We start from the raw sequence: 114868 nt of genomic DNA, 5'->3' as shown, positions 1-114868 counted from the left end.
CGAGCATCCAATCGCTGAACTCCACCCGCCTTGATGGTTTCGCGCCGGATCATTTCGAGGTTGTCGTTATCGACGAGTTCCACCACTCCGAGGCACCCTCCTATCAGCGTTTGATGGAGCATATCCAGCCGGAAGAACTCCTCGGGCTAACGGCGACACCCGAACGTGCTGACGGCGCAAATGTTCAGAAGTTTTTCGACTATCGGATTGCCTACGAACTGCGTCTCTGGGAAGCCCTCCGGCTCCAGTTGCTCGCTCCAATGCACTATTTCGGAATTAGTGACGGCACCGATCTCAGCAATGTCGCTTGGAGTAAAAATCGAAAGGACTATGAGGTCAACGCCCTGACGGAGTTCTATATTGCCGCCGGCGACCGGCGCATAAAGCTCATCCTGTCCGAGATGCAGAAGAGACTGCTCGAGCTCTCATCGATGAAAGCTCTCGGCTTCTGTGTCAGCATCGATCACGCCGAGTACATGGCGTCTAGGTTTAATCATTTCAATGTGCCTGCCCTGGCGGTTAGTTCCCGAAACACCCGTGAAGAACGTGCCGAAGCACTTCGTCGACTCCGGGCAGGGGACATCAAGATACTCTTTTCCGTCGATATTTTTAACGAGGGCGTCGACATCCCCGATGTGAATACGATCGTGCTCTTGCGGCCCACACAGAGCCCGACAGTCTTCCTTCAGCAGCTCGGGCGAGGTCTTCGCTTAGCTCACGGCAAAGACGTGTGCACCGTATTCGACTTCATCGGTCAGCAACGCGCCGAATTTGATTTCGAAGCTCGCTACTACGCATTGACTGGCCTTCGAGGTCGACGATTGGAGAAGGCCATTGAGGATGGGTTTCCCCAGGCACCTCCGGGTTCCGCAGTAATTCTTGATGAGGTCGCCCAGGACGAGGTCCTGAAAAACGTCAAGCGGTTCACCAGGACGTCATCCAGGAGACTGCGTCAACTCATCAGTGACGAAGCGACCACGGATTTATCCCGATTCATCGAGCACACCAGCATCCCCGTGGAAGACATCTACAAGAAAAAGAAACAGAGTTGGACAACCCTGCTTCGTCAAGAACGTCTTCTCCCAGGTCTCGGGGATCCTCATCCCGATGAATTGCTCCTTTTGGGACGGTTGCAGAGTCTTCTCCACATCAATGATGTGGAGCGCGCAGAAATGTACGTCAGAATCTCTTCGCCCGACGGACCAGCCTTGTCGCAGATGACGGACAAAGATCGCGCCTATCTGCGGATGCTTGTGAGCTCACTGTGGGCGCACATGCCCGCTCGCACAGTTCCTGCCTCGCTGTCCGAGGCACTCGACCACATACGCTCCTTCCCCTCGATCTCTGCGGAAATTTGTCAGATCACCAACGTCACCGTTTCCTCATCGCGCCGCCTTCCCACTCCCCTGCCGGAAAAGTTCGGGAACGGTGCCCTCTACCTTCACGCTGATTACACCCGCGCAGAAATCATTGCGGCGCTAAGGGATGTTGAGGTCAACAAACTAGTGAACCTTCCGCGCGAGGGCGTTTGGTACAACAGCGATCTCGATCTCGATCTCTTCTTTGTCACACTGGTTAAGGACGAGTCCAGCTTCACCCCGTCTACCAGCTACCGGGACTACCCGATTTCTCCCGAGCTTTTTCATTGGGAATCCCAGTCGTCAACTGCGGTGGATTCCCCTACTGCTCAGCGGTACATCCACCATGACGATGAGGGGTCAACAATAGTCATGGCCGTCAGGAACTCGACAACAAACGAAGTTGGAACCGCTCAGGCGTTTACGTTGCTCGGCGAAGTCGACTACGTCAGTCATCAGAGCGAGAAACCGATTCAATTTGAATGGCGGCTGCACCGTGCGATGCCGCCGGAACTGTATAACCAGGGCCGGGCTGTGGTGTAGTTTTACGCCTTCTTCATCGATGCGTGGCACGGATTGCGACGCCAACTAACCGCGCTGCCATAGCTGCGGACGGCGAAAAGGGCCCGCAACCACGGCGCTTGCGGGCCCGAAGAACGGCACGACCTACGGCGCCACTCCGAACACCCACGGAATGAGCGTGTAGATGACGATGAGGATCATGCCCAGGGCGACGAAGTTCATCCAGATGCCGGCGCGGGTCATCTGCTTGATGGTGATCAGGCCCGAGCCGAAGGCGACGGCGTTGGACGGGGTCGCGACGGGGAGCATGAAGGCGGAGCAGACGGCGAGGGTGACCACGAAGGTCATCAGCAGGGGGTCGACACCCGCGCCGACGGCGACGGCACCGAAGATCGGGAAGAATGCCGCGGCGGTGGCGGTGTTGGAGGTCAGCTCGGTCAGGCCCAGAGAGACGATCATGACGGCGACGATGATGACCCAGGACGGCATGGATCCCAGGCCCTCGACCTGGGTGCCGATCCATTCGCTCAGGCCCGTGGCGGTGAACATGGCGGACAGGGAGAGTCCGCCACCGAACAGGAGCAGCAGGCCCCAGGGGACTTCCTTGGAGTCCTCCCACTTGAGCAGGTTGCGCGGGCCGGCGCCCTCGTCGTCGCTGGCGCGGCCGGCCGGGGTGAGGAAGCAGGCGATGGCGGCGGCGACGGCGACCTGGGAGTCGCTGATGGAGCCGAGGAAGGGCAGGGCGTCGGCAACAAAGGGGATGTCGGCGATGAAGGGGACGAAGACCCAGAAGAAGATGGCGACGAGGAAGATGGTGCCCACGCGTCGTTCGGCGGTGGACATGGCGCCGAGTTTGGCGATCTCGTCCTGGATGAGCTTCTTGCCGCCGGGGATCTCGTCGACCTCGGGGCGGTAGACGAACTTGGTCAGCACGAGCCAGCACAGCAACGTCATGATGACGGCCCACGGCACGCCGACGAGCATCCAGGTGCCGAAGGCAATGTCGATACCGAGGGACTCCCCCACGTACGCCTTCATCAGCGCCATCGGCGGCTGGCCGATGAGGGTGGCGGTGGAACCGATGGTCACGCCGTAGGCGACACCGAGGAGGGTCGCAGCGGCGAACTTGGTGCCGGCGGCCTTCTCATCCACCTGGCGTACGAGCTGGATGATCGATGCCGCGATGGGCACCATGATGACGGCGGTGGCGGTGTTGGACACCCATGCGGAGATGAACGCCGATGCGACCATGAGGCCGAGCACGATTTGCGACGCCTTCGTGCCCACCGTCCTCACCGTCAGCAACGCGATGCGGATGTGCAGACCGGACTTCTCCGTGGCCAGGCCGAGGATGACACCACCGAGGACGAGGAAGATGACGGTGTCCGCGTAGGGTGCGGCCACCTCCTTCATGGTGCCCATGCCGAACAGCGGGAACAGCACCAGCGGCAGCATCGAGGTCACGGGGATCGGGGCGGGTTCGAACACCCACCACAGGGCCATCCACAGTGCGCAACCGGCGACGGCGCGGCCCTCGAAGGAGAGGGAATCCGGCAGCAGCAGGAACAGCAGCGCACCGAGGACCGGGCCGAGCAGCAGCCACACCCAGTTGCGGTTCTTCTTCGTCGTCTGATTCTTCGCGTTGTCTGTTTCGGCGACGGCGGTAGCGGGAGTCGACATGACACCTCCTGTAGGTCAGCTCACTTGTTGTGTCATGCTACGAATCAGTTCACTGTTCGCCTAAGAATGTGGTGACCTCGACAATTGGATTACACCCGGGGCTTTCCCTCGCGTTGACCCGGGGTAAAACGGGCGGTGCACGCTCGACCCGGACGTACTCCCGGCCCGGGGACGGCCGGCCACTACCCCCGCGCGGCAGGTTCCACGACGGTCCGCTCCACCACCCGGTGCACGGCCCCCTCCAGTGGGCCGCGGCGGAACCGCCATTTCCACAGGGCTGCGAAAAGCAGGAACCCCGCCAGCTGCCAGAGGAACAACGACGGCCACAAGGCGTCGGGCCCCGGGAGAACGGTCTCGGGCGTGTGCGGCTCATACATGGTCCAGCCGAAGTCGGCGGCCCCGCCGAGGCTGAGGAAGGTGCCGTTGGCGATGGTGGTGATGAGCACGTGCACCACGTACACCGTCAACGACATCGCACCGAAGGCCCGCACCGGGTAGGTCGCCCACACGACGGCGCCGACGCGGCAGGCCAGCAGGCATGCGGCGATGACGGCGGCGGACAGACCTGCGGAAGTGAGGACGTCGAGAAGCCCGCCGGAGTGCGGTGTCGGTTGCGCCCAGGCTCCGAAAAAGTTGAGCTCGTCGTAGATGCTCACGCGGAAGTCGGCGGCCTCGACGATGAACTGGGTGAGGGCGAACAGCCCCAGGCCGATACCGAGCAGCCACACCTGCCGGTGCAGCGCCAGGCGGTGGATGAGCAGCCCGACGAGCACATACGTCGTCCACGCGGTCAGCGGATAGGCGCCGGAGAGCAGATCTGCGAACGCCGCATTCGCCCAGGGCAGCCACAGCACCGTCTGCGCGGCAATAAGCAGCGGGCCGAGGATGACCAGGCCCGCCAGCAGGATGAACAGTGATCGGGTGCGCCACCGCAGGACCGGTAGAAGCAGCAGGTAGGCGGCGCCGATGGCGGTGAGCACGACGAGGATGCCGGACTGCACCGCCGCCAACAGCAGACCGATGCCCAGCAGGAGAACCGCCCGGACGAGCAGACGGAAGCGTGCGTCACGGACACTGGCCGAGTTCACGGTGATGATGCCCATGGACACTCCGGCGAGAACCGCGAACAGGACCGACGGGTACCCCTCGGTGATAAAGCTCTCGGGGCCGATGTGGGCGACCATCATGCCGATGATCGCCACGGTGCGGGCCAGGTCCAGGCCGTGGATGCGGGTCATGGGTTCACAGTAGGCGAGCCGCACCTGGTGGTCGGCCCGGAGTCCGGTCGTGGGGTCACGGTGAGGTGCTCCACCTCCGCGTAGCCGGCGACCTCCGCCATGAAGGAGGTGTCATGGCAGGTCATCATTATGGCGACGCCGTCACGCAGCTGCTCGGCGATCAGCTGATGCAGCCGCCCCCGCCCCTGAGGGTCGAGGCCGACGTCAGGTTCGTCGATGAGCAGGACCGGCCTGCCCAGCCCGCTGACGGCGAGGAACTGCGCCAGCCGCAGGTCGGTGGCGCCGAGGTCGAGGGGATGCTCATCGGGGTCGACGTCGAGTTCGGCCACCCGCGGGCCGACGAAGTCCGCGACCGTGGACTCCACCACCTGATCGGCCGCGCGCTGGAGCATGAGCGCGACATCGCCCCGGCCCGGCGCGCCGTCAAGACCCGCCAAGGCACGCAGCAGGGTGGTCTTGCCGGTGCCGTTGTCCCCACGCAGCCACAGGACCCCGCCGGGGCGGACGGTGACCTCGACGGGGCCGACCTCGAAGGTGGCGGCGGACGGGGTGCGGAACTGCCACCACTTCCGGGTGCTGCTCCTCGGCGGCCGGTCACCTCGCCGAGGTTGACCGGCTTCCCCGGTGGTCCCACGTGCGGGGGCAGGGGGACGTCGGGAACGGGGAGGTGGGGGGTGAGGGCGGTGTCGACAAGCGAGAAGATCTCGCCGGGCAGGGGCTGCGGGCGGGTGCCCAGGACGACCACGGCGGTGTCGGTCAGTGCCCGGCACAGGGAGAGGAGACGGCGCGCGGAATCGGCGTCGAGGCCGGCGAAGGGATCGTCGAGGACGAGAACGTCCGGTGCCAGGACGGCGACGGTGGCCACCGCCAGGCGCCGGGTCTGCCCGCCGGACAGGGTGGTGGGATCGGCTGCCGGGTCCAGCGCCACGAGCTCGAGAATCCGGGCGACGCGGCGGGACATCTCGGGGGCGGGCACGCCGCGCTGCTCCAGGCCGAAGGCCACCTCCTCGGCGACGGTGTCACGCAGGAAGGTGACATGGGCCAGCGCATCCTGGCCGACCACGGGATGCCCGAGCGAACGCGCCCAGCGGGTCAGGCCCTGCCCGGAGGCGCCGATGACCTGGGTGATCGTGCCGGGTGTCAGATCAATACGCACACGATCACCCCCACGGGGAGGAGGAGCCGAGCGGCCTTCTGCACGGTGCTGTCGGGCACGGGACACAGCAGGGTGCGCCGGCCCGGCAGGTCGAGGCCGGCGGTCTCCAGGGCGGGTGCCTTCTCCGCGTTGGCGGTGAGCAGGTGCGTCATCACCGGCAGGACCAGGCGCGGGACGACCGTGCGGGCGGTGACCCGCCGGCCCCGCAACCGTTGGGCGTCCCGGACCACGCGGATGGTGCGCCGCCCCTGCGGCAGGACCTGGAGCGCGGCGGCGACGACGTAGGCGATCTTCGGCCCCAGGGGACTGACCTGCAGTGCCTTCGCCAGGTCAGGCACCCGGATGAACGCCGCCGCCCCGAGCAGGGCCGCCATGAGCGCAGTGAAACGCAGCGCGAGTTCACCGGCGATGAGCAACCCGTCGGAGGTGACCAGCGGGGCGATGCGCTGCGTGCCGTAGGGGGCGTGGACCAGCACCATGGACAGTCCCGTCGGCAGTGCGAGCAGCGCGGTGGTGGCCGGGACGGCGGGAGTACGGGTCCGCCACACCCCCAGGGCGAGTGCCACGACGATGACCGCGACCGAGCACTCCCAGCGGTTGATGCCGAGCACGAGAATCCACGCACTGGCCCCCGCCACCAGAGCGGTGAGGGGGTTGAGGCGGTTCGGCTGCGGGGGCATGGTCGGGCTTTCGGTGTGGGTGCCGGGGGTTCTGATCGGATGTGTGGCTGCATTCAGCTCCGGAACATGGTGCTCTCCCCCGTTGCGGGGTGAGGTTTCGGAGGTGAATGCAGGGGATCCGGCCCTAGGAACGGACGGGTTCCGCCTCTGCAGGCGACGAGGTCACCCGGGACTCCGGTTGGAACGACCGCAGGGTCCGCTTCGGCAGCGCCCGGACGGCGGCGAAGACGACGGCCATGACGGCGAGTTTGTCCAGCGGGTCGGAGACGAAGGACTGCAGGGTCACCGAGCCGAGGAGGGAGGTGCCCATCTCCCGGAAGAGGGAGACGATCGCACCGGTGCCCACACCCGCGGTGCCGCCGTAGACGAAGGCGGCGACCGGGGCGGCGAGTGCGCCGCAGATGAGGCCGAGAAGCAGGCCGGAGATGACGAGCTTCCAGATCTTCTGGAACGCGCCGCGGCGGATCATCTCGCCGGCGAGCCAGCCGGTGGCGGCGGAGACGGCGGCAAACGGCAGGGCCGCGGGGTTGAGCAGACCCCAGACGACGGAGCTCAGGGTGCCGGTGGCCAGGCCGGCGATGGGCCCGGCGAGGGCGGCGATGAGGATGGTGCCCACGGAGTCGAGGTAGAGCGGAATGCCCACGGAGCCGACGATCTGGCCGATGACGATGTTGAGCACGAGTGCCACGGGAATGACGGCGATCGTCCGGGCGGGCAGGGCCGGCAGGGTGGCGGCGAGCAGCAGCACCGCGCCGCCGACGTACCCGGCGAGGGTGATCAGAGCCTCGGTGGAACCGCCGACGGATTCCCAGTCGGTCGGTCGCACGAGGACGAGGTAGAGCCAGGTCGCGGCGACGACGAGCGCGCCGGTCAGGGCGAGGCCCCGGCGGGCGGGGGTGAGCTGAATCTGTGACATGGAGGGTCCTTCGGGCATGCGCGGGAGGGGCCGCCCTATGTCACCTCGGGCAGCGAGTCGCTGATCACCTTAGCGCACGGGCGGCGCGGGTCAGCTCGGCATGTGCGCCGTCGATGTCGGCGGAGGTGACCAGGCGGGTGTTGCTCGTTCCCGCCGTCTCTTCCGATGTGCCGCGTCGCTCTCCCCGCGTATCGACGTCCACCCGTACCCCGCGATGCTCATACCCCACCCGCTCGAGCGCGATCATGCAGGTGAGCAGGTCGTGGATCTGGGCCTGGTAGCCCTCCCCCTGGGCCTGATGGAACTCGAAGTAGAAACGCAGGATCTCGGGCAGGTGCCCGGCAATGGGGGCCGGGCCGAGATCGGCGATCAGCCCCTCCAGCCGGGGTGGGTCGATGAGGAACTGCTCGGTGACCTCGAGTGAGCACAGGGTGACCGGGGCCGGGGTGTGTCCGAAGGCGTCGGCAGCGGCATGGGGGTCGACCCAGAAGTTCCACTCGGCGGTCGGGGTGGTGTTGCCCCGGTAGCCGACGGCCCCGCCCATGACCGTGACGTTGCGCAGGCGGGCGTGGTGCTCCGGGTGGGACTGCCGGAAGGAGGCGAGGTTGGTGCACGGTCCGGTGACGATGAGGTGCAGGTCCTCGTGCTTCTCGATCGCCTCGACCCACAGGTCGGGCCAGGTGCCATCCTCCGGTGCGGCGGGAACCTCGAGGTAGCCGAGCCCGGTGGGCCCGTGGGTCTCCGGGGTGGTGACCAACGGGACGGCGAGGGGGACGGGCTGGCCGGGGAGAACGGGGGCGTCGATACGCAGCTGATCGCGGACCCAGCGGGCGTTGCCCGCGGCCTGGGTGGCGGTGGTGTTGCCCGCGGTGGTGGTCACACCGCACAGGTCGATCTCGCCGAGGTGGTCGAGCGCGGCGAGGTAGAGCAGGGCGAGGGTGTCGTCGATGCCGGGGTCGCAGTCGATGAGGACGGGGGTCATGGATAGCAGGTTAGCGGGGTGCGTCGGCCTGGAAGCGGGAGACGGCCAGCAGACCCACGACGAGGAGAGCGACGGGGACGAGCATGGCGTTGCCCATCGCGGCGCCGAAACCGGTCACCCCCTCCCCCATCTGCATGACCGCGCCGAGAGCCGCGGCACCGAGGACGGCGCCGACCTGGCGGGAGGTGTTGTACACACCCGATCCGGCACCGGCGAGCGAGGTGGGCAGATCCCGCATGGTGATCGCGGAGTTCGGCGACCAGGCGAGCGCGTTGGCGGCGCCGAGCAGCAGGACGGGCAGGAGGAACCAGCCGACGGGGACCCCGGCGTGCATGAAGGTGCCGAACAGCACCATCGCGACGATGAGCGAGCCGAACCCCACTTTGGAGAGCAGGCCGGGCGCCAGCCGGTCGGTGAGCCGGCCGGCGAAGGGGGCGAGGATGACCGAGAGCACGCCCATGGGCACGAGCATGAGCCCGGCCGACGCAGCGGAGAGCCCGGCGCCGGTCTGGAGGTAGAGCATGATCGGCAGGTTGACCGAGTAGACCGCGAAGCCGAGGGTGGACACCGCGATGATGCCGAGCCGGAAGTTCCGGTGGCGGAACAACCCCGGCGGGACGAGTGCACCCGCGCCGACGTGGAGCTGGCGGCGGATGAACACGACGAAGGCCAGCAGGCCGGTGGCCAGCGCCGCCCAGATCCACCAGACCCAGTCGAACTCGGGGCCCTGCTGGAGGGCGACGACGACACCGAGGACCGCGATGAGGGAGACGACCACGCTGAGCAGGTCGATGTGCCCCACCGACCTCGGCAGGCGGGGGACGAAGCGGGCGACCAGGACCAGGGAGACCAGTCCGAGCGGGACGTAGAACGCGAAGACCCACCGCCAGCCGACGGTGCCGACGAGTACGCCGCCGATGACCGGGCCGAACAGCCCGGCCGAGCTGGCCACCGCGGACCACACACCCATCGCGGTGCCCCGGCGCGCCCGCGGGAAGATCCGGGTGATGATGCTCAACGGCTGCGGGTTGAGCAGGGACCCGCCGAGCCCCTGGACGGCGCGCAGGGCGATGAGCCACTCGATCGTCGGGGCGAAGGCACACGCCAGCGCGGCAGCGGTGAACAGTGCCATGCCGACGAGGTAGACGCTGCGCTGCCCGAACCGGTCACCCAGCCGCCCGGTGACCAGCAGCGGGACCGCGAAAGCGAGGAGGTAGACGGCGGAGACCCACACCACCTGGTTGAGGCTGGCGTCCAGGTCCTCCCGGATCCGGGGCAGGGCCACCGCGACGAGCGACTGGTCGAGCAGGGTCATGAACAGCCCGACGCACAGGGCGATGAGTGCCCGCCAGGCCTGCTGTTTGTCCACCTGCGGGTTCGGCTGCGGGTCCGGCAGCGGGGTCATTTCTCCGTGGCCGATTCCAGCCGGGGGTTCCCGTCCTCGAGCGTCTCGCGCCCGAAGGCCCACACCACGGCGGCGAGCAGGCCGATGACGCCGCAGAGCAGGAAGCCGATCTCGAAGCCGTAGGACTCGGCGATGAAGCCGATGAGGATGGGCCCGGTGATGGCGCCGAAGTCCTGGGCCATCTGGAAGTTGGCCAGGACCTTGCCGCCGGAGCGGTGGTTGCCGATGACGTCCGCCAGCACCGCCTGCTGCGCCGGGTTGAGCATGCCCGCACCGGCACCTGCCAGGGCGGAGACGATGAGCAGGGGCCAGAAGCCGTCGGCGAAGCCCATGGAGCCGGTGAAGATGGCGTTGACCACCAGGCCGGTGATGATGAGCGGTTTACGTCCGAGGGTGTCGGCGAGGCGGCCGGAGAACTGGAGGACGATGGCGTTGCCGGCGGCGAAGGTGGCCATGGCCAGCCCGGCGATGGCCCCGCCGTGCTCGAACACGGCCGCGGCGAACAGGGGCAGGGTGGCCACGCGGACGCCGAAGTTGATCCAGCCGAAGGAGAACCCGGAGACCAGGGCGGAGCGGTAGGCGCTGTCGCGGACGGCCTCGCCGAAGCGCATGGGTGGCTCATCGCTCGTCTTCCGTCCGGCGTTGTCCGCCTGCCGCGGCATCTTCCACCACACGACGAACGCGGCGAGTGCCACGGAGGCACCGTAGATGACGAAGGGGGCGCGCATGCCGATCATGGACAGCCCGGCGCCGACGACCGGTCCGATGACGTTGCCGATGAGGAACGCCGTGCCGTAGACCGCGGAGGCCCGGCCGCGGATGGCCGGCGGCGCGAGCCGGACGATCAGGCCCATCGCGGAGACGGTGAACATCGTCGACCCGATGCCGGCGATGCCGCGCAGCAGGAGGATGTGCCAGTACTCCTGGGCACCGGCGACCAGGGCGGTGGCCACGGCGACCGTCATCAGGCCCGTGAGATAGACCTTGCGGGAGCCGATCTTGTCGATGAGCTGGCCCGACACCGGCGCGAACAGCAACCGGGAGGCGGCGAAGATGGAGATGACGGCGCCGGCGGCGGCCATGGAGACGTCGAAACTCACCGCGAACTGCGGAATGATCGGCGCGATGAGCCCGTACCCCAGGGCGATGATGAACGCCGCGGCGACGAGGACCCAGATCTCGGTGGGGATCTTCGGGGTCTCCGGCTTCTCCGGCTGCGGGGCGAGTTGTTGATCTGTCATGTCGAATCCAGACTAGCCCACCAGTGGCGGTTAGTACACCTGTTCGATACTATCGAACACCCGTGTTGTCCCCTCCTCTTAGAGTGCGAGCCATGAACATCACCTCAGCCACCCACATCGCCGACCACCTCCGCACGACGCAGGCGCGCACGCTCGCGGACGTCGCCTCGATCATGCACCATCCCCGCTCACTGGCCCGCCCGATGCCGAACTGGCGGCCACCGAGCAAGCGCCTGCCCGGCGTGCTCGGAGCCGGCCCCCTCACCGCCGCCGTCACCCGCCACCGCGTCGGCGAGCAGGTCAAGGCCCGCATCCGCGGGTACGGCGAGGACCGCCAACCCGCCTACCTCGTCACCGTCCGCGTCACCGACCCCGCCGGCGGACCGGTGGACCCGGACCTGGCGGAGGGCTGGGTCCGGGCGCTTGTCGACGACGCCGTGGTCGACGCCGTCCATGAGGTCACCGTGGGTCACGCCCCCACCTTTGTGTGGCTGGTGGACAGCCACTACCAGCCGGTCCACTCCCCCGCTTCGTTGTTCACGGGTTTCGCGCAGGCGGCCTGATCCGGCGAGATCGCAATGGGAACTTGACTGTCAAAAACCTGATGAAAAGATAAATACCGTCGTACCATTGCCTGATGAAGAGAACTCTCCTTTCCGTCGGTCTCGCGCTGTCGTTGACAGCCGGCGCCGCCATGCCCGCCTCCGCCCAGGACGCTGACCAGAACGAAGCTACCACGCCCTCATCGGGATCATCGACCGATGACGGAAGTTCGGTGGCCGGTGCCGGGGCGCTCATCGCCCTGGCTGCCGCCGCCGGCGGTGGCGCATGGTGGGCGGTCCAGCAGGGCCTGATCCCCAACCCGTTGCCCGGTGTGATTCCCGGCCCGCCCGCACCGGCTCCCGCACCGGCCCGCGGTGACTGCTCGGCGCAGGCCTTCAACGCCGCACTGTGGGAGTGGCGTGATTCGAACCGGACGGTTGTCGAACACTGCGACGGCCGCTTCGCCTGGGTCTCCCAGAGCCAGACCGACTGGCGGGTGGCCTTGGACCTGACCCCTGTTTGGTAGACACCCGACAACCCGGCTTTCTGCCGGGGAAGAAAGGTAACCTGCCACCATGCCCAGCAAGACCTACACCGAGGAATTCCGCCACGACGCGGTCGCCCTCTACGAGAATTCCCCCGGCGTATCGATCAACGCCCTCGCCACCGAACTCGGCGTCAACCGCAACACCCTCCAGATCTGGGTCCGCAAATACGGCACCGGCGCCCGCACCACCACCAGCACCGAGGCCGCCTCGCAGACCCCGACATCGGTGACCGATGCCGAACGTATCCGCCAGCTGGAACGGGAAAACGCCCGACTGAAGGAAGAGCGCGACATCCTGCGCAAGGCCGCGAAATATTTTGCGGAAGAGACGACCTGGTGATCCGCTTCCAGTTCGTTGACGACGCCAAGAACAGCCATTCGGTCAAGCGGTTATGTGAGGTTCTGAAACTCAACCGGTCCTCGTATTACAAATGGAGAAACACCTCCTCCGCCAGGACACAACGCCTGCTCAGCGACGCGATCCTCGGCGCACGGGTCAAGGCCGTGTTCGCCGCAGAACGCGGCTGCTACGGCTCCAAACGCATCACGGCGCAACTCAACGACGACTCGCCCGGCAGTCCGGTCAATCACAAGAAAGTCGCCCGGATCATGCGCTCGTTGCAACTGGTTGGCTACTCCAAGAAACGCAAGGTCACCACGACTGTCTCGGATGGGAGGAAGCCGGTGTTTCCGGATCTCGTCGGCCGGAGGTTCACCGCCCCGGCACCGAACCAGGTCTACGTCGGCGATATCACGTACCTGCCGATCGCGGACGGGTCGAATATGTACCTGGCCACGGTCATCGACTGTTTCTCCCGCCGGCTGGTCGGCTTCGCGATTGCCGATCACATGCGTTCTTCCCTGGTCCAGGACGCCCTGGTGATGGCCAAGGGCCAGCGCGGAAGTCTCGACGACGCAATTTTTCACTCGGACCATGGCAGTGTCTACACTTCCCATGCGTTCCAGGACACGTGTACGCAGCTGGGGATCCGGCAGTCGATGGGCGCGATCGGCAGCAGCGCTGATAACGCCCTGGCGGAGTCCTTCAACGCCGCGTTGAAGCGTGAGGTCCTCCAGGACGCAAAGACGTTTGCCAATCAGTTGCAGTGCCGGCGAGTTGTTTTCCGCTGGTGTACCCGCTACAACACCACGCGTCGGCATTCCTGGTGCGGGTATCTCGCTCCAGCAGTGTTTGAGGAGCAATGTCCTGTTACGCTGAGATCTGCTTCCTGATCACATCCCCCGTGTCTACTTTCCGGGGGTCGGGCCCCTTCGAGTTCGACGGCCAGCGGTGGGTGGTCTCCCGTCCCGCCGGCACGAAACGCACGGGCATGACACAGGGCTGCTACAACGGTATCGAACTGCGGAACAAGGGGGCATCGGATGCCTTCCTCTCCCGTCTCCCCATCTGCACCCCGGACGAGATCGGCTACTCACCCTGGTGATGCGACTCAGTCGGCCGGATCACCCAGCGGGAGATCTCCGGCGTAGTTGTACAGTCGCAGCTTGACCTCGTCTCCGTTCACGTCGAGGAGGGTCACACTCGCGGGGTGACTGGGAACGGCCCGGGCCGGGTCGAGGCCGACGAACTGGGCGAGCAGACCTCGAACGACACCGCCGTGGGTGATGATGGCGACGGTGTCGTGCGTGGCAGCGCCGGCCACGACGGCGTCGAAACCCTCGCGTATCCGGGTCCGGAATATCTCGTGCGGTTCGGCCCCGGGCGGGTCGAAGCGGCCGGCCCGCCAGGCCGCGTACTCCGGGCCGGCGGCCTTGAGTTCGGCGGAGCTGACGCCCTCCCATTCCCCGAGGTGGGCCTCGTTGAGCCGTGGTTCGGTGCCGTTCACCTGCAGACCCAGCACATCGGCGGTGTCGGCGGCCCGTGACAGGGCCGAGGTGACCACATGGGTCGGTGCCAGGTGCCGGATGAGGGGGCGCAGCAGGGCCACCTGACCCCTTCCGGCCGGTGACAGGGGAATGTCCACCTGGCCCTGGAGCCGGCGGGCCTGGTTCCATTCGGTCTCGCCGTGGCGGATCAGGAGGACCCGCATCAGGACCACGCCCCGAGCATACGGTCACCGGCGGCGTCGAAACAGGCGTCGGGAAGCTCGGGCAGTCGGATCTGCACCGGATCGCCGGGCCGGTGGTCCACCGGTTCGTCGACCGTGACGGAGACCCGAGTGCCGTCGACGAGGTCGACGCCGATGACCCACCGGTCGGCCATGGGGACCTGATCGGCGAACACGGCCGGGATGACCGGGCGGGGCTCATGGTCGCTGCCGGTGAGACTCAGCGAGCCCGGCCGGTACATGATCTGCAGCTCATCGCCGTCGACGGTTCCCTCGGGGGCGGGGGCGCAGAGGACACCGAAGAGGCTGACGCAGCGGTTCTCGACGACCGCGGGGAACACGTTGGCCGGCGGTGTACCGATGAAGGTGGCGGTGAACGCCGTCGCCGGGTCGGTGAGCAGCTCCTGCGGGGTGCCGAACTGCTCGATGCGGCCGTCCCTGAGCAGGGCGATGTGGGTGGCCATGGTCATGGCCTCCACCTGGTCGTGGGTGACGTAGACGCTGGTGGCTCGGGTGGCCCGGTGGATGCGCATGAGCTCACCACGGGTGTCCACCCGCAGCTTGGCGTCGAGGTTGGACAGCGGCTCGTCGAAGAAGAGGAACTTCGGCTCCGGCGCGATGGTCCGGGCGATGGCGACGCGCTGCTGCTGGCCGCCGCTGATCTCCCCCGGGTAGCGGTCGGCGAGTTCGGTGATGGCCAACAGGTCCAGGACTTCCACGACCCGCTCCCTGATCCGATCCTTCGACCATGCGGCCACGGTCAGGGGCCAGGCGATGTTCTCGCGGACCGTCTTGTGGGGCCACAGGGCGTAGGACTGGAAGACCAGCCCGGCCTCGCGTCTGGCGGGTGGGACGAGGACGGCACCGTCGCCGGTGGCGATGGTACGGCCGCCGAAAGAGATCTCCCCGCCGGTGGGGTTCTCCAGTCCGGCGAGCATGCGCAGGGTGGTGGTCTTGCCGCAGCCGGAGGGTCCGAGCAGAACGAGGAAGGCCCGCTCGGGCACCTCGAGGCTGATGCCGTCGACGGCTGCGGTGGCCTGGAAATCCTTGCGCAGGTTGTCCAGGCGAAGGGATGAGGTCAGGTGTTCTTCCACGGCTGGGACTGTCCTTCGAATCGGCGGGCGATGATGGTCGCGGCCACGGAGATGGCGGCGATGATGACGGTGACGGCGTTCGCCATCTGGGTGAAGTTCTCGGAGGAGTACTGGTAGGTCATGACGGCGAGCACCGGCATGGCCGGGGTGACCAGGAGGACGACCAGGGAGAGGTCGCGGACCATCTGGACGAAGACGAGCACGGCACCGGTGAACAGGCCACGGGCGGTCAGCGGCGCGATGATCGAGCGCATCCGTCGGCCCAGGCCGGCGCCGGCCATGACGGCGGATTCCTCGATGTCGCGGCTGACCTGGCTCAGCGCCGAGGTCGCCGAACGGACCGCGAACGGGATCGTGGCGGCGACGCCGGCGAGCACGAGGATGGCGAAGGTGCCGTAGAGGCTGGGGAACGGGCCGATCGGGGCGCCGAACTGGGCGATGAACGCCGCACCCAGGGCGATGCCCGGGATGAGGAAGGGCACGAAGGACAGAAGGGACATCGTGCCCTTGAGCCACCGCGGGGCCTGCGAGCGGGTGATCACGTAGGAGATCATGAGGCCGAGGATGCCGGCGCCGACGGCCACGCAGATGCCCAGCAGGACGGTGTTCCACGTGGCCTCCCCGATCTGCGGGTTGACCAGGACGCCACGCTGGCCCTGGGCGATGGCGGGATCGGAGTCACCGATCCAGTAGTGCAGGGTCAACCCCGAGGTGAAGTCGTTGGTCCGGCGGGTCAGGGAACTGGCGACGAGGACGAGGCCGGGCAGGATGGTCGTGGCGGCGACGATCACCCAGGAGACCAGCGCAACCGGCCAGGCCCAGGGCCCGAGGGTGACACCCCGGGCACGGCCACCCTTGCCGGTGATGGTGGCGAAGCTGCGGCGGCTGCCGGTCACCCGGGAGGAGGCGAACATGATCATGGCGGCCACGACGATGAGGACGAGGGAGAGGACGTAACCGCGGGCGTAGTCGCCGGTGGTGATCGAGCCGTACAACCTGGTGGAGAGCGTGTGGTAGCGGACCGGCAGGCCGAGCAGGGCCGGGGTGACGAAGTTGGACACCCCCTCCGCGAAGGCGAGCAGCGCGCCGGAGACCATGGCGGGGGCGACCACCGGCAGGGCGATCTGGCGGGCGGTACGCAGGGTGGAGGCGCCGGTGAGTTCGGCGGCCTCGAGAAGATCTCCGTTGACGCTGGCCAGGGCGGCAGCGATGAGCATGAAGGACAGGGAGAAGTAGTGGGCCGTGAGGGTCAGGGCGATCGGCACCGGGCCCCACGCCAGCCAGTCGGGCACGGGGACGCCGAGGTTGGCGAGGATCCCCTGGGAGCCGCCGATGAGGTCGTTGCGGAACACCGACTCCCACGCCAGGGCCAGAGCGAAGCTGGGCAGGGCGAAGGGGATGGTGGCCAGGAGGCCGATGATCCCGCGGCCGGGGATGCGGGTCATGACCACCACCCAGGCGAGGAAACCGCCGATGACGGTGGAGAGCACGGCGGTGGCCAGGCCCATCATCAGGGAGTTGGCCAACGGGCTCCACAGCAGGTTGCGGGAGAGCCGGGAGGCGAACACGTCCGTCCACGCCTCACGGTTGTCGGCTGTGAGGGTGGTGTTGATGAGGCCGAGCAGCGGGGCGATGACGAGGATCGCCAGCACCGCGATGGTGCCCGCCGCCATGAGGACGGTGGGTGTGGTGGCCAGCCGGGTCACCCGGGAGAGGTGCCGCCGGGCGGGCGGGGTCTCCGGGGCGACCGGGATCTGCTGTGTGGTGGTCATGAATCTCGCGGGGCGCTAGAGGGTGAGCAGGAAGTCGGCGACGTCCGAGCGGATCTCGGCGGTGGCCTCCGGGTCGATGTCCCAGGCGGCGAGCTCGTCGAGTGGGGCAGCGTCGGCCGGGGCCTCGATGTCGGTGCGGGTCGGGTAGTCGCCGGGGACGTAGAAGGGCTCGTAGCCGGGGCCGCCGGTGGCGGAGTCGTCGCCCATGAGGAAATCGATGGCGAGGCGTGCGGCGGCGGGGTGGGCGGCGCCGTCGACAAGCGAGACATACGCGGGGAACGTGATGCCCGGTGAGGGGGCGGTACCCAGCGAGGCCTGCAGGGCCCAGCCCTCCTCCTCGTTGTCACGGCGGTCGGAGTAGGAGGTGAAGCCGACCGGCGGATTGTCCTGTCCCTTGGCACCGACGGCCTGGTTGACCGAGTCGGTGTCGTCGACGAGGACGAGGCCGTTGGCATAGAGGTTCTTGATGAATTGCTCGCCGGCGTTCTCCACGTCGTCGTCGAGCTCGATCTCGGAGCCGTAGTGGTCCTGGTAGGCCTGGGCCATGGCATCGGACTGGCGGACGATCTCGGCCATCAGGTCGAGGTAGTCGCCACGGACGGCCGGATCGACCATGACGACACGGCCGTTCCACTCCTCGTCGGTCAGCTGCCACAGGTTGGTGATCGGGCTGCCCTGGGGGTGGGCCTCCTCGTTGTACATGAGGACCTTGGTGGACAGACGGTTGGCGAGCATCGGGTCGCGGTACTCCTCCGGCAGGACGTCCTCGACGCGCGGCGGGACGTAGTTGTGGAGGATGCCCTGGTCGATGAGCTCGGTGATGACCACCGGAGCGTCGGAGATGTATGCGACGTCCGCGGTCTCGGCGCCGGAGTCAGCCTCGGCCTTCAGGCGGGTGATCTGCTCGGTCGAGGAGATGTCGTGGCCGATGAGGTCGATGTTCGGGTACTGCTCCTCGAAGGCCTCCTCCACGGCGGCGATGCGGGAGGTGAAGGAGTAGACGGTGACCGTGCCCTCCTCCTCGGCACGGGCGACGAGCTCCTCGTGGCTCAGTTCGTTGAGGTCGGCGTTGGCGTCGGTCGGGGTGGCGTCGGCGCTGTCGCCGTCGGTGGGGGTACCGCCGCCGCAGGCGACGAGGGAGATCGACAAGGGCAGAGCGAGGGCGACGGCCGCGTACGTGCGGATGTTCAGCGGGGACATGGGGGATTTCCTATTCGTCTAAGGTCTCGAGCAGCCCGTCGAGGCGGTCGAGAGCCGGGAGGATGGTGTCGGAGTGGCGGGCTGCCATCGTGAGCACGATGGCGTTGGTGACGGTCATGGGGACCGTCAGGGAGGCGAATCCCTCCTGGTGGCCGCGGGGGGCGGCGAGCACGAGGGTCGGGGTGACGCCGTGGGAGTGGAGGGTGTCGGTGATGAGGATGATCCGTGCCCCGACCCGGTCGGCGTGGTCGAGGACACTGGCCAGGTGCGGCGGGGAGCGACGGAAGGCGAAGACGAGGAGCACGTCGTCGGTGCCGAGCTGGAGCAGCTTCTCGGCGACGTCGCGGTTGCCACCGTCGAGGACGACGGTGGGGCGGGCGAAACGACGCAGACGACGCTCCGCCATTTCGGTGAGCACGCTCGCGTTGCCGCGGGCGAAGAGGTGGACCGTGCGGGCGGTGGCCAGCAGATCCGCTGCCCGGTCGATCCGGTCCTGCGTGACGTGCTTGCGCAGGGTGGTGAGGGAGTCGACCTCGGTGGTCAGGAGGGCGTTCAGAACCGAACCTTCCCCAACCTCCGCCAGTTCGCGGCGGAAGCGGTCGCCCGCGCCGGATCCGGAGATCAACTCGTCGTGGTGGACCCGGAGGTCCTGGCGGAGTTCCAGGTAACCGCGGTAGCCCAGCCGCTGTGCGAGCCGGGTCGCGGCGGAGGGGTGGACACCGGCGCGGTGTGCCACCTCCTCGCCACGCCACAGTGCGGCGTCGGCGGGGTGGGACAGCAGCTGGTCGACGAGCAGCTGGTCTGTCCTGGTCAGTGACGAACGGTGCTCGTCGATGCGGGTCTGGAAGCTCACGGGGAGGAGCGTAACCCGGACTTTTCTTGCACGCTCAGCGAGAACTGCAATTTATTCTGCAGTTCAGGTGGCGGTAACCTTTCCGGCCCGAAACGACCTACAGTTCACCTGACGGCTACCTGGCGGGGGTGCCGACGAGTCCCGTCACACCGCCGCCAGATAGCGCTCGATCACCTCGAAGGGCTGGACCAGAATCGAGTTGACCGTGCCCGCGAGGAACACGTCCTCGTCGGGGCAGTGGAAGGCGAAGGACCCGGGCACCCCGGAGTGGCCGAGGATGACCGGGGAGTTCCGTCGCATCATGCGCGGGATCCGCGAGGGGCCGTCGGCCATCATGCCGGCGCCGTAGCGCAGCGGCCGGTACTGGATGCGGCGCAGCACCGGGTCCTCGATGTGGGAGCGGTCGAAGATAACCCCGGTGTGGAACGCCCGGATGAAGGTGAGCAGATCACGCGAGGTGGAGATGATGCCGCCGGAACCCGGGGAGCTGGACAGGTAACGGGAGATCCACACCGGGTGCTTGGCGGTGCGGATCTCGGCGTAGTCGTGCCGCCCCGGGATGACGAAGGTGGTGTACTCCATCCCCAGCGGGACGAGGATGTACCGGTTGACCAGCTCCTGGAAGCTGGCCCCGGTGGTGAACTGGGCGACCTGGGAGGCCAGCTCGGCGTTGAGGTCCGAATAGTGGGCCCGGTTGCCCTGCCCGGGCGGGAACTTCGCCCCGACACGGGCGGAGGTCTCCATCTGCTCGTCGACGTCGACGACCCGGTCCCAGTCGACGATCTGCTCGACGAGGGTGCGCCCGCCCGGGTCCTTCGTGTCCTCCCAGCTGGCCAGGCCGGAGGTCTGGTCCACGAGGTGGCGGACGGTGATCTCGGAGCCGTAGTCCTGGCTGGCGATGACGTGCAGCCCGTCGAGGGAACCGGACGGGACCCGGGAGGCGACGGGGGTGTCGTAGGACAGCTGTCCGTCGTCGATGAGGCGGAAGAGGATGGCGTGGGTGAACAGCTTGCTCACCGACCCGGTGGCGAAGCGGGCGTCCGGGGTCATGGCCCCGGTGCAGAATTCGTGGGTCCAGCCGTCGCCGGCCACCGCGATGGCGACCTCCCCCAGCTTGGGCATGGCCGCGACCGTCGTGTCGACCTGTGCCAGCAGGTCGTCGCGGGTCAGCGCGGGCAGGTTGCGGGCGGCGTCGATACGCTCCCGCAGGCGCAGGCGTGACATCGGACGTGGACGGGCCATGCCCCCACTCCCCTACCTCTCGTCGTCGTCCTCGTCGTCTTCGTCGTCGAAATCCTCGTCGTCATCGTCGAGGTCATCCTCATCAGCGTCATCGATGTCGTCGGCGCCGAAGATGTCGTAGACGTCCGGCTCGTCGAACTCGTCGTCATCGAAGGGGACGAGCTGCTCCTCCCAGTCGGCAGCGTGGTCGGCGGCGAGGGAGAGGACGTCGAAGAGCCGGTCGAAGTCGGTGAAGGTGCCCAGGTCGAGGACCTCCTCGGTGGCCATGGCGACCTCGGAGGAGATGTTGTCGAACAGGCGCTGGCGGTCCTCGTCGGTCAGCTGCGCCTCGGCGTCGGACTCCCAGAGCTCGCCGATGGCCTGGTCGATAAGGTCCTCGAAGGTCTCGCCCACGGCGACGAAGCTGACCAGCGCGGTCGGGACGCCGTCGACGACCTCGACGAGCACCTGCACCTCGGAGTTGTCGCCGACCTCGGCCCGGACCAGGGTCGGGTGGTCAGCGTCATGGAAGAACTCCAGGTCGGCAATGCGCTCGTCGGTGCTCTCCAGGAGGTCCCGCAGGACGGTGACCACCTGGTCGGTGGCCACGTGGTCGGCGACGGTGGTCACCGCGTCCTCCACCGAGAAGACGACGGAGACGAGGACGGCCTCGAAGTCCTCGTCGTCCTCGTCGACGTCGGCGGCGGCGATGTAGACGTTGGCGGCGGGCAGGTGCGGGTCGATCTCGACGAACTGGATCTCCAGGTCAGAGGTGATGGGCACGAACATGGTGTTGTCGTGGACGCGGGACTCGATCCCGTCCGAATCCAGTGCTGCGGCGATGTCCTCGAAGAAGCTCATGAGTGAATGTGTGTCCTTCCACAAGAAGAGGCGATAACCGCGATCGGCGATCCGGCCCCAGCCTAGCCGTGCCCGCCGACTCCTGCCCAGAGAATCCGCGCAGGGTTCAGTGGCAGGGTTGCGGACAGGATCAGCGCCCCAGCTCCGTGCTCACCATCAGGCCCAGTTCCTCGAGGAGCTCGGGGCGTCCGTTGCCCCAGTCGGTCATGCGGTAGTCCTCCCAGGCGCGGCGTTTGGCGGCCTTGGGGTCGTAGACCACGCGCGGGGTCTCGTCGAAGACGGCGGTGGCGCGTCCCGGGGTGTCGTCGGTGGCGGGGCCGTAGGCGGGCCATTCGGGGCCCGGCCGGCCGTGGCGGATGAATTCGCCCCAGTGGTACTGCATGGTCTCGGTGAGTTCGTCGATGCCCTCCATGCCACCGAGGCGGGTGAGGCCATTGGCGCGGGAGGCGCCGGGGTCGCCGAAGATGGCGGACAGTTCGAGGGAGTGCATGGCGCCGAGGCCGAGCCAGCGCAGGGCGGCGGGCGCGTAGTCGAAGCGGTACATCCAGGTGGGGGCGGTGCGGGCGTGGGCGGTGGCGAGGCGGACGGAGGAGGACCAGAAGAGGGCGTCGGCAAGCAGTTCGGCGAACTGGGAGCGTTCGGTGGCGCCGTCGTAGGCCTCGAGGACGCGCGGGGCGTGATCGGGGTCGAAGGCGGTGAGCAGGCGCAGGGCGGCCCGCGAGCGGGCGGAGGTGCGCAGGTAGAAGTACTTGGAGAAGCCGGCTTCGTCGGAGTTCGTGCCGATGAGCAGCGGGACCTGGGCCTGTTCACCGGCCTCGAAGAGGGTGAGCGGGTGGTCGGGGACGACGCTGCCGTCGATGGTGGGCGCGTAGCAGGAGTTGAGGTGCATGAGTTCGCCGCCGCGCCACATCATGGACTGCCCGGCGCGGACGAGGTCGGCGGCGTCCTCGCCCCGCAGGTCCGCGAGCGTGGCCTGGCGGGGCAGGGCCATGTGGTAGACGAGTTCCCGGGCCCAGAGGTTGGCCTGGGCGCGGGAGTGCATCATGGCGATCGGCGGGGACTGGGCGATGGCGCGGTGGAACAGGCCGACGGCCGCGGGCACGCCCATGAGGGTGGTGACGGCGGATCCGCCGGCGGATTCGCCCATGAGGGTGACGTTGTCGGGGTCCCCACCGAAGGCGGCGATGTTGTCCTGGACCCATTCGAGGGCGAGGAGCTGGTCGCGGACGGCGGGGTTGGCCACGCAGTCCTCGCCGATGGTGCGCAGGTCGAGGTAGCCGAGGACGCCGAGGCGGAAGTTGACGGAGACGTACACGGCGTCGACGGTGCGGGAGAGGTGGTAGCCGCGCAGCATCCGCTCGTGGGAGGAGCCCATGATGAAGGAGCCGCCGTGGAGGTAGACGATGACGGGCAGTTGCTCGTCGTGGTCGGGGCGGACGATGTCGAGGTGGAGGCAGTCCTCGTCCCCGATGACCTTGTCGGTCCAGGAGTAGGTGGGCTGCGGGGCGGGTGGGCCGAACTGGGTGGCGTCGCGGACCCCGCGCCAGGGCTGGACCGGGGCGGGGGCGCTGAATCGGCGGGGGCCGGAGGCGTCGGCGCCGAAGGGCACGCCGCGCCAGGTGCGGATGCCCAGCTCCTCGTCGACGAGTCCGCGGACGACTCCCGCCGTGGTGGCGATCTCCGGGCCGGTGCTCATAGCCACTACGGTAGTGAGCATGGTGAATTACGTCGACCGCGAGACCGTCCTGTGCATCTCGCTTGCCGCCCGACCGTCCAACCACGGGGTCCGTTTCCACAACTGGCTCTACGCTGAGCTGGGCCTCAATTACCTGTACAAGGCGGTGGCGCCGGCAGACATCACGGCCGCCGTCGCCGGCATCCGGGGGCTGGCGATCCGGGGGGCGGCGGTGTCCATGCCGTACAAGCAGGACGTCATCCCGCTTCTCGACGCCCTCGATCCCTCCGCCGAGCGCATAGGCGCCGTCAACACCATCGTCAACACCGACGGTGAGCTCGTGGGCTACAACACCGACTACGTCGCGGTCGCCGCCCTGCTGGAGTCGCACGGTGTCGACCCGGCGCTGCCGGTCGCGGTCCGTGGGTCGGGCGGGATGGCCAACGCCGTCGTCGCGGCCCTGGCCGACCACGGGATGACCGGCACCGTCGTCGCCCGCAACCACGAGACGGGCCCGGCACTGGCCACCCGCTACGGGTGGGACTACTCGGCGGAGGTGCCGGCCGAGGCGAAGCTGCTGGTCAACGTCACCCCGCTGGGCATGTTCGGCGACCGGGAGGCTGATCAGGCATTCACCGACGCCGAGATCACGGCGGCCGAGGTGGTCTTCGACGTCGTGGCCTACCCGGTTCAGACCCCGCTGATCCGGGCCGCGCAGCGGCTGGGGGTGCCCACCATCAACGGCGGTGAGGTCGTCGCCCTCCAGGCCGCGGAGCAGTTCGCGCTCTACACCGGCGTGACCCCCACCCCGGAGCAGGTCGAGGCGGCGGAGGCGTTCGCCAACAGCTGACAGGTGACTCACAGCTGACCCGGGAACAAATCAGGCACGTCTCATCGTTGACACATAAGTAACCACCTACCCCTGAGGAGCGAACATGGCCACCGACATCGACAACCGCCCCGTCACCGACGGACTCGGCTCCGACCCGAAGGCCGTCGAGGCCAAGGTCGGCCCCGCCGGCCGCATCCTCATCAACACCCTCGGCCGGGCGGTGTCGATCCAGTCGTCGGCGATCGTCAGGTACGTCGAGTTCCTGCGGGAGAAGAACCCCGACGCCGGCCCGACGGAGATCCAGGAGATCATCGACAAGCACTTCATGCGCCTGTCCACCGGCTCCGGAGCGGGCGCGGGTGCCGCGGCCGCCATCCCGGGCATCGGCTTCTTCACCGGTGCCGCCGCCATCGGCGCGGAATCGCTCGTCTTCCTCGACGCCGCCGCCTGGTACACCATGGCCTCCGCGCAGCTGCGCGGCGTGGACATCACGGAGAAGGAGCGCCGCAAGGCGCTCATCCTCCTGGCCCTGCTCGGGTCGAAGGGTACCGCGATCGTCGATACGCTCATGCTCGACCTGGGGTCCGAGAAGGGCCTGCCGTCCGCGTCCACCCTGGCGCGGTTCTCCGCGCCGAAGCTCGGCGAGGTGAACAACCGCCTCATGCGCACCGCCCTCAAGCAGGTGACCAGGAAGTTCCGCCGCGCGTGGCTGGGCAAGATCATGCCGCTGGGCATCGGTGCGGTCCTGGGCACGATGGCGAACCGGAAGCTGGCCAAGAACGTCATCACCAACTCCCGCGAGTCCCTGGGGCCGGTGCCCGCGAGCTTCGCAGCCGGGGCGTAGTTGCGGAGCAACTCCGGCACCCGGGAACTGCTCTCGGCGCTGCGGGCCCGCCGGGGCATCACCGCCGTCACCCTGCTGGCCACCATCGGCGCGGTGCTCTTCGAGGTGGCCATCCCGCTGCTCACCGGCTCCGCCGTCGACGTGGCCACCGGTGCGGTCGACTCCACCCCGGCCACCCGGCTGCTGTCGGGATACTCACCGATCACGGCGATCATCATCGTCCTCGTCGTCGTGGCGCTGGCCCGCTACCTCTGCCAGTTCCTGCGCCGCTACACGGCCGGCCGGCTGTCCATCGACACCCAGCACACCCTGCGGGTGAGGATCCTCGACACCCTGCAGCGTCTCGACGGCCCCGGCCAGGACCAGATCGTCACCGGCCAGGTGGTCTCCCGCTCCATCTCCGACCTCAACGCCACCCAGGGACTGGTGGCCATGGGGCCGATGGCGCTCGGCCTCATCGTCCAGCTGCTCATCACCGGCGGCGTCATGCTGTCGGTCTCTCCCCTGCTCACCGTCATCGCCCTGGCGTTCCTGCCCGTCACCGTCGCCGCGGCGGTGTTCTCCCGGCGCTCCATGTACGCCGCCTCCTGGGTCTCCCAGCAGTCGGCCGCGGACCTGGCCACGCACGTCGAACAGACCGTCTCCGGGGTCCGCGTGGTCAAGGCCTTCGCCCAGGAGGAACGCGAGGTCGACCGCCTCGACCAGCTCGGCCGCACCCTCTACGCGGCGAAGATGCGGGCCGCGAAACTCATGGCCCGGTTCCAGCCCATGCTGCAGAACCTCCCCCAGATCGCCCTGGTGATCAACATCCTCGTCGGCGGCTGGCTCGTCCTGCGCGGCGACATCACCGTGGGCACCTTCTTCGCCTTCTCCGTCTACCTCACCTCCATGACGGCGATCGTGGGCATGCTCTCCGGGATGATCATCACCCTGCAGATGGGCCTGGCCTCCCTCGACCGCATCGCCGACATCCTCGACCTCACCCCGGGACGCACCGACCCCGCCGACCCGGCCACCCTGCCCGCCGGCCCGATCGGCCTGCGACTGGACCGGGTCACCTTCGACACCGGCGGCCACCGCGTCCTCGACGACCTCACCCTCGACGTACGTCCCGGCAGCTCGATCGCGCTCATCGGCCCGCCCGGCTCGGGCAAATCCATGGCCGTCCAGCTCATGGGCGGGTTCTACGAACCCGATGACGGCCGGATCTCGCTCGTCGACGCCGCCGGCGCCCCCGTCCCCTACGACCGGCTCCGCCTGGCCGACATCCGCCGCGCCGTCACCTGCGTCTTCGACGAGGCGTTCCTCTACTCCTCCACCATCCGCGACAACATCGCCATGGGGTCCGGCGCCTCCGACGCCGAGGTCCGCCACGCCGCCGACCTGGCCCAGGCCACCGAGTTCATCGACCGCCTCGACGACGGCCTGGACACCGTCGTCGGCGAACGTGGCCTCACCCTCTCCGGCGGCCAGCGCCAGCGCATCGCCCTGGCCCGCGCCCTGCTCGCCCGCCCCCGCGTCCTCATCCTCGACGACGCCACCTCCGCCATCGACGCCGCCACCGAGGCCCGCATCATCGCCGGCCTGCGCGCCGAGCTCGCGGACGTCACCGTCATCTCCGTCGCCCACCGCCAGTCCACCCTCGACCTCGCCGAGCACGTGGCCATCGTCGACGGCGGGCACGTCACCGTCACCGGCACCGTCGACTCGCTTGCCGACGACCCCCGCTACCTCCGCCTCATGGACCCCTCACCGTCCCTGCCCGACCGCGAGGTCGGCCCGGAGCCGGCTGCGGAGCAGCTGTGGCCCGCCGACCTGCCGGACCGGCCCACCGAGCACATCGCCGACGTCTCCGGCCAGATCGGCGGCCGGGGCGGCGGCGGGGGCGGCCGACACGGCATGTCGAACATCACCGCCATCCCGGAACTGCTCGAGCGGGTGGACAAGCTCCCACCGGCCACCGAACAACCCGGCCTGGACCCGGACCACCTGCGCTCCGACCGGGCCGAGTTCCGCGTCGCCGACCTCTTCCGGGCCGTGCGTCTCCTCATCCTGGGGGTGATCGCCCTGCTGGTCATCGGGGTGCTCACCACCCTCGCCTTCCCCACCCTCATGCGCTGGGCGGTCGACGACGGCGTCGGCACCGGCTCCCTGCGCACCCTCGCGGAGATCGCCGGGCTGGGCCTGGGCGTCGTCGCCGTGAGCTGGATCGCCGCCACCCTGCTCGTGGTGTTCACCTCGCGGACCGGCGAACGCCTGCTCTACGGCCTGCGGCTGCGCAGCTACGCCCACCTGCAGCGGCTGAGCATGAACTTCTACGAGACGAACCTGTCGGGGCGGATCATGACCCGGATGACCACCGACATCGACACCCTCAGCTCCTTCCTGCAGACCGGCCTGGCCCAGGCCATCGTGTCGGTGGGCACCCTGGTGGGTATTCTCGGCATGCTCGCCTGGACGGACCCCGGCCTCTCCCTGGTCGCGGTGGCCGCCATCCCCGTCATCGTGGCGGTGACCATCGTGTTCCGCCGGATCTCCTCCCGCCTGTACACGGCCGCCCGTGAGCAGGTCAGCGCGGTCAACGCCGCCTTCCAGGAGAACGTCAACGGGCTGCGCACCGCCCAGATGCACCACCGCACCGCCGGCGCCCTGGCCGAGTTCACCGCCGAGTCCGAGCACTACCGCCGCCTGCGGGTGCGCTCCCAGACCGCGGTGGCGATCTACTTCCCCGGTGTCAACGCCATCTCCCAGATCACCACGGCGCTGGTCCTCGGCGTCGGCGCCAGCCGGGTCGCCGGCGGGGACCTGACCGCGGGCGTGCTCGTCGCCTTCGTCATGTACCTCGCCCAGCTCTACGGGCCCATCCAGCAGCTCGGCCAGATCTTCGACTCCTGGCAGCAGGCCACCGTCGGCTTCCGGCGGATCACCGACCTGCTCGCCCAGCGCCCCGCCGTCGCAGACACCGGCACCCGCCCCGGGGCCGACGCCGCCGCGCGCGGGCGCCTGGCCCTCGAGGACGTCTCCTTCGCCTACGCGGAGGATGCCGCGGTCGTCGCGGAGAATCTCTCCCTGGAGATCGCCCCGGGATCCACGGTCGCCCTCGTCGGTCCGACCGGGGCCGGCAAGTCCACCGTGGTCAAGCTGCTCGCCCGCTTCTACGACCCGGTCGCAGGGGCCGTCACCGCCGAGGGCACCGACATCCGCGAGTTCCCGCTGGCGCAGTGGCGCCACGCCATCGCCCAGGTCCCGCAGGAGGCCCACCTGTTCATGGGCACGATCGCGGAGAACATCGCCTACGGTGCGCCGGGGGCGTCGAGAAGCGAGATCGAGGACGCCGTGCGCCGCATCGGTGCGCTCGACATCATCGCCGCCATCCCCGGTGGCTTCCGTCACACCGTCGGCGAGCGTGGGCGCGGTCTGTCCTCCGGTCAGCGGCAGATCATCGCGCTGGCCCGCGCCGAACTGTCCAGGCCTGACGTCATGCTCCTCGACGAAGCCACCGCCACCCTCGACCCCGCCACCGAGGCCGCCGTCCTCGACGCCTCCGACCGGATCACCCGCGGACGCACCTCCGTCATCGTGGCGCACCGGCTCGCGACCGCCGCGCGGGCCGATCGCATCGTCGTCATCGATAGAGGACGTATCATCGAAGACGGTTCCCATTCCGACCTGCTCAGCCAGGAAGGTGTGTACGCCGACATGTGGCGCGCGCACCGGTGAATGGGGGTGATAAAACGCCCCCTGCAGTGCCGGAAGCCGGGATGCGACACGCTACCCTGTAGTGAACTATTACCGTGTGATCTAACGACCACATAACGAGCGCACATGAAGAGCAAGGAAATGAGGCGAGCACCTGCCGTGAGCAGCGCAAGTACTTTCGGCCCGAACGAGTGGCTGGTAGACGAGATGTTCCAGCAGTACCAGAAGGATCCGCAGTCCGTGGACCGGGAATGGCGGGAGCTGTTCGACAAGAACGGCGCCCCCACCTCAGCATCCGCGACCGCGTCCGGTGCGGGTGCAGTGTCCGCGAAGAAGGAGCCCTCCTCCGTGCCCGCCGCCGGTCCGCTCGGCTCGGACAAGTCCGTCGAACGCACCACCGTGGTCAACGAGGAGGCCGCCCGGGCCCAGCAGACCACCAAAAAGGAGTCCCCGGCCCGCCCGAAGAAGAAGCAGGTCTCCCCCGTCGACCGCGCCGCCGAGACCGAGAAGCCCGAGCCGGGCACGAAGGCCCTCAAGGGCATGTTCAAGGCGATCGCCAAGAACATGGACGAGTCCCTCGAGGTCCCCACCGCCACCTCCGTCCGCGACATGCCGGTCAAGCTCATGTTCGAGAACCGTGCCATGGTCAACGACCACCTCAAGCGCACCAGCGGCGGCAAGATCTCCTTCACCCACGTCATCGGCTACGCCATGGTCAAGGCCATCATGGCCCACCCCGACATGAACGTCTCCTACGAGGTCAAGGACGGCAAGCCCTCCGTGGTCACCCCGGAGCACATCAACCTCGGCCTGGCCATCGACCTCCCGCAGAAGGACGGCTCCCGCGCCCTCGTGGTCGCCGCCATCAAGGAGACCGAGTCGATGCACTTCGACGAGTTCCTCGACGCCTACGAGGACATCGTCTCCCGCTCCCGCGTGGGCAAGCTCACCATGGACGACTACACCGGGGTCACCGTCTCCCTGACCAACCCCGGCGGTATCGGCACCCGCCACTCCGTCCCCCGCCTGACCAAGGGCCAGGGCACCATCATCGGTGTCGGCTCCATGGACTACCCGGCCGAGTTCGCCGGCGCCTCCGAGGACCGCCTCGCCGAGCTGGGCGTGGGCAAACTGGTCACCATCACCTCCACCTACGACCACCGCGTCATCCAGGGTGCGGAATCCGGTGAATTCCTGCGCACCATGTCCCAGCTGCTCGTCGACGACAAGTTCTGGGACCACATCTTCGAGCGCATGAACATCCCCTACGCCCCGATGCGCTGGGCACAGGACGTCCCCAACCGCGGGCTGGACAAGAACACCCGCGTCATGCAGCTCATCGAGGCCTACCGCTCCCGCGGCCACCTCATCGCCGACACCAACCCGCTCAACTGGAAGCAGCCGGGCCTGCACTCCCCGGACCACCGCGACCTCGACATCGAGACCCACGGCCTGACCATCTGGGACCTCGACCGCGTCTTCCACGTCGGCGGTTTCGGCGGCAAGGAGACCATGACCCTGCGCGAGGTCCTCTCCCGGCTCCGCGCCGCCTACACCCTCAAGGTCGGCTCCGAGTACACCCACATCCTCGACCGGGACGAGCGCGAGTGGCTGCAGGACCGCCTCGAGGCCGGCATGCCCAAGCCGACCAACGCCGAGCAGAAGTACATCCTGCAGAAGCTCAACGCCGCCGAGGCCTTCGAGAACTTCCTGCAGACCAAGTACGTCGGCCAGAAGCGCTTCTCCCTCGAGGGCGCCGAGTCCCTCATCCCGCTCATGGACGCCGCCATCGACACCGCCGCCGGCCAGGGCCTCGACGAGGTCGTCATCGGCATGCCGCACCGCGGCCGCCTCAACGTGCTGTTCAACATCGTGGGCAAGCCGCTCGCCCAGATCTTCAACGAGTTCGAGGGCAACATGAAGCAGGGCCAGATCGGCGGCTCCGGCGACGTGAAGTACCACCTCGGCTCCCAGGGCCGCCACCTGCAGATGTTCGGCGACGGCGAGATCAAGGTCTCCCTCACCGCCAACCCCTCCCACCTCGAGGCCGTCGACCCGGTCATGGTGGGCATCGCCCGCGCCAAGCAGGACATCCTCAACAAGGGCGAGGACGGCTTCACCGTCATGCCGCTCATGCTCCACGGTGACGCCTCCTTCGCCGGCCTGGGCATCGTGCAGGAGACGATCAACCTCGCCGGCCTGCGCGGCTACACCGTCGGCGGCACCGTCCACATCGTGGTGAACAACCAGATCGGCTTCACCACCACCCCGGACTCCTCCCGCTCCACCCACTACGCCACCGACCTGGCCAAGGGCTTCGACTGCCCCGTCTTCCACGTCAACGGCGACGACCCGGAGGCCGTCGTCTGGGTCGGCCAGCTGGCCACCGAGTACCGCCGCCGCTTCGGCAAGGACGTCTTCATCGACCTCGTCTGCTACCGCCGCCGCGGCCACAACGAGGCCGACGACCCGTCGATGACCCAGCCGCTCATGTACGAGGTCATCGGCGACCGCGCCTCCGTGCGTGCCCGCTACACCGACGACCTCGTCGGCCGTGGTGACCTCTCCGCCGAGGATGCCGAGGCAGCCGCCCGCGACTTCCACGACCAGATGGAGTCCGTCTTCAACGAGGTCAAGGAGTCCGACAAGGCCGGCCCGCAGGAGCAGACCGGCATCACCGGCTCCCAGGAGCTCACCCGCGGCCTGGACACCTCCATCACCCGCGAGGAGCTCGTCGAGATCGGCCAGGCCTACGCCAACGCGCCGGAGGACTTCGAGTTCCACCCGCGTGTGGCACCGGTGGCCAAGAAGCGCGCCGAGGCCGTCACCGAGGGTGGCATCGACTGGGGCTGGGGCGAGCTCATCGCCTTCTCCTCCCTGGCCAACTCCGGCAAGCTCGTCCGCCTCGCGGGCGAGGACTCCCGCCGCGGCACCTTCACCCAGCGTCACGCCATCGCGTACGACCCCCGCACCGGTGAGGAGTTCAACCCGCTCAACGACCTGGCGCAGGAGAAGGGCGACGGCAAGTTCCTCGTCTACAACTCCGCCCTGACCGAGTACGCGGGCATGGGCTTCGAGTACGGTTACACCCTGGGCAACCAGGACGCCGTCGTGGCCTGGGAGGCACAGTTCGGCGACTTCGCCAACGGCGCCCAGACCATCATCGACGAGTACGTCTCCTCCGGCGAGGCCAAGTGGGGCGAGACCTCCGGCCTCATCCTCCTCCTGCCGCACGGCTACGAGGGTCAGGGCCCGGACCACTCCTCCGCCCGCATCGAGCGCTTCCTGCAGCTGTGCGCCGAGGGTTCCATGACCGTGGCGCAGCCGACCACCCCGGCGAACCACTTCCACCTGCTGCGTCGCCACGCGCTCGGCACCATGAAGCGCCCGCTCGTCGTCTTCACCCCGAAGTCGATGCTGCGCAACAAGGACGCCGCCTCCTCCGTCGCCGACTTCACCGAGGTCGACTCCTTCCAGTCGGTCATCAACGACCCGCGCCTGGTCGACATCGAGGGCACCGTCATCGGTGACACCGACAAAGTGGAGACGATCATGCTGTGCTCCGGCAAGATCTACTACGAGCTGGAGAAGCGCCGCGCCAAGGACAAGCGCGAGGACGTGGCCATTGTCCGCGTCGAGATGCTGCACCCGATCCCCTTCAACCGCCTGCGCGACGCGTTCGAGTCCTACCCGAACGCCAAGGAGATCCGCTTCGTCCAGGACGAGCCCGCCAACCAGGGCCCGTGGCCGTTCTACAACGAGCACCTGCGCAACCTCATCCCCGAGATGCCGGAGATGCGTCGCATCTCCCGCCGTGCGCAGTCCTCGACCGCGACCGGTATCGCCAAGGTCCATCAGCTGGAGCAGGCCCAGCTGATCGACGAGGCATTCGCCGCGGAATAGGCACCCGGCACAAGGCCCCGGCGTCGAGAGAACTTCTCGACGCCGGGGTCTTCCCCATGTCCCGGGTCAGCGTGCGGTCCGCACGCGGTGCGGGTCCGGGCCCGGTGCGGGGGCTAGTACTTGGCCAGCCACTCCGCCACCGCGGTGGACACGGACTCCTCCTCGTGTGCCTCCTCGGTCAGCGACTCCAGGTCACCCGTGGTCAGCAGCCGGGTGACCTCGTTGATCCGCTGCTCTTCCTCCCGCACCAGCAGGTCCCGGTGGTAGATGGGGACGATGTTCTGCGGGATCGGCGGCAGATCGTGCTGCTCGCAGCCCACCGCCGACGACGGGTTCGGGGCACCGAGCCCGCCGGGCAGGGAACCGATGAGTTCCGTGTAGGTCCGGTCGCTGAGGTCACCGGCGTTCGGGGAGGCCGCGCCCTGTGCGTACTCCTCGGAGATCGCCTCCGCCTCATCCGTGTTCTGGGTGTACAGCAGCGCGCCGGTGCAGCCGATGATCATGTCGGCGGCGCCACTGCGCAGCCGCTCGATCGGGTCCCGCTTGATCTGCCGGGTGTCCATGTGGATGTTCGCGTTACGCCCCTGCCCCTGCAGAACCTGCTGGTAGATCTCACCGAGGACGATCTCCTCCAGGGAGTTCGCGCTCACGGAGATGGTGACCGGCTTGGTCAGGGTGTTGACGGGGTCCCGGGTCGGCTCGGCGTTGGAGCACGCCACCAGCGTGGCCGTGCCGGCCAGCGCCACGGCGGCGGTGCTCAGTCGGGTGATCCGTCGGCGGTGCATGAGCAGGATTCTACCCCTCGGTGTCCGGGGCCTGAGTGCCGCGGTCCAGTCCCGTGCGGGCGATGATGTCGCGGGCCCGCGGCGCCAGGTCGGGCTCGCACAGGACGTCGTAACGCCCGGCGACGATCTGGGTCTGGGAGGTGAAGTCGCGGCGGCCGCCGGAGAAGGCGTAGGGCACCACGGCCATGATGATGCCGAAGACGGCACCCATGGTGATGCCGATGAGCAGCGGGGTCAGCAGCCCGCCGCCGAGGCCGAGCAGGCTGATGAACAGGCCGAAGAAGATACCGATCCAGGCGCCGGAGAGTGCGCCGCCACCGATGACCCGGCCCCAGGTCAACCGGCCGATGACGCGTTCGACCTCCATGAGGTCGACGCCGACGATGGTGACCTTGGAGACGTCGAACTCCTCGTCCGAGAGGGTGTCCACGGCCGCCTGCGCGTCGACGTAGGAGTCGAAGCTGCCGACGGGCCACCCTGTCGGGCGGGGGCGCAGCTGCGCGTTCCGGCGGGCGTCAGAAGCGGAACCGGAGGCGGAACCGGGGGTACGGGGCGTGGTCACAGGTGATCAGATCCTTCCGGGCATGGGTTTGATGACACATGTACAACGCCCGGGCGGTCGGGGAAGTTCCCGTTCGGCCCCGGGACCAGCGCAGTCTAGACTGGTGAACCATGAGCGCCATCACCCGTGTGTACGCCGGCCGTCTGGCCGGACTCCAGGTCCGAGGCCCTGATCTGGACCCGATCGGGCGCGTCCGGGACGTCGTGGTCAACATCCGCCCGCAGGGCCAGCCCTCCCGTGTCCTGGGTCTGGCCATCGAGCTGGTGAACAAGCGCCGCATCTTCGTCCCCATGCTCCGGGTCGGCGCCATCGAGCCGGGAGACATCACGCTGACCACCGGTTCGGTGTCCATGCGCGCCTTCCAGGTCCGCACCGGCGAGGTCACCATCATGGGCGACCTCATCGGGTCGAAGGTCCACACCGACGACCCTGAGCTGGACCAGCTGCACGGTAAACCGATGGAGATCGCCGACGTGGAGATCGAGCGCACCCGCACCCGCGACTGGGTGATCACCAGGGTGGCGGTGTTCGGGTCCCGGCCCAAGTTCGGCCGTTCGCCGGAGCTGTTCACCGTTCCGTGGCAGCACGTCCACGGTGTCACCGCGGCGGGTGTCGGCCCGACCGACACCCTCGCCGAGCAGATCGCCGAGTTCGACCAGATGCGCCCGGCGGACGTGGCCAACTCGCTGCACAGCATGTCCTCGAGCATGCGTCACCAGCTGGCGAACCAGCTCAACGACGAACGCCTGGCGGATATCCTCCAGGAGCTGCCGGAAGATCACCAGGCCGAGCTGCTGGAGACCCTCGACATCGAGCGAGCCGCAGACGTCCTGGAGGAAATGGACCCGGATGACGCCGCCGACATTCTCCAGGAGCTGCCCGACGCCAAGGCCGAGGTCCTCCTCGAGCTCATGGACCCGGAGGAGTCCGCCCCGGTGCGTCGCCTCATGAGCTTCTCCCCCGACACCGTCGGTGCGCTCATGACCCCGGAGCCGCTCGTCCTCACCCCGCAGACCACGGTCGCCGAGGCGCTGGCGCTGGCCCGCGACCCCGACCTGCCGACGTCGCTGGCGTCGATGGTGTTCGTCGTCCGCCCGCCGACGGCGACCCCGACGGGCAAGTACCTCGGCTGTGTGCACCTGCAGAAGCTGCTGCGAGAACCCCCGTCGACGCTGGTGTCCGGCATCCTCGACCCGGATCTGCCGCCGCTGTACGCCGACGACGACCAGGAGACCGCCGCCCGCTACTTCGCCACCTACAACCTGGTGTGCGGGCCGGTCCTCGACGAGGACAAGCACCTGCTCGGCGCCGTCGCCGTCGATGACCTGCTCGACCATCTCCTCCCGGAGGACTGGCGTTCCGAGGGTCTGCGCCCCGACCCGCACCACAGGAAGGTGACCCGTGGCTGACTACCACCGCTTCGACCTCGACACCCCGGTGGGTGTGCGTCGTCGGAGGTTCTTCACGCTTGACGACGACGCCGTGGGCGCCGCCGCCGAAAAGGTCGCCCGTTTCTTCGGCACCGGCCAGTACCTCATGTGGCAGACGGTGCTGGTGGTCATCTGGATCGCCCTCAACATCGGCGGCTTCTGGTGGAACTGGGACCCCTACCCCTTCATCCTGCTCAACCTGGCGTTCTCCACCCAGGCGGCCTACGCCGCCCCGCTCATCCTGCTGGCCCAGAACCGCCAGGAGGACCGGGACAAGATCACCGTGAGCGCCGACCGTCGCCGTTCCGAGCAGACCAAGGCCGACACGGAGTTCCTCGCCCGCGAGCTCGCCGGTGTGCGCCTGGCCCTCGGCGACATGGTCTCCCGCGACTACCTCCGTCGCGAGCTGGAGGACCTGCAGGGTCTCATGGAGCGCATCGAGGCCAAGCTCGACGACGTCTCGGCCGACGTCATCGACTCCGCCGAGGACCTCACCGAGCCGATCCAGGGCGAGGTAGCCGACGACCGGGATCGTTGACGCGCGTACTACCATTGACCCCGTCATGAGTGTTATCACCGAATCCGCTGTCCGCAGCGCGCTCTCCCGCGTAGAGGATCCAGAGATCGGCAAGCCGATCACCGAACTGGGCATGGTCAAGTCGATCGACATCAACGGCCCGGATGTCGCTGTCGAGGTCTACCTCACCATCGCCGGCTGCCCGATGAAGTCCACCATCACCGAGAACACCCGGGCCGCGGTCGAGGAGGTCGCCGGGGTCGAGTCGGTGACCGTCACCACGGACGTCATGAGCGATGAGCAGCGTCGTGAGCTGCGCACCTCCCTGCGCGGCGACGCCGCCGAACCCGTCATCCCCTTCGCCCAGCCGGACTCCACCACCCGCGTGTTCGCGGTGGCGTCGGGCAAGGGCGGCGTCGGCAAGTCCTCCATGACGGTCAACCTCGCCGTCAGTCTCGCGGCCCAGGGCTTCAAGGTCGGTGTCCTCGACGCCGACATCTACGGCCACTCCGTGCCCGGGCTCCTCGGCTCGGACCAGCGCCCCACCGCCGTCGACGACATGATCATGCCGCCGATCGCCCACGGCGTGAAGATGATCTCCATCGGCCACTTCGTCGACGGCAACGCGCCTGTCGTGTGGCGTGGCCCCATGCTCCACCGCGCCATCCAGCAGTTCCTGGGCGACGTGTTCTGGGGTGACCTGGACTTCCTGCTCATGGACCTTCCCCCGGGCACCGGCGACGTCGCCATCTCCGTGGCCCAGCTCGTGCCCAACGCCGAACTGCTCATCGTCACCACCCCGCAGAACGCCGCCGCCGAGGTCGCCGAGCGCGCCGGTTCCATCTCCCAGCAGACCCGCCAGCGGGTCGCCGGCGTCATCGAGAACATGTCCGCCATGGTGCTCCCCGACGGCACCACCATGGACGTCTTCGGCTCCGGCGGTGGCCAGCAGGTCGCCGAGCGGCTCTCCGTCCTCACCGGCGGCACCGTCCCGCTGCTCGGTCAGATCCCCCTCGACCCGCAGCTGCGCGTCCACGGCGACGACGGCAACCCCATCGCCATCTCGGAGCCGGACTCCCCCGCCGGCCGGGCGGTCCGGGAGATCGCCGACCAGCTGGTCGTGCGCCGCGACTCCCTCGCCGGCAAGTCCCTCGGCCTGGGAGTCACCCGAAAATAGCTGATCAGGTGATGGTCAGGTGATGTCGGCCCAGGAGAACCCGCCCCCACCGGCGTAGTCGCCCTTCCCGGGCTGCTGCGACGGCGGAGCAGGCGGGTTCTGCTGATTCTTCGGCGGCATCTGCTCCCGTCCGGGCTGTTCGGAGGCGGGCCGTCGCGGGTCCTCCTCCATCATCTTCTTCGGGTCGAAGTCGTCGAGATAGGCGTCGTCCCCGTCGAACAGCGCCTTGGTGATGGCGGCCCGTGGGCCCATGCGGGTGTACTGGGCGACCTGCTCGATCGGCTTGCGGAACTCGTCGAACTCCGAACCGAAGTCACCGTTGAGTTCCTTCTTGGCGTTGTTGATCGCCCGTCGGGCGGCGAAGATCGCGGCCCGGACGTCCTCGATGAGGCCGGGCAGGCGTTCCGGGCCGACGACGATGAGCGCCACGATCAACAGCGTGGCGATCTCCAGCCAACCGATACTCTCAAACACACATCCACCTTAGACTGCAGGCGTCAGGCGGGCAGGTCAGCGCCCCTGGTTACGGCGGATCGCCCGCCGGATCATCTCCATCTTGTCCAGCAGTCCCTCCGGCAGCGGCGTCGGGGTGGACTCGGCGTCCGGGCCGGGCCGCAACGGACCCGACGCGATCCCCGCGAGACGGGCGAGCAGATCCTCCGGTGCCCGCACCTCCGGGGTGATGTTGGAGCCGCGCAACCATTCGGAGGCGTTGCGCTGACGTTCGATCTCCGCGCGACACTCCCCGCAGTGGACGAGGTGGACACGGGCGCGGTGCAGGGCCCCGTCGGTGAGCTCGCCGTCGACGAAGGCCGCCACAGCCTCGGGACTGAGATGCTCGACGGACGCGAACTCACGCGGTTTACGGGACCGGCGCGGGCGGCTGCGGCCGCTCCGGTTGCCCGGCAGCCCCAGCGTCGACAGATTCGGGTGCTTCACCAGCAGGCCTCCTCACCTCACGTTCCGGACCATTGTACTCCGCAATGGTCTAGCGGGTGCGGAGCAGCAGCTTCGCGCCTTCGTCCTCCACGGCGGCGGCCTCGAGTGCGGCCCGCAGCTGGGAACGGCCGCGGTGGATGCGGGAGCGCACCGTGCCCATCTTCACGCCGAGGGTGTCAGCGATCTCGTCGTAGCTCATGCCGACGACATCACAGAGGACGACGGCGACACGGAAATCCGGGCCCAGACCGTCCAACGCGTCCTGCAGCGCCGGATCCAGGTTGGCCACGCTGTAGGCCTGCTCCGGGGTCATGTCGGTGCCGGGGACCCGCTCATAGTCCTCGGGCAGGGCCTCCATGCGGATCTTGTTGCGGTGGCGCACCATGTCGAGGAACAGGTTGGTGGTGATGCGGTGCAGCCAACCCTCGAACGTGCCGGGCTGGTAGTGCTTGAGGGAGCGGAAGACGCGCATGAACGTCTCCTGGGTGAGATCATCCGCGTCATGCGGGTTACCCGAGAGGCGGAAGGCGAGGCGGTAGACGCTGTCAGCGTGTTCAGCGACCAGCTCACCCCATGTCGGCATGTCGCCGTGTCCGGCGTCGAAGGCCGCGGTGCCGGTCAGATCCTCCGTCAATCCTTCAGGGTCGTCAACGGAGCTGTCGGCGTGGTCGGCGGGCGTGCTCGTCCTCGTCATGGAGACAATTGTGCTACATCCCACTGCAGATCTCTACACAGTGGTCTGGCAAAGTTCTGTGAAGGCAGCCTACCGGGTCACTTCGACCCCATCCGTCACATTCTCGCGTGTCCCGCTCCCCCTCCGACCGATCCCCCTAGACTCGGGGACGTGACTGATGCACTGCGTACCTACATCGAATCCACCTCTGACGTGTCGGAGGCCCTGGCCACGGCGCGGCGGGACGCCGAGGAGTTCGGCCTGCGGGTGCCCGACGAGATGACGGGCCAGCTGCTGACCACCCTGGCCGCCGCCTCGGCGAATGACCGCTCCACGGGGGCGGTCGCCGTCACCCCCGCCGCGGGCGTCGTCGGTCTCTACCTCCTCCGCGGCCTCGGGGACACCGGCACCCTCACGTGCATCGACCCGGAGGCCGAGCACCAGACGCAGGCCCGGGCCACCTTCCGCGACGCCGGGTTCGCCCCCTCCCGCGCACGTTTCCTGCCGTCGCGCCCGCTCGACGTCATGGGCCGGCTGGCCAACGGTGCCTACCAGGTGATCTACGTCGAGGTCCCGCCGGTGGAACTGCCCACCGTCATCACGACCGCCTGGCCGCTGCTCACTCAGGGCGGTACCCTCGTCCTCGCTGACGCGCTGCTCGACGGGACCCTCGCCGACGAGTCCCGCAGGGACCGTGACACCGCCGCCGCGCGGGAGGCCGACGAGCTGGCCCGCAGCCTGGAGGGGGCGCTGGTCACCCGCCTGCCGCTGGGTGCCGGTCTCACCCTCATCACCCGCGCCTGACATGTCGCGGGCGTGGAGCTGGTCGGCGAAACCCCGCTCGCAGGACGCCGTCCACGCTGGTCCCCGCCATCTCGTCGTCGCCGACGGCGCCACCCCGCTCGATCCCGCGCTGGCGCCGCGCACCAGCGACTTCGTCGCCTCGCTTGTCGACGCCCTCTCCCCCACCCCCGGCACCCTCCTCACCGACGTGCACCACGCTCTGACCCGTGCGCAACGGGAGTGCGGCACCCATGGCGTGACCTCAACCCTGTCGGTCGTCTGCTGGAACGCTGCCACGGTGGCGGTGGCGGTGATCGCCGACAGTCCCGTCATCGTGGAGACGATCACCGGCATCGACGTCATCACCGACGAAGCATTCACCACCCGGGAGAGCTGGCTGCTCGAGCAGTCCCGGCGCCGCGACATCTCCGACCTGCAGCGTCGGGAACGGGCGGCCCGCAACACCGCCGACGGCCGGTGGGTCGTCTCCGACTGGACCGACCCGGCCGAGATCGTCGCCCACCTCCACACCGTGCGCTATCCCCGACGGAAGGTCACCCGGGTGGCGGTGTGCTCCGACGGGATGAGCGCGGCCGTCGACACCTTCGGTCTGCTCACCTGGCGGGGACTGCTGGAGGTGGCGGAAGGAGGCGGCGTCGACAAGCTCCTGGGGGAGCTGGAGACGTTGGAGGCGTCCGACCCGGAGGCGAGCACGTTCCCGCGTCTCTCGGTGAGTGACGACCGCAGCCTGGCCTGGGGCCGGCTCCGCACGGACATGCCAACGGGCCACGAGCAGCCTTTCCGCTGACTGCCCGTGGCCCGTCGGTCTGAGGTTTAGACGACCTCGTTCTTGCCCACCGCGACAACGCCGCCGGCGGAGATCTTGAACCGCGCCTCATCGCGGCCACGGTCGACGCCGATGATCTCACCCTCACGGACGTAGACGTTCTTGTCCAGGATCGCGTGGCGGACCACCGCACCCTTGCCGATGCGCACGCCCGGCATGAGCACCGACCCCTCGACCGTCGCACCCTCGGCGACGTGGACGTCACCGGCGAGGACCGAGTTGCGCACCGTGCCGCCGGAGATGATCGACCCCGGGGCGACGATGGAGGACTGGGCGATACCTTCCTGGGTGAACTTCGCCGGCGGGAAGTTCGAGTCATCGGTGGAGTGGATCGGCCACAGGCGGTTGTACAGGTTGAACACCGGGTGCACCGAGATGAGGTCCATGTGCGCCTCGTAGAAGGCGTCGATGGTGCCGACGTCACGCCAGTAGCCCTGGTCGCGCTCGGTGGAACCGGGGACCTCGTTGGAGCTGAAGTCGTAGACGTGGGCGTCGTTCTTGTTCACGAAGTGCGGGATGATGTCGCCGCCCATGTCATGGTCGGAGTCCTCGTTCTTCTCGTCCTCCAGCAGCGCCTGGATGAGCGCGTCGGTGGTGAACACGTAGTTGCCCATGGACGCGTAGGTGACATCCGGGTCGTCCGGGGTGCTCGGCGGATCGGCCGGCTTCTCCAGGAACTCGGTGATGTTGCCCTCATCGTCGGACTGGATGCAGCCGAAGGCGGTGGCCTCCGCGCGCGGCACCCGGATGCCGGCGACCGAGCAGGACTTGCCCGAGGCGATGTGCTCCTCGACCATCTGGGACGGGTCCATCCGGTAGACGTGGTCCGCACCGAAGACGATGACGTAGTCGGGGCTCTCGTCGTAGATGAGGTTGAGCGACTGCACGATCGCGTCCGCGGAACCGGTGAACCAGCGCTTGCCGCGACGCTGCTGCGCCGGCACCGACGCGATGTACTGGCTGGTCGGACCGTGCAGCGACCAGGACATCGAGATGTGCCGGTCGAGAGAGTGCGACTTGTACTGGGTCAGGACGGCGATCTTGAGGTAACCCGCGTTGACCAGGTTGGACAGCACGAAGTCGATGAGACGGTACGTGCCGCCGAACGGGACGGCGGGCTTGGCCCGGTCCTCGGTGAGCGGGAACAGTCGCTTACCCTCGCCGCCGGCGAGAACGATGGCTAGAACATTCGGCTGAGTCTTCACAATTTCCAATCTATGTGTGTTCGGGAACTTTTGCCGGGGAAGCCCCCATTCCACCCACGCTGCCCCACTACCCCCGGCACCCCCTGCAGGCGGGCGCGGCGGTGGCTACGCTCGGAGGGCATGAGAGTCGGAATGATGACCAGAGAGTATCCGCCGGAGGTCTACGGCGGCGCGGGCGTCCACGTCACGGAGCTGACCCGGTTCATGCGCGACATCGTGGAGGTGGACGTCCACTGTATGGGCGCCCCCCGCGACATGCCCGGGGTGTTCGTCCACGGGGTCGACCCGGCCCTGGAGGACGCCAACCCGGCCATCAGGACGCTGTCCACCGGGCTGCGGATGGCGCAGGCCGCCGACAACGTCGAGGTCGTCCACTCACACACCTGGTACGCGGGTCTCGGCGGCCACCTCGCCGGCCTGCTGCACGAGATCCCACACGTGGCCACCGCCCATTCGCTGGAGCCGCACCGCCCGTGGAAGCGGGAGCAGCTCGGTGGCGGCTATGACGTCTCCTCCTGGTCGGAGCGCAACGCCATGGAGTACGCCGACGCCGTCATCGCCGTGTCCGCCCGGATGAAGGACTCCATCCTCGAGGCGTACCCCCGCATCGCGCCGGAGAAGGTGCACGTGGTGCTCAACGGCATCGACACGCAGCTGTGGCAGCCGCGTCCCACCTTCGGTGACGCCGAGAACTCGGTCCTCACCGAGCTCGGTGTCGATCCGGACCGCCCCATCGTCGCCTTCGTCGGCCGCATCACCCGCCAGAAGGGGGTGGAGCACCTGGTCAAGGCCGCCGCCCACTTCGATGAGGGCGTGCAGCTGGTGCTGTGTGCCGGCGCCCCGGACACCCCGGAGATCGCCGCGCGGACCACCGCCCTGGTCGAGGAACTGCAGTCGCAGCGTGACGGCATTTTCTGGGTGCAGGACATGCTGGAGAAGGAACGGATCCAGGAGATCCTCACCGCCGCGGACACCTTCGTGTGCCCGTCGATCTACGAGCCGCTGGGCATCGTCAACCTCGAGGCCATGGCGTGCGGCACCGCCGTCGTCGCCTCCGATGTCGGCGGCATCCCCGAGGTCGTCGTCGACGGGGAGACCGGCACCCTGGTCCACTACGACGAGAATGACGCCGAGGCCTTCGAGCGCGACCTCGCCGCCGCGGTCAACGCCATGGTCGGTGACCAGGACCGTGCCCGCACCTTCGGTGAGGCCGGCCGCCAGCGCGCCGTCGACGACTTCTCCTGGGAGACCATCGCCCAGCAGACCGTCGACGTGTACAAGTCACTGCTCTGATCCCGCCCACAGACCCCACCAGGAGGAAACACCCAGTGAGCTACAGCTCCCACCGGCCCGAACTCCACGTCACCGCAGAGTCGGGCATCCTAGACGCGCCCGCCGGCGTCCTGCTCGACGGCGACACGTGGCACCTGTTCCACCAGTACCGCCCGACCCCGGACTCCCCGGCCCGGTGGGCGCACGTCGTCTCCGAGGACGGTCCCTTCGACTGGGAGGTCTGCGATGACGCGATCGCCCCGGTCGGTGGGGAGACCGGCCTGCGGGCGGGTGCGGTCGTCGCCTCCGCCGACGGGCTCGGCGCCGATCTCTACTTCACCTCCGTCACCGCGGCGGGCACCTCCATCCAGCTGGCGAAGCTGTCGGAGCTGGAGGACCTGTGCCCCGTCTCCGACGACGAGTTCGCGGTGGACACCCGGGTGCGTCGCATCGGCGACGTCGTCGGTGACCTCGAGGGCCACATCCGCTTCCGCTCCCCCTGCGTCGTCCCGGACTGGGAGTCGGAGGATAACCGCGAGGCCGGTCACGACGGCTGGCTCATGCTCGCGGTCACCGGCCGCAGCGGTGATCCCACCCCGGTGGTGCTCACCAGCCCGGACGGGATCACCTGGGAACTGGTCGGCCCGATGACCTTCACCGGTGAGCCGGGATTCGACGCCGGTTCGGTCCTCGTCGGCCCCCGTATCCTGCGCCTGCGCGACGAGGTGGACGGCGAGATCTACGACGTTCTCATGGTCACCATCGAGCAGGACGGCCTGGACATCTCCGGTTACCTGGTGGGTACGCTCACCGGGGCCGAGTTCGAGGTCCGCACCAGTTTCACCCACGTGGACCACGGCCACGACTTCACCCGGCCGCGCAACACCAACGTCACCGCCGACACCGTGCCGGCGGAGGAGCGGTACCACCGGTCGGTGCTGTTCGGTCTGCTCAACGGCGTGGGCCGCAAGGACGTCGATGACCGCCACCTGTCTCTGGCTCAGGAGGGCTGGGCCAACGTCATCTCCCTGCCCCGCGTGATCACGCTGCAAGGCGGCGTGCTGTTCCAGACCCCGCCCGCCGGCCTGCCGGAGGCGATCACCCGGACCCACGCCGCGCGTTCCTGGACCGGGCTGTGCGAGGTCCCGGCGGGCTCCGAACTCGTCGCCGAGGTTGTCGACGCCGCCGGCGCCACCGCCGCCCGCATCACCCACTCCGGGGACCAGCTGCGCATCGACCGGTCGATGAATCCGCACCACGCCGGGGACGCCGAGGCCGTGGCGGACCTGGCGGAGGGTGACACCGATTCCCTGTCGATCTTCGTCGACGGATCCACCGTGGAGATCTTCGCCGACGGTGGCGCGGTCGCCATGGCCAGCCGCGTCTACATCGACGGTGGGTGCTCCGGGATCAGCGTGACCACCACCGGCGACGCGGAGATTCTCCGTGCCTGGGACCGGGCGCCGGTCAGCTCGGGGAATCTTCCGGACTACGGGGAACCTTCGCCAGACGAGTGAGTCGGGCGCGGGCCGTCACCGTCATGGTCGGCGGCAGCGCCGCCAGACGGGAGGCCAGCTCCTCGGGGCCGATGTGCCGCGCCGAGGGGCTCATCCCGATCTGGGCGGCGATGGAGTCCCGGTCCAGGGTCATGGGGAACTCGACCAAATCCGCGTCCACCAGGTCGAAGAGGCCGTCGAACTTCTCCATCATCCGCTCGACCTTGGCCTCCTGCACCCCGAGAATGCCCAGCGGTTCCCGCAGTTCGTCGAGGTGGCCCTGCTCAGCGGTGAGGACGATGACCTGACCGCCGGGGGTGAGGACACGGTGGAATTCAGCGGCATTGCGCGGGGCGAAGACGACGGTGATCGCGTCGACCGACCCGTCACGCAGGGGCAGCCGCTCCCACACGTCGGCGACGACGGAACCGACCCGGGGATGACACTTCGCCAGATGCTTCGCGGCGTGGACGGAGACGTCGAGGCCGACGCCGCGGGAGTCGGCGACGTCGTCAAGCGTGTGGGAGAGGTAGTAGCCGGTGCCGGCGCCGACCTCGAGGATGACGGGGCGGGCCTGCAGCGGGACGTCGTTGTCCTCGAGGGCCTCATGCACCCCGGCGGTGACCGCCTCGACGAAGGGCGCGAAATGGCCACCGGAGAGGAACGTCTCCCGGGCGAGCACCATCGCCATGCTGTCGCCGTGGTGGTTCAGGCCGGAACCGTCCGCCAGCGTCACATACCCCTGGCGGGCGACGTCGTAGGAATGGCCGGACTCGGAGACGAGGCGGGTGAAGTCATCCGCGCCGGACAGCGGGCTGCCGTCGACGGGATCGGCGAGCACGTCGATGATGTCGGAGAGCATGGCAACAGCGTACCCGCCGCGCCGATGCGCGACCTATTCTGAGGCGGCGGTCAGCAGGGCACCCAGTTCGGCGGCCTCTTCCTTGCTCATCTCGACGACGAGGCGTCCGCCACCGTCGGAGGGGATCCGCATGACGATCTTCCGGCTCTCCTCGACCGCTTCCATGGGACCGTTACCGGTGCGCGGCTTCATTGCTGCCATGTTGAGTTGTCTCCTTTTACTCGGATCGCTTACCCCGACCAGTTTAGTCCTTTTCCGCCCCCGGGCGTCCGGACAGTTCCCGCCGGGCCTCCGCCAGCTGCCACGCGAGGTGCGCGATGACGTCGTCGACCTGCTCCGGGCGGTACCCCCGGGGTACCAGTTCGAAGGTCACCGCGCCGAGATCTCCGTCGGTCACCGCCCGCCGGTTCGCGTCCCGCACCGTCGCGGGATCCCCGATGGGTGGCAGGACCTCACCACGCCCGAACACGGTCCCCCACAGCCACGTCCCCACCGCCACGAGGGCGGCGAGCACGAGGATGAGCAGGATCCAGGAGAGCATGATGTCAGAGAATACCCGACAGCGCAGGCCGCTTCTCGACGCCCGCCCGGTCCAGCAGCGTCGCCGCCACCACGTCCGCCATGGGCACCAGCTCCGCCAGCGGGCGGTTGCGGTGACGCCGGACCCCCAGGTCCACCTGGGTGACGGCCGCCGCGCCGTGGCGGGCGGCGACGTCGACGAGCAGGCCCGCCTCCACGCCGTAGCCGGCGACGAACTCACAGTCCAGGGCGGTGGCCCGCCGGATGGCGTACTCACCGGCCAGGGGCTGCCGGATGTGGGCGAGCTCCGGGTGGCGCAGCCGCAGCAGCGGTCGGGCGGTGAGTTCGGTGACCCGGCCACCGCCGGTCGGCTGGCCATCGAGGGCGCGACGGTAGTCGGCCTTAACCAGGTGGACACCGGCGTCCCGGAAGGGGGCGGTCAATGCTGCGACCATGCCGGGTCGCGGGGAGATCAGGTCGGCGTCGACGAAGGCGACGATCTCCCCCGTGGCGGCGGCGACCCCGCGCCACAACGACTCCCCCTTGCCGGGGCGGGGCGGGATGTCGGGGAGGATGTCGCGCCAGTTGAGCACCCGCGCCCCGGCCCGGGTGGCCCGGGCGGGGGTGTCGTCGGTGGAGTCGGCGTCGATGACCAGCACCTCGTGCGGCTGGTCGGCGAGAACGGCCCGGACGACGTCGCCGACGGTGGGTGCCTCGTCGAGGGCGGGGATGACCACGGAGACCCTCACACCAGGCCCCGGATCGTGTTGAGCGGGGCGGCGTGGCCCGCGATGGCGGCGGTCATGCGGAGCACATCCATGGTCTCGGCGACCTCGTGGACGCGGAAGGCGGCGACCCCGCGGGAGGCGGCCCAGGCGGTGGCCGCCAGGGTCCCGGCCAGCCGCTGGCCCACGGGGCGGTCGACGGTCTCGCCGACGAAGTCCTTGTTGCTCAACGCCATGAGCACCGGCCAGCCGGTGGCCACCAGCTCATCGACGCGGCGCAGCAGCTCGAGCCCGTGGAAGGTGTTCTTGCCGAAGTCGTGCGTCGGGTCGATGTAGACCTGCCCTTCCGGGACGCCGCAGGCGACGGCACGTTCGGCCAGGCGGGTCGTCTCGGCGATGACGTCGGCGACGATGTCGTCGAAGTGCACCCGGTGCGGGCGGGTGCGTGGGGTGGCGCCGCCGGTGTGGGAGCAGACGTAGCCGACCCGGTGGGCGCCGGCGACCTCGACGAGTCCGGGGTCGTGGCCCGCCCAGGTGTCGTTGATGAGGCGGGCGCCCGCGGCGATGGCGGCCTCGGCCACAGGGGCGCGCCAGGTATCCACCGAGACGACCGTGTCGGGATGCCGGGCGCTCACGGCGGCGATGATCGGCACGACCCGGTCGATCTCCTCGGCGACGGAAACGTCGTCGCCGGGACCGGCCTTGACCCCGCCGATGTCGATGATGCCGGCTCCCTGGTCCACGACGGCGTCGCAACGCAGCAGGGCGGCGTCGTCGGCGAAGGTGGCGCCACGGTCGTAGAAGGAGTCCGGGGTGCGGTTGACGATCGCCATGACGGCGGGCAGTGCAGGGTCCATCGGGTCACTCAGAGGAGTCGGCCGCCCGCTGCTCCGCCTCCGCCTTCGCGTGGCTGGAACGCTCCTCGGTGTAGCGCTGGTCCTGGGCGTGGCGGGACAGCCGGCCGTCGGTCATGACCTTGTGGGCCTCGACGATGTGGCTGACGGCCTCGTCCACCGAGTCGGTGACCAGGAACAGGTCCAGGTCATCCGGGGAGATCAGGCCCTCGGCGGCCAGGCGGTCCGTCAGCCACTGGATCAGGCCCGACCAGAACTCCGTGCCGATGAGCACGATCGGGTAGTTGGTCACCTTGCCCGTCTGCACCATGCACAGCACCTCGAAGAGCTCGTCCAGGGTGCCGAAGCCTCCCGGCAGGCAGATGAAGGCCTGCGAGTATTTGAGGAACATGGTCTTGCGGGCGAAGAAGTACCGGAAGTTCAGCCCCAGGTCGACCCAGTCATTGAGGTGCTGCTCGTGCGGCAGCTCGATGCCCAGGCCCACGGACAGACCACCTGCCTCGTGTGCGCCCCGGTTCGGGGCCTCCATGAGCCCCGGACCACCGCCGGTGATGACGGCGTAGTCGGCGGCGACGAGCTTCTCGCCGAGCTCACAGCCCACGGCGTACCACGGGTGCCCCTCCTGGATGCGGGCGGAGCCGAACACGGTGACCGCCTTGGGCATGTGCGCCAACGCGTCGAAACCGGAGACGAACTCCCCCTGGATGCGCAGGATCCGCCACGGGTCGGCGTGCTGCCAGTCATGGTCGGAGCCCAGTTCCAGCAGTCGCTGGTCGTAGGTGGAGCTCTGTTCCCCCGCGGTGCGCAGCAGAATCGGGCCGCGCAGCATGCGGGACTTGTCCGGGGTGGGGGTGATGTTCGGTGCCATGGAGAGAAAACCTATCGTGTCGAGGCTCAGGATGCAGGGGTTGTCAGGTACGCGCGCAGCTGCTCGGCGACCCGCGTGATGTCCGCGACCGGGACATGCTCGTCGCGTTTGTGGGCCCAGCTGGGGTCACCCGCGCCGAAATTGACGGCCGGGACACCGAGCCCGGAGAAGCGGGCGACGTCCGTCCAGCCGTACTTGGCGCGGACCTGCCCGCCGACGGCGTCGACGAGCGCGGCGGCGGCCGGGCGGTCCAGTCCGGGGCGCGCCCCCTCCGCCAGGTCCTGGGTCTCCACCGTGATGTCCTCCCGGCCGTCGACTCCGAGGACGCCCCGCAGGTGCTCGAGTGCCTCCTCGCCGCTGCGGTGCGGGGCGAACCGGAAGTTGACGAGCATGCTCGCCTCATCCGGGATGACGTTGGTGGCCACGAACGACTCCAGCTGGACCACGTTGATGCCCTCGCGGTACTCCATCGCGTCGACGACGATCCGCTGCCCTTCGTAGGCGGCGATCCGGCCGATGACCTCCGCGAGCTTGTGCGCGGCGTTGTCACCGAGCCAGCCGCGTGCCGAATGGGCGCGGACACCGCGGGCGATGACCTTCACCCGCAGGGTGCCCTGGCAGCCGGCCTCGACGATCGCGCCGGAGGGCTCACCCAGCAGGGCCAGGTCGCCGTGCAGCCACTCCGGGTCGGACTCGGCCAGATGGGCCAGACCGTTGTACCGGGTGTCCACCTCCTCACACTCGTACGCGATGAGGGTGAGGTCATGGGCGAGATCCGGATCATCGGCCAGGGTGGCGAAGGAGTGCAGGTACACCGCCAGGCCCGACTTCATGTCCACCGTGCCGCAGCCGTACATGACGTCCCCGTCCATGCGGTGCGGGACGTTGCCCGCGATCGGCACGGTGTCCAGATGACCGGCGAGGACGACCCGGGTGCCGCGGCCGTGTGTCGTGCGGGCGGCAACCGTGTTGCCGCGGCGCAGCGTCTCGACGCCCGGGACACGCCGCAGTGCGTCCTCGACGGCGTCGGCAAGCATCTCCTCCTCGTGGGAGGGGCTGGGCACGTCGACGAGCGCGGCGGTCAGGGCCACGGGATCGGCGAGGAGATCAAGGCGGGGGTGGTGGTGTGACACCCGCCCCAGCGTACCCATGTCCACCCACGTCGACAGAAGGTGTGGACCCGCCCCCGGCCCCGTAGGATTGCAGGCATGCAGACTCAGGGAGCCATCGCCATCGGTATCGCCAACATCGCCATGGACGGTACCGTGCTGGACACCTGGTACCCCGAGCCTGAACTCGTCGACGGGACCGGCCTCGTCTCCGGCACCGAACGCCTCGGCGCCCAGGACCTCCCCGACAGCCTCCTCAAACTCGTCCTCCTCGACGAGGACCGCATGGTCGAACAGGTCGCCGTCCGCACCACCATCGCCAACCTCCAGGCCTCCCCCATCGACGCCCACGACGTCTACCTGCGCCTCCACCTCCTCTCCCACCGCCTCGTCCGACCGCTGGAACTGAACATGGACGGCTCGCTGCGGCTGCTGTCCACCGTCGTGTGGACCAACAAGGGCCCCTGCACCCCCGACAACTTCGAGTTCGTCCGCACCGCCCTGCGCTCCCGCGGCCTCATCCACGTCTACGGCATCGAGAAACTGCCCCGCATGGTCGACTACGTCGTCCCCTCCGGCGTCAACATCGCCGAAGCCGAACGCGTCCGCCTCGGCGCCTACCTCGCCCCCGGCACCCGCGTCCTGCGGGAAGGTTACGTCTCCTTCAACTCCGGCTCCCTCGGCGCCGCCCGCATCGAGGGCCGCATGTCCTCCTCCACCGTCATCGGCGAAGGCACCGACGTCGGCCTCTCCGCCACCATCATGGCCCGCCGCCGCTCCGACGGACTGCGCGACCCCATCTCCATCGGCGAGCACTGCCGCTTCGGCGTCTCCTCCGGCATCATCGGACTGACCATCGGCGACAACTGCACCATCGGCGCCAACATCGTCCTCGAACCCGACACCCAGATCTTCGACGGTGACGCCGGCCAGCACGTGGCCGCCGCCACCCTCAACGGACAGTCCGACTGGACCGTGCGCCGCGAGGTCGGCCACGCCGAGCCGGTGCTGCGCCGGACCTGGTGACGGCTGTAGAGACAGATCTTGTGGAGGAGGTGACGGTAATGACGGAGATCATCGCATTCTGGGACGCCTTCCGGCTGTCCTTCTGGGACGCATTCTGGCCCGCGCTCCAGGGATGACCCCCTGATCAGTCTGCTCATGCCCGGGGACTACCCTCGACGACATGACAACTGCAGATTCACACCGAGCTGGAACAGCTGAGGTCACAGGGGCTGGTGGAGGGGACACCGGTGGCGACCGCACCACCCTCGGCACCGGCCTCAAGGCCCGCCACCTCACCATGATGGGACTCGGCTCCGCCATCGGCGCCGGCCTGTTCCTCGGCACCGGCGTGGGCATCCAGGTCGCCGGCCCCGCGGTCCTGCTGGCCTACATCGCCGCCGGCATCATCGTCGTGATGGTCATGCAGATGCTCGGCGAGATGGCCGCCGCCCGGCCCTCCTCCGGCTCCTTCTCCACCTACGCCAAGCAGGCGTTCGGCCACTGGGCCGGCTTCACCCTCGGCTGGCTCTACTGGTTCATGCTCGTCATGGTCATGGGCGCGGAGATGACCGGCGCCGCCGCCATCATGGGCGCCTGGTTCGGGGTCGACCCCTGGATCCCCGCGCTCGTCGCCGTCGTATTCTTCGCCGTGGTCAACTTCGCCCAGGTCCGCGGCTTCGGCGAATTCGAGTTCTGGTTCGCCTTCATCAAGGTCGCCGTCATCATCGGCTTCCTCATCATCGGCGCCGCCCTCATCTTCGGCCTGCTGCCGGGCCACACCTTCGTGGGCACCTCCACCTTGCGCGGCGACCACGGTTTCATGCCCAACGGCTGGCCGGGCATGGCTGCCGGCCTGCTCGCCGTCGCCTTCGCATTCGGCGGCATCGAGCTGGTCACCATCGCCGCCGCCGAGTCGGAGGACCCGGGACGCAACATCGCCACCGCCGTCCGTGCGGTCATCTGGCGCATCTCCGTGTTCTACCTCGGTTCGGTTCTGGTGATCACCTTCCTGCTCCCCTACGACCAGTTGGGCGACGCGCAGACCGCCGCCGAGTCCCCCTTCACCGCCGTGCTGTCCATGGCCAACATGCCCGGTGTGGTCGGCTTCATGGAGGCCGTCATCGTCCTGGCCCTGCTGTCCGCCTTCAACGCCCAGATCTACGGCACCTCCCGCCTGGTGCACAACCTCGCCCTGGACCGCGACGCGCCCAAGGTCTTCGCGGTGACCAGCCGGGACAGCGTGCCCGTCAACGCCGTCATCCTGTCCATGGTGTTCGCCTTCGCCTCCGTCGGCCTCCAGTACTGGAACCCGGAGGGCCTGCTCACCTTCCTGCTCAACGCCGTCGGCGGCTGCCTCATCGTCGTGTGGATCATGATCACCGCCTCCTACCTCAAGCTTCATCCGGAGCTAGAGGCCAACGGCGAGATCTCCGCCGTCCGCATGTGGGGCTGGCCCTGGCTGGCGTGGGTGACCATGCTCGCCCTGTGGGGTCTGGTGGCCCTCATGCTCTTCGACGCCGGGGCCCGCGCCCAGGTTGTCGCCGTCGTGGTTGTTGTGGCGGTCCTCATAATCCTGTCCGTGTTCACGAAAATGAGTCACGGTCGGGTAACGTCTCGCCCATGACTTCAGCGAGCGCGCGCGGAATCGCCACCATCACGCACGACGGAACCGTCCTGGACGTCTGGTTCCCCTCCCCTCAGCTGACGGAGGAAGCCGTCACCACCGGGACGGAACGCCTGGCCGAATCCCCCCAGCAGTTCGCCGAGATGGTCGGCCCCGATGAGGACCGCGGCGTCGCCCGCGTCGCCGTGCGCACCACCATCGCCTCGCTTGACGACGCCCCCGTCGACGCCTACGACGTCTACCTCCGCCTCCACCTCCTCTCCCACCGCCTGGTGCGACCGCACGGCCTCAACCTCGACGGCGTGTTCGGCCTGCTGGCCAACGTGGTCTGGACCAACTACGGCCCCTGCGCCGTCGCCGACTTCCAGATGGTCCGCGGCCGCCTCAACGCCCACGGCCCGGTCACGGTGTTCTCCGTGGACAAGTTCCCCCGCATGGCCGACTATGTCGTCCCCACCGGGGTCCGCATCGGCGACGCCGACCGCGTCCGCCTCGGTGCTTACCTGTCCGAGGGTACGACGGTCATGCACGAGGGCTTCGTCAACTTCAACGCCGGCACCCTCGGTGCCTCCATGGTCGAGGGCCGCATCTCCGCCGGCGTCGTCGTCGGTGACGGCTCTGACGTCGGTGGCGGCGCCTCCATCATGGGTACCCTCTCCGGCGGATGCAGCCAGGTCATCTCCATCGGCGAGCGTTGTCTGCTCGGCGCCAACTCCGGCGTCGGTATCTCGCTTGGCGACGACTGCGTAGTGGAGGCCGGCCTCTACGTCACCGCCGGCACGAAGATCACCGTCTTCGGTGAAGTCGCTCAGGCAGCCGGTGTCGACGACGGCACCCGCATCAAGGCCCTCGAGCTTTCCGGGGTCAAGGGAGTGCTTTTCCGCCGTAACTCCATCACGGGTTCGGTCGAGGCCACCCCGCAGGGTGACCGCGCGGTGGAGCTCAACGCAGGGCTGCACGACAACTGACCTTCTACCCTGTCGGGGGCAGGTCGAACAGGCCCGTGGAATCGGGTTCCGGGTCGTGGTCAGGCCTGGACAGGGGCATGTCAGCGTCCGGGGGTTTCGATCTCGCCCTGATCTTCGCCCCGGCAGAATACTCCTGGAGTTCGGTGTCGTTGAACTGGATCGGCCCACCACCTGGTGGCTGCCACCCCGCCCTCCCCGTTTCCGGGTCACGGACCATATGCCCCATCCCACCGGCCCCATCCTGGTTGTCATTGTTATCCGCATGATGGGGTGGACACTCCAGGGTCAGGTACTCCAGATCCGTCACCCCACCCCGGGCCCACGCCTTAATGTGGTGCACATGGGCATGAATCATCGCCCCGTCACAGGTACCGCAGGCACACAACCCCTCATAAGCGAACAACGCCAGTCGCTGATACAGGGTTGCCGTGCGTTTCGTCCGACCCAGGGCCAACGGCTGACCCTGCACGTCATGCAGCACACCCAGGTCATAGGCAGCAGCACCGAGGGTGAGGATGTCCAACGCCGACAACAGATGCCCGGTATTCGACAGGAACCGACTGTCTGCGGTCATCTCCTCCACATCCTTGGTGGTCATGCTGACCACCACCGAACCAACCCCCTGACGGGACTTCGGTGACTCGTCCGACAGCAGACGTGACAGCACCACACCGAGCTGATCGACGCCGCGTTGGGCCCGGCTGCGCCTGTCCTTGTCGTCTGGCACTTCTGTATTCGCTCCGGGGCGTAGTCCCGGTGCCAGGGCAGCGGTGAGCATCGCAGCCACATCCGCCGGCAGGGACCCGGAGATACTCACGTTGCCGTCGGTGTCCTGCTTACCCAGACGCAGGGCGCGTTTCTTGTGCCCGGCCAACCGGTCCTTTCTCCCGTCGGGTTGGCGTCCGGCAGCATTGGCGTTGGTCACCCGACGGCGCAGCCAGACCCGCAGATCCTCCGGGCAGCGGTGCTCTGCCTCCTTCAACGCTTCTGCCTGCAGCACAGCACGACTGGGGGAGGAATGCTCATTGAGGGTGCGGAGTTCCTGCCGGATGATCTTCTGTTTCTCGGCGGCGACCTTCCGGGCCTGGTCCCGGGCTTCGCGTTGGGCTTTCTCGTCCTGTTCCCGACGACGTTGCTCTTCCTCCCGAAGCCTGCGCTCGCGTTGCAGTGCCTCGTCCGCAGATTCGCCTGCCTCGGGCTCCGGTGCCGGCATGGGGGCAACGGTGGGTGTGGTGAACAGTCCCTCGCCGCGGCCGACCCGGTCGGCGGCTTCCTGCCAGGACAACCCGAGTGCTGTGATGAGGAAGTCGATGGGTCGACTGGACCCGACGAGGCGGCCGGCGTCGGAGCGTTCTGCCAGCCAGGCGAAGGAGGCGTCGACGTAGGCTTTGGCGTTCATGGTCTTTTCCAGGCGGATGAAGTCAGCCCGCACCGAGTGGAAGTCAACATGATCGGGTTCGGCCATGAGGTCAGCCAGGGTGGTCATGGCCGCATCGATCTGGTCGACCAGTTGTGTGATCTGCCGTGACACAATGCTCACCCCGATTCAACGATGTCCCCTGTATCGCTTACGTGTTCGAGTCTACCGCCACGAACGTCACCGGCAATCCCTACGACTAGAATAGACGTTCGATTACCCCCGTTTATAGTGAGACCCCAGCCGACCACGCTCGGTGGGCGGAAACGCGCGACAAGAGATCGGCCCCTTTTTCGGACAGTGAGTCGATAGGGGGCGGATCGAATCCCGAGGCGTCGACAAGCTCTTGGCCGCGCCGTGAGGGGTAGCAGGGACCGCTACCGCACGACGGCGGGCACTGCCGGTAGGCGGGGAAAGCCTGCCGAGGACCTGACATTCACGGGATCGAAGGTCTTGCCAGCGACCGTCGTGTCCGCCACAGGGAGCCCACGATGTTGAGAGATCCGCGCAGTGCAACGGTGATCAGCTTTCAACCTTCCTGTGGACACAATGACAATTTTTCTTGACACTCAGTGAAGAACATACGTCATGATGAAAAGGACGAACATGAACACAACTCGAGCAGCTGCCCTCCTAGCGGTGATCCTCGGCCTCCTCGCCACCGCTTACCCCCTCGGCCCCACGGTTGTGGGAATCCTGGCCACTATCGCCGGGGTCGCAGTGTGTGTCGCCCTCGGGTCCACCCTCGCGAAGAAGAAGGGTACGCGGGAGGAGCTGTGACCGGCGAGGACCTGAGCAACATGGTCCGCAAGTACCGCCGTTGGCATGAACTGAGTCAGGGCGAACTCGCGGAGAAGGTGGGGGTCTCCCGCCAGACCATCGCAAATATCGAACGCGGCAACTACTCCCCCTCCGTCCACCTGGCCCTGTCCATCTGCCGGGTGTTGGGGCACACCGTCGAGGAGATCTTCGGCGAAGAACAGGAGGGTTGATCATGAACTTCAACGACACCATCATCACCCGCGCTGACGCGACCGTCGACGACGAGTTCGAGCGCGACGTCCTCCACCGCGGGTCCACCATCTCCCTCAACTGGACGGTCTACAGCCTGTTCGTTCTCGGCGCTGCGCTGTCCTGGATCCTCGACGGGTTCGCCTCCTTCGCGACGGCGCTGCTGGTCTTCCCTCCGCTCATCGGACTGTTCATCGGTCAGCGGTGGATGCGTCGCCGCGTCCCGCTGCCCCGCCAGATGGGCAACTCGAGGTTCGATTGGCTGTTCGGGCCGATCGTCCTGATCATCTGGGTGTCCGGGATCGCCTACCGGGGGTTCGGCGGCGCACTCGAGTTCATCGCCGGTACCGGGGGCGGTGCCGTCATCGGCATCATTCTCGTCGAGCTCCTCATCTCGCGGACCGGGAAACGTCGGGCCGCCGACGAGGAACGACTCGCCGCCGAATCAGAGGACTAGCTCGAACCAGAGGACCAGAGCCTAGACCGGTGCCTGCTCGGAGACGACGACGACCTTCTTGCTCGATCCCTTGAACGCCCACAGTTTGTTGATGATGAAGTTGACGGGCATCGCCACGATGATGGAGATGGCGGAGGCCCAGTAGAACTTGGTCCGCAGGCCGGTGGAGTCGTCGAAGATGTCGGTCGGCAGCCCCACCGGAGACGTCGGGTTCATCAGCAGGGTGGCCACGATCTGGCTGACCAGGAACGCGCCGATGCCGGTGAGCAGGAAGGGGAAGAAGCCCCGCCACCAGCTGCGCTGCGTGTAGCCGCGGAAGGTCCAGCTGCGGTTGAGCTGGTAGTTCCAGGTGTTGGCGACGATGAAGGCGATCGTCATGAAGATGTTGAACCAGCGGATGTTGTAGTCGGTGCCGAAGAGGTTCATGAACACGTCGTGCTCGGAGATCCCCCAGCCCCATTCGCCGATCTTCTTGCTCAGGTACACCACGAGCAGGTTGACCAGGGTGCCTGAGCCGCCGACGATGCCGAACATGAGGAACTGTCGGAAGGTGGTGCTGAATCGCCCACTGGCCCGGGTGCTTGTCCGGTTACCCATCGCCACGCCTCGCTTCTGTCTTGGTCAAGTCTTTCACTTTAGCGGGGGTAGGGGGCGTTGACTGCGAAAGACCCGCGTGAGCCCGGTGACAGGATCGTTGATCTGCACCGCCGTGGCCCGCAGGTGGAGGGGCTCACCGAAGTCGTACAGGGACAGCCCCCGGTCGACGGGGTAGGTGTCGTCCCCGACGATGGGTGCCCCGAGGTGGTTGAGCACGGCACGAATCTGGTGGGTGTGCCCGGTGAGCGGTTCGATCTCCACCACGTCCCCTTCCACGGCGGCCAGACGGGTGACCGTTCGCACGCCCTGTCCGTCGGGTACGACCTCAACCGCCCGCCGGCCGGGAGTTTTCCGCAGGTCCAGCACCACTTCACCCACAGCCACCGGGCCACGGACCCGGGCGTGGTAGGTCTTGCGGACCTGCCGCTCCTGGAACAGCTGCTGGTATCTCCCCCGGGTCGCGGAACGTCGGGAGCAGATGAGCACCCCGCTGGTGAGCCGGTCGAGGCGGTGCAGGGGCACGATCTGGTCCTCGCCGAACTCGACCCGCAGGCGGGTCTGCACCGTCTCGCGGACGATGCGGCCGTTGGAGGTCGACGGCAGGAAGGGGTTTGTCCACGACGATGAGGTCATCGTCGGAGTGCACCACCTCGTAGTCGAAGGGGATCGGCGACTCGTCCGGCACGTCGGGATGGAACCAGGCGGGAACGGGCCGGTGGAGGACGGCGCCGGCCACGAGCTTCTCCCCCACCGCAAAAGGTGAGTCCCCGGCCGACCCTGCCCAGTACTGACGGCCCGCGGGGACGACGCCGCGGAGCACCACCCGCTGCGGGGAGATGCCGCCGCGGGCGGGGATCGGGGCGTCAGGCAAGGGCGGACAGGCGGGTGACGGCGGCGTCGATACGCTCGTCGGTGCCGGTGAGCGCCATGCGGATGTGCTGCTGGCCGCGGGGGCCGTAGAAGTCGCCGGGGGCGACGAGGATGCCCAGGTCGGCGAGTGCGTCGACGGTCACGCGACAGTTCTCCCCACGGGTGGCCCAGAGGTAGAGCCCGGCCTCGGAGTTGTCGACGGTGAAGCCGGCCTCGAGCAGTGCCCGGAGGAGCTTGGCGCGTCGGGCGGCGTAGACCAGTTTCTGGGCCTCCTCCTGCTCGTCGGATTCGAGGGCGGCGACCATGGCGGCCTGGATGGGGCCGGGGACCATGAGACCGGCGTGCTTGCGCACCTCGAGGAGTTCCTGGATGAGTGCAGGATCGCCGGCGAGGTAGCCGGCGCGGTAGGAGGCCAGGTTGGAGGTCTTGGACAGCGAGTGGATGGCCAGCAGGCCGGTGTGGTCGCCGTCGCAGACGCGGGGGTCGAGGATGGAGACGGGCTCGGCCGCGTCGTCCCAGCCGAGACCGAGATAGCACTCGTCGGAGGCGACGATGACGCCGCGTTCTCGGGCCCACTCCACCACCTTGCGCAGGTGGTCTACCCCGAGGACTTTACCGGTGGGGTTGGAGGGAGAGTTGAGGAAGATGAGGTCCGGTGTCTCCGGCCCGAGCGCCAGCAACGAATCTGCTCGCAACACCCGGTTGTCAGCCAGCAGGGCCCCCACCTCGTAGGTCGGGTACGCCACCTCCGGGATGACCACCAGGCCGTCACGGACGCCCAGGAGGGTGGGAAGCCAGGCGATGGCCTCCTTCGTGCCGATCACCGGCAGGACAGCCTTGTCCGTCAGCCCGGTCATCCCGTACCGACGTTCCAGCGCCGAGGCGATGGCGGCCCGCAGCCGCGGGGTGCCCATGGTCTGCGGGTAGCCCGGTTCGGCGGCGGCCTCGACGAGAGCGAGCTGGATGTGCGGGGCCACCGGGTCGACCGGGGTGCCCACGGAGAGATCGACGATGCCGTCCTCGTGCGCCGCCGCCCGCGCCTTCGCCGCCGAGAGGGTGTCCCAGGGGAAGTCGGGCAGGCGGGAACCCAGCGGGGTGCGCGCCACGGTCTACTCCTGGTTCTGCGGCGGCAGTGCGGAGATCATCGGCACGTCGAAGTCCTGCGGGCCGAGCTTGGCGGCACCGCCGGGCGAGCCGAGGTCGTCGAAGAAGGCGGCGTTGGCGTCGTTGTAGTCGAGCCACTCGTCCGGGACATCGTCCTCGTAGAAGATCGCCTCGACCGGGCAGGCCGGTTCGCAGGCGCCGCAGTCGACGCACTCGTCGGGGTGGATGTAGAGCATCCGCTTGCCCTCGTAGATGCAGTCGACGGGACATTCCTCCACGCAGGATCGGTCGAGCACGTCAACGCAGGGCTGGGCAATGGTGTACGTCATCGGTTATCGAAAACTCCTGTAATGAGAGCGTATGACAGCGAAAATTCTGGTACCAGTATGTCACTTCGCCCGCAGCACGGGCCACACGCCACCCGCCAACCCGGCGACGAGCAGTCCGACGCTGCGGATGCTGCTGGCCACCAGCTGGTCACCGGTGAGGACGACGCCGAACATGAGCAGCAGGAAACCGCCGGTCCAGACGTACAACGGGATGAGCGCCACCAGTGAGTTCGGGGTCCACAGGCGGGCGGTCCGGGTGAGCACGATGTTGAATAGAAACGCCACGGGGATGGTGTAGGGCACGGCGAGTCGGGCCCCGTCGGGCAGGGTGATCCAGGTGCCCAGGTAGACCACCTCGAGCAGCACGGAGATCGCCGCCGCGACGGACAGCCACACGAGTCCCCCGACGGCCTCGCCGCGGGAGAAGTCGGTGCGGATGATGGGTCGGTTCACTGCCCGTCCTCGGCCACCGGGTGCAGCGGGATGCCGTCGAGGAGTCCGGGGCCGCCGAGCAGGTCGGCCTCGGGCAGCTCGCCGGCGCCGAGCTGGTAGTGCTCGCGTCGCAGGATGGGCTGGGCCAGCAGGTTGGACAGGGCGAACACGGGGTCCGGGCCGGTCGCCCACGCGGCCTGCGGGTTGGTGTCGGAGACGTACCCGTCAGCGATCCACACTTGGGTGGCGTGCGCCCGCATGGCCTCCCGCTTGGCGTTGAGTTCGGCGTCGGTGAGCTCCAGGGCGAGATCATGCGTATCGACGCCCGCGTTACGCAGGTACGCCTCATCCGGCACCGCCCAGCCGGTGGGCACCGTCCCGATCCGCTCGACCCCGTCGGTCTGCTCGGCGAGATCGAGCACCGCCCAGAGGATCCGTGGCACGCCGACGCGGTCGGCGGCGGCGTGGGTGATCTCGTGGGCGCGGATGTGGTCGGGATGGCCGTAGCCGCCGTCGGGGCCGTAGGTGATGACGAGGTGGGGGCGGATGTCCTCGAGGATCTCCGCGAGCAGGTCGACGGCCTCATCGCCGGAGTTGACGAAGGCCCGGGGATTGGCGTGCGCCGGGCTGCCGGCCATGCCGGAGTCCCGGAACCGGCCGGCCCCGCCGAGGTGGACGCCACGCACCCCGAGGAGGGCCAGGGCCTCACGGAGCTCACTGATGCGGAACCCGCCGAGCTGATCGGATTCGTCGTTGACCAGGTGGGCGTAGGTGTCGCCGATGGCCTCCCCCTCCTCACCGAGGGTGCAGGTGACCACGGTGACGTCGGCACCGCGGCGGGCCAGGTGGGCGAGCGCCCCGCCGGTGGAGATCGCCTCGTCGTCCGGGTGGGCGTGGACCGCGACGACGCGGTAGCCGATCAGGTCCCTCAGGTCTCGGGGGCTCACAGTTTCCTCCAGCTCGGGACCGTCGAGATGCCGGCGGTCCAGTTGTCCAGGTCCGGGTCGGGACCCACGATACCCTCGCCGAGGACGAGGACCCGCCGCTCCCCCAGCAGCGGAATGGACAGGTGCTCCCGCTCATTGGTGGCACGCAGGCGCTGGGCACCGGAGGTGGTGTCCACCTCCCCGGCGAGGATCTGCCGGGCCAGGGCGTCGGACTCCGGGGTGCAGTAACCGGAGAGGTTGCCGGAGCTCAGCTCGGCCGCCGGATCCGGGCACAGCCAGTCGCTGGCGAGGTCGGCACTGTCACCCTCGACATGTTCCCAGGTGATCACGGCGTCGACCTCACCTTCGGGCAGCAGCTGACCCGTGATCTCGTCGAGGTCGGAGGACACCACCTCGGCCTCGACGTCGTAGCGGGCCAGCACATCGATGATGGTCCGGCCGGCGGCGATGGCGGTGGCGTCAGCCGGATCGACCCCCAGGCGCAGGGGGCGCTCGGCGGTGGCGGCCTGCAGGGCCGCCGGGGGCGGGCCGGCCGGGTCGCGCGGCGGGGTGTGCTCGGGAACGTTGAGGTCCGCGGAGCGGCCGGCGGCGAGGCGGGCGATGAGGGGGACGTCGATAAGCGAGTGCAGTTCGGCGCGCAGACTGTGCTCGGACAGCGTCGGGGACGCGGTGGACAGGGTCAGACGCAGCTCACGCGGCAGGTCGAGGGTGCGGACCTGGGTGTCCTGCATGAGGGAGTAGGCGTCGACGGAGGTCTCGGAGGGGACGATGTCGAGGAAGCTGATCTGCCCGCTGCGCAGCTGGTCCACCCCCTGGGTGACGGTGCGGATCTCCCGGAAGGTCACCAGGTCCGTCTCTGCGGGGTTGGCGCCCCAGAAGCGGTCGTTGCGGTTGACGGAGATGATGCCGCGGGCGGGGTCGACGGAGCGGATCATGTAGCGGCCGGCGGAGGCGGGGATGTCGTCGACCAGGGCGACGGCGAAGTCGGAGGCGTCGGACTGGAGGTGGTGGCTGGGCAGCAGGTGGGTGAACAGCGACGGCCAGTCGGCGACCTGGTCCGCGAAATCGACGGTGACGGTGCGGCCGTCACCGGAGACGCGGACATCGTCGATGGCGAGGTAGCCGGCCGGTTCCACCACGCCGGGGGTCCGGGTCATGCCGCGCCACAGGTAGCGGAAGTCCGCGCCGGTGATGGGCGTGCCGTCGGACCACTGGGCCGCCGGGGAGATGACATAACGGACGGTCTGGGCCATGCCCTCGGCCGGTTCGATGACCTCGGCGGAGTCCAGGACATCGGCGTCCATCGCGCCGTCCCGGAAGGCGCTCGGCAGCACCAGGGACGCCAGGGAGCGGACGAAGGAGGAGTCGTCGGCGATCAGATGCGGGTTGAGTCCACCGCGCTGGGGGCCGATGCCGACGTTGATCTCCACGTCCGCCCGGGAAGGCGGCTCCGGTTCCGGGGTCTCGCTTGTCGACGCCGCCGTGCTCGCCGCCGGCTCCTCCGGCTCCACGACGGGGGTGGGCCGGGGTTGGCGGCACAGGAGATCAGTGCCGCCGCGAGGAGGACGGGAAGGAGCGGGCGAAGGTTCACGGTACTGATTATGTACCAGCCCGGGCCCGGGACGGGCCCCGCAGCGCCGGGGCGAAGGCGGCGACCACGCCGCCGACGAGGATGAGCAGGCCGAGCGCCCACCGCAGGTTCGTGGCCTCCGACACCGCGCCGACCAGCGGGCTGGTGGCCAGGAAACTCACGCGCATGAGCCAGCTCACCGCGGTGACCCCGGCACCTTCCGACACCCCCGGGATGCGGGCGGCGGCGGCGAAGGCACTGGGCACGAGGGTGGCACAACCGAACCCGACTAGGACGAGCCCGGCGTAGAGCTGCGCCGTCGACGTGGCGGTGACGATGAGCAGGCCGCCGAGGCTGATGAGCACACCGCCGGCCCGGGCGACGCGGACCCGCCCGAAGCGGTCGATGAGACGGTCACCGGTGAACCGGCCCAGGCACTGGGCGGCGAGGACGACGGTGAAGGCCGCGCCTGCGGCGGAGACGTCGATGCCGGCGAACTCGACGGCGGCCAGGGCCGACCAGTTGTTCGCCATGTCCTCCACCGTCGTGCCCGACAGCGCCACCAGCGCCACCGGCAGGGCCAGCCACATGGCGGTGCCGGCGCGCCTGCCGGCGCCGCGCCTCTCCCCCGCCGCATCGCCACTCGCGTTGTGCGCCGGATCGGCCGGGACCGGGCCGGTCAACCAGGTGCCCACCGCGACCAGAATGACCATGGCCACGGCCACGAGCCCCAGGTGCAGACGGATGTCCACCCCGTTGGCGGCGGCGAGGGTGCCGCCGGCGGCGCCGGCCACGGCGCCGAGCGACCAGAAGGCGTGCATGGAGGAGAGGATGGAGCGGCTCAGACGCTCCTGGACGCGCACGCCGGCGACGTTCTGGGCGACGTCCACGACGGCGTCGACAAGCCCCACAGCCATGAGTGCCACGGCGAGGACCACGGCGGACGGTGCCCAACCGATGCCGGCGATGACCGCGGCGAGGACGACCGTGCCCACGAGGACGACCGCACGCGGACCGAAACGGCCGACCGCCCACGACGGCAGGACCGTCGAGGCGAGGGAACCGACGGCGACGGCGGCGACGAGCAGGCCGAAGACGAGGTCACTGAGCTGCCACTGGGTCTTGATCGTCGGGTACCAGGGAAGGACGGAAGCGAACAACGCCCCGTTGGTGGCGAACATCATCGCGACACCAGCGGGGCTGCTCAGGCGGGAGGACACCTTACTTGTTGAGCTGCTTCTCACGGGAGCGGGCGCGGGCGCGCTCGGTGGCGTTGAGGTTGAGCTTGCGGACGCGGAGGATGTCCGGGGTCACCTCGACGCACTCGTCCTGGCCACAGAACTCCATGGCCTCGTCCAGGGAGAGGGTGTGTGCCTTCGCCAGGGTGACGGTGGTGTCGGCGGAAGCGGCACGCATGTTGGTGAGCTTCTTCTCCTTGGTGATGTTGATGTCCATGTCCTCGTCGCGGTTGTTCGCGCCGACGACCATGCCCTCGTAGGCCTCGGTGCCCGGCTCGACGAAGAAGGAACCACGGTCAGCGAGCTGCTGCAGCGCGTACTGGGTGATCTGGCCGGAGCGGTCGGCGATGAGGGAACCGGAGCTGCGGCCCTTGATCTCGCCGGCCCACGGGCGCAGTTCGATGGCGTAGCTGTTGGCGATGCCGGTGCCGCGGGTCTCGGTCATGAAGGTGGTGCGGAAACCGATGAGGCCACGGGCGGGCACGTCGAACTCCATGCGCACCCACTCGCCGGCACCGGTGTCCATGCTGGTCATCTGGCCCTTGCGGGCGGCCATGAGCTGGGTGACGGCACCCTGGTGCTCACCGGGGACGTCGATGATCATGTGCTCGAAGGGCTCGTGGACGGTGCCGTCGATGGTCTGGGTGACCACCTGCGGCTTGCCCACGGTCAGCTCGAAGCCCTCGCGGCGCATCGTCTCGACGAGGATGGACAGCGCCATCTCACCACGGCCCTGGACCTCCCAGGTGTCGGGGCGCTCGGTCGGAAGGACACGCAGGGACACGTTGCCGATGAGCTCGTTGTCCAGGCGGGCCTTGAGCACGCGGGCGGTGAGCTTGTCGCCGCCGCCACGGCCGGCGAGCGGGGAGGTGTTGACACCGATGGTCATGGAGATGGCCGGCTCATCGACGGTGATGCGCGGCAGGGCGACCGGGTTCTCCGGGTCGGCGAGGGTGTCGCCGATCATGATCTCGTCGATGCCGGAGATCGCGGCGATGTCACCGGCGATGACCTCATCGGTGGGCTGGCGGGACACACCGACGGTGCGCAGCAGCTCCGCGATCTTCACCGTCTTGGTGTGCTGGTTGCCCTCGTCGTCGTAGTGGATCCAGGCTACCTGCTGGCCCTTGTGCAGGGCCCCGGCGTGGATGCGGACGAGGCCGATGCGGCCGAGGAAGGAGGAGGAGTCCAGGTTGGTGACGTGGGCCTGCAGCGGGGCGTCGATCTCCGCGGACGGCTCCGGGAGGACCTCGTAGATGACGTCGAACAGAGCCTGGAGGTTCTCCGCCTCCGGGGCGTTGCCGTTACCCGGGTTCTCGGTGGAGGCCTTGCCCTCACGGCCGGAGGCGTAGAGCACCGGCAGGTCGAGCAGGGACTCGGCGGCCTCGGCGGCCTCCGGGTCCTCGAGGCCGGCGGCCAGCTCGAGGAGCAGGTCCTGGGAATCGCTGACCACCTCGTCGATGCGGGCGTCCGGGCGGTCGGTCTTGTTGACCAGGATGATCACGGGCATCTTGGCGGCCAGCGCCTTGCCCAGCACGAAACGGGTCTGCGGCAGCGGGCCCTCAGACGCGTCGACGAGGAGGACGACGCCGTCCACCATGGACAGCGCGCGCTCGACCTCGCCACCGAAGTCGGCGTGGCCGGGGGTGTCGATGACGTTGATGATGAGGTCGTTGCCGTCCTTGCCCTGGCCGGCCCGCCGGATGGCGGTGTTCTTGGCCAGGATGGTGATGCCCTTCTCGCGTTCCAGATCGCCGGAGTCCATCACACGGTCGGTGACTTCGCCGTGGTCGCTGAAGACGCCGGACTGCTCCAGCATGGCGTTGACGAGGGTGGTCTTGCCGTGGTCAACGTGCGCGACGATGGCGACGTTACGGAACTCAGGGTGGGACACGAGTGGGCTGCTCCTAGCGGAAGAAAAATCGGGCCATTATACGGCCACGATGGTGAACAGCCGTTAAGACTACTCCCCCGACGCCTGTGCTGCAGTATCGCCAGTGAGTGACGGTGGTCTTATCCGGTCCCGGCTCCCTCCGGTACGCGGTGCCGGGCGCGCCGTCCCGCGTGCCGACGCCGCGTCACCCCCCACCGTGTCATCGTGTCACCGTGTCATCCCGGCGGGCACTCCGCCCGTAAGTCCTCCGCCGGGATACCGATCTCGTCGATGATGTCACTGTTTTTCAGTTCCGTGGCCCGCTCGTGGCTGTACTCGTTGATGAGCACCTCCCCCGGCTTCAGCGCCCTGAGCTGCGTCATCGTGGCGGCGACCTGGGGAATGGCCTCGTCCCGGCCGGCGACGGTGCGGTCCGGGGTCGGGATGACGATGTAGATGAGGTCGTCGCTCTCCCGCATGGCTACCGGGTCGGTGGCCTCCCACGGCGGCTCGAGCGACTGGAGGTTGACGGTGACCCGCCCGTTCTGGGACCGGTCCGCAGCCAGCTCCCCCATGAGGACGTTCTCCTCGCTGCCCGGGAGTTTCTCCCGACCTTCGTAGACCCCGACGCCGTTGAGGCGGTAGTCGCAGGTGTCCACGTGCAGGAGGACCTCGCCGGCCTCGTTGAGTGACAGGGCGGATTCGCCGCGGACGTCGGCGGTGACGAGGTTGCCGCAGGCGGTGAGGGTGAGGGCGGCCCCGAGAACGTCGGCTGTCAGGGCGGCGCGGCGGGGTCCCGGGATCATGACCCTCACCCTATGGGTTTCACAGGAAATTCATTGTGATCTCTTTGTAACGAACTGGTCTCGAAGTGCGACAGTAGAAATGAGTCGCCCGTTTCGGGTTGACTGCGCAACGCAAGTGAATATTGTTGTGTAACGAAACTGTTGTGATTCGTGTGACTCACTACTGACTGACACCGGAAAGGTCCTCCGTGGGATCAACCATGCACCGCGTCTCCACCGCTGCCGCCACCGCCGTGGCCGCTGCCGCCCTCGCCGTCTCGACCACCCTTGTGCCGGTCGCCTCGGCCGCCCCCCTGCCGGGCCTGCCCTCCTCCATCCCGGGTTCCCCCTTGGACGAGCTGGGCCGCCCCACCCCGGCGACCGTGGCGCAGGTCCGCGACCTGGCCGAACAGCCGTGGTTACCGCGCGAGGCCCGCGATGCCATCCTCTCGGCCCTGGCGTTCTACGCCGGCACCGGCGACGACGAGGCCGGCACCCCCCTGCCGGAGGACGCCCCGCCGTTCACCCAGTTCCTCTGGCCCACGGTGTCCGGCTCCTGCATCGGCGGGGAACTCGACGCGGTCGGCTCCGCCATCGCCGTCCCGGGTCCCACGGAGATCCCTGCCCCGGGCGCCGCCGACGGCCAGACCGCCTTCGTCTTCACCGCCCTCGGCACCGCTGCCGCAGCAGCCGACCAGGGCCGCATGCACGTCCAGTGGTTCAACCTGGACAACCTGCGTCACGGTTCGACCCCGCTGGGCAACAACGGCATCAACCCGGAGGGCCCCGCCACCCTGTCGGGCACCGCCGACACCGGGCACGGCACCGTCGTCGCCATCGTCTCCGGCGATGTCCGCACCGAGAACGCCACCTGCTCCTTCATCCCCACGGCCGCCATCATCGATGCGAGGTAAACACACGTGACCGCTGATCTGCACCCGATCAAGGAAGAGACCTTCGACACCACGGACCGCGTCAACGTGGATCCGAAGGGCTACCTCCGCGAGGTGGACACCTACCGGGTCACCGATTTCGGGCTCTACATGGCCCGCGGCGCCAACCACCCGAAGTTCGGCTACCTGGAGTCGTGGCTGCTCCCCCAGCTGGGACTGCGTGCCAACATCTTCCACTTCCGTGAGGGTGTCAACCAGCGGCAGGACTACTACTTCGACGTCGCAGACATCAACGTCGACGGCGCGGTGTGGTCCACCCGTGACCTCTACGTCGACCTCATCTCCGTGACCGGCGAGCCGATCGACGTCCAGGACATCGACGAGCTGGCCGCCGCCACCTCCGCCGGCCTCATCACCGCGGAGGACGCCGAACGCGCCATCGACACGACCCTCACCGCGGTGGAGGGCATCACCCGCCACCAGGACGATCCGATGAAGTGGCTGCGCACCCTCGGCATCGAACTGACCTGGGCCGACAGCGTCGAACTGGTCCCCGCCGATTAACTGTGTCCCCAGACACATTTCCGGGCTAGAGTTGGTGGTGACAGCATCCGCCGACCCCGAAGGACATGCCATGTCCCAGCCCGATGACACCACCCCCGAGAACACGACCGAGAAGAAGCTCACCTGGGAGTTCCCCGAGGACAAGCCGTTCACCCACAACCATCCCGAACGTCCCGGTAAGTCGAACCGGGAGGAACGTCAGGAGCTGCCGGAGGAATGGGGCCAGGAGTCTTTCCCGGCCAGTGACCCGCCGGCCAACTACTGAGGTCCTCCCGCCCCGCTAGGGTTGTGCCATGACGACGATCTACCACAACCCCCGCTGCAGCACGTCCCGCAAGGCCCTCGACTACCTGCGGGAGCGTGGCATCGAGCCGGAGATCATCCGGTACCTGGACACCCCACCGAGCGTGGCGGAGCTGTCGCGGCTTCTCGACGTCGCGGGGCTGCGCCCCCACGACGCCGTCCGCACGCGCGAGGCCGAGTACAAGGATCTGGGTCTGGGCCCCGACACCCCTGACGACGAGCTGCTCGCCGCGATGGTCGCCCATCCGCGCCTGATCCAGCGCCCGATCGTGGTCACGGACAAGGGCGTGCGCATCACGCGGCCGTTGGAGACGATCGACGAGATTCTCTGACATAAGAAATTTTTGTTGCATTCGGCGGCGACTTCACGTTTCCTCGGGGGTACCACCATCAGCCCCCTACGGGAGGACACATCATGAGAGTCGTTGTCGTCGGCGCCACCGGAAACGCGGGTACCGCGGTGCTGCGCGCCCTGCAGGACACCCCGGAAGTCACCGACATCGTCGGCATCGCCCGCCGACTGCCGGACCCGGACACCGCCCCGTACGCCGGGTGCACCTGGGAATCGGTCGACATCGCCGCCGCCAGTGACGCAGCGGACGCGATCACCGACCTCGCGGAGATCTTCCGCGGGGCGGACGCCGTCATCCACCTCGCCTGGCTCATCCAGCCCAATGACCAGCGGGAGCTGCTCCGCCGTGTCAACGTCGAGGGCACCCGCCGCGTCGCCGAAGCCGTGGCCCGGTCCGGAGTCCCCCAGCTCGTCGTCGCCTCCTCGGTCGGCGCCTACGCCCCCGACAGCGCCCGCGAGGACCGCGGGGCCGACACCATCCCGCCGCTGCGGGACGAGTCCTTCCCCGTCGGCGGGATCGACTCCTCCCACTACAGCGTGGACAAGGCCGCCCAGGAGGACGTCCTCGACCAGTTCTGCGCCGCGCACCCCGACATCGCGGTCGCCCGTCTCCGCCCAGGCCTGATCTTCCAGGCAGACGCCGGTTCGGAGATCCAGCGCTACTTCCTCGGTGGTGCCGTCCCGGTGCAGCTGCTGAGGACCGGGCGGCTGCCCGCGCTGACGGTGCCGAAGGGCATCTACCTGCAGGCGGTCCACGCCGACGACATCGGACGCGCGTATGCGGCGGCCGTCGTGAAGCGCGCTGACGGAGCCTTCAACGTCTGCGCAGATGATGTCCTCGGCCCGCAGGAGCTGGCGGACATCGTCGACCACGGCCGGTTCCTGGAGATACCGCCGGCCCTGGTGCGGGCCGCCCTGGTCACCGCCCACAAGTCCGGCCTGGTCCCCGCGGACGTCGGCTGGCTCGACATGGGGATGCAGGTGCCCCTGCTGGACAACACCCGCGCCAAGAACGAGCTCGGGTGGCAACCCCGGGTCACCGCGGCCGACGCCCTCCGCGAGCTGCTCGACGGCATGGTCGCCGGGCAGGGCCTGGCCTCTCCTCCCCTGCGACCCCGGAACTCCGACGAGCAGCATGTCGCCGCTGTCGGCGAGCCGGCCGGAGCGGGCGCGGCCGCCGGAGACGGCACCGCCGCCGTCAACCCCGAGGACGGGGCCCTCACCGAGGACCTGCTGTCCCTCTACCTCTCCGACCACCTCACCGGCGCCACCGCAGGTGTCAACCGCATCGAGCGGATGGCCGACGACTACCAGGACACCCCCGTCTACGCCCGACTGGCGGCCCTGGCCGATGAGATCCGCGCGGACCGGGAGCTGCTGCGCAACGTCATCGACGACCTCGGCATCCGCCGTCGCCCCTACCGTCAGGCCGCGGCCTGGGTCGGCGAGCGGGTGGGCCGGCTCAAGCTCAACGGCCGGGTGGTGGAACGCTCCCCGATGACCCTGCTGCTGGAGACCGAGCTCATGCGTTCCGCTGTCGCCGGCAAGCTCGGCGGCTGGGAGACCCTCCGTGAGCACGCCTCCGAGCTGCACCTCGACGCGACGGTCTACGACCGGCTCATCGAGGCGGGACACCGCCAGCTGGCCACTCTCGACGAGATCCACGAGTACGCTCGTACCAGGGCGCTGCGTGATGACCGCCACACCTACTGGACGTGACGGATGGATCCCGTGAGCGCTCACCACTCCGTCTGAGAAAGGACACCATCATGGCTGAAGAGAACATCACCCCGGTCCCCGAGCACGAGCAGGACCCGGCCAAGCAGGAGGACACCTCCGACATCGGCAAGCGTGACGGCGCCGACCGGGATGAGCTCGTCGAGGAGTGGGGCGAGGACTCCTTCCCCGCCAGCGACCCGCCGGCGAATTACTGATCCCCACCACCCGCACAACGGCCTGCCGGCCACCACACCGGTCGGCCGTTCCTGCTCTGAAGAATCGACCACTCCATGTTTCCCCAGACCTACGACACCGCCGCCCGTGAGGCCGCCGAGAAGATCAGCCGACTCTCACAGGACCGCGGGCTCACCGTGGCCGCCGCCGAGTCCCTCACCGGCGGCACCCTCGCCGCCTGCCTGGCCGCCGCCCCCGGCTCCTCCGACTGGTTTGCCGGCGGGGTGGTCAGCTACCAGACGCGCACCAAGTGCGAGGTCCTCAACCTCCCCGAAGGCCAGCCGGTGATCACCGAAGCCGCCGCCCTGGCCATGTGTCAGGGGGTCGCCGAGCTCATGCGTTGCGACGCCGCCGTCGCCGTCACCGGTGCCGGCGGCCCCGGCCCGCAGGAGGGACACCCCGCCGGCACCGTCTGGGTCGCCGCGCAGGTGGGCGAGCGTCGCAGAGCGCGACTCCACCACTTCCCCGGTGACACCGGGGCGATCCTCGCCCGGACCCGACAGCACGCCCTCGAGCTGCTGCTCACACTCATGACCACCGACAACCCGGAAGGGACATCATGAAAGCCGTGACCTGGCAGGGAAAGCGCTCCGTCAGCGTGGACACCGTGCCTGACCCCGTCCTCGAACAGGACAATGACGTGATCATCGAGGTCACCTCCACCGCGATCTGCGGATCTGACCTTCACCTCTACGAGGTGCTCGGGCCGTTCATGGACCCCGGTGACATCATCGGCCACGAACCCATGGGCCGCGTGGTTGAGGCGGGACCCACCTCCGGCCTCTCGGTGGGCGACCGTGTGGTCGTCCCCTTCACCATCGCCTGCGGGTCCTGCTGGATGTGCGACCGCAGGCTGTACTCCCAGTGCGAGACCACCCAGGTCACCGAACAGGGCAACGGCGCCCGGCTGTTCGGCTACTCCCGCCTGTACGGCTCCGTCCCCGGTGGGCAGGCCCAGTATCTGCGGGTGCCGCACGCCAACTTCGGCCCGGTGAAGGTCGGCGAGGAACTTCCCGACCACCGTTATCTCTTCCTCAGCGACGTCCTCCCGACCGCCTGGCAGGGTGTGCGGTACGCCGGCGTCGGTCCCGGAGACACCCTCGCGGTGTTCGGGCTGGGACCGATCGGTCAGATGGCCGCCCGCATCGGCGTCCACCTGGGGGCTCGCGTCTTCGGCATCGATCCGGTGGCGGAGCGTCGGGACATGGCCGCCCGCCACGGTGTCGAGGTCCTCGACTTCACCGCCGAGACCAACGCGGAGATCCGGGACGCCACCGGTGGTCGCGGCCCGGATGCGGTGGTCGACGCGGTCGGCATGGAGGCACACGGTTCCCCGGTCGGGAAGGCGGCGCATACGGCAGTCGGGTTCCTGCCCGATGCCCTGGCCCGCCCGCTCATGGAGCACGCGGGTCTCGACCGGCTGGCCGCGCTGCACTCGTCGATTGATCTGGTGCGCCGCGGTGGCACCGTCTCGCTCAGCGGTGTCTACGGCGGTGAGGCCAGCCCCATGCCGCTGTTGACGATGTTCGACAAGCAGATCCAGCTGCGGATGGGCCAGGCGAATGTCCGCGCGTGGATCGACGACCTGCTGCCACTGGTGGAGGATCCCGCCGATCCGCTCGGCGTCGACGATCTGGTCACCCACCGCCTCCCGCTTGACGACGCCCCGGGCGCCTACGAGATGTTCCAGGACAAGACCGACGGCTGCATCAAGGTGGTCCTCGACCCGCAGGCCTGAGGGCTGCCCGGCCCTGCCCGGGCAGCAACAGACCCCGCCGCCGCACACTGATCGTGCGGTGGCGGGGTCTGTTGCTGTCAGGTGGATCAGACGCGGGTGCTGCCGGCGCCTGCTCCCCCGTCCTCGGTGAGACCGAGCTGGGATCCGGTGCCCAGCTCGATGTTGAGGCCCGGGACCGACTCGATGAGGTCGCGGGTGTAGTCCTGCTGCGGGTTGGCGAAGATCTCGTCCGCCGTCCCCTGCTCCACGACCGCACCCTGCTTCATCACGACGACTTCATCGGCGATCTGACGGACCACGGCGAGATCGTGGGTGATGAACAGGTAGGACAGGTCCAGTTCGTCCTGCAGCTCGGCGAGCAGCTGGATGATCTGGTTCTGCACCAGCACGTCGAGCGCGGAGACGGCCTCGTCGAGGACGAGCACCTCCGGCTTCAGCGCCAGGGCACGGGCGATCGCGATGCGCTGCCGCTGACCACCGGAGAGCTCGTTGGGGAATCGACGCATGGCTGACCTCGGCATGGCGACCATGTCGAGCAGATCCGCCACGCGGGCCTCCCGGTCCTTGCGGGTGCCCACCTTGTGCAGTGCCAACGGCTCCTCGATGCACTTGTAGATGGAGTACATCGGGTCGAGCGAGCCGTAGGGGTTCTGGAAGACGACCTGCATCTTGCGACGCATCTCGAACAGTTCCTTGCCCGACAGGGTGGACAGGTCGGTGCCCTTGTAGAACACCTTGCCCTCGCTCGGCTCCAGGAGGTTGAGCACCATGTTCGCGGCGGTGGACTTACCGGAACCGGACTCGCCGACCAGTGCCAGGGTCGAACCCCTGCGCAGGGTGAATGAGACGTCATCGACAGCGCGGAGGGACTTCTTGTCGCCGCGGGAGCCGCGGACGTCGAAAATCCTGGTGAGGTTCTCGACGCGGATGACCTCCTCCGTCTCCTGGACGTCACCCTTGGCCACCAGTTCCGCCGACTGCTCGCCGGCGGCCAGCGCGGACTGGATGCGCGACGACGCCAGGGACGGCGCAGCCTTCACCAGACGCTGGGTGTACGGGTGCTGCGGGTTGCGCAGGATCTGCAGGCTCGGTCCGGACTCGACGATGCGTCCACGGTGCATGACCACGAGGTGCTCGGCACGCTCGGCGGCCAGGCCCAGATCGTGGGTGATGAACAGGACGGCGGTGCCCAGGTCCCGGGTCAGGCCCTCCAGGTGATCGAGAATGCGCTTCTGCACCGTCACGTCGAGCGCGGAGGTCGGCTCATCGGCGATGAGCAGCTTCGGGCGGGCGGCCAGGCCCACGGCGATGAGAGCACGCTGGCGCATGCCGCCGGAGAACTCGTGCGGGTACTGCTTGGCGCGCCGCTCGGCGTCGGGAAGCCCGGCCTCCTCGAGCAGCTCCGTGACGCGGGCACCCACCTCGGAGCCCTTGACCACGTTGTTGGCCTTGAGCGACTCGGCGACCTGGGTGCCGATCCGCCACACGGGGTTGAGGTTGGACATCGGGTCCTGCGGCACGAGACCGATCTCGGAACCACGGTACTTCTGCATCTGCTTGTCGGACAGACCGGTGATGTCCTCACCGTCGAAGATGATCTGCCCGTCGGTGACGGTGCCGGTGCCCGGCAGCAGGCCGAGGATCGACATCGCCGCGGTGGACTTGCCAGAACCGGACTCGCCGACGATGGCGACGGACTGGCCCGGGTAGATGGTCATGTTGATGCCGCGGACGGCCTCGACGATGCCGGTGGAGGACGTGAAGGCGATCTTGACGTCCTTCATCTCCAGCAGCGGCGCCTGGGCGGTGCCGGCGGCGTCGGTGGCACCGATGTTGCCGGTGTTGTCGGTGTTGTCGGTGTTGTCGGTGGTGGTCATCGCTTCCTCGCCTTCGGATCCAGGGCGTCGCGGACGACGTCACCCATCATGATGAAGCTGAGCACGGTCAGCGCCAGCGCCATGGCCGGATAGAACAGGACCATCGGGCGGGTACGCAGGCTGGCCTGGGCGGCGGAGATGTCGCCACCCCAGCTGACGATGGTCGGCGGCAGGCCGATGCCCAGGAAGGACAGGGTGGCCTCGGCGACGATGAAGGTGCCCAGTGCGACGGTGGCGTAGACGATGATCGGGGCCGCCGCGTTGGGGAGGACGTGGCTGGTGAGGATCTTCCACTTCGACGCGCCGAGTGCGCGGGCGGCGGTGACGTACTCCTCATTCTTCACGCTCAGGACCGCACCACGGGTGATACGGGCGATGTTGGTCCAGCCGAACAGGCCGAGGACGAGCACGACGGTGGCCACCGTGCGGTAGTCCTTGAACACCTGCATGACGACGATGGCGGCGAGCACCAGCGGGACGGCGAAGAAGATGTCCGTCAGGCGGGAGAGCAGGGTGTCCAGGATGCCGCCGAAGTAACCGGCGAGCGCGCCGATGGTCGTGCCGATGAGCACGACGAGGGCGGTGGTGAGGATGCCCACGGACACAGAGGCACGGGCACCATAGATGGTACGGGCGAAGATGTCACAGCCCTGACGGTCGAAGCCGAAGGGGTGGCCCGGCTGCGGCTCGTCGAGGGAGTTGGCGAGCACGCACATGCGCGGGTCGGTGGAGGTGAACAGCTGCGGGAACATGGCCAGCAGGACCGCCACGAGAATGAGAACGGCGGAGACCCAGAACAGCGGACGGCTGCGCAGGTTACGCCACGCCTGACGCCACTGGGACACCGGGGCGGACTCGTCGGACACCGCGTCGACGGCACCGAGGCCGGTCTCGTCGGTCTCGGCGATGTAGTGGTCCTGCCCGGGGCGCAGTTCGGAACGGCTGCGCAGTCGGTTGCCGGCGAGGATCTCCTCCTCGCCGGCGGGGTTGGAGACGTTGCGGTTGATGTCAGGCATATCGGATCCTCGGGTCGAGCACGGCGTAGATCAGGTCCACGATGAGGTTGGCGATGATGTACACGATGACCAGCACGGTGGTGAAGGACACGACCGTGGTCGGTTCGCCCTTGATGATGGCCTGGTAGATCGAGCCACCGACGCCGTTGATGGCGAAGATGCCCTCGGTGACGATCGCGCCACCCATGAGCGCACCCAGGTCCGCACCCAGGAAGGTGGCCACCGGGATGAGCGAGTTACGCAGGACGTGTCGGCCCATGACCCGGCCGTTGCTCAGGCCCTTGGCCCGGGCGGTACGGACGTAGTCGGCGCGCAGGTTCTCACTGACGGACTGCCGGGTCAGGCGGAGCACGTACGCGAAGGACACAGCTCCCAGCACGACCGCCGGCATGAGCAGCGAGGTGAAGTCCTCTCTCGAGCCGACGGTGACCGGCAGGATCCCCCATTTCACACCCACGAGGAACTGGAGGACGAAGCCGATGACGAAGGACGGCACGGCGATGACGATCAGCGACATGACCAGGACGGTGGAGTCGAAGATGCCGCCGCGACGGACACCGGCGATGACACCGAAGATGATGCCGAAGACGGCCTCGAAGACCAGCGCCATGGCGGCCAGTTTGATGGTGACCGGGAAGGCGTTGGCCATCACGCTGGAGACGGGCTGGCCGGAGAAGGTGGTGCCGAAGTCGAGCGTGAAGATGCCCTTGATGTAGAGCAGGTACTGGACGATGAAGGGTTTGTCCAGGTTGTACTCGGCCTCGATGCGGGCGCGAGCGGCCTCGGTCAGTCCGCGGTCGCCGCCGAGGGCTTCGACCGGGTCGCCGGGCATGAGGAAGACGAGTGCGTAGATGAGCAGCGTGGCTCCGAAGAACACGGGGATCATCTGGAGCAGTCGTCGCCCGATGTAGCGCAACATAACTATTCCTTAGCTAGATCCGTTCGGGCACCTGACCGCAGGCACGACCAAACCCCGCGTGAGTGACCCTCACGCGGGGTAAGTCGAACTGGTCAGATGTCACGGATCAGATCGTGGTCCGTGGCGGTCTACTGCTTGGTGATCTCGTAGTACACCGGGACAGACTTCCAGGAGAAGGTGACGTTGTCGACGTTCTCGCTGTAGCCGCCCGCGACGTTGGAGTACCAGAGCGGGATGGCCGGCAGGTCCTGGAACAGGATCTCCTGGGCCTCGTTGTAGATGCCGGCGGCCGCCTCCGGGGAGTCAGAGCCTGCGGCCTCGGCCAGCTTGGCGTCGAAGTCCGGGTTGGAGTAGTCGCCGTCGTTGGAGCCGGCGCCGGTGCCGTAGAGCGGGCCGAGGAAGTTACCCGCGGACGGGTAGTCGGCCTGCCAGCCGGCACGGAAGGCGCCCTGGATGGTGCGGCCGGTGACGTCATCGCGCAGGGACTTGAAGTCCGGGTACGGGTTGCCCACAGCCTCGATGCCGAGGTTGTTGCGGATGGAGTTGGTCACCGCGTCGACCCAGGCCTGGTGGCCACCGTCGGCGTTGTAGGAGAGGGTGAACTCACCGGTGAACGGAGCGATCTCGTCGGCCTGGGCCCACAGCTCCTTGGCGCGCTCGGGATCGAAGTCGAGGACATCGTTGCCGGCGACGTCACCGTCGTAGCCCGGGAGGACCGGGGAGGTGAAGTCGGTGGCCGGGGTGCGGGTGCCCTCGAAGATGGTGTTGGTGATCTCTTCGCGGTCGATGGCGTGGGACAGGGCCTGGCGGCGCAGCTTGCCCTCTTCGCCACCCCAGTGCTCGAGGCTCTCCGGGATGGTGAAGGACTGGAAGACGGCGGAGGGCTGGTTCACGGCGCGCTCGCCGAGCTCGTCCTCGAAGGTGGAGAAGGCGATGTCCGGGATGGCGTCCAGGGTGTCGAGGTTGCCGGCCAGGAGGTCGTTGTAGGCGGCGTCCTGCTGGGCGTAGAAGACGAACTTGATGCCGTCGTTCTGCGGGGTGCGCTCGCCCTGGTACTCCTCGTTCGGGACGACGGTGGCGTCCTGGTTGTGGTTCCACTCCAGGAGCTTGTAGGGGCCGTTACCGTTCGGGTTCTCGCCGAAGGCGGCCTCGTCCTCGCGTGCCTCGTCCGGCAGCGGGTAGAAGGCGGAGTAGCCCAGACGCTGCGGGAAGTCGGCCTCGGGCTGGTTGAGCTCGATGGTGAAGGTCTTGTCGTCGACGACCTGCAGGCCCTCCATGGACTCGGCACCCTCCTCGTAGCCCATGATCGGCTCGAAGAAGTAGGCGGAGAGGTGGGAGTTGGCCACCGCGTGGTTCCAGGTGTCCACGAAGTGCTGCGCGGTGATCTCAGTGCCGTCGGCGAAGGTCCAGCCGTCCTTGAGGGTGACGCGGAAGGTCTTGTCACCCTCCGGCTCGATCGACTCGGCCATCTCGTTGTGGATCTTGCCCTCGGCGTCGTAGTAGACGAGGCCGGAGTAGATCAGGTCGACGATGTTGCCGCCGCCCACTTCGTTGGTGTTGGACGGGATGAGCGGGTTCTGCGGCTCGGTGCCGTTGGCGGTCACGTAGTTGTCGCCGCCCCCGTTGCCGTCGCCGCCGCCGTTGGCCGAGTCACCGTTGCCGGAGTCGGAGTCGCCGCAGGCAGCCAGGCCGAATACCAGGGTGGTGGCAGCCAGCGCCCCGAACGCTTTCTTTCTGAGAGTCATGCTGTGGACCTCCAGGTCGATATGGGTGTTTGACCAAGCATAAACTGTGACCCGGCTCATTAAAATTGCCGCACCGCCCCGCCGTCACGTTTTGGCCGGAAAGCCACCGGGTCTACGCCGGCGTAACGGGCCGTTCACCTGCCGTTTGCCACATCAGACGTCTGGCAACTGCCCGTGAATGTTTATCGCCGGGCCACCCCCGCCACCCCCGGAGAATCCTTCCGGGGTCCACTCCAGTTCGAAGTCAACGGGCAGATCCCCGTGCTCTGCGAAGTGCCCGGCCTCCTGCTCCGCCCACATGTCCCACCACGGTTCGTAGTCGGCGTCCCGGGCGAGAGCCCGGGCCCTACGGACGGTGACGGGGGCACTGAGGCGGACAGTGAGGACGTCGCCAAGCAGTCCCGCAGCGGCCACCGACGCCTCGGTGATCGCCCCCACTCCCTCGATGAGGAGCGAATCCCCCGGGTCCAGAAACACCCGGTCGGCAGGAACGGAGTTCTCCCAGTCCCAGCGGCGATAGCCGGGCCGGGTGGGGTGCAGGACATCGTCGACGACCATGCGGGAGGCGGCCGCAAGCCCCGACCAGCCCGGGTAGAAGTCGTCGAGGTGCACCACGGGGATCCCGGTGCGACGGGAGACGGCCTCGGCGAAGGTGGTCTTGCCGGCACCGGAGGGGCCGTCGACGAGGACGGTGAGGCGGGTCATGCCACCCCCAGGAAACGGAAGGAGCCGACGGCGACGGCGATGCCGATCGACGCGACGGACACCACCAGGCACACGGCCATGACGATCCAGTCGCGCGCGGACAGGCTCGACTCGCGCGCCCAGGTTCGGCCGTGCTCGGCGACGCGGTTGAAGCCGCGGGCCTCCATGGCGGTGGCGAGCTTGGCTCCCCGGCGCAGCGACAGGACGAGCAGGCCGAAGGCGAGGGTGAGGAAGTAGCGGATCCGGCCCTGGTCGGCGATCCCCCGGGCCCGGCGCGCGCGACGCATGGAGTCGAGGTCGTCGCGGAACAGCGACACCAGGCGGGCGGCGGCCACGGCGCCGAGGACGAAACGTTCAGGCAGGCGCAGGACCTGGGCCAGGCCGTCGCCGAGGTCGGTGGGGTCCACGTCCGCGGACAGGACGATGACGGGCAGGCCGACGGCGAGGACACGGACGAAGATCGCCGCGGCCAGCTGGAGGGAGTTGTCGGTGACGTGGGCGAAGAGGAACTGGGCGTAGGTTTCCCCCTCCGGTCGGCCGTAGAGGGCCATGGGGATGGCGGCCAGCGGCGCGGCGAGCAGGATGGGCCAGCCGCGGCGCAGCAGCCGGCCCCAGCTGACGCCGCAGAAGGGGGCGACGAGGACGGTGAAGGCCAGGGCCACCCCGGCGGAGACGACGTCGACCGACAGCAGCAGCGGGGTGGTCAGCAGGATGAGCCCGAGGATGCGGGTGACGGGGTTGATGTCGCGCAGGAGGTTCACCGGATCACCACCTCATGATCGCCGAGGGCGTGGCGGTAGGCCTCGTCGTGGGTGATGGACAGGACCGTCACCCCGTCGGCGGTGAGCTGCCGGACCAGGCCGACCAGTTCGGTGAAGGTGCCGGGGTCCTGGCCGAAGGTCGGTTCGTCGAGGACCACCAGTGTCGGCGCGTTGACCAGGGCGGTGGCCACGGACAGGCGGCGTTTCTCCCCGCCGGAGAGGGTGAAGGGGTTGGCCTCGGCGAGATGCGCCAGCCGCAGGCGGGTCATGAGCTCGTCGATCCGATCCGGGTCACCTCCGGACACCGCCATCTCCTCGCCGACCGTCCGGGCGACGAACTGGTGCTCGGGGTCCTGGAAGACGTAGCCGATGCGGTCGGCCAGCTGCCGGGAGGTCCAGGCGTGGGGCGCCTTCCGCAGTCCCTGGCGCAGGTCCTCGGCGTAGTGCAGTCGACCGCCCTCCGGGGGCAGGAGTCCGGCCAGGGTCAGAGCCAGGGTGGACTTGCCGGCGCCGTTGGGCCCGGTGAGCACGGTCGAGCATCCGGCGGGCAGGTCCAGGGTCCGGGGTGGGCCCCAGATGGTCTGCAGCTCACGGGCCTCGACCAGGGAACGCGTCCCGGCGGGGACGCCGGGGGCGGCGGGCAGCACCGGCAGCGACGGCAGGTCGTCGGCGGTGGTCTCCACAAGGCGGGCACTGCCCCCGCCACCGGAGCCACCGGCCGTGCCGGCCGTGCCGGTCGTGCCGGACTCCAGGCGCAGGAACCGGTCCATCATCGCCCGCCACAGGTGCGGGCGGTGTTCCACGACGATGAGGGCGGCTCCGGTCTCGGCCACCACGGCCTCGACGGCCTCGACGATCTCGGTCTGTCCGGCCGGGTCGAGGTTGGCGGTGGGCTCGTCGAGGAGGATGAGTTCGGCACCCATGGCGATGACGCCGGCCAGCGCCAGCCGCTGCTTCTGCCCGCCGGAGAGGTACCGGGTGGGATGGTCGAGCGGCAGGTCCAGTCCGACCAGATCGAGGGCGCGGCGGACCCGGGGCCAGATCTCGTCGCGGGGGACACGGAGGTTCTCGCAGCCGAAGGCGACGTCGTCGCCGATGCGGGAGGAGATGACCTGGGAGTCGGGGTCCTGCAGGACCATGCCGACGGTGCCGCGGACGGTGAGGGTGCCGGCCTGGTCGCCGTCCTCCTCGTCACCGAGCAAGCCGGCCAGGGCGGCCAGCAGGGTGGACTTGCCTGCCCCGGAGTCGCCGGTGAGCAGGATCCGCTCGCCGCGCCGGACGGTGAGGTCGATGCCGGACAGTGCCGGGTGGATGCGGGAGGCGTGCCGCCAGCCGAGGCCGCGGGCCTCGACGAGCGGAGCCATCACACGCGCTTTCGGCCGGCGGCGAAACGGTCGAGGGCACCGGTCGCGGCCAGTGCCCTGACCAGCCAGTGACCGAGCAGGCCGGCGAGGATCGCGCTGGAGATGACCAGGCAGGTGAGGTAGATGGAGTTGAAGGTCAGCGACTTGGCCAGGTTGGCGCTGGTGAACAGCTCGAGGATGAACGCCCCCACGGCCGCGCCGACGCCGGCGAGCATGGCCACCGGGAGGGTGAAGCGGCGGTAGCCGAAGGCGGCGAAGACGAGCTCGGCGCCGAGGCCCTGGGCCAGGCCGGAGTACATCGTCTCGATCCCCCACTGGTTACCCAGCAGGGCGGAGACGATCGCGGCGAGCAGTTCGACGAACAGGGCGGCGCCCGGTTTGCGGATCACCAGCCCGCCGAGGACGCCGCCGATGAGCCAGATCCCCACGGCGAGGCCGCCGAAGCCGGGGGTGAGTGCGTCCATGGCGGTGAACCAGGCATAGCCGATGGAGTTCCACAGCCAGAAGATGAGGCCGCAGGCCACACCCAGGACGGAGGCGATGATGATGTCGATGACGCGCCAGGAGGCGCGCGAGGAATCAGTGGTCACAGTATGTCTCCCTAGCGCCGGTACTAACCGGATCAGGTTCGACGGTTCGCCGTGGACGGCGTCTCAGCCCGGAGTTTCACCGGGCACCCGTGGTGTCAATGTGCGCCGGTCAGTCTAGCCCACCCGCAGCAGGGGTGGATCTCGGGCCCACCCATCGGGTGCCCGGCTCTCCCCCGGCGCGTTTCCACTCCACCTCGATGCTCTCCGCCCCGAAGCCCTCGGCCAGCTCCACCACCCCGGTGCCCACCATGGCCTCGAGCTGGTTGACGTCGTCGGCGGCGCACTCCAGATGGAGCAGGAGGATCCCGTCGCCGGCGATCATGTCCACCTCGGCGTCGTGGCCCCAGGTGAACATGAGGTGGCCGCGGCCCAGGTCGTCGTCCCAGTCGGTGTGGGCGGCGTGCGCGAAGCGGGCGGCCAGTGACCTGGCGTACCGCCCTGGCTTCTCGCAGCGGACGCGGGCGGTGGCGGAGGCGGTCATGCCACTCAGGCTACCCCAGGGGTGTCTGCTCTCCGCGCTGTTCCAGCACCGTCAGCAGGAGATCGTGCAGGCGGGTGTCCACGCCCACAGCATCGCCCATCCGGCAGACCGCACCCACCTGAGCGTCGAGCTCGGTCTCCCCCGCCGGGGCTCCGGAGACCAGGTCGCGGTGCATGGAGCTGGTGGCCATAGCGGGCATGCGGTCGGCGAAGGCGAGGGTGTCGGCCACCGCGGTGGGTTCCAGCGGGACGCCGTGGGCCAGGGCGGTGTGGTGGATCTCCGTCATCATCGCGGCCAGCGAGTCCCGGTAACGGGTGCGCAACTGACCCAGCGGTGCCCCGGTCAGTGCCCCGAGGGCGCCGGTGGAGACGACGAACATGGCCTTGGCCCACACACCGACGAAGATGTCGTCCCGGATCACCGCCTCCACCCCGGCCGCGGTCAAGGCCGCGCCGAACTCGTCCACCCGTGGATCGTCGCTGCCGTCCCAGGTGCCGTAGGTGTAGGAGATGGGGCCGCCGTGGAACTCGACCGCACCGGGACCGGTGTGGTGGAAGTAGCCGCGCACGACGCCGGGCCAGGTGCGTTCCGTGCCCACGACGTCGGCGACCAGTTGCGGCACCTCGACCGAGTTCTGGGTCACCGCCACGGGTACGCCCTCCCCCAGCCCGGCGAGCATCCCCGTCAGGTCCGTCTCCGTGGTCGCCTTGACGGCGAGCAGCACCAGGTCGACCTCGCCTGCCTCGGACAGGGCAGGGACGGCCGGAACGGGGACGGGCGGGGCATCGTTGAGGGTGATGCCCCGGTCGCGCAGGACGGTGAGGGTCTCGCCGCGGGCGATGAACACGACGTCGTGTCCCGTCTCCACGAGGCGTCCGCCGAACCAGCCGCCGACCGCGCCGGCTCCGATGATCGCGATTCTCATGTCGGCCAAGTCTAGGTGCGCACACCTACCGCCGGGCGTAGTATTTCACTGTTCAGTACGACCCCCTGCTCCCCCCCAGCACCCGTCCAACGAAAGGTTCCGCCATGGCCGGTGGCCTCATTGCCCTGCTTGACGACGTCGCCCTCATCGCCCGGAGCGCCGCCGCCAGCATCGACGACGTCGCCGCGGCCGCCGGCAAGACGTCCATGAAGGCGGCCGGCGTCGTCGTGGATGACGCTGCGGTGACCCCCCGGTACGTCGCGGGCGTGAACCCGACCCGGGAGCTGCCGATGATCTGGCGGATCACCAAGGGCTCGTTGTTCAACAAGCTCGTCATCATCCTGCCGATCGCGCTGCTGCTGTCGTGGATCGCCCCGTGGGCGCTCACCCCGATCCTCATGGTCGGCGGTACGTACCTGTGCTTCGAGGGTGCGGAGAAGATCCTGCACAAGGTCCTGCCCCACGACGGCCACGCGGAGGAGAAGACGCCGGTCAAGGACCAGGTCAACGCCAAGGAGGCGGAGGACAAGCTGGTCAAGGGTGCCATCACCACGGACCTCATCCTGTCGGCGGAGATCATGGTCATCTCGCTCAACGAGATCGCCGATCAGCCGATGCTCTTCCGCGCAGCCGTCCTCGTCGTCGTGGCCATCGGCATCACCGCCCTGGTCTACGGTGCCGTCGCCCTGCTGGTGAAGATGGATGACGTCGGCCTGCACATGGTGGAGACCGGCAGGGGTGAGGCCTTCGGCCGCGGCCTGGTCGCCGCCATGCCGAAGATCCTCACCGCCATCTCCGTCATCGGCACCTTCGCCATGCTGTGGGTCGGTGGCCACATCATCGTCGTCGGTCTCGAGGAGTTCGGGATCACCTGGCCGTACGACTTCATCCACGGCCTCGAGGTCGCGGCCGGCGGCGGGTTCCTCGGGTGGCTCGTCAACACCTTCTTCTCCCTCATCGTCGGACTCATCTGGGGTGTCATCGTCGCCGGCATCGTCATGGGCGTGAAGAAGATGACCGGCCGCAAGGCCGTCGACTCGGTCCACCACGAGCAGTAGGATCACGGGCGTGCTCGCCCGGATCCTGCTCCTCACCGTCCTCGGCGGCATCATTGCCGGGCTCATCGGTGGGGCGCTGGCCTGGCTCATCCACCGGATCCAGCTCCTGGCCGGCGGGCTCGAGGTCATCCACCCCGTCGTCGCGGCGGGGCTCGGCGGTGTGCTCGCCGGCGCCGGCTGGTGGCTGCTGCGCCGGCACGGCCCGGTCCGCGGGGTCGAGGACACCCTGCTCACCGATGACCGGCTGCCGTTGCGCCGCACCGTCGCGGATGCCCTGCTGCAGATCCTGGCCGTCGGGTCCGGCGTGTCCCTCGGCCGGGAGCAGGCGCCCCGCCAGGCGTCGGCCGCCGTCCTCGACGCCCTGGCCCGCCGGTTCACCGTGCCGGTGGAGGCCCGCCGGCTGCTCATCGGCGCGGCCGCCGGCGCGGGCCTGGCCGCGGTGTACAACGTCCCGCTGGCCGGCCTGCTCTTCGCCGTGGAGGTCCTGCCCGGTCGGCGGACCTGGCGCTCGGTGGCGGTGGCCGCCCTCATGTCCGCGATCGCGACGGTCACCGCCTGGCTCATCATGGGCATCCGCCCGATCTACCGGTTTCCCGAGGTCGCCTTCGACGTGACCACCCTCGCCTGGCTCGCGGCCGCCGTTCCCCTCACGGTTGTCGCAGGCCGTGGGTTCCTCGCCCTCGTCGGTCTCGTCCAGCGCCACGGGGTGTCGTCCCCGGCGTGGCTGCCGCTGACCGTCGGAGTGGCCACCGCCGGTGTCGTCGCGGTCTCCTTCGTCCTGCCCGGGGTCACCGGCAACGGCGAGCTCATCGTCCGCACCGCCTTCGACGCGGACTCCCCCGCCTGGGTCTTTCTCGCCCTGCTGGTGGCCAAGCCGTTGCTCACCGCGTTCTCCCTCGGTTCGGGCGCGGTGGGTGGCACGCTCACCCCGGCACTCGCCGTCGGTGCCGCCCTCGGCGGGCTGGTGGGTGTGCTGGTCGGGGTGGACCCCGGGCTGGTGGCCGTCTTCGCCCTCATCGGTGCCGCCGGGGTGCTGGCGGTCATGCAGCAGTCGCCGCTGTTCGCGGCGGTCATCGCCTGGGAGCTGACGTGGGCGCCGTGGTGGACGCTGCCGCTGCTCGTCGTGGTGGCGGTCGCCGCCTACGGTGTCGACCGGTGGGTCAGGTCAGCAGCAGCAGGGAGACAGCCATGACCGCCATACCGGCGATGAGGCCGTAGACGGCGGTGTGGTGGCGGCCGGTGGCCTGCGCGGTGGGCAGCAGCTCGTCGAGGCAGATGAACACCATGACGCCGGCGACGGCCGCGAACGCGATACCCAGGGCCACCGGGCCGAGCAGCGGCATGAACAGCAGGAAGCCGATGAGCGCGCCCGCGGGCTCCGCCAGGCCGGTGAGCAGGGACCATCCGAACGCCTTCGTCCGCGATCCGGTGGCCTCCCGGATGGGTACGGCCACGGCCACGCCCTCGGGGATGTTGTGGATGGCGATGGCGATCGCCACGGCCACGGCCACCTGCGGGTCCTCCAGCCCGGCGATGAAGGTGGCGAAGCCCTCGGGGAAGTTGTGGATGGCGATGGCCACCGCGGTGAACGCGCCCATCTTCATCAGCCGCAGCCGCTGGGCGTCCAGGTACGGATCGGCGCCGATGCCGCGTTCGTGCGGGTTGATGGGCCCCGGCACCAGGCGGTCGATCACCGCGATGACGGCGATGCCGAAGAAGAAGGAGCCCACCGCGCCCCACGCGCCGAGCTGCTCACCCCACACCGCCGTGAGTTCCTCGAATCCCTTGGGCAGGATCTCCAGGAAGGAGACGTAGAGCATGACGCCGGCGGAAAAGCCCAGCGCTCCGGCCATGAATCGGTCACCGGGGTTGCGCTTGGCCACCGCGATGGCGCCGCCGATACCCGTGGACAGACCGGCGAACACGGTCAGCCCGAGGGCGAAGAGCACCGTGGACAGGTCGTACATGGAGGATCAGTCTACGTCGGCGGTGTTCTCCACCGGCGACGGCTCCGGTGCGGCGCACCCGTCGGGTCCGCACACGAGGGTCTCGTCCTGCCCGGCCAGCTGGACCAGGTGGGGAAAGGGCGGGTTCACAGGGGTCATGCCACCAGTTCTACACCGCGTATCCTCGACGGTTATGCAGCAGCACCACTTCGAGATCAAGGTCCCCGGCGGCAAACTCGTCGTCGCGGACGTCACCACCGAGCAGGACACCATCACCGCGGCGCAGATCTCCGGTGACTTCTTCCTGGAGCCGGATGAGGCGTACGGGAGTATCGGACCGGCGCTGACGGGGGCGTCGATACGCGAGACCACGCTGGATCTGCAGCAGCGTATCGACGCCGCCCTCTCCCGCCACGAGGACCTCGCCCTCCACGGCTTCAGCACCCACGACGTCGCCGTCGCGGTCAAACGCGCCGTGTCCGGCGCGACCGACTTCACCGACCACGCCTGGGAGATCATCCACCCCGGTCCCCTGCCCACCCCGGTCAATGTCGCCCTCGACGAGGTCCTGCTCAACCAGGTCGCCGCCGGACAGCGCGGCCCGACGCTGCGGTTCTGGGAGTGGGAGGACAGGGCGACCGTCATCGGCTCCTACCAGTCCTACGTCAACGAGGTGGACCCGGCGGGCGTCGAGAAGCACGGCATCACCGTCGTCCGCCGGATCTCCGGCGGCGGGGCGATGTTCATGGAGGGCGGCAACTGCGTGACCTACTCCCTCTACGTCCCCGAGTCCATGGTCGCCGGCCTCAGCTACGAGGCCTCCTACGAGTACCTCGACCAGTGGGTGCTCGCCGCCCTGCGGAAGCAGGGCGTCAACGCCTGGTACGAACCCATCAACGACATCACCTCCGACGGCGGCAAGATCGGCGGCGCCGCCCAGAAACGCCGCCGCGGTGCCGTCCTGCACCACGCGACGATGAGCTACGACATCGACGCCGACAAGATGACCGACGTCCTGCGCGTGGGCAAGGTCAAGCTCGCCTCCAAGGGCCTGCGCTCGGCGAAGAAACGCGTCGACCCGCTGCGCCGCCAGACCGGCTCCACCCGCGAGGAGATCATCGACACGATGATCGCCGAATTCACCGCCCGCTACGGCGCCACCCCCGCCCAGCTGGACGACGCCGACCTCGACGCCGCCCACACCCTGGTCACCGAGAAATTCGGCACGGAAGAATGGACCCACCTTGTCCCCTGACTCAACCCCGCGGGCCGACGCCCACGACGTCATCCGGGTCACCGGCGCCCACGAGAACAACCTCAAGGGCATCTCGGTGGAGATTCCCAAACGCCGGCTGACCGTCTTCACCGGCGTGTCCGGCTCCGGCAAGTCCTCCCTGGTCTTCGGCACCATCGCCGCCGAATCCCAGCGGCTGATCAACGAGACCTACTCCACCTTCGTCCAGGGCTTCATGCCGACCCTGGCCCGACCAGACGTCGACCACCTCGAAGGCATCACCACCGCCATCATCGTCGACCAGGAACCGATGGGCGCGAACTCGCGGTCCACCGTGGGCACCGCCACCGACGCCACCGCGATGCTGCGCATCCTCTACTCGCGGATCGCCGAGCCCAACGCCGGCGGCCCCGGCGCGTACTCCTTCAACGTCCCCTCCTTCTCCGCCTCAGGTGCCATCAGCGTCGGCGGCGGGAAGAAGGAACGGACGGACTTCAAGCGCACCGGCGGGCAGTGCCCCACCTGTGAGGGCATGGGCCGGGTCTCCGACATCGACATGTCCTCGCTCATCGACGAGTCCCTCTCCCTCAACGACGGCGCCATCCTCGTCCCCGGCTACAAGGTCGGCGGGTGGGTGTGGAAGACCTTCGCCGAATCCGGCCTCTACCCGGCGGACACACCGGTACGGGACTTCACGGAAAAACAGCGCCAACTCCTGCTGCACGAGGAGTCGAAGAAGATCACGTTCAACGGCTTCAACTACACCTACGAGGGCCTGGTCGTCCGGGTGAAGAAGTCCATCCTTTCCAAGGACCGCGACTCCATGCAGAAGGCCATCGGCGAATTCGTCGACCGGGCCGTCACCTTCATCCCCTGCCCCGAATGCGGCGGCACCCGGCTGGCTCGGCACGCGCTGGAGTCCCGGATCAGCGGGAAGAACATCGCGGAACTGTGTGCGATGGAGATCCTCGACCTCGCGGAGTGGATGGCAGGGGTCGACGCCCCCTCCGTCGCTCCCCTGGTCGGCGCGATCCGGCAGACCCTGCAGCACTTCGTCGAGATCGGCCTGGGCTATCTCACCCTCGACCGCCCCGCCGGCACCCTGTCCGGAGGTGAGGCGCAGCGCACCAAGATGATCCGCCACCTCGGCTCCGCACTCACGGACGTGACCTACGTCTTCGACGAACCCACCGCCGGCCTGCACCCGCACGACATCCAGCGGATGAACAACCTCCTGCTGGAGCTGCGGGACAAGGGCAACACCGTGCTCGTCGTCGAGCACAAGCCGGAGATCATCGCCATCGCCGACCACGTCATCGACCTCGGCCCGCACGCCGGCCGCGCCGGTGGCGAGATCCAGTTCGAGGGCACCGTCGACGGACTGCGCGCCTCCGACACCCTCACCGGTCGCCACCTCGACGACCGGGTGCGGGTCAAGGACTCCGTCCGCCCGGCGAACGGTGCCATCGAGATCCGTGGCGCGACCCGTAACAATCTCCGCGACGTCGACGTGGACATCCCCCTCGGCGTCCTCACCGCCGTCACGGGTGTCGCGGGATCGGGCAAGTCCTCCCTCATCGCCTCGCTGCCGCCACGCAGCGACATGGTCGTCGTCGACCAGGCTCCCATCCGTGGTTCCCGACGCTCCAACCCGGCCACCTACACCGGGGCGCTGGAACCGATCCGCAAGGCCTTCGCCAAGGCCAACGACGTCAAGCCCGCCCTGTTCTCCCCCAACTCCGAGGGCGCGTGCCCGAACTGCAAGGGAGCGGGCGTGGTCTACGTCGATCTGGGCATCATGTCCGGTATCGACCTGCCCTGCGAGGTGTGCGAGGGCCGACGTTTCGACGAAGCCGTCCTCGACTACCACTTCGGCGGGAAGGACATCGCCGAGGTCCTGCAGATGCCGGCGTCCGAGGCGGCGGAGTTCTTCGCGTCCGCTGAGTCGAAGGTCCCGGCAGCCGCGAAGATCTGCGCCCGGCTCACGGACGTCGGCCTGGGCTACATCACCCTCGGCCAGCCGCTGACCACCTTGTCCGGCGGTGAGCGCCAGCGTCTCAAGCTGGCCACCCACATGGCGGAGAAAAACGAGGTGTTCATCCTCGACGAGCCGACCACCGGCCTGCACCTGGCGGATGTCGAGACGCTGCTGGGGCTGCTCGACCGACTCGTCGACGCCGGCAAAACCGTCGTGTGTATCGAACACCACCTGGCGGTGGTGGTGCACTCGGACCACGTCATCGACGTCGGCCCGGGTGCCGGCTCGGACGGCGGCGAGATCACCTTCACCGGTTCCCCGGCGGAGATGATCGCCGACGCCTCGACCCTGACGGGCCGCTACCTCAGTGAGTACGTCGCGGGGTAGGTTCCTCCGGTTCGGTCTCCTCGACGATCCGGACCGCCGACTCCGCATCATCGTCGGAGTGCTGCTTCACGTACTCGTCGAGAGCGGCGGCGACCACTGCCGGGTTCACCGGGACGAGGGCGCCGTCCTCGTCGGGGATGTGGTGGACCGGGCCGATCGGCTCGGGCGACGGGGCCTCCTCGTTGCGTTCCCACGCCTCCGGGGTGTGGGCGGGCTCCCACTGGCGGGTGATGGTGGGGGTTCTGGCACCGAGGTCGTTGCGGAGAGCGACACCCAGGCTGAACATCATGATGAAGCCCATGATGAAGAACGGCAGGCCGACGACGATGATCGTCTGCTGCAGGGCCGAGAGGCCACCCTCGCCGGTGGCGGCCAGCAGGACCGCGGCGACGGCGCCCATGAGCACCGCCCAGATGACCTTCTGGTGGGTCGGAGCGGTGGCCGGCTCCTTGCCGGAGGCGATCATGTCGGTGACCATCGCGGCAGAGTCGACCGAGGTGGTGAAGAAGAGCACCACGATGACGATGGACAGCCCGGACAGGAACGTCGCCCCCGGGTAGTTGGAGAGGAACTCGAACAGGGCTCCCGGAATGTCACCGTCGACGGCGACGGCCTGGACCAGGCCGCCCTCGGTGCGCTCGATGTTGAAGGCGGAGGTGCCGAAGGCGCCGAACCAGATGAGGGAGAACGCGACCGGCAGACCCAGGACGCCGACGACGAACTCACGGATGGTGCGGCCGCGGCTGATGCGCGCGATGAAGATGCCCACGAACGGCGACCACGTGATCGTCCACGCCCAGTAGAAGACCGTCCAGGTGTTTTGCCACGTCTCGTTGTCCGGCGAGTTGGGGACGGTGTTGTTCCAGAACGCCAGCTCCGGAAGGGCACCCAGGTAGATGCCGATCGACTCGATGGTGCCCTTGAGCACGAGGACGGTGGGGCCGGCGAGGATGACGATGATGAGCAGGCCGATGGCCAGGTAGATGTTGACGTTCGACAGCACCTTGATGCCGCGGTCCAGGCCCAGGGCGACGGAGATGCAGGCGACGGTGGTCACGGCGACGATGATGATGACCTGCACCGTGGGGGACACGGTGACTTCGAAAAGCTCGGCGAGGCCGGCGTTGATCTGCAGCGTGCCCAGGCCCACGGACGTGGCGACGCCGAAGATCGTGCCGATGAGCGCCACGATGTCGATGGTCTTGCCGATCGGGCCGTAGACGCGGGCACCGAGCAGCGGCGAGAAGATCGAGCTCACCCGCGGGGGCATCTTGCGCTTGTAGATGAAGTAGGCGAAGCACAGCGCCGGCAGGGCGAAGATCGTCCACGTGTGCAGGCCGAAGTGGTAGTGGGTCAGGGCGATCGCCTGCCGGGCGGCCTCCGTGGACCCCGGATCGGTGTCCCCCATCGGCGGGTTGGCGAAGTGGGAGATCGGCTCGGCCACGCCCCAGAACATGAGGATGGTGCCGATGCCGGCGGCGAAGAGCATGGCGAACCAGGCCATCGTGGAGTACTCGGGGCGTTCGTCATCACCGCCGAGGCGGACGTGGCCCGACCGGCCGAAGGCGACGAAGATGAGGAAGATGAGGAACACCGTGACGCCGAGCACGTAGAACCAGCCGAGGTTGGACAGGATCCAGTCGGACGCGGAGCCGAACACGTCACTGACCCAGTCGCCGAAGAAGATGGTGACCACCACGAAGGCCAGGACGATTCCGACGGTGAGGAAGTACACCGGCGGATCCGTCCGCAGCCGCAGCGATCGCGCGAGTCTGTCGAACACGGAAGTCTCCTTAGACACAGGTGGGAATAGGGGGCAACCGTCTGAACGTATCCCGACGCGGTGTCGGCTTCTACCACTTTCCCCCGGTCGTGGGCGGGCGCGACGGGCTGATCGGGCGGGCTGATCCTGGGCCTCACCTGCGCAGAGTCTGAGCACACGGGACATGATCACAATTTCCTCACAACCCGCCTGGCGGGCACCGGACAGGGCTGCCGGCGGCGACTGCGTCAGCAGCCGCCGACTTCGCCGGCAACGGCAACCATGCAGGTCACGGGGACTGTCCTTGTCAGAAAAAGTGACCCGTGCCACTGTGGGCGGGACAGGCAACACCCCATCATCGAGGAGGTACCCCATGAAGCTCCCATGGCTCAAGTCCGCACTCGAGAACAATGACGGTCCGTTCCTGTCCGTCTACCTCGACACCACCCGCACCGACCCCACCACCGCGTCCGAACTGGAGGCCAGGTGGAAGAAGTTCCGTGACCAGGCAGCCGGCGCCGGCGCACCGGACGGTCTGCTCGCCGACATCGAGGAATCGATGTTCCGCCAGCACTCCATCGGTGGCCGCCACGGCCGGGCAGTGCTGGCCACCGGTGACCGGATCATCCTGGACCGGGTGCTCCCGGTCCCGCCGCAGCAGGAGTGCATCGAGTGGGGTGATCACCCCGTCCTCCTGCCCCTGCTCCAGCTGACACCCCACGCGGTCAGCCAGCTGCTCATCGAGGTCGACCGGGCCGGCGCCGACCTCCACCTCCGCGCGCCGGAGGACCCGGATCTCAGCCGCCACACCAACGGCGGCGGGGAGAACACCACCGTCGAAGGCGGCCACGACGAACTGCACAAGGCCCGCGCCACCGGTGCCGACTCCGGCCGCGGCTGGCGGTCGGACAACTTCGAGGCCCGGGTGGAGGACTCCTGGGAGCGCAACGCCGAGGCGGTGGCCACCCAGGTGAACAAGCTGGTCATGGAACGTAAACCGCATGTCGTCTTCCTCACCGGTGACGTCCGGGCCGAGGGGCTACTCAAGGCGGAGCTGCGCAACGAGGTCCGTGAACGCATCGTGGAACTGTCCGGCGGCACCCGTGGCCAGAGCATGGAACGCGAGTCCTTCCGGGAGGAACTGGCCCGCGCCCTGGCCGAGTACGTCGCCGGAGTCCAGGAATCCACGGCCGAGAAGTTCCGGGAGACCCAGGGCCGGGACGCGGGATCCGTCGCCGGCCCGGGTGCCGTGTCGGAGGTCCTCGAACGGGGACAGGCTGACGAGGTCATCTTCAACCCCGGTCGCGAACCGAAGAACATCGAGGAGCTGCTCTACCAGGCGGTTCTCACCGACGCCGGGGTCTACGCCCTCGACAGCGAGGTCCTCGCCCTGCCCGACGGGGTCGCGGCGTTCCTACGCTGGGACGATGACACCACCCCGTCGAACTCCATCGCCAGCATGTCCGGTGACGGGGCGCGACAGTAATCACTGCCCGCGCCTATCGGCTGGCGTCGACTACCGCCCGGCGTTGACCTCGGCCAGCGCCGCCTCGAACGCGGCCGTGGCGGCGTCACCGAAGGGGACGAACACCACCTCATCGACGACGCCGCCGACCTCGTCCGCCATGGATGCCGCTGTGGTCACCGCGATGCGGGCCGCGTCATCCATCGACCAGCCGTAAATTCCCGCGGAGATCGCCGGGAAGGCCACCGTGCGGGCGCCGATCTCGTGCGCCACCCGCAGGGATTCCCGGTAGCAGGACGCGAGGGTGTCCGAGCGGTCCTCCTTCTTCGCGTGGACCGGGCCGACGGTGTGGATGACCCATCTCGCGGGCAGCTTCCCCGCCGTGGTGGCCACCGCCTGACCGGCGGGCAGCCCCTCCGGCAGCGTGGTCTCCCGCAGGCGGCGGCACTCGGCGAGGATCTCCCCGCCTCCCCTGCGCTGGATCGCGCCGTCCACTCCGCCGCCCCCGAGCAGGCGGGAGTTCGCGGCGTTGACCACGGCGTCCACGTGGATCGTGGTGATGTCTCCGGGTTCGATGCGTAGGTCCATGCTGCGAACGTAGGCATCGCTCTCCCCGGGGGCAATGAATGCGTTGCCGATTATATGTATTGTGGGGAATACCAGAGCCGAGCAGGCCCGGAAGGGTTCCGCCCACGAACACCGCGACAGAGGAGTCTTTCCCCGCCAGTTCGCCATCACTCACGATGACCACTGGAATGACCCCTGACGTCAGAAGGAGACACCTCATGCGACACCTCACCCGCACCGCCCTCGCCGCACTGGGCGCCACCGCCCTGGTCACCGTGAGCGCCTGCGCAACCGATGACGCCGACACCACCACCGACACCGCCACTGACGCAGAGACTGACACCGCAACGGCGGCCGACACCGCAGCCACCACCGACCCCACCGAGGCGGTGTCCGAGACCACCACCGCGGCCGCCGACGGCCCCTCCGCCACCCTCACCGACGCGGACGGCACCGAACTGGGCACCGTCCAGTTCACCGAGGCCGACGGCACCGACTCCGCCGTCGAGGTGACCGCGTCCCTGAGCGGCATGGAGCCCGGCTTCTATGGCTTCCATCTCCACGGCGCCGGCGTGTGCGAGACCGACTCCGCCGCCCCGGACGGCCCTGCCGACACCGGTGACTTCCTCTCCGCCGGCGGGCACCTCGGCAGCGACGAGGCGGATCACCCGGATCACGCCGGTGATCTTCCGCAGCTACTGGTCCAGAACTCCGGCGACGCGTCCCTGTCCTTCACCACCGACCGCATCACCCTGGCGGATCTTAAGGACGAGGACGGCACCGCGGTGATCATCCACGCCGACCCGGACAACTACGCCCACATCCCGGAGCGCTACGCCGCCGACGGCCCGGACGAGGACACCACCGGGGCCGGCGACGCCGGTGACCGCCTCGCCTGCGGCGTCATCGGGCGCTGATGATGGAACGGACCATTCTCCTCACCGGTGCCACCGGTGGCCTGGGCCGCGGTCTCGCGCAGGCACTCAGCCAGGAGCCCGGTCGGCTGATCCTCCACGGCCGTGACCCGGAGAAACTCGGCGAACTCCATGCCGAGCTGGCCGGCGCCGAGGCCGAGATCGATCTCGTCGTGGCGGACCTGTCGGACCGGGCGCAGGTCCTGGAACTGGCCGAGGAGATCCACGCCCTCACCGACCGCCTGGACGTGCTGGTCAACAACGCCGGCATCGGCCAGGGTCGGGGTAACGTCCGCGAGGTCTCCGCCGACGGCAGCGAACTGCGGCTGGCGGTCAACCACCTCGCGCCGTTCACTCTCTCCCTGCTCCTGCTGCCGCTGCTCAAGGCGGCGGCACCGGGGAAGATCGTCAACGTCGCCTCAGCGGCCCAGCACCCGCTCGACCTCCGTGACCTGCACCTCAAGCAGGGCTACACCGGATCCCGCGCGTACGCCCAGTCGAAGCTGGCGATGATCGCCACGGGGTTCCATCTCGCCCAGCGGGTTCCGGCGGACCAGGTCACCGTCAACAGCCTCCACCCCGCGACCCTCATGCCCACCGCGATGGTGAAGGAGGGGTGGGGGTACACCGTCGATGACCTGGCCACCGGAGTCGCGGCGACGATGCACCTGATCACCCACGATGTGGGCACCGGGAAGTACTTCACCGGCACCACCGAAGCCCACGCCCTGCCCGAGGCCTATGACCCGGACCTGCGGGCGGAGCTGTGGGAGGCCAGCGTGGAGCTGGCGGGGACTGGGGACAGCGACTGACCGGGTGGCCTGACTAGGCTGTCAGTCATGGCCGTTCCCACCTATCCCCTCGCCCGCCCTCCGGCGGGTCTGGACGTCCATGTCCTGCCGGTCGAGCGCGTCAACCAGGCCATCCTCTTCTCCCAGCTGCGGACCGCCGAACTCATCGAGCCGGACGGCACGCTCATCGACGTCGCCCTCGTCCCCGATCTGGCCGACGGTGGTTGGCGTATCCGGTGGGGGTACGGCACGATCGGCTCCCTGCCCGCCGAGGCCCGGCAGGCCTACCCGGGCATCGATCACGTCACCGCCTCCCATCAGCAGGCCGGCACCTGTGCCCGGGTCTGCGTCGACCGGGAGGCCGGCCGCCTCGTGGTCACCATCGAACTTCCCGACCCGGCGCTCATCCTGCCGCGCAACCAGCTACCCGGCCACCGCGTCCTCCCCCAGGGCGAACCCGTGCTTGTCGACGCCGCCGAACCCGACGGCCAGTACCTGGTCACCGTCTCCGGCGCAGACGTGCTTCTCGACGACCGCGTCATCGCCACCCTCTCCCCCGCCGACGCCGGGCGCGTCCTGGGCCGCACCGCCGGCGTGGACCGGCCCGCCGTGCGCCTGTTCTCCCTCGGCGAAACAGCGTTCCTCGATCTCGGTCCGGGTGACCCGGTGACCCTGCCGGAACTGCCACCGCTCCCGGAACCCGAGCCCGAGGTCACCCCCGGCGCCTGGGCCGTGACGATGCCCGCAGAGGAGCTCGCCGAACCCGCGCCCGCCGGCTCGACTCCCCTTCCCGGTCCGCCCCCAGTTCCTGTGATTGACTGAACTCGATTGCCACGTCGCAGTCAGATCCCCGCCGCGCGGGCGATCTCCCCGTATGACTCGGCGAGGTCGGCGAGCCGGTAGTGCGCGTTGAGCCCGCTGGGGTTCGGGGCGACGAACAGCTCGATGCCCGGCCAGGGGGATTCCTGCCGTCCGACCTTGGCTTTCCGGTCGTGGAAGGCGGTCCGGTAGGCGCCGACACCGAGGACAGCGACGACCCGGGGGTGATGCTCGCGCACGAGGGCGTCGAGGCGGGCACGGCCCGCGATGAGGTCGGCGTCGTCAAGCTCGTCGGCCCGGGCGGTGGCGACGGGAACCAGGTTGGTGATGCCGATGCCCCGGTCGGTGAGCTGGCGGAGGTCAGCGTCGGTGAAGCCGGCGGCGGCGTTAATACGCGTGTCCGTGATGCCGGCCTCGTACAACGCCGGGTAGAAGCGGTTGCCGGGGCGGGAGAAGTGCGCGCCAGCGGCGATGGTCCACAGGGACGGATTGATGCCCACGAACAGCAGGTTCAGCGGGTCCGGCAGCAGGTCGGGCAGGCTACGGCCGCGGCAGGCCTCCAGCTCGTCACGGGTGAAACCCATCAGCGGACCTTCCGGTGTCCGCCGTCGAGGCGCCGGGTCTTCCCCTGGGAGTCGAGGTGCTCGAGCAGGGGGATGGCGACGCGGCGGGTGGTGTCCAGGGCCTTCCGGGCCTGGGAGGTGGTGAAGGGCTGGTCGAGTCCGCGCAGGCGGGCCAGGGCGACGGCGGGCGCGTCGGGCAGGAGGATGACGCCGGCTTCGAGGCGCAGGAGACGCCCGGCCCGTTCGGCGGCGGCGAGCTCTTTCGGCCCCAGGCCGAGGTCGCGGAGCTCGTCGGCCTCCGGGGCGTCAAAGGGGCGGGCGCGCAGCCGGGTCTCCAGGCGGGCGACCGCCGGTTCGGCCGCACCCAGGTCGACCGTCGTGCCGGGCAGGCGGAGCAGGCCGTCGGACTGCTCGAGTTTCGCGGCGGCGACGACCAGTCCGAGGAGGGAACCGTCGGGAAGGTCGAGGATACCGAGGGCGGCACCGCGGCTCAGGCCGGCAGCGAGCGGGTCGGCCTCGGCCTGGCGCTGCACGGCGGCCAGGAGGGTGTCGCGCCAGCGGCCGAGCCGGGGGACGTGGATCCACCAGTCGCGTAGCGCCACCACTCCCGTCGGGGGCGTGTCGGAGACGTCGAATCCCATGGTGAGCAGGTCACCGTGGCGGACCGCCCCGCGGCGGGCCACCTCGGCGAGCACGTCACCACCGTCCGGCGTCGCGGCGAGAGACGCTGCACGCCGGTGTCCGTCGCCGCGGCGGGTCAGCTCGGGTGGATCGACGTCGAGGATCTGCACCCCGGCGTAGACGGCCCGGTCGCCGGGCCGGCGCAGGACCAGCCGATCGCCGATGACCAGCGGCAACGACCGCCGGAGGGTGAGGCGTGCGTGGTCCTGGCCGAAGGGCCGGAAGGCGGCCTCGAGGGCGGCCGTGCCGACGTGGACGACGACCTCGGAGGGGGCCTGGGTGAACTGCTCACCGGTGACTCGGCGGACGTCGATGACGTCGACGTCCGGCCAGGCACCGGGGGTGAGCAGGGCGTCCCCGCGATGGATCTCGTCGGTGGATTCGCCGCGGAGGTTGACGGCGACCCGGTTGACGGGCCCGATGGCCCGGTGCGGGGCGTTCTGACTGTGCAGCCCGCGGACCGTGACCTCCCGGGGGCCAGAGGCACCGTGGAGAAGCAGCCGGTCGTCCACGGCCAGGGACCCGGCGGCGAGAGTGCCGGTGACCACGGTGCCGGAGCCTCGGACGGTGAAGGACCGGTCGATCCACAGGCGCACCCGGGCAGAGTCGTCCGGGGTGCCGGCGTCGGCGAGCACCTCGTCGAGGACCCGACGGAGCTCGTCGAGCCCTTCGCCGGTACGGGCGGAGACGGTGACCACGGGGGCGTTAGCAAGCGGGGTTCCAGCGAACTCGTGACGCACCCGGGCGGCCACCTCGGCGCGGTGGGATTCGTCGGCACGGTCGGCACGGGTGAGGACGATGACGCCCCGGTCGATGCCGAGGGCCTGCACGGCGTCACGGTGGTCGGTGGACTGGGCCTGCCAGCCCTCGTCGGCGGCGACGATGAAGCACACCACCGGCGACGGGCCGACGCCGGCGAGCATGTTGCCCATGAAGCGTTCGTGTCCGGGGACGTCGACAAAGGCGACATCCCGGCCGGAGGGCAGGGTGGTCCACACGAACCCGAGGTCGATGGTCAGACCGCGGCGCTTCTCCTCCTCCCAGCGGTCCGGTTCCATGCCGGTCAGCGCCGTGACCAGGGTGGATTTTCCGTGGTCGACGTGCCCTGCGGTGGCGACGACGTACATGGGCTACTCCCCCTGGGCTCTCAGGATCGCCTCGGCGACGGTGTCGTCCAGGTCGGTGGGCACGCAGCGCAGGTCCACCAGGCACGCGCCCTGGTGGACGCGCGGCAGGACGACGGGGTCACCGGTCCGCAGCCGCCCGGCCAGTGACTCCGGCAGGGACACGGCCCACCCCGGGAGCGGGACACCGGGGGCCCCTCCCCGCCGACGCGGCCGTCATGCGGCACGACGGTCCCCCCGACGCGGGCGGCCAGCGCCTCGGCACGCGCCTTCAACGCCGCGGGCTCGGCGTGCAGTGCCCGGCGGACGGGGGTGTCCCCGCCGGTCAGCGTCGCCTCGAGGGCGGCGAGGCGGAGTTTGTCGATACGCACCGCCCGCGCCAGCGGATGCATCTTCAGCCGGGCGATGACCTCCCGGCGGCCGAGCAGGATGCCGGCCTGCGGCCCGCCGAGGAGTTTGTCGCCGGAGGCGATGACCACGTCCGCGCCGGCGAGCAGCTGGGCGGAGACGTCCGGTTCCTCGGGCAGCGCCAGGTCGTGGACGAGCAGGCCGGAACCGAGATCGACGATGAGGCGGAGGCCGCGGGCGTCGGCCACCTCGCGCAGCTGCGGCACGGTGGCCTCGGCGGTGAAGCCCTCGATCCGGAAGTTGGAGGGGTGGACCTTGAGGATCGCCCGCGTCTGCTCCCCGGCGGCACGTTCGTAGTCGGCGACATGCGTCCGGTTGGTCGCCCCGACCTCCCGGAGGCGGACGTCGGCGGTCTCGATGAGCTCGGGCAGGCGGAACCCGGCGCCGATCTCGATGAGCTCACCGCGGCTGATGACTAGCTCACCGCCTTCAGCCAGCGCCGTCGTGGCCAGCAGGAGGGCGGCCGCGCCGTTGTTGACCACCAGGGCGTCCTCCGCGCCGGGGCAGGCGGCGACCAGTGCGCGGATCGCACCGGCCCCGCGGTCGCTCGAGCGCAGGCCGGTGGCCAGGTCCATCTCGACGTCGACGTAGCCGGCGGCGTCGACAAGCGCCGATGTGGCGGCCGGGGACAGTGGTGCGCGGCCGATGTTGGTGTGGATGACCACGCCGGTGGCGTTGATCACCGGGGTCAGGGACGCGACCGGGGTGCCGGCGAGGCGCGCGGTGACGCGGTCCGCGACCTCATCCGGGGTGATCTCCTCGGTGCGGGCGGCCTGCTGCGCGTCCGCGATGACACCCCGGATGACCTGGTCGGACAGGCGGCCACGGGCAGCGTCCACGGCCTCGAGCCGGAGCAGGTCGTCGGTGCGCGGGATACGTCGACGCGGGTCCACCGCTGGTCCTTTCGCCGGATACGACTGGCGGAGACGGACGAGAATCGAACTCGCCAGACCGAGATACTCGGCCTCACCGGTTTTGAAGACCGGGGCGCCCACCAGGACACGTACGCCTCCGCCGGTCAGGGTAGCACCGGGCGGAATCGTGGACGGACATGAGGCGGGCGGGCTAGGGTCGGATTCATGACCTCCCCCGTTGACCTCACCAGTTTCGCCGCCGGTGGCGGCTGCGCCTGCAAGATCCCGCCCGGCGAGCTCGAGGAGGCCGTCCGCGGCCTGACGGGGGTGACCGACCCGGACGTGCTCGTCGGTCTCGACGACGGGGACGACGCCGCCGCGGTGCGCATCGCCGACGACCTCGCGGTGATCTCCACCGCCGACTTCTTCACCCCGGTGGTCAACTCCGCCTACGACTGGGGCCGCATCGCCGCGGCCAACGCGTTCTCCGACGTCTACGCCATGGGCGGACGCCCGGTCACCGCCATCAACCTGGTCGGCTGGCCGCGGGAGAAGCTCCCCCTCGAGCTGCTCACCGAGGTGCTGCGCGGCGGCATGGATGTGGCCAACGAGGCCGGTGCGCCGGTGACCGGCGGGCACTCCATCGACTCCCCCGAGCCGCTCTACGGCATGGCGGCGACGGGCATCGCCGATCCCGACAAGCTCATGCGTAACGACGCCGCCACTGTCGGCCTTCCCATCACCCTCACCAAACCCATCGGCGTCGGTCTGCTCAACAACCGGCACAAGAACACCGGCGAGGTCTTCGAGGCGGCGATCGCGACGATGACCGCCCTCAACCGCGACGCCTCCCGCGCCGCGGTCGAGGCCGGGGTCAAGGCCGCCACCGACGTCACCGGCTTCGGGCTGCTCGGCCACCTGTACAAGATGGCCCGTGCCTCGGGGGTCTCCGCGGTCATCGACCACACGGCCGTCCCCCATGTCGACGGTGCCGATGAGGCCCTGCGCGACGGGTTCATCTCCGGTGGTTCGCGCCGCAACCTCGACTGGGTCCGCCCGCACCTGAGCGCGGACGGGGTCAGCGAGGAGGACCTCATCCTGCTTGCGGACGCCCAGACCTCCGGCGGCCTGCTGCTCATCGGCGAGGTGCCCGGTTACCCCGTCATCGGGGAGATCACCGCGGGCGAACCGGGGACCGTCACCGTCCGGTAGTGATGTTGTCGCCCGTGTCGCCGGCCCGCTGACGCTGTGCGAGGCGGGCCTTCTGCGGCTCGACGACGTACTTCGGGTCGGTCACCGAGTGGTGGCCGGCCTCGAGCACGCCGAAGCGGGTCAGCGCCGATCCGGCGAGCAGCGCGGCACCCGACAGGGCCGCGCCGACACGGTGGCGCCCGGCCAGGAGGGTGCCCACGCCACCGGCGATGACCAGGCGCTCCGCCCAGGTCATGAGCTTTCCGGCGGTGCCGTGGTGGTACGGCTCGACGGAAACCTCGTCGAGCTGCGAGTGCATCGCCTTGGTGACGGCGACATCGCAGACGGCGCCCGTCGCGGCGAGGACGCGGGCTGGGCCTGCCTCGTTGACGGGTGTGGTGATCATCGCCAGGCCACCCGAGGCGGCCGACGCGGAGCTGACGAACAGGAACGGCAGGTGGTACTTCGCCGCGTTCCACGCCGGGTTGGAGGTGTCGCCGAACAGCACCGCGGTGTAGACCGCCAGCGGCGCGCCGAGGGCTCCGGCCACCGCGCCCGCCGTCGGAGCGGCGGCCTGGTGGGTGACGGTGCGGACCATCTCGGGCAGCGGCAGCCTCCGACCCGTGAGGTCATCCACCTCGGCCGCCGCGGCGACCGCCGCCATCGTGCTGAAGCCGGCCAGCAGCCAGGATCCCAGGTTCATCGGGGAGGACAGTTTGACCACCCGGAACATGTTGAGCAGGCGCTCCGGTCGGCCGAGGTCCGCGATGAGCGCCAGCGAACCCGCACCGGCCGCGGTGATCGCGGCCAGGCGGGAGTTGCGGCGCAGGATCGGGCGGTCCGTCAGCTGGGCGCCGAGGCCGAGCAGGGAGGAGCCGCCGGCGACGCCGCCGAGGAAGAGGTAGGCACCGATGGGCCACTCCCACGGCGGGGCCTTGACCACCGGTTTTCCGTAGTAGGACTCGAACTGCATGTCCGGGACCATGCGCTCCTCACGGGAGCCGTCCATGGCGCCGGCGCCCCGGCGACGGCGCTTCTTCCCGCCGGGGCCGCCCGGGCCGCCCGGGCCACCCTGTCCCTTCCGGCGGCGGGGTTCGACCGGGTCGCGGTAGTTGTCGAACTGGTTGGTCACGTGCGCGCTCCGATCAGGAAGGAACCGACGACGGCGGCGGCCATGCCGGCGGCGGCGAGGGCGGCCTTCTTCGCCATTGCGGGCAGGTCGGCGGTGGGCACGCGCGGGTCCGGGGGCAGGCCGTAGACCTCGGGGGCGTCGAGAAGCAGGAAGATCGATCCCGTCCCACCGACGCCGTCGAGGTCGTTCGCCCCGTAGAGACGCGCCTCCGCCTTCCCCTGCGAGTGCAGTACGGCGAGCCGCTCATGCGCGCGGCGCAGCATCTCGTCGCGGTCGCCGAACTGGATGGACTCGGTCGGGCAGGCCTTCTGGCAGGCCGGCTGGAGGCCGTCCTTGAGGCGGTCATAACACAGGGTGCACTTCTGGGCGACGCCGATGTTGCGGGCCTTGGCGGACACCCCCTCGGTGAAGTCCTCGCCCTCGCGGGTGTCCCGCTTTTCCACGCCGCCGTCGGCGCGGCGCTCGATGACGCCGAAGGGGCAACCCGCCACGCAGGTGCCGCAACCGTTGCACACGTCATCCTGCACCACGACGGTGCCGAACTCCGTGCGGAACAGCGCCCCGGTCGGGCAGACGTCTAGGCAGCCGGCGTTGGTGCAGTGCTTGCACACGTCGGAGGACATCAACCACCGGAAGTCCGGGGTGTCCGGGTGGACCGGTTCCCCGGCAACGGACGGTGCGGTATCAGCCGGGTTGCCCACCGACGGCATCCCCAGCCCCACCAGCGCACGACCGGACTCGCGGGCCTGCTCGATGCGGTCCTGGTCCTGCTCGATGAACGCCACATGCCGCCACGTGTCCGCGCCGAGGGAGCCGGTGTTGTCGTAGGAGTTGCCGGAGAGCTCGTAGCCCTCGACCGGGTTGCGGTTCCACTCCTTGCACGCCACCTCGCAGGCCTTGCACCCGATGCACACGGAGGTGTCGGTGAAGAAGGCCTGCCGGGAGTCCTCGGCGTAACCGACGTGATCGGGATACTCGGTCACCTGGTTCGTCGATTTAACGGTCACGGTCGTCCTCCTTTCTTGCGTTCCTCATCCGGTCCAGGTCCTCGAGTTCGGCCAGCTCCTCCGGGTCGGTGAGCTTCTCGTTGCCCGACGCCGACGTGAGTCCGGCCCGGACCTGGTACAGCCTGGTCAGATCGTCGCGTTCCGCACCCTCCGGACGTCGGCCCGGCCGGATGTCACACGCACCGACCTTGGAGGCCTGGATGGCCACGTTCGGGTCGAGGGTGATGCCCAGCAGGTCATTCGGGCCGTCGCCGGTGACCGGCGCGTAGGGTCCGTTGCCCCAGTGGAAGGGCAGGCCGATGTTGTGGTACTCCTGCCCGTTGATCACCATGGCGGGCATGCGTTCGGTGACCAGGACGCGCGCCTCGATGACGCCACGCGGGGAGATGATCGTCGCCCAGCCGCCGTTCTCCAGGCCGCGCAGCTCCGCGAGCTCCGGGGAGACCTCACAGAACAGCGCCGGCTGCAGCTCCGCCAGGTACGGCAGGGCCCGCGTCATCGCGCCCGAGGTGTAGTGCTCGGTGAGCCGGTAGGTGGAGAAGGCGAACGGGTAGATGTCCGACCCGAACTCACCCGGTGCCGGGCGCGACAGGTTGTCCTCGCCCGGGAACGTCAGGCGGGCCGGGGACTGCTGCTGCCCGTAGAGGGCGTTGCCCACCGGCGACTCCTGCGGCTCGTAGTGCGTGGGCAACGGACCGTCGACCATGCCCTTGGGCGCATACAGCCAGCCCTTGCCGTCGGCCTGCATGATGAACGGGTCGGTGCCGGACAGTGCCGCGGGACCGACGTCGTTGACGTCCGGGCGGTGGTCCGGGCGCAGCCCCACGGGGAAGTCGGGGACGTCGTCGCCGACCCACCTGCCCTGGGACTCGTCCCACCACACGTACTTCTTGCGCTCCGACCAGGGCTTTCCGTCCGGGTCGGCGGAGGCGCGGTTGTACAGCAGGCGGCGGTTGACCGGCCACACCCAGCCCCAGTCCATGGCGAGTTCGTTCTGCTCGGAGCCCGGGCGCTTCTTCGCGGAGTGGTTGACCCCGTCCGCGTAGACGCCGGAGTAGATCCAGCAGCCACCCGAGGTGGAGCCGTCGGCCTTCATCTCGGTGAAGTTGCTCAGCAGCTCGCCCGCCCTCTCCCCGGCGAGGTGGTAGCCGTTGATCTCCTTGAGCACCGCCTCCGCGTCCGGGTCACCGTGCTCGTCGACGGGGTAGTCCCACGTCATGTTGAGCAGCGGCAGATCACGCGGATCATCGGAACCGGCGAGCTTCTCCCGGATCCGGACGCCCAGGTCGTGGAAGAACTGGAGCTCGCTGGTCGCCTGGCCCGGCGGTTTCTTCGCCTGGAAGCGCCACTGCAGCATGCGCTGGGTCTGGGTGAACGTACCCGACTTCTCCACGTGGTTGGCCGCGGGCAGGTAGAACACCTCGGTCTCGATGTCCTCGGTCTTGAGTTCACCGGAGAGCACCTCCGGGGAGTCCTTCCAGAAGGTGGCGGTCTCCATGACCTGGAAGTCCCGGACCACCAACCACTTGAGGTGGGACAGGCCGAGGCGCTGGAGGCGGCCGTGGGACTGGGCGACGGCCGGGTTCTGGCCGAACACCAGGTAGCCCTCGACCTGGTCCCGCAGCATGGCCTGCAGCGTGTGGTAGGTCGAGTGCGCGCCGGTGAGCTTGGGTATCCAGTTGAAGCCCCAGTCGTTCTCCGCGGTGGCGTGCTCACCGAAGTAGGCCTTGAGCAGACTGACGGCGTAGGTGTCGCCCTTCTGCCAGAAACCGGCCTGATTCGGGTTGGTCACCGTCCACAGGTAGTCGTCGAAGGACTGCTCCTCCACCGTCGGCATGGGCAGGTAACCCGGCAGCAGGTTGAACAGCGTCGGGATGTCCGTGCTGCCCTGGATGGACGCGTGGCCGCGCAAGGCCATGATGCCGCCGCCGGGCCGACCCATGTTGCCCAGCAGCAGCTGGAGGATCGCCGAGGTGCGGATGAACTGGGCGCCCAGAGTGTGCTGGGTCCAGCCGAGCGCGTAGGCGAAGCAGGTGGTGCGTTCGCGGCCGGAGTTCTGCGTGATGGCCTCGGCGAGGTAGTGGAAGTCCTCGACCGGGATTCCGCAGGTCTCCTCCACCATCTCCGGGGTGTAGCGGGAGTAGTGGCGGCGCAGGATCTGGAACACCGTGTTCGGGTCCTGGAGCGTCTCGTCCTTCTTGAACTGCCAGGTGTCCAGCGGCTGGCCACCGGAGCCGGTGGACTCGGCCCAGCCGGCCTCCTGGTGCTCCTCCTCCTGGTTGTCGGTCTCCCCGTCGACGGGCGCGGTGGAGTCGTCAGCACGCTGGTAGGCCCAGGTGTCGATGTCGTACTGCCCGGTCTCCGGGTCGTAGCCGGAGAACAGGCCGTCGAGGTCCTCGGTGTCCTCGAAGTCCTCGTTGATCAGCGTCGAGGCGTTGGTGTAGTGCAGGACGTAGTCCTTGAACCACAGGTCATTCTCGATGACGTAGCTGATGAGCGCACCGAGCAGCACGACGTCACTGCCGGCACGGATGCCGATGTGACGGTCCGCCACCGCGGAGGTACGGGTGTAGCGCGGATCGACGTGGATGAGCTTCGCTCCACGCTTCTTGGCCTCCATCACCCACTGGAATCCCACCGGGTGAGCCTCGGCCATGTTTGACCCCTGGATGACGATGCAGTCCGCATTCGCCATGTCCTGCAGTGGCTGGGTCGCGCCGCCGCGGCCGAACGAGGTTCCTAGACTAGGAACCGTGGCGGAGTGTCATATGCGCGCCTGGTTCTCGAGCTGGATGGCGCCGGCGGCGGTGAACAGCTTTTTGATGAGGTAGTTCTCCTCATTGTCCAGTGTCGCGCCACCGAGGCCGGCGATGCCCATCGTCCGGTTGACGGGGCGGCCGTGCTGGTCCGTGTCCTGCCAGCCGTTGCGGCGGGACTCGATGAACCGGTCGGCGATCATGTCCATCGCCTGCTCCGGGTCGAGCTTCTGCCATTCCTTCGCCTTCGGGGCGCGGTAGAGCACCTCGGTGACCCGGGTGGAGGAGTTGACCAGCTGCTCGGAGGCCGAACCCTTGGGGCACAGGCGCCCGCGGGAGATCGGCGAATCCGGGTCGCCCTCGATCTGGATGACCTTCTCGTCCTTGACGTAGACGAGCTGGCCGCAGCCGACGGCACAGTAGGGGCACACGCTCTTGACCACTCGGTCGGCCTCGGTCACGCGGGCGTTGAGCTCAGCGCTCTTCCTCGACTGCACATTGTGGGCGCGGCCGAAGGGGTCGCCGTCCTTCAACTGCCGGATCACCGGCCAGTTCAACGGGCTGATTCTGGACATGCCCCCACCCTAGCAAGCTGTCAGCTCCGTCACATCCACCCTGGCCGCGTGGCGTATGCTCGCCGCCATGATGTCCTTCTCCGCCTCCGGTTCCATGGACCTGCTCACCCGGGTCCGCGGCCAGCTCGACCGGCTCACCCCGGAGCAGGCGTGGGCGGAACATCACGAGGGTGCGCTGCTTATCGACGTCCGCACCGCCACCCACCGCGCGTCCGCGGCGGGTGTCCCCGGGGCCATCGCCATCGATCTGACGGTCCTGCCCTGGCGGCTCGACCCCGGCTTCGACCACCGCATCCCGGAGGCCACCGACCTCGACCGGCGGATCATCCTGTTCTGCCGGCACGGTTACTCCTCCTCGCTGGCGGCCTGGAACCTGCGGCTCATGCGCCTGCACCGGGCGACCGACATCATCGGCGGGTTCGACGCCTGGACGGCTGCCGGTCTGCCGCTGCACCACGGCCCGGTCGATGTCCGTCCGTAGGCTGGTCTCATGACCACCCTGCGACCGCTCCGCGCCGACGAGCAGGACCTGCTCGCCCAGGCGACCCTGGAGAACATCAACCGTGCCGCACCCCGCTACACCCCGGACGACGTCCTGTCGACACCGGAACTCGCCCACTACATCAGCTCCGATGTCGGCCTCGTCGCCGAGGACGGCGGCCCCGTCGGCGTCGTGTGGCTGCGCTTCTTCTCCGCGGACGACCCCGGCTACGGCTTCGTCGAGGAATCCGTTCCCGAACTGAGCATCTGGGTGGCCGAGGGCCACCGCGGGATGGGCCTGGGCGGCCAGCTGCTCACCGAGATCACCGCACTCGCCCGTCAGCGTGGCTACCCCGGCATCAGCCTGAGCGTGGAGCAGGGCAACCCGGCGCGCCACCTCTACGAGCGCCACGGTTTCCTGCCCGCAGGGTCCGGGTTCGACCCGGGGACGTTGATCCTGAAGTTCTGACCCGGACTCACAGGTCGAAGGATCTCTCAGGCATGTCACCCAGCCGGGGAATCGGCCGGCCGGTGCGCTAACAGTAGGCGCGGATGGCGTCGATGCTCTGCGCCCGGTTCAGGCGACTCTGGTGCAGCCGGCGCCACACGGACTGTCCGTCGGTGGCGCGCTGGTGCGGCTCGAAGCGCCCGTCGCGGAGGATGGCGTCGAGAATCGGGGCGGCCTCCTCGTCGCTGACCCAGCCCCGGAGCAGGAGCATGACGGGACGGCTCCCCCGGCGTTCGAGGTAGTTCGGGTCGCTGCCGCCGGCGAGGAGGCGTTCGACGAGCGGGAGTTCCACGGGCACGTCCCGCTTCTTGTTCTCCAGCAGCATGAACAGGTCCATGCGCCCGACTTCCCAGCCGTGGTCGAGCAGGTCGGTGACAATGCCCACCCGGTCCCGCGGCGACGGGTTGCCCAGGGTCCTGAGCACCACGTTGTGCCCGGCGTAGCAGTCGTCATAGGTGGTCTGGTCGCGCAGCGCGATGATCTCGGCCGGATCACAGGTCTCCCGGAACTGCTCCAGGGTCATCTTCCTCAGCTTCTTGCCGATGCTTCCGAGCTCGTAGGACGGGGAACTCACAGCGCACCTGCCTGTCGTAGTCTGAGCAGCCACCAGTCGGCGATGAAGGGTTCGGTCCGGGGGTGGCGTTCCAGTTCCTCGACCCACTGCTCCGGCGCCGGGGCCGGGTCCCACGCCGGTTCATGGTCGAAGTTGGTGCTGCTGTCCCCGGTACCGTTGCCGGGGCTGAGGTGGATGGACAGTGGCGCCCCTACCGCCGGCGCGATCAGCCGTGCCCGTTCAGCCACGGCCGCGTCCACCAGCTCGGGTGGGAGATCGCCGGACACCCGGTGCTCGTCGCCGAGGAAGCGGACCACCCCGGCGAACTCCACCCCTTCCTTCGCCAGCGAATACAGCAGGGAAGCCAGGTCCGTGGACGCCGGAGGCACGGGAACATAGCGGTCGGGGACGGTGCCGTAGCGGGCGGCGGCGGCCGCCCGGTCGGTGGCGATGTCCACCGTGGCGCGCTCGCGCCAGATGGTGACCACGGCGGCGTCGACAAGCGCGCCGTCGATGACCAGACCGTGATCGGCGGGGACGAGGGTGCACAGCTCGCGGCCGGTCATGCGTTCGCCGAAATTCTCCCGGTTGATCTCCGTGCGGACGAACACGGCACCACCCCGGGTGCGGGTGGCGAAGGTGCGGGGGCCGGAGCCGTAGTCGTTCAGGCCGGTGAGCGGGACGGTGAAGGTCCGGGCGGCGACCATGTCGTAGGTCTCGTGGTCCATGATCACCACCAGATCGCGCCGAAGCCACGGCGGCGGGGCTCGTCGGGACGCGGGGAGGACGGGCGCAGCAGGGCCACGAGAATGACGGCGATGCCGGCGCCGGCCGTGGTGGTGATGACCCGCCCTGCCGCCAGGTCGAGCGGTGGCGCATCAGGTGCCAGGGCCTGCGTCATCAGCAGCGCGAGCATGGTGATGAAGAAGACGCCGTAGCCGTAGTTACGGGAGGTGATGGCCATGACGATCCACAACAGGACGCCCATGGCGATGAAGTCGACCTCCTGCGGTGGGTGGATGAGGGTCCACAGCCAGTAACCGAGAAAGCCCAGCACGGTGCCGAACACGCGGTGGAAGGCGCGGACCCCGAGCACCAGCCCGTCGCCGAGGAAGCACAGGACGAGGACGGTGGCGAGCAGACCCCAGAACGGGTGGGGATCCCCGGTCAGGTCGAGGGCGGCGTAGACGACGACGGCGCCGATGCTCACCCGCCAGAACATCAACCAGTCGACCGGACGGCCCGGCGGCGGGCCGGTCCCCTTGTCCCGGCCGGCGACGGCGACGAGAAACGCGATGACCGCGCCGAGGATGAGCCAGCCCGCCGACTGCATGACGGTCCAGCCCGCCTGGCCGACGACGGTGCCGCCGCCGACCATGAGGAGGAAGAAGTACGGCCCGGGCGGGCCCAGCGGGAGCGCCTGGTCGAGGGCGACACCGGCGACCGCGACGACGAGGAACGCGCCCAGGGTCCACCACAGATTCCCGGTGACGAGGATGCCCACGCTCATTGCCAGGATGAGGCCCACCCCAACCGCGGCCATCACCTTGGCGCGGTGCTCCCGGTCCGGAATCGCGCCGAAGAGCACCGGGTAGGTGCCCAGGCCGACGAGCAGGCCCTCGAAGTAGCAACCGGCGAGGGGGAAGATGATGAGGATGAGCACCGTCGGCAGGCCCAGCCGTGCCCGCTCCGACAGGGCGAGAAACGGCGGTCGCATCCCCCACAGTCGCTGATTCAACGTCGGCGGGGGCGGTGACGGGGGCTGCGGCGACGGGGACCGAAGTTTTTTTGGCGGGGTCGGACGGGCGTGGGGACATGTCCCTATTGTCCGTGCTGCCGGGCGTTTTGTTAGCGCGGCGGTACGGGAACGAGGTGCCGGCCGTCACAATTTTTCTTCCGTTGGCAAGCATCTCAGGTATTTATGCGCTTATACTTTCCCACACATAAGTAGCCGAACGATAGGACCTGATCTCCATGCGCAAGACTGCTCGACTCTTCCTCGCCACCGCCGCCTGTGCCACCCTCCCCCTCGGACTGGCCGCCTGCTCCGGCTCCGATGACACGGCCGACACCGAGACGACCGCCACCGCCACGGAGACCGTCGAGGCCACCGACACCGCCACCGCAACGGAGTCCTCCCCCGCCGAGACCGAGGCGTCCGCCGCCTCCGGAACCAGCGCCGCCGCCGAGGATCCGGAGCAGGTCCACTCCCTCGACCTCAACGTCGGCGACTGCCTCACCGACGAGACCAGCGAGGGGTCGATCGAGGAGGTCGGCGTCATCGACTGCGCCCAGCCGCACACCGGCGAGATCTACCACGGCTTCGACATCGCCGAGGGCCCCGACGGCCAGATGCCGGACACCATCGACACCGACGCCGAGACCGGCTGTGTCGAGGCCTTCGCCGGCTTCGTCGGCGTCCCGTGGGAGCAGTCCGCGCTCTCCATCTCCTGGATGCAGCCCTCCCCCGACACCTGGGAGGCCGACGACCGTGAGGTGCTGTGCGTCGTCTTCGAGGACGGCGTGGACACCACCGGCTCCCTCGAGGGCTCGAACCGCTGACCCGCTGACCTGCTGACCTGCTGATCTCACACCGTCACCGATTCCCGCCTTCCTACACCAGGAGGAAGGGGATGATGACGATCTTGAAGATCAGCGCCACCGCGAAGGTGGCGGTGTAGCCGGACATGATGCGCGAGTCTGACGAGTTCTCCAGCGCGTACTGCAGGACCGCGGGCTGACCGAGCATGCCGGAGACACCGCCGTTGGCACGCGTGGCGGACTTGCCCAGCAGGGCCGCCAGCAGGAGGAAGGTGCCGCAGCCGGCGATACTGACGAGGACCGCCAGCAGGATGGCCGTGAGCCCCTGGAGGGAGAAGGCGGTGGAGGCGAACGCCGGGCCGGAAGCCGTGCCCACCGCCGCGAGAAACATCATCAGGCCCAGCTGCCGCAGCGTGTAGTTCGCCGACCGGGGCAGCTGCCACGCCGTCTTACCGGTGCGCTGCAGGGCACCGAGGATCAGTCCCGCGATGAGCGGCCCCGCGGCGGCGCCGAGCGCGAACGAGGAACCGCCCGGCAGCGGAATCTGGATGAGAGCGAAGAGGAATCCGATGGCTAGGCCACCTGCCACCGCGATCCAGTCCAGTTCGGCGAAGGACTGGATGGAGTCGCCGAAGTAGCTGTTGACCTCCCGCTGGCGTTTGGCGGGCAGGACGACCTCGACGATGTCGCCGTAGGCGAGGTAGGTGTCGTCGTTGGCCAGGAAGATCTCGTCGGCGCGACGGACCCGGGTGATCCGGGCGCCGAAGGCCCCCGGCAGGGCGAGGTTGCCGACCTGGTTTCCGGCGATGTCCTTGTTGGAGACGGTGAAGTGCTGGACGGTGACCTTCTCGTCGATCAGCGGGCGAGCCGCGACCCGCCGGCCGATCGCCGCGACCAGGTCGTCCGTGACCGCGCGGGTGGCCATGATGCCGACGACGTCTCCCCGCTCCAACGGGACCTCGTCCTCGGCGACCCGGGCGCGTCCGTGATGACGCAGGGTGGAGACGACGAACTGGTCGCCGTACTTCTCGTCGAGCTGGGCCATGTCCACCTCGTCGACCTCGACGGCGATGGTCACGGGGTGGAGGATCTTCTCGTCCTCGTTCTCCTGGTCCTTCTTCGCCTTCCAGGTGCGTCCGATGGTGACGGCGACGAGCAGGATGGCCACGACCACGCCGGTGGGATAGCCGATGGAGTAGCCCACCGCGGGGATCTCCGATCCGGTCTGCTCCTGCGCCAGCGCCAGTGACGGCGTGGAGGTCAGTGCGCCGGAGAAGACGCCGACCGCGACCTCCCGGCTGATGTTCAGGAGCCCACCTGCGCCCACGGCGACGACGGCGCCGACAGTCACGGCGACGACGGAGGCGAGCATCATCCCGAGCTGGGCCTTGAGGTCCCGGAAGAAGGTCTCGCCGGCCTCGAGTCCGACCATGTAGACGAAGATGCCCAGTCCGAGGTCCTGGAGGAAGGTGAGGATCGGGTCATTGAGGTCGACGAAGGCGCCGACGATGAGGCCGACGAACAGCGCGCCGGCCGCGCCGAAGCGGATGGGGCCGAAGGGGATGGACCCGAAGGCGGTGCCCAGGGCGATCACCAGGAAGATGGTGAGGATGACGTTCCCGCTGAGAAGCTCGATCATGCCCTCATCATATTAAAGAGATGACCATTTGTCCCGCCGGTGGTGACGCCGGGGCCGGATCACGCTTCCGGGGGGTCGAACCGGAGGATCCGGTCGTCCTCCGACCCCGGCCGCCCACGCCCGTCGGTGTTGTTGGTCAGGACCCACAGCGCGCCGTCGGGGGCGACGATCACGTCCCGCAGACGACCGTACCCGTCGGTCGCGGTGTCTGATTCCCTGGCGTCGGACAGCGGGACCTCGATGAGGCGCTCGCCCCGCAGCCCGGCGATGTAGACCGCACCCCCGGCCACCGCCATGCCGCTCGGGCTGGCGTCGGCGGGCCGGAACTGCTGCACCGGATCAACGAAACGCCCGTCCCCGGCCACGCCCTCCACCTCGGGCCAGCCGTAGTTGGCGCCCGGCTCGATGACGTTGAGTTCGTCCCACGTGTTCTGGCCGAACTCGGTGGCGTAGAGCGTGCCGTCCGCATCCCACGCGATGCCCTGCGGATTGCGGTGCCCGTAGCTGTAGATCGGTGAGTCGGGGAAGGGATTGTCCGCCGGTACCGACCCGTCGGGCTCCAGCCGCAGGATCTTGCCCGCCAGCGAGTCCCGGTCCTGCGCCGTCGAAGTGTCTCCCGCGTCCCCCGTGGTGGCGTAGAGCTTCCCGTCCGGGCCGAACGCGATCCGACCGCCGTTGTGGACCCGGGCGGCGGGAATTCCGTCGAGGATCGTCTCCACCTCCCCGAGGCCCAGCTCACCCGGCCCGCCGGTCAGCTCCCGTCGCTCGATCCGATCCCCGTCAGCGGCCGTGACATAGGAGTAGAGATCCCCCTCGTGGACCGCGATGCCGAGCAGTCCCCCTTCGCCGCCCGGCTGCGCCGCGTCGACGACGCCGACCTCCCTACTGGCACCGGCCACACCCAGCTCCAGGATCCGGCCGCTGTCCCGTTCGCTGACCAGCGCGGTCTCCCCGTGGAAGGCAATGGACCAGGGTGAGTCCAGGTCGGTGGCCACAACGTCGATCTCTTCGTCGTGCGCGGAGCTGGTCGCGCCGGGTTCCGGCAGATTCCCGGTATCGCCCGCCTCCCCGCAGGCGGTCACTCCTGCCCAGGCGACCACGGCAACGCAGGTGGTGGCGAGCAGGCGGCGGGTGGATCGTCGGGTGCGGTACATGAGGCGTCCTTGTCGTTGCCCCCATCCTGGCACATCACGGGGCGTACCCTCAGGAGCATGAACGCCGACCGGATCCGGACCGCCATGACGGCGGTCGACCGCCGCGGGTTCCTCCCCAGCGGGGCGCGCCGGCACGCGGGGTGCGGTTCTCAATCGGAGGTGAGGCAATAGATCGGCGCCTGGAGTCCCGAGACAGGATCAAAAAAGTCCCGGAGATAACGCCACGATTCCCTCTCGGGTGAGACCCAATCAGCGCGCCCTGGAAGATAACTGACACCTCAGCGGACGCAAACCGCGCTCCAACTCAGATACCAGACGCAATCGCCTCAGACAAACAGGGCGGATTCAACTGGTCGTCGCAACACCTCGATGACATGGAGGTGTGTGATGCTACGTCGTCAGGCGGATGCGGATCGAGCGGTGCGACAACCGATGCGCTCTCCGGGGCGCCCGCCCCCGCGACGGGAGGTCGAGCGGGCATTCTGGGTACAGATCGCTGATGGGCTTACGAGCGAGGATGCCGCGGTTGCTGTTGGTGTGTCAGCACCGGTGGGTACGCGGTGGTTTCGCCATGCTGGAGGTATGCCTCCACTAGATCTTGCTCCAGCTGCTGGCCGTTATCTCTGCTTTGCTGAGCGTGAAGAGATCGCGCTGTTACACGTTCAAAATGTCGGCGTCCGTGAGATCTCCCGACGACTCGGACGCGATCCCGGGACAGTCTCCCGGGAACTGCGGCGAAACGCCGCGACCCGTGCCGGGGAAGTGGAGTACCGGGCTTCCGTTGCGCAGTGGAAGGCCGAGTCTGCGGCCAAGCGGCCCAAACAAGCGAAACTGGTGACCAACACCGCGCTGCGTGACTATGTGCAACAACGCCTTGAGGGCAGCGTCAGTCTGCCGGACGGGACGGTAGTTCAGGGGCCCGATGCACCGCGCTGGAAGGGACGAAACAAGCCACACCGAGAGGACCGTCAATGGGTCACGGGTTGGAGCCCGGAACAAATCTCGCACCGGCTGAAAGTTGATTTCCCTGATGATGGTGCCATGAGGATCAGCCACGAAGCGATTTACCAGTCGCTGTTCATCCAGGGGCGCGGCGCACTCAAGCGCGAGCTCGTCACGTGTCTACGCACTGGTCGAGCGCTGCGGAAACCACGACGGCGTTCACGGAACAAGCCACAAGGCCATGTCACAGACGATGTCGTCATCTCCGAGCGTCCCGCCGAAGCGGCGGACCGCGCGGTGCCTGGACATTGGGAGGGGGATCTGATCATCGGCACACACCAGTCCGCGATCGGAACGCTCGTCGAGCGCAAGAGCCGCTCTGTGCTGCTGGTGCACCTGCCACGACTTGCAGGCTACGGGCAGCAGCCGCGAGTGAAAAACGGGCCGGCCTTGGCCGGCCACGGCGCGACCGCGATGGCTGATGCGCTCACCCGAGCAATCACGGATCTACCGCAGCAACTGCGTAAGACGTTGACCTGGGATCGAGGCAAGGAGTTGGCAGAGCATGCCAGATTCGCGTTCGAGACCGGCACCACGGTGTTTTTCGCTGATCCGCACTCGCCTTGGCAGCGGCCCACGAACGAAAACACCAATGGGCTGCTGCGACAGTACTTCCCCAAGGGCACCGACCTGTCGAGATGGGGTGCTGACGATCTCGCCGCGGTCGCGTACACGTTAAATAACCGGCCGAGGAAAGTGCTCAACTGGAAAACCCCAGCCGAGGTATTCACAGAGCAGCTACCATCGGCCCAAGAACCTGGTGTTGCGACCACCGATTGAATCCGCCGTCTACACCTCATCAGGGTTTCAGGACACCTGTCGGAGGCTGGGGATCCGCCAGTCGATGGGGCGGATTGGGTCGAGTGCGGATAATGCGATGGCGGAGTCTTTCAACGCTTCGCTGAAGCGGGAGACGCTGCAAGGTTCTGGTGGCTGGGCGTCGCCGGTTCAGTGTCGGCGGGAGGTGTTCCGGTGGATCACGAGATACAACACCCGTCGGCGGCACTCCGGGATCAGTTACCTGTCGCCGAGGGCTTTCGAAGACATGGCCTCGGCTGTTACCGTGGCGCCTGCTGCTTGATCAATCCCGCGTGTCCACTCAAAGGGGGACACCCCAACAGGCACTTCACCCTCCCTTGCACAGCAGGACAGACAAGCTCGATCTTGTAACAGTCCATTTCCTCCGGTTCCTCGAAGGCGGACGGACGTCCTGCGGATACGCGAGCTTTGCGCGGGCGGGAGTTCGTTCCCATCATCAATGGAAACAACTGCTTGAGCACTCGATCACGCGCGTCAAACCCGTCCTTGTCGGCCAGCAGATCGTTGAGTCGGCCGATGGGCTTCTTTCCCTTCACGAGGGAGATCGCCGAAGGGCAGTAGAAGACTCCGTCAATCTGGAGTGGCCCTGCTGACTGTCCACCGTTCACTGGGTCGGGATTGTCGCTGGCCCACACCGTCTGGCGATTCTTCGGGAACCGCACCACAGGCGCATAGCCCTCGTCCAAGAGCAGCGAGGAAAACCCAGTCTTCACCGAGTACCCCATATCAACCACAAGATTGGGCAGCTTGGCATTCGGCCGTTTACTGGCTCTTCACGATTTAGAGTGCGTTGATCCTGGCCTGCAGCTGCCCAGAGTGAATCAGGGACCGCAAGATGTAGTGGTCGAGGTTTCGGAAACCCAGGGCGATGCCGCGTAGGTGCTCGAGCCGGCCGTTGATCGCCTCGACCGGACCGTTGGACGCCCCAATGTCGAAGTAGGCGAGCACGTCCTCACGCCGGCGCCACAAGGTCCGTCCCAGTTGGGCGAGCTCCTCCAAGCCTTTCGGTAAGCCCTTGCGCAGGGTGTTGATCACCCTGCTCATGAGCTTCTTGCCCTCCGACTTCTGCGGATGCCCGTAAGCCGCAATCATGTCCTGTGAGAGCATCCAGGTGACCTCGAGTGCCACGTACTCATCGTCGGTGGCCCATAGCAGGTCGAGGCGTTGTTTCTGCCGCTCGGTGAGGTAGTTCGTCCTGGTCAACAGCGTGCGACGGTGCTTGTACAACGGATCGTCCTTGCGCCCACGCCGCCCGGAGGTCTCCCGTTGGAGCCGCTGCCGGCAGCCGGTGAGTTTGTCGGCTGCCAGATGCACCACGTGGAAGGGGTCCATGACCTTCCTCGCCTGCGGCAACACCTCATCGACTGCGGTGGCGTAACCGGTGAAGCCGTCCATGGTCACCACCTGCACCTGCTCCCGGAAGCCAGGGTCGCGTTCCTGCAGCCAGGTGCGCAGCACCTGTGCACTGCGGCCGGGGCGCATGTCCAGCAGTCGGGCAGGGCCACGGCCGTCGACCAGGGGTGTGAGGTCGACGAGGATGGTCACCAGACTGGATGGCTGACCTGGCTTTCGGGTGTGCTTCCATACGTGCTCATCCACCCCGAGGATGCGCACCCCGTCCAACGTCGTAGGC

At 68.6% G+C, this 114868-nt stretch carries 108 protein-coding genes, 1 tRNA gene, 4 pseudogenes and 1 riboswitch (2 of these 114 only partly in view); of the genes and pseudogenes, 44 read left to right on the top strand and 69 right to left on the bottom strand.

What is annotated here, in order from left to right; all coding sequences use genetic code 11:
* A protein-coding gene (locus QP029_RS09415) for a DEAD/DEAH box helicase (RefSeq protein WP_284874061.1) crosses the window boundary here: on the top strand, positions 1–1901 show its 3' portion. Its footprint begins 1228 nt before the window's first position; only the last 1901 of its 3129 coding nucleotides appear in the window; the start codon falls outside the window, past its left edge; the stop codon is at positions 1899–1901.
* 123 nt (positions 1902–2024) lie between these two features.
* Here the strand turns inward: QP029_RS09415 and QP029_RS09410 are convergent, their stop codons facing one another.
* From QP029_RS09410 to QP029_RS09375, 9 genes and pseudogenes are all read right to left on the bottom strand, one after another.
* On the bottom strand, positions 2025–3560 hold the full coding sequence (locus QP029_RS09410) for an SLC13 family permease (RefSeq protein ID WP_284874060.1): 1536 nt from the start codon (positions 3558–3560) through the stop codon (positions 2025–2027).
* Between the two features lie 182 nt (positions 3561–3742).
* Positions 3743–4798, bottom strand: coding sequence for a DUF418 domain-containing protein (locus QP029_RS09405; protein WP_284874059.1), 1056 nt, complete (start codon positions 4796–4798; stop codon positions 3743–3745).
* On the bottom strand, positions 4795–5568 hold the full coding sequence (locus tag QP029_RS14320) for an ABC transporter ATP-binding protein (RefSeq protein WP_432418729.1): 774 nt from the start codon (positions 5566–5568) through the stop codon (positions 4795–4797). The genes QP029_RS09405 and QP029_RS14320 overlap by 4 nt, the downstream gene beginning before the upstream one ends.
* 98 nt (positions 5569–5666) lie before the next feature.
* Positions 5667–5801 (bottom strand): annotated as a pseudogene (locus QP029_RS14315) (ATP-binding cassette domain-containing protein); the annotation flags it as partial.
* 137 nt (positions 5802–5938) lie between these two features.
* Entirely contained in the window at positions 5939–6634 is a 696-nt protein-coding gene (locus QP029_RS09395; protein WP_284874057.1) for a CbiQ family ECF transporter T component, read from the bottom strand.
* A gap of 124 nt (positions 6635–6758) precedes the next feature.
* Complete coding sequence (locus QP029_RS09390; protein WP_284874056.1) at positions 6759–7550, bottom strand: ECF transporter S component; 792 nt, start codon at positions 7548–7550, stop codon at positions 6759–6761.
* Positions 7551–7614: 64 nt separating this feature from the next.
* On the bottom strand, positions 7615–8532 hold the full coding sequence (locus tag QP029_RS09385; protein WP_284874055.1) for a nucleoside hydrolase: 918 nt from the start codon (positions 8530–8532) through the stop codon (positions 7615–7617).
* Between the two features lie 10 nt (positions 8533–8542).
* Complete coding sequence (locus QP029_RS09380; protein ID WP_284874054.1) at positions 8543–9937, bottom strand: DHA2 family efflux MFS transporter permease subunit; 1395 nt, start codon at positions 9935–9937, stop codon at positions 8543–8545.
* Positions 9934–11178, bottom strand: coding sequence for an MFS transporter (locus tag QP029_RS09375; RefSeq protein ID WP_284874053.1), 1245 nt, complete (start codon positions 11176–11178; stop codon positions 9934–9936). Before QP029_RS09375 ends, QP029_RS09380 begins: the two co-directional genes overlap by 4 nt.
* Before the next feature lie 92 nt (positions 11179–11270).
* On the opposite strand from QP029_RS09375, the gene QP029_RS09370 reads away from it, so the two are divergent.
* The 4 genes from QP029_RS09370 (at position 11271) to QP029_RS09355 (ending at position 13713) form a co-directional block, all read left to right on the top strand.
* Positions 11271–11741 (top strand): hypothetical protein, encoded by a 471-nt coding sequence (locus QP029_RS09370; protein ID WP_284874052.1) that lies wholly within the window; start codon positions 11271–11273, stop codon positions 11739–11741.
* Positions 11742–11815: 74 nt separating this feature from the next.
* The gene (locus QP029_RS09365) at positions 11816–12247 is read left to right on the top strand and encodes a hypothetical protein (protein ID WP_284874051.1); all 432 of its coding nucleotides are present in this window, start codon (positions 11816–11818) and stop codon (positions 12245–12247) included.
* 49 nt (positions 12248–12296) lie between these two features.
* Positions 12297–13501, top strand: a protein-coding gene (locus tag QP029_RS09360; RefSeq protein WP_284874050.1) for an IS3 family transposase whose coding sequence is annotated in 2 segments (ribosomal slippage) — positions 12297–12594 and positions 12594–13501 — 1206 coding nt in all. Because the reading frame shifts where the segments join, the coding sequence is not laid out codon by codon here.
* 11 nt (positions 13502–13512) lie between these two features.
* Positions 13513–13713: a hypothetical protein gene (locus QP029_RS09355; RefSeq protein WP_284874049.1), complete on the top strand. Its 201-nt coding sequence runs from the start codon at positions 13513–13515 to the stop codon at positions 13711–13713.
* Between the two features lie 6 nt (positions 13714–13719).
* Here QP029_RS09355 and QP029_RS09350 read toward each other — a convergent pair whose 3' ends face one another.
* The 8 genes from QP029_RS09350 to QP029_RS09315 form a co-directional block, all read right to left on the bottom strand.
* Positions 13720–14319 carry a histidine phosphatase family protein gene (locus QP029_RS09350; protein WP_284876215.1) on the bottom strand — a complete coding sequence of 200 codons (600 nt, stop codon included), beginning with the start codon at positions 14317–14319 and terminating at the stop codon, positions 13720–13722.
* The gene (locus tag QP029_RS09345; protein WP_284874048.1) at positions 14319–15431 is read right to left on the bottom strand and encodes an ABC transporter ATP-binding protein; all 1113 of its coding nucleotides are present in this window, start codon (positions 15429–15431) and stop codon (positions 14319–14321) included. The genes QP029_RS09350 and QP029_RS09345 overlap by 1 nt, the downstream gene beginning before the upstream one ends.
* Entirely contained in the window at positions 15416–17203 is a 1788-nt protein-coding gene (locus QP029_RS09340; RefSeq protein ID WP_284874047.1) for an ABC transporter permease, read from the bottom strand. The genes QP029_RS09345 and QP029_RS09340 overlap by 16 nt, the downstream gene beginning before the upstream one ends.
* A 15-nt stretch (positions 17204–17218) precedes the next feature.
* Complete coding sequence (locus QP029_RS09335; protein WP_284874046.1) at positions 17219–18403, bottom strand: extracellular solute-binding protein; 1185 nt, start codon at positions 18401–18403, stop codon at positions 17219–17221.
* 10 nt (positions 18404–18413) lie between these two features.
* A complete protein-coding gene (locus tag QP029_RS09330) occupies positions 18414–19256 on the bottom strand; it encodes a MurR/RpiR family transcriptional regulator (protein WP_284874045.1) in 843 nt (280 codons plus the stop codon).
* Positions 19257–19400: 144 nt separating this feature from the next.
* Entirely contained in the window at positions 19401–20498 is a 1098-nt protein-coding gene (locus QP029_RS09325) for a serine hydrolase domain-containing protein (RefSeq protein WP_284874044.1), read from the bottom strand.
* Between the two features lie 12 nt (positions 20499–20510).
* Positions 20511–21338 carry a hypothetical protein gene (locus tag QP029_RS09320; protein WP_284874043.1) on the bottom strand — a complete coding sequence of 276 codons (828 nt, stop codon included), beginning with the start codon at positions 21336–21338 and terminating at the stop codon, positions 20511–20513.
* Between the two features lie 130 nt (positions 21339–21468).
* Positions 21469–23034: a carboxylesterase/lipase family protein gene (locus QP029_RS09315; RefSeq protein WP_284874042.1), complete on the bottom strand. Its 1566-nt coding sequence runs from the start codon at positions 23032–23034 to the stop codon at positions 21469–21471.
* Positions 23035–23053: 19 nt separating this feature from the next.
* On the opposite strand from QP029_RS09315, the gene QP029_RS09310 reads away from it, so the two are divergent.
* From QP029_RS09310 to QP029_RS09295, 4 genes are all read left to right on the top strand, one after another.
* Positions 23054–23863, top strand: a complete 810-nt coding sequence (locus QP029_RS09310) for a shikimate 5-dehydrogenase (RefSeq protein ID WP_284874041.1) — start codon at positions 23054–23056, stop codon at positions 23861–23863.
* Positions 23864–23948: 85 nt separating this feature from the next.
* Positions 23949–24689 carry a hypothetical protein gene (locus QP029_RS09305; protein ID WP_284874040.1) on the top strand — a complete coding sequence of 247 codons (741 nt, stop codon included), beginning with the start codon at positions 23949–23951 and terminating at the stop codon, positions 24687–24689.
* Positions 24690–28409, top strand: coding sequence for an ABC transporter ATP-binding protein (locus QP029_RS09300; protein ID WP_284874039.1), 3720 nt, complete (start codon positions 24690–24692; stop codon positions 28407–28409). It abuts the gene before it with no gap.
* 138 nt (positions 28410–28547) lie between these two features.
* A complete protein-coding gene (locus QP029_RS09295; protein WP_284874038.1) occupies positions 28548–32291 on the top strand; it encodes a multifunctional oxoglutarate decarboxylase/oxoglutarate dehydrogenase thiamine pyrophosphate-binding subunit/dihydrolipoyllysine-residue succinyltransferase subunit in 3744 nt (1247 codons plus the stop codon).
* A 113-nt stretch (positions 32292–32404) separates the two neighbouring features.
* Here the strand turns inward: QP029_RS09295 and QP029_RS09290 are convergent, their stop codons facing one another.
* Both QP029_RS09290 and QP029_RS09285 read right to left on the bottom strand, forming a co-directional pair.
* Positions 32405–33076 (bottom strand): type 2 periplasmic-binding domain-containing protein, encoded by a 672-nt coding sequence (locus QP029_RS09290; protein ID WP_284874037.1) that lies wholly within the window; start codon positions 33074–33076, stop codon positions 32405–32407.
* Positions 33077–33086: 10 nt separating this feature from the next.
* A complete protein-coding gene (locus QP029_RS09285) occupies positions 33087–33638 on the bottom strand; it encodes a YflT domain-containing protein (protein WP_432418674.1) in 552 nt (183 codons plus the stop codon).
* A 110-nt stretch (positions 33639–33748) separates the two neighbouring features.
* Here QP029_RS09285 and QP029_RS09280 point away from each other — a divergent pair, with 110 nt between their 5' ends.
* From QP029_RS09280 to QP029_RS09270, 3 genes are read left to right on the top strand one after another with little or no spacing between them, the layout of a single operon-like run.
* On the top strand, positions 33749–35047 hold the full coding sequence (locus QP029_RS09280) for a magnesium transporter MgtE N-terminal domain-containing protein (protein ID WP_284874036.1): 1299 nt from the start codon (positions 33749–33751) through the stop codon (positions 35045–35047).
* Positions 35040–35606, top strand: a complete 567-nt coding sequence (locus QP029_RS09275; RefSeq protein WP_284874035.1) for a DUF1003 domain-containing protein — start codon at positions 35040–35042, stop codon at positions 35604–35606. The genes QP029_RS09280 and QP029_RS09275 overlap by 8 nt, the downstream gene beginning before the upstream one ends.
* 25 nt (positions 35607–35631) lie before the next feature.
* Complete coding sequence (locus QP029_RS09270; protein ID WP_284874034.1) at positions 35632–36762, top strand: Mrp/NBP35 family ATP-binding protein; 1131 nt, start codon at positions 35632–35634, stop codon at positions 36760–36762.
* A 15-nt stretch (positions 36763–36777) separates the two neighbouring features.
* Here the strand turns inward: QP029_RS09270 and QP029_RS09265 are convergent, their stop codons facing one another.
* The 3 genes from QP029_RS09265 to sigE are packed head-to-tail and all read right to left on the bottom strand — an operon-like array spanning position 36778 to position 38395.
* A complete protein-coding gene (locus QP029_RS09265; protein WP_284874033.1) occupies positions 36778–37236 on the bottom strand; it encodes a twin-arginine translocase TatA/TatE family subunit in 459 nt (152 codons plus the stop codon).
* Positions 37237–37272: 36 nt separating this feature from the next.
* Positions 37273–37701 carry an anti-sigma factor family protein gene (locus QP029_RS09260; RefSeq protein WP_284874032.1) on the bottom strand — a complete coding sequence of 143 codons (429 nt, stop codon included), beginning with the start codon at positions 37699–37701 and terminating at the stop codon, positions 37273–37275.
* A 49-nt stretch (positions 37702–37750) separates the two neighbouring features.
* Positions 37751–38395, bottom strand: a complete 645-nt coding sequence (sigE, locus tag QP029_RS09255) for an RNA polymerase sigma factor SigE (protein ID WP_284874031.1) — start codon at positions 38393–38395, stop codon at positions 37751–37753.
* A 150-nt stretch (positions 38396–38545) separates the two neighbouring features.
* Between sigE and QP029_RS09250 the strand changes: the two genes are divergently transcribed.
* Positions 38546–39178 carry an O-methyltransferase gene (locus QP029_RS09250; protein WP_284874030.1) on the top strand — a complete coding sequence of 211 codons (633 nt, stop codon included), beginning with the start codon at positions 38546–38548 and terminating at the stop codon, positions 39176–39178.
* 1 nt (position 39179) lies between these two features.
* Complete coding sequence (locus QP029_RS09245; protein ID WP_284874029.1) at positions 39180–39965, top strand: hypothetical protein; 786 nt, start codon at positions 39180–39182, stop codon at positions 39963–39965.
* 26 nt (positions 39966–39991) lie between these two features.
* Here QP029_RS09245 and glgC read toward each other — a convergent pair whose 3' ends face one another.
* Entirely contained in the window at positions 39992–41209 is a 1218-nt protein-coding gene (gene glgC / locus QP029_RS09240) for a glucose-1-phosphate adenylyltransferase (protein WP_284874028.1), read from the bottom strand.
* Positions 41210–41329: 120 nt separating this feature from the next.
* Between glgC and glgA the strand changes: the two genes are divergently transcribed.
* Positions 41330–42502 (top strand): glycogen synthase, encoded by a 1173-nt coding sequence (gene glgA, locus QP029_RS09235; RefSeq protein WP_284874027.1) that lies wholly within the window; start codon positions 41330–41332, stop codon positions 42500–42502.
* A gap of 35 nt (positions 42503–42537) precedes the next feature.
* Positions 42538–43998: a GH32 C-terminal domain-containing protein gene (locus QP029_RS09230; protein ID WP_284874026.1), complete on the top strand. Its 1461-nt coding sequence runs from the start codon at positions 42538–42540 to the stop codon at positions 43996–43998.
* On the opposite strand, the gene QP029_RS09225 is transcribed toward QP029_RS09230, so the two are convergent.
* From QP029_RS09225 to dapE, 7 genes are read right to left on the bottom strand one after another with little or no spacing between them, the layout of a single operon-like run.
* The gene (locus tag QP029_RS09225; RefSeq protein WP_284874025.1) at positions 43949–44839 is read right to left on the bottom strand and encodes a methyltransferase domain-containing protein; all 891 of its coding nucleotides are present in this window, start codon (positions 44837–44839) and stop codon (positions 43949–43951) included. The two genes, QP029_RS09230 and QP029_RS09225, sit on opposite strands and share 50 nt — an antisense overlap.
* Positions 44840–44872: 33 nt before the next feature.
* Complete coding sequence (locus QP029_RS09220; RefSeq protein ID WP_284874024.1) at positions 44873–45040, bottom strand: DUF3117 domain-containing protein; 168 nt, start codon at positions 45038–45040, stop codon at positions 44873–44875.
* A 43-nt stretch (positions 45041–45083) separates the two neighbouring features.
* Positions 45084–45380 (bottom strand): hypothetical protein, encoded by a 297-nt coding sequence (locus QP029_RS09215; protein WP_284874023.1) that lies wholly within the window; start codon positions 45378–45380, stop codon positions 45084–45086.
* Between the two features lie 4 nt (positions 45381–45384).
* Positions 45385–46107, bottom strand: a complete 723-nt coding sequence (locus tag QP029_RS09210) for a glucosyl-3-phosphoglycerate synthase (RefSeq protein WP_284874022.1) — start codon at positions 46105–46107, stop codon at positions 45385–45387.
* Positions 46104–46940, bottom strand: coding sequence for a dihydropteroate synthase (gene folP / locus QP029_RS09205; RefSeq protein WP_284874021.1), 837 nt, complete (start codon positions 46938–46940; stop codon positions 46104–46106). The genes QP029_RS09210 and folP overlap by 4 nt, the downstream gene beginning before the upstream one ends.
* Before the next feature lie 4 nt (positions 46941–46944).
* On the bottom strand, positions 46945–47805 hold the full coding sequence (locus QP029_RS09200) for an LOG family protein (RefSeq protein ID WP_284874020.1): 861 nt from the start codon (positions 47803–47805) through the stop codon (positions 46945–46947).
* Between the two features lie 26 nt (positions 47806–47831).
* On the bottom strand, positions 47832–48956 hold the full coding sequence (gene dapE, locus QP029_RS09195) for a succinyl-diaminopimelate desuccinylase (protein WP_432418728.1): 1125 nt from the start codon (positions 48954–48956) through the stop codon (positions 47832–47834).
* A 57-nt stretch (positions 48957–49013) separates the two neighbouring features.
* Between dapE and QP029_RS09190 the strand changes: the two genes are divergently transcribed.
* From QP029_RS09190 to dapD, 3 genes are all read left to right on the top strand, one after another.
* A complete protein-coding gene (locus tag QP029_RS09190) occupies positions 49014–49940 on the top strand; it encodes a DapH/DapD/GlmU-related protein (protein ID WP_284874018.1) in 927 nt (308 codons plus the stop codon).
* 277 nt (positions 49941–50217) lie between these two features.
* A complete protein-coding gene (locus QP029_RS09185) occupies positions 50218–51543 on the top strand; it encodes an amino acid permease (protein ID WP_284876213.1) in 1326 nt (441 codons plus the stop codon).
* Positions 51540–52511 carry a 2,3,4,5-tetrahydropyridine-2,6-dicarboxylate N-succinyltransferase gene (dapD, locus tag QP029_RS09180; RefSeq protein WP_284874017.1) on the top strand — a complete coding sequence of 324 codons (972 nt, stop codon included), beginning with the start codon at positions 51540–51542 and terminating at the stop codon, positions 52509–52511. Before QP029_RS09185 ends, dapD begins: the two co-directional genes overlap by 4 nt.
* 4 nt (positions 52512–52515) lie before the next feature.
* On the opposite strand, the gene QP029_RS09175 is transcribed toward dapD, so the two are convergent.
* On the bottom strand, positions 52516–54042 hold the full coding sequence (locus QP029_RS09175; protein WP_284874016.1) for an HNH endonuclease signature motif containing protein: 1527 nt from the start codon (positions 54040–54042) through the stop codon (positions 52516–52518).
* Positions 54043–54534: 492 nt separating this feature from the next.
* On the opposite strand from QP029_RS09175, the gene QP029_RS09170 reads away from it, so the two are divergent.
* From QP029_RS09170 to QP029_RS09160, 3 genes are read left to right on the top strand one after another with little or no spacing between them, the layout of a single operon-like run.
* Positions 54535–54708 carry a hypothetical protein gene (locus QP029_RS09170; protein WP_284874015.1) on the top strand — a complete coding sequence of 58 codons (174 nt, stop codon included), beginning with the start codon at positions 54535–54537 and terminating at the stop codon, positions 54706–54708.
* A 20-nt stretch (positions 54709–54728) separates the two neighbouring features.
* On the top strand, positions 54729–54920 hold the full coding sequence (locus QP029_RS09165; protein ID WP_284876212.1) for a helix-turn-helix transcriptional regulator: 192 nt from the start codon (positions 54729–54731) through the stop codon (positions 54918–54920).
* A 2-nt stretch (positions 54921–54922) separates the two neighbouring features.
* Positions 54923–55396: a hypothetical protein gene (locus QP029_RS09160; RefSeq protein ID WP_284874014.1), complete on the top strand. Its 474-nt coding sequence runs from the start codon at positions 54923–54925 to the stop codon at positions 55394–55396.
* 21 nt (positions 55397–55417) lie between these two features.
* Here the strand turns inward: QP029_RS09160 and QP029_RS09155 are convergent, their stop codons facing one another.
* The 10 genes from QP029_RS09155 to QP029_RS09110 all read right to left on the bottom strand — a co-directional run bounded on the left by QP029_RS09155 (position 55418) and on the right by QP029_RS09110 (position 65162).
* Entirely contained in the window at positions 55418–55993 is a 576-nt protein-coding gene (locus QP029_RS09155) for a GtrA family protein (RefSeq protein WP_284876211.1), read from the bottom strand.
* A 33-nt stretch (positions 55994–56026) separates the two neighbouring features.
* A complete protein-coding gene (locus QP029_RS09150; protein ID WP_349293706.1) occupies positions 56027–56626 on the bottom strand; it encodes a pseudouridine synthase in 600 nt (199 codons plus the stop codon).
* Between the two features lie 230 nt (positions 56627–56856).
* Positions 56857–57969, bottom strand: a complete 1113-nt coding sequence (gene dapC / locus QP029_RS09145) for a succinyldiaminopimelate transaminase (protein WP_284874013.1) — start codon at positions 57967–57969, stop codon at positions 56857–56859.
* Between the two features lie 3 nt (positions 57970–57972).
* Entirely contained in the window at positions 57973–58296 is a 324-nt protein-coding gene (gene fdxA, locus QP029_RS09140; protein ID WP_284874012.1) for a ferredoxin, read from the bottom strand.
* 60 nt (positions 58297–58356) lie between these two features.
* Entirely contained in the window at positions 58357–58749 is a 393-nt protein-coding gene (locus tag QP029_RS09135) for a hypothetical protein (protein ID WP_284874011.1), read from the bottom strand.
* Positions 58746–59675, bottom strand: a complete 930-nt coding sequence (mshB, locus tag QP029_RS09130; RefSeq protein ID WP_284874010.1) for an N-acetyl-1-D-myo-inositol-2-amino-2-deoxy-alpha-D-glucopyranoside deacetylase — start codon at positions 59673–59675, stop codon at positions 58746–58748. Before mshB ends, QP029_RS09135 begins: the two co-directional genes overlap by 4 nt.
* Positions 59672–61186: an ABC transporter family substrate-binding protein gene (locus QP029_RS09125; RefSeq protein WP_284874009.1), complete on the bottom strand. Its 1515-nt coding sequence runs from the start codon at positions 61184–61186 to the stop codon at positions 59672–59674. The genes mshB and QP029_RS09125 overlap by 4 nt, the downstream gene beginning before the upstream one ends.
* Positions 61187–61274: 88 nt before the next feature.
* On the bottom strand, positions 61275–62429 hold the full coding sequence (locus QP029_RS09120) for an MFS transporter (protein ID WP_284874008.1): 1155 nt from the start codon (positions 62427–62429) through the stop codon (positions 61275–61277).
* Between the two features lie 37 nt (positions 62430–62466).
* Positions 62467–64377 carry a translational GTPase TypA gene (gene typA, locus QP029_RS09115; RefSeq protein ID WP_284874007.1) on the bottom strand — a complete coding sequence of 637 codons (1911 nt, stop codon included), beginning with the start codon at positions 64375–64377 and terminating at the stop codon, positions 62467–62469.
* Positions 64378–64592: 215 nt separating this feature from the next.
* Positions 64593–65162, bottom strand: coding sequence for a hypothetical protein (locus tag QP029_RS09110; RefSeq protein ID WP_284874006.1), 570 nt, complete (start codon positions 65160–65162; stop codon positions 64593–64595).
* Between the two features lie 200 nt (positions 65163–65362).
* Here QP029_RS09110 and QP029_RS09105 point away from each other — a divergent pair, with 200 nt between their 5' ends.
* The 8 genes from QP029_RS09105 (at position 65363) to QP029_RS09070 (ending at position 70944) form a co-directional block, all read left to right on the top strand.
* On the top strand, positions 65363–66055 hold the full coding sequence (locus QP029_RS09105) for an Rv1157c family protein (RefSeq protein WP_284874005.1): 693 nt from the start codon (positions 65363–65365) through the stop codon (positions 66053–66055).
* A 6-nt stretch (positions 66056–66061) separates the two neighbouring features.
* Complete coding sequence (locus QP029_RS09100; protein ID WP_284874004.1) at positions 66062–66598, top strand: ribonuclease FAU-1 family protein; 537 nt, start codon at positions 66062–66064, stop codon at positions 66596–66598.
* A 70-nt stretch (positions 66599–66668) separates the two neighbouring features.
* Complete coding sequence (locus tag QP029_RS09095; protein ID WP_284874003.1) at positions 66669–66863, top strand: hypothetical protein; 195 nt, start codon at positions 66669–66671, stop codon at positions 66861–66863.
* A 28-nt stretch (positions 66864–66891) separates the two neighbouring features.
* Positions 66892–67233 carry an arsenate reductase (glutaredoxin) gene (gene arsC, locus QP029_RS09090; protein WP_284874002.1) on the top strand — a complete coding sequence of 114 codons (342 nt, stop codon included), beginning with the start codon at positions 66892–66894 and terminating at the stop codon, positions 67231–67233.
* Positions 67234–67316: 83 nt separating this feature from the next.
* Positions 67317–68972 carry an NAD-dependent epimerase/dehydratase family protein gene (locus tag QP029_RS09085; protein WP_284874001.1) on the top strand — a complete coding sequence of 552 codons (1656 nt, stop codon included), beginning with the start codon at positions 67317–67319 and terminating at the stop codon, positions 68970–68972.
* Between the two features lie 50 nt (positions 68973–69022).
* A complete protein-coding gene (locus tag QP029_RS09080; protein ID WP_284874000.1) occupies positions 69023–69187 on the top strand; it encodes a hypothetical protein in 165 nt (54 codons plus the stop codon).
* A 75-nt stretch (positions 69188–69262) separates the two neighbouring features.
* Complete coding sequence (locus QP029_RS09075) at positions 69263–69769, top strand: CinA family protein (protein WP_284873999.1); 507 nt, start codon at positions 69263–69265, stop codon at positions 69767–69769.
* Positions 69766–70944, top strand: a complete 1179-nt coding sequence (locus tag QP029_RS09070; protein WP_284873998.1) for a zinc-dependent alcohol dehydrogenase — start codon at positions 69766–69768, stop codon at positions 70942–70944. The genes QP029_RS09075 and QP029_RS09070 overlap by 4 nt, the downstream gene beginning before the upstream one ends.
* 86 nt (positions 70945–71030) lie before the next feature.
* Here QP029_RS09070 and QP029_RS09065 read toward each other — a convergent pair whose 3' ends face one another.
* The 10 genes from QP029_RS09065 to QP029_RS09020 form a co-directional block, all read right to left on the bottom strand.
* Positions 71031–72728: a dipeptide ABC transporter ATP-binding protein gene (locus tag QP029_RS09065; protein ID WP_284876210.1), complete on the bottom strand. Its 1698-nt coding sequence runs from the start codon at positions 72726–72728 to the stop codon at positions 71031–71033.
* An 89-nt stretch (positions 72729–72817) separates the two neighbouring features.
* Entirely contained in the window at positions 72818–73837 is a 1020-nt protein-coding gene (locus QP029_RS09060) for an ABC transporter permease (RefSeq protein WP_284873997.1), read from the bottom strand.
* Positions 73830–74756: an ABC transporter permease gene (locus QP029_RS09055; RefSeq protein WP_284873996.1), complete on the bottom strand. Its 927-nt coding sequence runs from the start codon at positions 74754–74756 to the stop codon at positions 73830–73832. The genes QP029_RS09060 and QP029_RS09055 overlap by 8 nt, the downstream gene beginning before the upstream one ends.
* Before the next feature lie 128 nt (positions 74757–74884).
* Entirely contained in the window at positions 74885–76501 is a 1617-nt protein-coding gene (locus tag QP029_RS09050; RefSeq protein ID WP_284873995.1) for a peptide ABC transporter substrate-binding protein, read from the bottom strand.
* Positions 76502–76654: 153 nt separating this feature from the next.
* On the bottom strand, positions 76655–77206 hold the full coding sequence (locus tag QP029_RS09045) for a nucleoside/nucleotide kinase family protein (protein ID WP_284873994.1): 552 nt from the start codon (positions 77204–77206) through the stop codon (positions 76655–76657).
* Positions 77203–77967 (bottom strand): energy-coupling factor transporter transmembrane component T family protein, encoded by a 765-nt coding sequence (locus tag QP029_RS09040; protein WP_284873993.1) that lies wholly within the window; start codon positions 77965–77967, stop codon positions 77203–77205. The genes QP029_RS09045 and QP029_RS09040 overlap by 4 nt, the downstream gene beginning before the upstream one ends.
* Complete coding sequence (locus tag QP029_RS09035; protein WP_284873992.1) at positions 77964–79331, bottom strand: ABC transporter ATP-binding protein; 1368 nt, start codon at positions 79329–79331, stop codon at positions 77964–77966. The genes QP029_RS09040 and QP029_RS09035 overlap by 4 nt, the downstream gene beginning before the upstream one ends.
* Positions 79331–79921 carry an ECF transporter S component gene (locus QP029_RS09030; protein ID WP_284873991.1) on the bottom strand — a complete coding sequence of 197 codons (591 nt, stop codon included), beginning with the start codon at positions 79919–79921 and terminating at the stop codon, positions 79331–79333. The genes QP029_RS09035 and QP029_RS09030 overlap by 1 nt, the downstream gene beginning before the upstream one ends.
* Positions 79913–80022: riboswitch (TPP riboswitch) on the bottom strand. Its footprint overlaps the gene before it by 9 nt.
* A gap of 8 nt (positions 80023–80030) precedes the next feature.
* Positions 80031–80402: a DUF2218 domain-containing protein gene (locus tag QP029_RS09025; protein ID WP_284873990.1), complete on the bottom strand. Its 372-nt coding sequence runs from the start codon at positions 80400–80402 to the stop codon at positions 80031–80033.
* 10 nt (positions 80403–80412) lie between these two features.
* Positions 80413–81327 carry a 2-dehydropantoate 2-reductase gene (locus QP029_RS09020; RefSeq protein ID WP_284873989.1) on the bottom strand — a complete coding sequence of 305 codons (915 nt, stop codon included), beginning with the start codon at positions 81325–81327 and terminating at the stop codon, positions 80413–80415.
* 104 nt (positions 81328–81431) lie between these two features.
* Here QP029_RS09020 and QP029_RS09015 point away from each other — a divergent pair, with 104 nt between their 5' ends.
* Positions 81432–82385 carry a DUF808 domain-containing protein gene (locus tag QP029_RS09015; RefSeq protein WP_284873988.1) on the top strand — a complete coding sequence of 318 codons (954 nt, stop codon included), beginning with the start codon at positions 81432–81434 and terminating at the stop codon, positions 82383–82385.
* Positions 82386–82395: 10 nt separating this feature from the next.
* On the top strand, positions 82396–83577 hold the full coding sequence (locus tag QP029_RS09010) for a chloride channel protein (protein ID WP_284873987.1): 1182 nt from the start codon (positions 82396–82398) through the stop codon (positions 83575–83577).
* Here the strand turns inward: QP029_RS09010 and zupT are convergent.
* Complete coding sequence (gene zupT, locus QP029_RS09005) at positions 83546–84352, bottom strand: zinc transporter ZupT (protein ID WP_284873986.1); 807 nt, start codon at positions 84350–84352, stop codon at positions 83546–83548. The two genes, QP029_RS09010 and zupT, sit on opposite strands and share 32 nt — an antisense overlap.
* 6 nt (positions 84353–84358) lie before the next feature.
* Positions 84359–84490, bottom strand: coding sequence for a hypothetical protein (locus tag QP029_RS09000; protein ID WP_284873985.1), 132 nt, complete (start codon positions 84488–84490; stop codon positions 84359–84361).
* A gap of 34 nt (positions 84491–84524) precedes the next feature.
* Between QP029_RS09000 and lplB the strand changes: the two genes are divergently transcribed.
* Together lplB and QP029_RS08990 are read left to right on the top strand one after the other, a co-directional pair.
* Entirely contained in the window at positions 84525–85586 is a 1062-nt protein-coding gene (lplB, locus tag QP029_RS08995; protein ID WP_284873984.1) for a lipoate-protein ligase small subunit, read from the top strand.
* Entirely contained in the window at positions 85576–87930 is a 2355-nt protein-coding gene (locus QP029_RS08990) for an ATP-binding cassette domain-containing protein (protein WP_284873983.1), read from the top strand. Before lplB ends, QP029_RS08990 begins: the two co-directional genes overlap by 11 nt.
* Here QP029_RS08990 and QP029_RS08985 read toward each other — a convergent pair.
* The gene (locus tag QP029_RS08985) at positions 87908–89713 is read right to left on the bottom strand and encodes a BCCT family transporter (RefSeq protein ID WP_284873982.1); all 1806 of its coding nucleotides are present in this window, start codon (positions 89711–89713) and stop codon (positions 87908–87910) included. The genes QP029_RS08990 and QP029_RS08985 overlap by 23 nt on opposite strands.
* Before the next feature lie 352 nt (positions 89714–90065).
* Here QP029_RS08985 and QP029_RS08980 point away from each other — a divergent pair, with 352 nt between their 5' ends.
* Complete coding sequence (locus tag QP029_RS08980) at positions 90066–91178, top strand: baeRF2 domain-containing protein (protein WP_284873981.1); 1113 nt, start codon at positions 90066–90068, stop codon at positions 91176–91178.
* Positions 91179–91208: 30 nt separating this feature from the next.
* Here the strand turns inward: QP029_RS08980 and QP029_RS08975 are convergent, their stop codons facing one another.
* Complete coding sequence (locus QP029_RS08975) at positions 91209–91745, bottom strand: O-acetyl-ADP-ribose deacetylase (RefSeq protein ID WP_284873980.1); 537 nt, start codon at positions 91743–91745, stop codon at positions 91209–91211.
* Positions 91746–91942: 197 nt separating this feature from the next.
* On the opposite strand from QP029_RS08975, the gene QP029_RS08970 reads away from it, so the two are divergent.
* From QP029_RS08970 to QP029_RS08960, 3 genes are read left to right on the top strand one after another with little or no spacing between them, the layout of a single operon-like run.
* Positions 91943–92641 (top strand): superoxide dismutase family protein, encoded by a 699-nt coding sequence (locus QP029_RS08970; protein ID WP_284873979.1) that lies wholly within the window; start codon positions 91943–91945, stop codon positions 92639–92641.
* On the top strand, positions 92641–93450 hold the full coding sequence (locus QP029_RS08965) for an SDR family NAD(P)-dependent oxidoreductase (RefSeq protein WP_284873978.1): 810 nt from the start codon (positions 92641–92643) through the stop codon (positions 93448–93450). Before QP029_RS08970 ends, QP029_RS08965 begins: the two co-directional genes overlap by 1 nt.
* Positions 93451–93477: 27 nt before the next feature.
* Entirely contained in the window at positions 93478–94251 is a 774-nt protein-coding gene (locus QP029_RS08960) for a hypothetical protein (protein WP_284873977.1), read from the top strand.
* Between the two features lie 20 nt (positions 94252–94271).
* On the opposite strand, the gene QP029_RS08955 is transcribed toward QP029_RS08960, so the two are convergent.
* The 4 genes and pseudogenes from QP029_RS08955 to QP029_RS08940 form a co-directional block, all read right to left on the bottom strand.
* Positions 94272–94832 (bottom strand): mismatch-specific DNA-glycosylase, encoded by a 561-nt coding sequence (locus QP029_RS08955; RefSeq protein ID WP_284873976.1) that lies wholly within the window; start codon positions 94830–94832, stop codon positions 94272–94274.
* Positions 94832–96619 carry a selenocysteine-specific translation elongation factor gene (gene selB / locus QP029_RS08950; RefSeq protein ID WP_284873975.1) on the bottom strand — a complete coding sequence of 596 codons (1788 nt, stop codon included), beginning with the start codon at positions 96617–96619 and terminating at the stop codon, positions 94832–94834. The genes QP029_RS08955 and selB overlap by 1 nt, the downstream gene beginning before the upstream one ends.
* A 3-nt stretch (positions 96620–96622) precedes the next feature.
* Positions 96623–97917, bottom strand: a pseudogene (gene selA, locus QP029_RS08945) (L-seryl-tRNA(Sec) selenium transferase).
* A 25-nt stretch (positions 97918–97942) separates the two neighbouring features.
* Positions 97943–98037, bottom strand: a tRNA-Sec gene (locus QP029_RS08940).
* Between the two features lie 66 nt (positions 98038–98103).
* Here QP029_RS08940 and selD point away from each other — a divergent pair.
* Positions 98104–99090 (top strand): selenide, water dikinase SelD, encoded by a 987-nt coding sequence (selD, locus tag QP029_RS08935; RefSeq protein ID WP_284873974.1) that lies wholly within the window; start codon positions 98104–98106, stop codon positions 99088–99090.
* Here selD and nrfD read toward each other — a convergent pair.
* From nrfD to fdh, 3 genes are read right to left on the bottom strand one after another with little or no spacing between them, the layout of a single operon-like run.
* Positions 99077–100201, bottom strand: coding sequence for an NrfD/PsrC family molybdoenzyme membrane anchor subunit (gene nrfD, locus QP029_RS08930; RefSeq protein WP_284873973.1), 1125 nt, complete (start codon positions 100199–100201; stop codon positions 99077–99079). The genes selD and nrfD overlap by 14 nt on opposite strands.
* A complete protein-coding gene (locus QP029_RS08925; protein ID WP_432418673.1) occupies positions 100198–101208 on the bottom strand; it encodes a 4Fe-4S dicluster domain-containing protein in 1011 nt (336 codons plus the stop codon). The genes nrfD and QP029_RS08925 overlap by 4 nt, the downstream gene beginning before the upstream one ends.
* Positions 101198–104539: a formate dehydrogenase gene (gene fdh / locus QP029_RS08920; RefSeq protein ID WP_284873972.1), complete on the bottom strand. Its 3342-nt coding sequence runs from the start codon at positions 104537–104539 to the stop codon at positions 101198–101200. Before fdh ends, QP029_RS08925 begins: the two co-directional genes overlap by 11 nt.
* A 67-nt stretch (positions 104540–104606) precedes the next feature.
* Between fdh and QP029_RS08915 the strand changes: the two genes are divergently transcribed.
* Complete coding sequence (locus QP029_RS08915) at positions 104607–105020, top strand: rhodanese-like domain-containing protein (protein ID WP_284873971.1); 414 nt, start codon at positions 104607–104609, stop codon at positions 105018–105020.
* Positions 105021–105029: 9 nt separating this feature from the next.
* The gene (locus tag QP029_RS08910) at positions 105030–105488 is read left to right on the top strand and encodes a GNAT family N-acetyltransferase (RefSeq protein WP_284873970.1); all 459 of its coding nucleotides are present in this window, start codon (positions 105030–105032) and stop codon (positions 105486–105488) included.
* Between the two features lie 67 nt (positions 105489–105555).
* Here the strand turns inward: QP029_RS08910 and QP029_RS08905 are convergent, their stop codons facing one another.
* From QP029_RS08905 to QP029_RS08895, 3 genes are read right to left on the bottom strand one after another with little or no spacing between them, the layout of a single operon-like run.
* Positions 105556–106101, bottom strand: a complete 546-nt coding sequence (locus QP029_RS08905; RefSeq protein WP_284873969.1) for a hypothetical protein — start codon at positions 106099–106101, stop codon at positions 105556–105558.
* Complete coding sequence (locus tag QP029_RS08900) at positions 106098–106808, bottom strand: hypothetical protein (RefSeq protein WP_284873968.1); 711 nt, start codon at positions 106806–106808, stop codon at positions 106098–106100. Before QP029_RS08900 ends, QP029_RS08905 begins: the two co-directional genes overlap by 4 nt.
* A gap of 2 nt (positions 106809–106810) precedes the next feature.
* On the bottom strand, positions 106811–107797 hold the full coding sequence (locus QP029_RS08895; RefSeq protein ID WP_284873967.1) for an FUSC family protein: 987 nt from the start codon (positions 107795–107797) through the stop codon (positions 106811–106813).
* Positions 107798–108054: 257 nt separating this feature from the next.
* On the opposite strand from QP029_RS08895, the gene QP029_RS08890 reads away from it, so the two are divergent.
* A complete protein-coding gene (locus QP029_RS08890) occupies positions 108055–108642 on the top strand; it encodes a septum formation family protein (protein WP_284873966.1) in 588 nt (195 codons plus the stop codon).
* Positions 108643–108694: 52 nt separating this feature from the next.
* On the opposite strand, the gene QP029_RS08885 is transcribed toward QP029_RS08890, so the two are convergent.
* Both QP029_RS08885 and QP029_RS08880 read right to left on the bottom strand, forming a co-directional pair.
* Positions 108695–110260, bottom strand: a complete 1566-nt coding sequence (locus QP029_RS08885) for an aspartate:alanine exchanger family transporter (protein ID WP_284873965.1) — start codon at positions 110258–110260, stop codon at positions 108695–108697.
* A gap of 59 nt (positions 110261–110319) precedes the next feature.
* Positions 110320–111414 carry a PQQ-dependent sugar dehydrogenase gene (locus QP029_RS08880; RefSeq protein ID WP_284873964.1) on the bottom strand — a complete coding sequence of 365 codons (1095 nt, stop codon included), beginning with the start codon at positions 111412–111414 and terminating at the stop codon, positions 110320–110322.
* 387 nt (positions 111415–111801) lie between these two features.
* Here QP029_RS08880 and QP029_RS08875 point away from each other — a divergent pair, with 387 nt between their 5' ends.
* Entirely contained in the window at positions 111802–113196 is a 1395-nt protein-coding gene (locus tag QP029_RS08875) for an IS30 family transposase (RefSeq protein WP_284876208.1), read from the top strand.
* Positions 113197–113200: 4 nt separating this feature from the next.
* Positions 113201–113497 (top strand): annotated as a pseudogene (locus tag QP029_RS08870) (transposase); the annotation flags it as partial.
* On the opposite strand, the gene QP029_RS08865 reads toward QP029_RS08870, so the two are convergent.
* Both QP029_RS08865 and QP029_RS08860 read right to left on the bottom strand, forming a co-directional pair.
* Positions 113475–113948 carry a hypothetical protein gene (locus QP029_RS08865; RefSeq protein ID WP_284873963.1) on the bottom strand — a complete coding sequence of 158 codons (474 nt, stop codon included), beginning with the start codon at positions 113946–113948 and terminating at the stop codon, positions 113475–113477. The pseudogene QP029_RS08870 and the gene QP029_RS08865 sit on opposite strands and share 23 nt — an antisense overlap.
* A 67-nt stretch (positions 113949–114015) precedes the next feature.
* Positions 114016–114868, bottom strand: a pseudogene (locus QP029_RS08860) (ISL3 family transposase) (it continues 453 nt past the right edge of the window).

The organism is Corynebacterium suedekumii, assembly GCF_030252185.1.
Classification (GTDB): domain Bacteria; phylum Actinomycetota; class Actinomycetes; order Mycobacteriales; family Mycobacteriaceae; genus Corynebacterium; species Corynebacterium suedekumii.
Note: the sequence above shows the minus strand (reverse complement) of the source record. Positions and strands in the feature narration are given on the sequence as shown.

Coding starts and splice junctions, on each gene's coding strand:
- QP029_RS09315 (WP_284874042.1), bottom strand. CDS start 23,034: ATGAGCACCGGCCCGGAGATCGCCACCACGGCGGGAGTCGTCCGCGGA.
- QP029_RS09110 (WP_284874006.1), bottom strand. CDS start 65,162: ATGATCCCGGGACCCCGCCGCGCCGCCCTGACAGCCGACGTTCTCGGG.
- selB (WP_284873975.1), bottom strand. CDS start 96,619: ATGTACGTCGTCGCCACCGCAGGGCACGTCGACCACGGAAAATCCACC.
- QP029_RS09075 (WP_284873999.1), top strand. CDS start 69,263: ATGTTTCCCCAGACCTACGACACCGCCGCCCGTGAGGCCGCCGAGAAG.
- QP029_RS09390 (WP_284874056.1), bottom strand. CDS start 7,550: ATGTCACAGATTCAGCTCACCCCCGCCCGCCGGGGCCTCGCCCTGACC.
- QP029_RS09050 (WP_284873995.1), bottom strand. CDS start 76,501: ATGACTCTCAGAAAGAAAGCGTTCGGGGCGCTGGCTGCCACCACCCTG.
- QP029_RS09200 (WP_284874020.1), bottom strand. CDS start 47,805: ATGGCACCGAACATCACCCCCACCCCGGACAAGTCCCGCATGCTGCGC.
- lplB (WP_284873984.1), top strand. CDS start 84,525: ATGCAGCAGCACCACTTCGAGATCAAGGTCCCCGGCGGCAAACTCGTC.
- QP029_RS09095 (WP_284874003.1), top strand. CDS start 66,669: ATGTCCCAGCCCGATGACACCACCCCCGAGAACACGACCGAGAAGAAG.
- QP029_RS09055 (WP_284873996.1), bottom strand. CDS start 74,756: ATGTTGCGCTACATCGGGCGACGACTGCTCCAGATGATCCCCGTGTTC.
- QP029_RS08880 (WP_284873964.1), bottom strand. CDS start 111,414: ATGTACCGCACCCGACGATCCACCCGCCGCCTGCTCGCCACCACCTGC.
- QP029_RS08955 (WP_284873976.1), bottom strand. CDS start 94,832: ATGGGTTTCACCCGTGACGAGCTGGAGGCCTGCCGCGGCCGTAGCCTG.
- QP029_RS09245 (WP_284874029.1), top strand. CDS start 39,180: ATGTCGCGGGCGTGGAGCTGGTCGGCGAAACCCCGCTCGCAGGACGCC.
- QP029_RS08895 (WP_284873967.1), bottom strand. CDS start 107,797: ATGCGACCGCCGTTTCTCGCCCTGTCGGAGCGGGCACGGCTGGGCCTG.
- dapD (WP_284874017.1), top strand. CDS start 51,540: ATGACTTCAGCGAGCGCGCGCGGAATCGCCACCATCACGCACGACGGA.
- fdxA (WP_284874012.1), bottom strand. CDS start 58,296: ATGACGTACACCATTGCCCAGCCCTGCGTTGACGTGCTCGACCGATCC.
- QP029_RS08975 (WP_284873980.1), bottom strand. CDS start 91,745: ATGGACCTACGCATCGAACCCGGAGACATCACCACGATCCACGTGGAC.
- QP029_RS09035 (WP_284873992.1), bottom strand. CDS start 79,331: ATGGCTCCGCTCGTCGAGGCCCGCGGCCTCGGCTGGCGGCACGCCTCC.
- QP029_RS08915 (WP_284873971.1), top strand. CDS start 104,607: ATGATGTCCTTCTCCGCCTCCGGTTCCATGGACCTGCTCACCCGGGTC.
- folP (WP_284874021.1), bottom strand. CDS start 46,940: ATGGACCCTGCACTGCCCGCCGTCATGGCGATCGTCAACCGCACCCCG.
- QP029_RS09410 (WP_284874060.1), bottom strand. CDS start 3,560: ATGTCGACTCCCGCTACCGCCGTCGCCGAAACAGACAACGCGAAGAAT.
- QP029_RS09155 (WP_284876211.1), bottom strand. CDS start 55,993: ATGGGTAACCGGACAAGCACCCGGGCCAGTGGGCGATTCAGCACCACC.
- QP029_RS09105 (WP_284874005.1), top strand. CDS start 65,363: ATGCACCGCGTCTCCACCGCTGCCGCCACCGCCGTGGCCGCTGCCGCC.
- QP029_RS08910 (WP_284873970.1), top strand. CDS start 105,030: ATGACCACCCTGCGACCGCTCCGCGCCGACGAGCAGGACCTGCTCGCC.
- glgA (WP_284874027.1), top strand. CDS start 41,330: ATGAGAGTCGGAATGATGACCAGAGAGTATCCGCCGGAGGTCTACGGC.
- QP029_RS09215 (WP_284874023.1), bottom strand. CDS start 45,380: ATGCTCTCCTGGATCCTGCTCATCCTCGTGCTCGCCGCCCTCGTGGCG.
- QP029_RS09060 (WP_284873997.1), bottom strand. CDS start 73,837: ATGCCTGACATCAACCGCAACGTCTCCAACCCCGCCGGCGAGGAGGAG.
- QP029_RS09015 (WP_284873988.1), top strand. CDS start 81,432: ATGGCCGGTGGCCTCATTGCCCTGCTTGACGACGTCGCCCTCATCGCC.
- QP029_RS08965 (WP_284873978.1), top strand. CDS start 92,641: ATGATGGAACGGACCATTCTCCTCACCGGTGCCACCGGTGGCCTGGGC.
- QP029_RS08980 (WP_284873981.1), top strand. CDS start 90,066: ATGAAGCTCCCATGGCTCAAGTCCGCACTCGAGAACAATGACGGTCCG.
- QP029_RS09045 (WP_284873994.1), bottom strand. CDS start 77,206: ATGACCCGCCTCACCGTCCTCGTCGACGGCCCCTCCGGTGCCGGCAAG.
- QP029_RS09305 (WP_284874040.1), top strand. CDS start 23,949: ATGGCCACCGACATCGACAACCGCCCCGTCACCGACGGACTCGGCTCC.
- QP029_RS09340 (WP_284874047.1), bottom strand. CDS start 17,203: ATGACCACCACACAGCAGATCCCGGTCGCCCCGGAGACCCCGCCCGCC.
- QP029_RS09280 (WP_284874036.1), top strand. CDS start 33,749: ATGAGCGCCATCACCCGTGTGTACGCCGGCCGTCTGGCCGGACTCCAG.
- QP029_RS09375 (WP_284874053.1), bottom strand. CDS start 11,178: ATGACAGATCAACAACTCGCCCCGCAGCCGGAGAAGCCGGAGACCCCG.
- arsC (WP_284874002.1), top strand. CDS start 66,892: ATGACGACGATCTACCACAACCCCCGCTGCAGCACGTCCCGCAAGGCC.
- QP029_RS08890 (WP_284873966.1), top strand. CDS start 108,055: ATGCGCAAGACTGCTCGACTCTTCCTCGCCACCGCCGCCTGTGCCACC.
- QP029_RS09325 (WP_284874044.1), bottom strand. CDS start 20,498: ATGGCCCGTCCACGTCCGATGTCACGCCTGCGCCTGCGGGAGCGTATC.
- QP029_RS09020 (WP_284873989.1), bottom strand. CDS start 81,327: ATGAGAATCGCGATCATCGGAGCCGGCGCGGTCGGCGGCTGGTTCGGC.
- QP029_RS08900 (WP_284873968.1), bottom strand. CDS start 106,808: ATGGACCACGAGACCTACGACATGGTCGCCGCCCGGACCTTCACCGTC.
- QP029_RS08885 (WP_284873965.1), bottom strand. CDS start 110,260: ATGATCGAGCTTCTCAGCGGGAACGTCATCCTCACCATCTTCCTGGTG.
- QP029_RS09370 (WP_284874052.1), top strand. CDS start 11,271: ATGAACATCACCTCAGCCACCCACATCGCCGACCACCTCCGCACGACG.
- QP029_RS09335 (WP_284874046.1), bottom strand. CDS start 18,403: ATGTCCCCGCTGAACATCCGCACGTACGCGGCCGTCGCCCTCGCTCTG.
- QP029_RS09065 (WP_284876210.1), bottom strand. CDS start 72,728: ATGAAGGACGTCAAGATCGCCTTCACGTCCTCCACCGGCATCGTCGAG.
- QP029_RS09000 (WP_284873985.1), bottom strand. CDS start 84,490: ATGACCCCTGTGAACCCGCCCTTTCCCCACCTGGTCCAGCTGGCCGGG.
- QP029_RS09190 (WP_284874018.1), top strand. CDS start 49,014: ATGCAGACTCAGGGAGCCATCGCCATCGGTATCGCCAACATCGCCATG.
- QP029_RS09025 (WP_284873990.1), bottom strand. CDS start 80,402: ATGACCGCCTCCGCCACCGCCCGCGTCCGCTGCGAGAAGCCAGGGCGG.
- QP029_RS09380 (WP_284874054.1), bottom strand. CDS start 9,937: ATGACCCCGCTGCCGGACCCGCAGCCGAACCCGCAGGTGGACAAACAG.
- QP029_RS09290 (WP_284874037.1), bottom strand. CDS start 33,076: ATGCACCGCCGACGGATCACCCGACTGAGCACCGCCGCCGTGGCGCTG.
- QP029_RS09120 (WP_284874008.1), bottom strand. CDS start 62,429: ATGATGTTCGCCACCAACGGGGCGTTGTTCGCTTCCGTCCTTCCCTGG.
- QP029_RS09085 (WP_284874001.1), top strand. CDS start 67,317: ATGAGAGTCGTTGTCGTCGGCGCCACCGGAAACGCGGGTACCGCGGTG.
- sigE (WP_284874031.1), bottom strand. CDS start 38,395: ATGACGAGGACGAGCACGCCCGCCGACCACGCCGACAGCTCCGTTGAC.
- QP029_RS09395 (WP_284874057.1), bottom strand. CDS start 6,634: ATGCCCCCGCAGCCGAACCGCCTCAACCCCCTCACCGCTCTGGTGGCG.
- QP029_RS09350 (WP_284876215.1), bottom strand. CDS start 14,319: ATGCGGGTCCTCCTGATCCGCCACGGCGAGACCGAATGGAACCAGGCC.
- QP029_RS09270 (WP_284874034.1), top strand. CDS start 35,632: ATGAGTGTTATCACCGAATCCGCTGTCCGCAGCGCGCTCTCCCGCGTA.
- dapE (WP_432418728.1), bottom strand. CDS start 48,956: ATGGGTACGCTGGGGCGGGTGTCACACCACCACCCCCGCCTTGATCTC.
- QP029_RS09320 (WP_284874043.1), bottom strand. CDS start 21,338: ATGAGCTTCTTCGAGGACATCGCCGCAGCACTGGATTCGGACGGGATC.
- selD (WP_284873974.1), top strand. CDS start 98,104: ATGACCTCCCCCGTTGACCTCACCAGTTTCGCCGCCGGTGGCGGCTGC.
- zupT (WP_284873986.1), bottom strand. CDS start 84,352: ATGTACGACCTGTCCACGGTGCTCTTCGCCCTCGGGCTGACCGTGTTC.
- QP029_RS08875 (WP_284876208.1), top strand. CDS start 111,802: ATGCTACGTCGTCAGGCGGATGCGGATCGAGCGGTGCGACAACCGATG.
- QP029_RS08970 (WP_284873979.1), top strand. CDS start 91,943: ATGCGACACCTCACCCGCACCGCCCTCGCCGCACTGGGCGCCACCGCC.
- QP029_RS09185 (WP_284876213.1), top strand. CDS start 50,218: ATGATGGGACTCGGCTCCGCCATCGGCGCCGGCCTGTTCCTCGGCACC.
- QP029_RS09080 (WP_284874000.1), top strand. CDS start 69,023: ATGGCTGAAGAGAACATCACCCCGGTCCCCGAGCACGAGCAGGACCCG.
- QP029_RS09405 (WP_284874059.1), bottom strand. CDS start 4,798: ATGACCCGCATCCACGGCCTGGACCTGGCCCGCACCGTGGCGATCATC.
- QP029_RS09365 (WP_284874051.1), top strand. CDS start 11,816: ATGAAGAGAACTCTCCTTTCCGTCGGTCTCGCGCTGTCGTTGACAGCC.
- QP029_RS09165 (WP_284876212.1), top strand. CDS start 54,729: ATGGTCCGCAAGTACCGCCGTTGGCATGAACTGAGTCAGGGCGAACTC.
- QP029_RS09170 (WP_284874015.1), top strand. CDS start 54,535: ATGAACACAACTCGAGCAGCTGCCCTCCTAGCGGTGATCCTCGGCCTC.
- QP029_RS09225 (WP_284874025.1), bottom strand. CDS start 44,839: ATGCTCTCCGACATCATCGACGTGCTCGCCGATCCCGTCGACGGCAGC.
- QP029_RS09070 (WP_284873998.1), top strand. CDS start 69,766: ATGAAAGCCGTGACCTGGCAGGGAAAGCGCTCCGTCAGCGTGGACACC.
- QP029_RS09220 (WP_284874024.1), bottom strand. CDS start 45,040: ATGGCAGCAATGAAGCCGCGCACCGGTAACGGTCCCATGGAAGCGGTC.
- QP029_RS09310 (WP_284874041.1), top strand. CDS start 23,054: ATGGTGAATTACGTCGACCGCGAGACCGTCCTGTGCATCTCGCTTGCC.
- QP029_RS08960 (WP_284873977.1), top strand. CDS start 93,478: ATGGCCGTTCCCACCTATCCCCTCGCCCGCCCTCCGGCGGGTCTGGAC.
- QP029_RS09385 (WP_284874055.1), bottom strand. CDS start 8,532: ATGACCCCCGTCCTCATCGACTGCGACCCCGGCATCGACGACACCCTC.
- QP029_RS09160 (WP_284874014.1), top strand. CDS start 54,923: ATGAACTTCAACGACACCATCATCACCCGCGCTGACGCGACCGTCGAC.
- QP029_RS09150 (WP_349293706.1), bottom strand. CDS start 56,626: ATGACCTCATCGTCGTGGACAAACCCCTTCCTGCCGTCGACCTCCAAC.